Raw genomic sequence first — 115,343 nt, forward strand, 5'->3', positions numbered from 1 at the left:
GCGCAGCGATGCGTTGAGCTAACCGGTACTAATGAACCGTGAGGCTTAACCTTACAACGCCGAAGATGTTTTGGCGGATGAGAGACGATTTTCAGCACTGATTCAGAGTTGAGTACGCAATAATTTGCGCAGCAGCAAGGCGGCAAGCGAAGGAAAGGAAGGAGCATACAGAAGTATGTGACTGAGTTTACGAGCGCGGGCAACGCCGCTGATGCGATAAAGAATTGCGTACTGAGCATAAAAGAATTTGCCTGGCGGCACTAGCGCGGTGGTCCCACCTGACCCCATGCCGAACTCAGAAGTGAAACGCCGTAGCGCCGATGGTAGTGTGGGGTCTCCCCATGCGAGAGTAGGGAACTGCCAGGCATCAAATTAAGCAGTAAGCCGGTCATAAACCGGTGGTTGTAAAAGAATTCGGTGGAGCGGTAGTTCAGTTGGTTAGAATACCTGCCTGTCACGCAGGGGGTCGCGGGTTCGAGTCCCGTCCGTTCCGCCACTTATTAAGAGCCCTGAGCATTAGCTCAGGGCTTTTTCTTTGCCTGTCATTTAATTATTGCTCAATTCGCAAAAATCCTCTGCATTTTTCGCTCTTTTTCTACAAAGCGCTGAAGGTCATAATCCCCTCAGTTAACGAACATAGTGATTAAAAAGAGGAATTCTATGACTATCCCTGCATTCGGTTTAGGTACTTTTCGCCTGAAAGACGACGTGGTTATCGCTTCTGTGAAAACGGCGCTTGAACTGGGCTACCGTGCTGTCGACACTGCGCAAATCTATGATAATGAAGTTGCTGTTGGACAGGCGATTGCTGAGAGCGGCGTACCGCGTAATGAGCTGTACATCACCACTAAGATCTGGATTGAAAACCTTAGCAAAGACAAGCTGATCCCAAGCCTGAAAGAGAGCCTGAAAAAACTGCGTACCGATTATGTCGATCTGACGCTGATCCACTGGCCATCTCCGGGTGATGCCGTGTCTGTCGAAGAATTTATGCAGGCATTGCTTGAAGCTAAAAAACAAGGGCTGACTCGCGAAATTGGCATTTCAAACTTCACCATTCCGTTGATGGAAAAGGCTATTGCCGCGGTGGGCGTAGACAATATCGCCACCAACCAGATTGAGCTATCTCCGTATCTGCAGAATCGTAAGGTGGTTGACTGGGCGAAAGCGCACGGTATCCATATCACCTCATACATGACGCTGGCCTATGGTAAGGCGCTGAAAGATGAAGTGATTGCACGTATCGCTGCTAAACATAATGCGACGCCGGCGCAGGTTATTCTGGCATGGGCAATGGGTGAAGGTTACTCCGTGATCCCTTCATCCACCAGGCGTGAAAACCTGGCAAGCAATCTGCTGGCGCAGGACCTGCATCTGGATGCTGAAGATAAAAATGCGATCGCGGCACTGGATTGCAACGACCGCCTGGTTAGCCCGGAAGGTCTGGCCCCTGAGTGGGATTAATTGCCTGACCCTTTGTACCCTTTACCCCTCTTTCACAGCTCCTTCGGGAGCTGTTCTTATATATTCGCTCAAAAAGTCGATAAATGCCCGAATGCGTGTGCTGACGGCGCGATCGCTGTAGTAAACGGCGCTGAAAGGCATTTCTACCGGCAGACGTTTATCGGCCAGCAGTTCCACCAATTCTCCCCGCGCGATCTCTTTATCAATCATATAATCTGAAAGACATGCAATGCCGTTACCGTTCAGGCAAAGCTGTTTTAACGTTTCCCCGCTATTGGAAGAAATCCCACATTCAACCTCATGGAGCTGCCCATCGCTACAGGCTATTGGCCAGGTATTGAGCGAAACAGGTTCTGAGAACCCCAGACATAGATGCAGCTTCAACTGTTCAACGCTCTCAGGCTTGCCAAAACGGGCAATATAATCCGGTGAAGCGATAATCTTACGATAACTGGTAAATAACGGGCGTGCGCGCAGACTTGAATCTGTCAACGTGCCTGCGCGTATCGCAACATCCACTTTTCGTTCAATAAGATTGATGAACGTTTCTGAGGAGACAAGAGACAACGTTATTTCCGGATATCGTTCACGAAAAGGTTTAATCAGCGGCATCAGGAAATGCAGCATTACCGGCGTTGCCGCATCGATACGCAGTAAGCCGCGCGGGGTATTACGCGACTCCATGATTTCCGTTTCTGCGGCGGCCATTTCTTGCAGTATCTGCTGCACGCGCCTGAAATATCGCTCTCCTTCTTCAGTCAGGCTCAGCTGTCGTGTCGTACGATTAAGCAGACTGACGCCGAGCTTCATCTCCAGCTTTTTAACTGCCCGGCTGACAGCGGAATTGGCCTGTCCAAGCTGCTCTGCCGCTCGGCTGAAGCTGCCGCTTTCCACGACAGCGACAAAAATTGCGAGTTCTTCGGAGGTGGCTTTCATTTTTGCTCCTGCAGCAAAATTAAATTGATATTTTGGCTATTTTTGTCATTAAAACATCCAGGCATACTGCGTGTCATCTGATTACTGTTGTTATGGAGTTATGTATGCCTCTCGCTTTATTTGCACTGACAATAAGTGCCTTCGCTATCGGTACGACTGAGTTTGTGATTGTCGGCCTGGTGCCGACCATTGCACAACAACTGGCTGTCTCGTTACCTTCCGCCGGAATGCTGGTTTCAATCTATGCGCTGGGGGTGGCTATTGGCGCGCCGGTGCTGACCGCTCTGACCGGACGCCTGCCGCGTAAGCAGTTACTGGTTGCGCTGATGGTCTTGTTTACGGTGGGGAATTTGCTGGCATGGCAGGCGCCGGGCTATATGACATTAATCGTCGCCCGTCTGCTGACGGGCCTGGCGCACGGCGTGTTCTTCTCGATTGGATCTACCATCGCGACAAGTCTGGTGCCAAAAGAGAAAGCGGCTTCTGCGATCGCTATTATGTTTGGTGGTTTAACGGTCGCGTTGGTCACGGGCGTTCCGCTGGGCACATTTATCGGTCAGCATTTTGGCTGGCGTGAGACCTTCCTTGCGGTATCACTGTTAGGCGTGATTGCGCTGATGAGTAGTCAATTGCTGATCCCGGCCAATATCCCCGGTCGGGCGGCCGCCAGCATTCGTGACCAGGTGAAAGTACTGACTCATCCTCGTCTGTTACTGATTTACGCTGTTACGGCGCTGGGCTACGGCGGGGTATTCACGGCATTCACCTTCCTGGCGCCGATGATGCAGGATCTGGCGGGATTCTCCCCGGCAGCGGTAAGCTGGATCTTACTGGGGTATGGCGTATCTGTGGCTATCGGCAATATCTGGGGCGGTAAACTGGCGGATAAGCATGGTGCCGTGCCGGCGCTGAAATTCATTTTCGCCGCGCTGTTTGTTCTGCTGATGGTCTTCCAGGTGACGGCCTCCACGCAGTATGCCGCGCTGGCTACCATTCTGGTGATGGGGATCTTTGCCTTTGGTAACGTACCGGGGTTGCAGGTCTACGTGGTACAGAAAGCGGAACAATTCACGCCCAATGCCGTTGATGTGGCGTCAGGTCTGAACATTGCGGCGTTTAACATTGGTATTGCGCTGGGCTCCGTGATTGGCGGACAAACGGTGGCGCATTACGGTTTGGCGCAGACGCCGTGGATTGGCGCCCTCATTGTTCTGGTGGCTTTCCTGCTGATGGGTGTCAGCGGACGTCTTGATAAACCTGTACGCATTGCTCTGGAGTAAATTATTGACGTAAGCGCCTACTTACAAAACAAACTGCAATTGTTCGTTGAAAGTGAGTGCTAAAATCCCTATAACAGAAGAACCAGTCCGGTTGAGGACTGGTTGACGTTACAGAGGTTTGAAAGTCAAAAGTGCGAAAAAACACCTATGCGATGCGCTATGTTGCCGGACAGCCCGCCGAGCGGATTTTGCCGCCCGGGTCGTTTGCGAGCATCGGCCAGGCATTGCCCGCCGGGGAACCGCTAAGCAGTGAAGAGCGGATCCGTATCCTCGTGTGGAATATATTCAAGCAGCAGCGAGCCGAATGGTTATCGGTGCTGAAGAACTACGGTAAAGATGCGCATCTGGTCCTGTTGCAGGAGGCGCAGACAACGCCTGAACTGGTACAGTTTGCCACCGCTAACTATCTTGCCGCCGATCAGGTTCCCGCTTTTGTATTACCTCAGCATCCGTCTGGCGTCATGACGCTTTCTGCCGCCCATCCTGTTTACTGCTGCCCTTTACGGGAAAGAGAACCGATTTTACGTTTGGCGAAATCAGCCCTAGTGACGGTATATCCCTTGCCGGATACCCGTTTATTAATGGTCGTAAATATTCATGCGGTAAATTTTAGTCTGGGCGTGGACGTATACAGTAAGCAGTTACTTCCGATCGGCGACCAGATTGCGCACCATAGCGGCCCTGTCATTATGGCGGGTGATTTTAATGCCTGGAGCCGTCCACGTATGAATGCGTTGTACCGCTTTGCACGTGAGATGTCGCTGCGCCAGGTGCGTTTCACTGACGATCAGCGACGTCGTGCATTTGGACGACCGCTGGATTTTGTTTTTTATCGTGGGTTAAACGTGAATGAAGCCTCCGTACTGGTGACGCGCGCTTCCGATCACAATCCGCTACTCGTTGAATTCAGTCCCGGCAAACCTGAGCAATAAAGGTGCGTCAGGTCTGCCGTGGGGCAGGCCTCTGCGGGTGCTGCCCTCTATTTTTCTCATAACAGAAGGGCACTACCATGACAACGCACTCCCACCATGACAATGTTGAAAAGCAGTTTGGTTCACAGGCGAACGCCTATTTACATAGCGCCGTTCACGCAGCGGGTCGTGACTTAGCGCGGTTGGCGCAAAGGTTGTCTGATTTTTCCCACGCGAACGTACTGGATATGGGATGTGGGGCTGGACACGCGAGTTTTGTCGCTGCGCAACATGCCAACTCGGTCGTGGCATACGATTTATCCGCCAGCATGCTTGAGGTTGTCGCTGGAGCGGCGGAAGAAAGACATTTAAGTAATATTACTCTCCGGCAAGGCTATGCCGAAAAACTGCCCTTTGAAGATGCATCGTTTGAGGTGGTGATTAGCCGCTATTCCGCGCATCACTGGCACGACGTTGGTCAGGCATTGCGTGAGGTTAATCGTGTCTTAAAACCCGGCGGCGTGCTGATTATCATGGATGTCATGTCGCCAGGACATCCTGTACGCGATATCTGGCTGCAAACGGTGGAGGCGTTACGCGACACGTCGCATGTCCGTAACTATTCCAGTGGCGAATGGCTGGCGATGGTCAATAACGCGATGCTGGTAACGAATACCGTGATAACCGATCGTTTATCGCTGGAGTTTCGCTCATGGGTAACGCGGATGCGTACGCCAGCGCCGTTGGTTGAGGCGATTCGATTATATCAGGCGAGCGCCCCGGTAGAGGTGAAGCGTTATTTTGAGTTGCAGGATGACGGCTCGTTTAGCAGCGATACTATCATGCTGGAAGCGCATAAAGCGGTATAGCAATTTAAAAGGCGCCGGGGGAAGCGGCGCCTTTTGGCTTTTTCGTCGGACAATATCAGGAGTCTGGCGTGCTATTGTCCTTCACAAACAACGTAAGCTGATCGCCCGGTTGTAGATTATCCGTATCATGGTTCCAGCGCATCACATCTTTGATATTCACCCCGTGACGTCTGGCGATACTGGAAAGCGAATCGCCTTTACGGACACGATAGGTAATGCTATCGCTATTGTTTGCCAGTCGTTGTGCGCTGCTGCCAGCGCCTACGGTCAGGCTTTGCCCGATTTTCAGGCGCGAACCACGCAGGTTGTTCCACTGCTGCAAGTCCTTCGTGCTTACGCCAAGCCGCGAAGCAATACCGGAAAGCGTATCGCCAGAGCGCACCTTATAGCTACGGCTATTCAACGGCGTATTGTCGGCGATCAGTTGGGACTGAACGGCGTCAATCTCACCGGAAGCCAGCGACTCACGCAACTGCTCGGCATGCTTTTTGGGCACCATAACATATTGCGGACCGCTTACGCCTAAGGTAGACCCTTTTACACCGGCATTAAACGTCTTCAGCTTGCTGATAGACATGCCCGCCATATCCGCAACCTGGGCCATTTCAACTGGACTGTTTAAACGAACTCGTGCCAGCGCTCGGCTTTCATCTGTTGTTGGCAGACGTACGCCGTAGCGTTTGCTGTTTTTGAGAATTTCACTCAATGCCAGCATCTTAGGTACGTAGAGTTTTGTTTCTCTGGGCAAAGAAAGCGACCAGAAATCCGTCGGTTTTCCACGCGCTTTGTTTGCTTTAATTGCCCGCATAACACGGCCTTCGCCGCTGTTATACGCTGCAACGGTTAACAGCCAGTCGCCGTCAAACATTTTGTTCAGACGCTGCATCATGTCTAACGCGGCGGTCGTAGAGGCTACAACATCGCGACGCGCGTCATAATTACGGGTCTGCTTTAAACCATAATTGCGCCCTGTGCTCGGTATGATCTGCCAGATGCCTGCGGCATTGGCGCCAGACGTTGCGTGAGGATCAAAAGCGCTCTCCACTATGGGTAGTAGTACCAGCTCCATAGGCATGTTACGTTTCTTAACCTGCCCCGCTATCCAGTACATATACGGCTCTGCCCGTAAAGTTACATCGTGGAGATAGCTCTTATTGCGTAAATACTTCTGTTTCTGTTCGCGAATCCGGCTGTTTTCCGGAATTCCCATCTTTAGCTCGTCGCCAATGAAAGCCCACAAGTCCTGATCTGGCGCGATAGACGTTCCGTCGTCCATCCATCGTGCCTGACTCGTAAACTTTCCTGCTTCCCCTTGACCAGCTGCAGAAAGGCTCTGTGCGTGCTGTTGGACGTTGCCAGTGTTCTGAGACGTCTGGCACCCCACAAGCAGGACAGAGGCGAGTAATATCGCTTTTGCCTTCATGTGTGTGTCAATAGTTGCTTAAAAGACGACCGATCATAACGGCGAAGTTAGCGAATGACAAGTAAGAATTATCAGAACGTGTCTTTCTTTGACCTTAACCATGCAAAACGCGCTTCTGGTTGTTGCAATATTGTTTCTTTGTTTATTTCGTTAATTAAATCAATATCTTCAGTTCTTAAAAAAAGATTAATCTTACGCTCATTTTTAAGAATAACGGGTAATGTCATTTGTTTTTTTACACGTAACTCTTTAACTTTACGATAATATTCATTTATGAACGAATCGTGCGGAAGTATGCTCAATGCGAACTTAATGTTAGCTAAAGTGTATTCGTGAGCGCAGCAAATGAGCGTGTCGTCAGGCAGAGAATTAATTTTCATAAGTGACTGATACATCTGTGATGGCGTGCCTTCAAACAGTCGACCACAGCCGCCAGAGAACAGCGTGTCGCCGCAGAATAAGTAAGGATGGCTAAAGTAACAGACGTGTCCTAACGTGTGGCCCGGCGTGGCAAAAAGAGTAAATTTCTCGCCTAAAACGCGAATAGTATCGCCATCGCCAACAAGATGGGTTGCTCCCTTGTCTTGTGTTTCCGCCGGTCCATAAACCGTCATTTGCGGGAAGTGTTGCAACAGCTCCTTGACTCCGCCAACATGGTCGTGATGGTGATGCGTCAGAAAAATCGCCTCCGGCATCCACTTATGTTCAGCAATGGCCTTTAAGACGGGTGCCGCTTCGCCGGGATCAACAATCACACAGCGGCCTTCATCATTGGTCAGCACCCAGATGTAATTGTCCTGAAACGCGGGAATACTGTTAAGATTCATATATTACCTCTCAAATAATTAGCGGAAGGTTGCGATGAAACCGGCAAGGCTCTCTCAAACTGTCGTTGCGCCCGGATGTTGGGGTGAGTTGCCCTGGGGCAATTACTACCGTGAGGCGCTGGAACAGCAGCTCAATCCGTGGTTTGCAAAAATGTATGGTTTCCATTTGCTTAAAATCGGTAATTTAAGCGCAGAAATCAATTCCGAAGCGTGCGCGGTCTCTCATCAGGTGAATGTTTCGTCGCAGGGGTCGCCGATGCAGGTTCTGGCCGATCCGCTACACCTTCCTTTTGCAGATAAATCCGTCGATGTTTGTCTGCTGGCGCATACTTTGCCGTGGTGTACCGACCCGCACCGTTTATTGCGGGAAGCCGACCGTGTATTGATTGATGACGGTTGGCTGGTCATCAGTGGATTTAACCCGCTGAGTTTGATGGGTTTACGTAAACTGGTACCCGTTTTACGTAAAACACCGCCCTATAATAGTCGGATGTTTACCCTTATGCGGCAACTGGACTGGCTGTCTTTACTCAATTTTGAAGTGCTACATTATAGCCGTTTTCATGTCTTACCCTGGAAAAAGCAGGGAGGGCGGCTATTAAATACGCATATCCCGGCGCTGGGCTGTGTACAGCTTATTGTGGCCCGTAAGCGGACCATCCCGCTTACGCTTAATCCGCTGCGACATAATAAAAGTAAAACCCCTATCCGCCAGACCGTTGGCGCCACCCGGCAATATCGCAAACCGGATGGCTAAGCTTCCGCCTGGTAGCCACTATCTTCCTGCGTGGGATTCATTGCCGCGGCGCGCGCCAGTTCATCACAACGCTCGTTTTCGGGATGGCCTGCATGGCCTTTGACCCATACCCATTTGATCTGATGCTGGCCTAACGCAGCATCGAGACGTTTCCAGAGATCGACATTTTTTACGGGTTTCTTTTCCGCTGTTTTCCAGCCGCGTTTCTTCCAGTTATGAATCCATTGGGTAATTCCTTGCCGCACATATTGGCTGTCGGTGCTCAATGTCACTTCGCAATGTTCTTTTAACGCTTCAAGCGCGACGATCGCCGCCATCAGTTCCATACGGTTATTGGTGGTCAGCGTGTAACCTTCACTAAACGTTTTTTCATGACCGCGATAGCGTAAGATAGCGCCATAACCACCAGGCCCTGGATTCCCCAGGCAAGAGCCATCGGTGAAAATTTCTACCTGTTTAAGCATCTCTGGTAGACTTCCTGTAATTGAAATCGATAACAAAACGCAAGTCTGACATAAATGACCGATATGAGCACTGCAATTACACGACAGATTGTCCTCGATACCGAAACCACCGGTATGAACCAGATAGGCGCGCACTATGAAGGTCACAAGATTATTGAGATCGGTGCGGTTGAGGTGATAAACCGTCGTCTGACCGGTAATAACTTCCACGTTTACCTGAAGCCGGATCGGCTGGTGGATCCGGAAGCGTTTGGCGTACACGGCATCGCCGATGAGTTTCTGCTGGATAAGCCGGTTTTTGCTGATGTGGTCGATGAGTTTCTCGATTATATCCGCGGCGCGGAGCTGGTCATCCATAACGCATCGTTCGATATCGGCTTTATGGATTATGAGTTTGGTCTGCTTAAACGCGATATTCCTAAAACCAATACTTTCTGCAAAGTTACCGACAGCCTGGCGTTGGCGCGGAAAATGTTCCCCGGCAAGCGTAACAGCCTTGATGCGCTGTGTTCGCGTTATGAGATAGATAATAGCAAACGTACTTTGCACGGCGCATTGCTCGATGCCCAGATCCTTGCTGAAGTGTATCTGGCGATGACGGGCGGGCAAACGTCCATGACGTTTGCGATGGAAGGAGAGACGCAACGGCAGCAAGGTGAAGAGACCATTCAGCGAATCGTTCGCCAGGCCAGCCGGTTACGGGTCGTTTTCGCCTCTGATGAAGAGCTGGCTGCGCATGAATCGCGGCTTGATCTGGTGCAGAAAAAGGGCGGAAGTTGCCTTTGGCGGGCGTAATTTATTCCTTTTTAGGCTATAAAAATCATCCTTCGGGCGATTTTTGCAGCAACTGATTCAAAAGGTGAGAAAAAGCGTTGACGGGCGACACCGCAAACCGTAATATTCGCCTCGTTCCCAGCGGGAACATAACGGAGCGGTAGTTCAGTTGGTTAGAATACCTGCCTGTCACGCAGGGGGTCGCGGGTTCGAGTCCCGTCCGTTCCGCCAGATACAAATCTCAGGGTGTTTTTATACATCCTGTGAAGTAAAAAAACCGTATCACTGTAAAAGGGATACGGTTTTTTTTCGTCTTCAAGAAGTTCCTCCGTCTATCGTGGAATCTGACGCAAATGGGCCTACACCTGGATGACGAACAGGATATTACCGCCACTTCTTTCACTGTCATGGTTATTTTGTCCCACTGACATTTAAGGCGCGGCCTCATGGCGGTGTTTAACCGGGATCGGGACATGTTCAGCGCAGAAGCAGACTGCGTAATGTTGATGTCATTCAGATAATCACGGACAACCGCCAGACATGCGTATCATCATTCCAGGGCATCCCACTTCTCCAGCAACTCCACCGGGATCTCATTGATCACCTCCGAGAACCGTTTTCCCACCAGTCTTTCAGCCTGGCGTAACAGTGGGATGGTCGGGCTGCTGGGTTCACTGCTCTCAAACCAGCGACGAATGCACCGCAGGCGTTCCAGCGCATCATTACGATCGCGAATTGGCCCCGGTTCAGCATTGTGTGGGAGGGATATACCGGGTGGCGCGTTGACAGGCAGCACATCCTCTGCCCGTGCCGGAACGGCATTATCCATAACCGTGCCTGCGGGGTCTGGCGCTGGCGCTGGCGACGGAGGAATTTCCGGCGTGGTTGTCTGTACCACGTCAGGCAGCAGCGCCAACAACTGCCGCAGGCGTGAAAAATCTGGAGCCAGATCGCCTAATGTCTCACGCGCCCACACTTGCAGGCGTTCTGCGCTTTCCTGCGCTTCGCGAAACGCCGCCAGCGGTAATGCCCCACGGGCTTCGAGGTCGGCCAGTTGCTGGCGGACGGATTCGGGGGCCAGCGCATCAGCCGGGCGGGGAGCGGATAACGCGCGCTCGACATCCCGTACCTGCAGGCGCAGGGCGGCACTGTTTGACAGCGTGATACCGCGAATGTCTGCCATCACGCCTTCGTGATCCAGCAGCGCCGCCAGGGCATTACTGCGCGCCAGCGCCGCATCTTCAATAGATTCTGCGGATGCGCCTTCGCCGGTAAGCAACTGTGGATGGAGTGCATCAGACCAGATTACGCTCAGTTCTGCCAGTTGTGTGAGCATTTCCGCCAGTCCCTGTGCACCAGCCTGCTGGATGCGACTGCGCAGCAGCAGGATCAACACCCGGATATCCTTACTGCGCGTGAGCAGACGGCGCGCATCACGCTCAATTTCCGGCCAGTTCACGGCTTCCGGCGTACTGACAAAATCACCATATTGCGCCTCCGCCTGGGGGGCGGCGCGGCTGAACAGCAGCAGGTATTCCGGATCGTACTCCGGATCGGGGCCGCAGGGTTGTTCCGCGCTTACCGGTTTAGTCAGGGACATGTCCATATCATTACTCTCAGTGGGTTAAGCCGTGTTCAGGTTCAAAAATCATGCCGGTCACCGGACGGTCATGCATGGCTTTACCTGCCCAGGCCGTCCAGCCAAGCCGCTGCGCGCCGCCGATCACCGCAGGCGGTGCGGCATGAGGCTTCAACTGCAGCTCAATTTCCCAGCAATATTCAAAACCGATGAACGTACGCACCAGTTCTGTCAGCACGGGCAGATTGTTGCCGCCGGGCAGAAAACGCAGGTAATCCTCCAGCGTGAGCGGGCCGATAATTAGCCGGAATTTGTACTGCATATCCGGTACGGCCTGGCCGATAAGCGCCCCGTTGCCCAGCACCGAAGACTGCGCGGGCGTGCCCAGACGGGTGATTTCATCGTTCGCCACCGTTATCCAGTGCAGGGCGAACTCTTTCACCGCAAAAGGTACGCTGAAATAGTGCGCCAGCGTGGCGGCCAGCCCGTCAGGATTGCGCGATTCGCGTACCAGATGAGCGGAGGCTGCCAGGCGAACATGATCTGACAGCGGGCTTTCGGCGCTTTCCCGTAGATCCTGCCCGCTGAGACTGGCGATATAAAACGCAAAACGGTCGTGTTCCGGTTTGTCCAGCCCGCCACCAGCGGACTGGGCGCTGCGCCATGCCTGCCAGAACTGCGTCAGCCAGCGGTGGTGAAAAATATTGGAAAAATGAACCAGCGTCGGATCGTGACGGCTCTCTGAGCGGTTTAGCGCCAGCTCGGTATAGTGCAGCGGCAACGGGCCGTTTGGCCCCCATAGTCCGAGGCTGTACAGGCTCAGGTGCAGGCGTCCATCCTGCCAGCTGACCTGGGCGATTTCCCGTGGCGCAAAGGTCATCGTCGGCGTCTGTCCCAGACGGAATTTTTCCATCCGTGGCTGCCAGATACTGCCTGCCGGAGTATCACAGAGCTGGGCATCCACGCGCCGCATCAGGTTCAGGAATCCGTAACGCCATGGGGTTTTCTGCGCCTGGTCGAGAGCGCCGGTCATACGCTCCCCCGTTGCCCGGTTCTTACCGGCCAGGTCATGACATGCCCGCGTTGCATCGAGTGCAGCGTCATCTGTGAGAAGGTATTAATGGAAACATGGCGGGTAATATAGTGTTCCAGCACCAGACCGAACAGGTAAGGACTGATACCGGAAAATCCTTCTTCGTCCACGGTCAGTTCGCAACTAACGCCCCGGCCATAGACCAACAGACCGGAGCCGGGCAGGCGGCGGGTTACTGGGGTGGTTTTGCAGCCAATCAGGCTGCGCACCTGGCGCGACTGCGGGCTGTCGTGAGCCGGAATAAACAGATTCAGCAGATCGCGCAGCGCCTGGCCGCCGGTGCGGTGATCCAGATCGGCCAGCGGCAGATAATTAAACGACAACTGCCGGATCAGCCGCCAGGCCATTTCGCGTTCAGCCAGCGGCGGCTGCGGCGGGCGCGGCGGTCTGATAAGACCCACGCCCGCCACCGGGATCGCCGCATCTACGGTCAGATCATCCCGGCCATTACGTGGAATAAGGCAGGGCAGATCGCGGTTAGTCACCATTGCCGTGACGGTGATATGGCGCAGATTTTCCGGGTAGGGCGCTTCATGCTGATCAACCAGCGACAGGAAGATTTCCGAGCCGGTATAGGGGGTTCGGGTGCCATAGCGGCGGGCGTTTTCTGACGAGCGGCGCGGTTCACGACGCAGTGAAAAATAACGCCCGTGGTTGCCTTCGTCATTATTACGGGTGTGATACAGCGGACGAAAAATCATCTTCCGTGTGGTTTCCGCTTCCAGGCCTTCGACTTCCTGAACAGAAAACACCTCGTAATCCAGCGGACGGGTACGATCTACCACCAGATGCTGTTCCGTCACGCTGTGAGTGACTTCAATCCGGGTGGTGGTGCGGGGAAACAGGTTGATCACCGGCGTACAGAACAGGCTGAACTGTGCAGCGTCCGTCTGATGAATCAGCCAGTCCGGCGGCAGGCGATTAAGCAGTATGACAATTTCCGCCACATTGCCCTGCACCTTTTGTAACCCGGCAGACAATCCGGTCGGGGTGAAGAAGTAAAACCGTTCCGGACAGGCGAAAAATTCATGCAGCAGATTATGGCCGTGAAACACGTTCCAGGCGAGCGGCAGCAGCCCCTGCCCTGGCTCCAGCCCTTCGTGCGCCACCGGGTGTTGAAGATTCACATTCAGTTCGCCGTCAAAGTGACCGGGTTCACCGGCCAGTGTGGCGACGGCGCTGGTATGCAGCAGCTCAAACAGGTGTGACGCAATGCGTTCTTCGCCGCAGAGGTAAAAGGGCAGCCGTGCCGGACCGGCCAGCTCGCTGAAAGTCAGTTCCCCGAAGGTTCGCAGGGTGATGCGCAATGCCCCGGCGACATGAATATTAGGCGGCAGATAGCGGTGCAGGGCGGGCATATCCGGCGGCGCGGCGGTCAGGCGTACCTCCTCGATGGACAGCGGCCACAGCGTGACGTCCTGGCTGCTGCGAAACTGGCAGGCGGTATTTTCGCCTTCCGGGATGGGGGAAATGAACGCGGTATCGCGCGGTACGGTGACCCCTTTCGCCAGGTCGCCTTCCTGCGTATCGGGATACAGTTTTACCACTGCCATCGATGGCGTGGGGGTGACGTAATTGGGGCTGACGACTTCCAGTAATCGCTGTGTGAAGCGGGGAAACTCGGCGTCAATTTTTAGCTGAGTACGGGCGCTCAGAAAGCTGAACGCCTCGATCATGCGTTCCACATACGGGTCGGCAATATCGGTTCCCTGCATCCCCAGTCGGGCGGCAATTTTGGGATGGAGGGTGGCGAACTCAGCACCAGTCTCCCGCAGGTAGCTCAGTTCGCGGTTGTAATACTCCAGTAGCCGTGGATCCATGAATAATGCCCTGTATTAAAAGAACGTAATGCGGCTCAGCTCCATATCCAGCGCGCTGCGTACCAGAAACTCCGTGGGATACGGCTGCGTCAGAATTTGTCCGCGAATTTCAAACTGTAGCGTGTTATAGCTACCCTGCCGGGTTTTATCGAGCAAGGGCGTGACCCTGAGTGTGGCGGCGTTCAGCCGGGGTTCGAAACGGATAATGGCGCGCCGGATCGCCTCGCTGATATCGTCCCACTTATGCTCATACATAAAGCTGCCCGCCAGCGGCGGCAGGCCATAGTTGAGCACTGACGCCGCCGCCTGCGGATAGCGCCGGGCGTCGATGTCACCTTCGTGGCTAATGGTATTGAGCAAAAAGGAGAGGTCCCGACGAATGATCTCCTTCAGTTGTACCGGCGTGACGCTGATATCCCGGTCAATTTTCTGATACGGAGCATTGTCACACAGCCGATCAAATAGGGTGGGCAGCAGGTGGTTAGCGGGTGTAAAACGAGACGTGCTCATGCGCCATCGTTTTCCTGAGCATGAAAGGTACAATGGGCCATGTCCAGCAGGCTGATATCGCCGTGGCTGGTCAGCCACACTTTCTGCCCCAGCGCCCGCACGGTGGTTTCGCCGGGGCCGTCCTGCCAGGCGGTTTCCCGGCACAGACGCAGGGCGTCAGATGCACTTTCCGAACCGCTGTAACGGGTAAAGAGCCAGGCGCCGTGCGTATCGCCATTCATCAGGGTGATATTAATGGGTTTCCACAGCAGATCGGTCAGGCGCGTCGGTTGCGGCGATTCCAGCGAGCGTATTTGCGAAAACGGTAGCCAGATATACACGCCGCCGGTGACCAGCTCAAGTACCGGGCCAAGGCGGGAATCGCTGTCGCTCGCCCAGTCAAATGCGCCGCCGTTCCACTGCCCGCCCGTGTCTGTTATGGCTTCCAGTGCGGTATTACGGTGTTTATCAACCTCACCGGTATCGTCATGACAGGCGAGTGCCGCCAGCAGTGACTCCACCCAAACGGGCTGCGGCAGAAGAAAACCGGGTCGTTGTTCACCCTGAAAAACGGTGTGGCGGAACATTTCGCAGCGAACCAGCTCCCGGTACAGCCGGGCCTCCTGGGTATAATTGGCCTCCATCCTGGCACATAGCTGAAGCTGGTGTAGCGCCCGCGACCAGTCTCCGGCCACACACAGCAACTGAAACAGGCTGTGGCGGCAGAGCGCCTTCGCCGGATTTTCCCGAACCTGCTGCTCCGCCATCTGAATCCCCTCCGCAATAGAGTATTCCTGTAGCAGCGCGGACAGGGTAGCAGGAAGCGTGTCAGTTTTTTTCATGGGCGGTATTTCCATTTTTCTGTGTCGGAGTGATTCGGTAGTGGCTATCGATGCCAATAATACGATGCTCGCGGCGGGTCAGATCGGGCAGTATCTCGCTATGTGCGGTTTTCCCCCCCAGTTCCGGCGAGAGCAGTTGTAGGATATCGGGCATTGATTCCATCGCCAGCCAGTGCATTTCACCCTCACCGGTCGTGTCCAGCGTATCCAGAATGGCATCAATACCGGGCGCGCCTGCCACCATATCCTGTAACGTGTCGGTGTCGCCCTTTTTATCGTATAACGACGTCAAATCCTGGGTGACAGCGTCTTCATTTCGGGGAAACGGTTTAGGACGGAGGGGCTTTTCCTGCCCGGAGGGCCGCAATGCCTGCTGATATTCCTGGTAAAGCTGGTGTAGCGTGCTATCCGCTTCATGGCCGGTGTAAGAGGACGCGGTTTCCCGGACGGGAATAATATCGAACGGGTTCTGCGGATTGAGCTGTTGTTGTTTAAACCAGTCCAGATCCAGGTACTCAGCAACGGATTCAGATGACTGAACCAACTGAGGAAACGAAACATCGGGACGGGACTCATCATTGGTGCGGGCAAGGCACCAGGATGACAGACCCCATTCAATCGTATCTCCATCATTCAGCCGCATACGGTGATGAGGTTCCATCACCTGCTCATTGACGGCACAGCACAGTTCATCAGAGTGATTAACAATCCACCACGCCTCTTCGTGGCGAACAAGACTGAGCGCGATATCGTCTTTCCCATGTTGCTCAAAAAGCGGAATGTAGGGGGCGGCGGCAGTAAATACGATGTATGTCCCTGCGGGATACTGTGCGTTATCCGTTATACCCTGCGACTGTATTTTCCGTAATTCCCACATGTCTTGTTTCATTATGTCCCTTAAATGTATTTATTTTTCTGGAGGAAACGTTTAGGGAGTTTTAATTCATAAATAATTTTAACTAAATTCATAGGGAGTCATTATTGATGACACCCTTTTTATTATTTTCGTCGTGAATGCATTGTTGTATGCATAGATGTCTTTTTTGAAATATTATTTCTTTTAATTCTTCAATTTCGATTTTTATCTTGCTGTTCATTGATTATTTAATATTAACGGCTTAGTTGCTAATTAGTCCCTGATCTGTATCATTGTTTTGTTTCGATATTTTTTCGAGGCTATCAATAAAGAATTGTTTATATATTTATATACATTGATGCATTATTTTTATGAATTTTTATGTCACAAGGCATAACACATGGAAACTCCTGTTTCACGCAGTGCGTTGTATGGAAAACTGGCCGGCCCACTATTCCGGTCGCTGGAATCGGCAACGGCATTTTGCAAACTACGCTCTAATCCCTGGGTTGAGCTGACTCACTGGCTGCACCAGTTAACACAGCAGCCCGATAACGATATTCTCCACGTTCTTCGGCATTACCAGATCCCTCTTTCTGATGTGGAGAAAGCGTTGCTCCGGCAACTGGATATGCTGCCCGCCGGGGCCAGCGCCATTAGTGATTTTTCTCACCATATCGATCTCAGCGTTGAAAAGGCCTGGATGCTGGCGAGCGTCCGTTACGGCGATAACAAAATTCGCAGCGGCTGGTTGCTGCTGGCCTTGTTGACCACGCCAGAACTGCGTCGGGTACTGAGCAGTATCTGCGCGCCGCTGGCCACGCTTCCGGTTGATGAACTGACTGAAATACTGCCCTCGTTGATCGAAACATCGCCGGAAGCGCAGGAGCGCCCTTACGACGGCTCCGGCCTGGCATCAACCATTCCCGGTGAAAGCAGTCAGGCGATTCCCAACGGCGGGCAGGACGGTAAATCCGCGTTGGCGAAATACTGTCAGGACATGACGGCACAGGCGCGCGACGGCAAAATCGACCCGGTGACGGGGCGTGAGCATGAAATCCGCACCATGACGGATATTCTGCTGCGCCGTCGCCAGAATAATCCACTACTGACTGGTGAGGCGGGCGTCGGAAAGACGGCGGTCGTCGAAGGTTTTGCCCTCGCGATTGCGCAGGGGGAAGTGCCGCCCGCGCTGCGGGAAGTACGGCTGCTGGCGCTGGACGTTGGCGCTCTGTTGGCCGGAGCCAGCATGAAAGGCGAGTTTGAATCGCGTCTGAAAGGGTTACTGGAAGAGGCCGGGCGCTCGCCGCAGCCGGTTATTCTGTTTGTTGATGAAGTTCACACTCTGGTGGGCGCGGGCGGCGCATCCGGCACGGGCGATGCCGCTAACCTGCTGAAACCGGCGCTGGCGCGCGGCACCCTGCGGACTATCGGCGCCACCACCTGGAGCGAATACAAGCGCCATATTGAGAAAGATCCGGCACTGACCCGGCGTTTTCAGGTGTTGCAGATTGCCGAACCGGAAGAAATCCCCGCAATGGAAATGGTGCGTGGTCTGGTGGATACGCTGGAAAAACACCATAACGTACTGATTCTGGATGAGGCGGTACGTGCGGCGGTACAGCTTTCTCACCGCTATATTCCCGCCCGGCAGTTGCCGGATAAGGCCATCAGCCTGCTGGATACCGCCGCGGCCCGCGTGGCGCTGACGCTGCACACGCCGCCTGCCAGCGTACAGTTCCTGCGCCAGCAGCTAAAAGCGGCGGAAATGGAACGGTCGCTGTTGCAGAAGCAGGAAAAAATGGGGATTCAGTCAGATGAGCGGCGCGATGCGCTGACGGCGCGAATTTTCTCGCTCAACGATGAACTGACTGCATCCGAATCCCGCTGGCAGCGGGAGCTGGAACTGGTACATACGTTGCAGGAACTGCGTGTCGCAGAGTCTGATGCTGATGACAAAACCACGCTGCAACAGGCCGAAACGGCGCTAAGGGAGTGGCAGGGCGACGCGCCGGTGGTGTTCCCGGAAGTCAGCGCGGCGGTTGTCGCGGCGATTGTCGCCGACTGGACCGGTATTCCTGCCGGGCGCATGGTGAAAGATGAGGCCAGCCAGGTGCTGGAACTGCCTGCCCGACTGGCGCAACGCGTTACCGGGCAAGACGGCGCGCTGGCGCAGATTGGTGAACGTATTCAGACCGCCAGGGCGGGACTGGGCGATCCACGCAAACCGGTGGGCGTGTTTATGCTGGCCGGGCCGTCCGGTGTCGGTAAAACCGAAACCGCGCTGGCGCTGGCGGAGGCTATCTACGGCGGCGAGCAGAACCTGGTAACCATCAATATGAGCGAGTTCCAGGAGGCTCACACCGTTTCCACGCTGAAAGGCGCGCCGCCCGGCTATGTGGGCTATGGCGAGGGTGGTGTGCTGACGGAAGCGGTGCGTCGCCACCCCTGGAGCGTAGTGCTGCTCGACGAGATCGAAAAAGCGCACCATGACGTCCACGAACTCTTCTATCAGGTGTTTGATAAAGGGGGCATGGAGGACGGTGAGGGAACACATGTCGATTTCAAAAACACCACGCTACTACTCACCACCAACGTGGGTTCCGACCTCATCAGCCAGATGTGTGAAGATCCGGCCTTAATACCCGATGCTACGGGGCTTAAAGAGGCGCTAATGCCGGAATTGCGCAAGCATTTCCCGGCGGCATTTCTGGGCCGCGTGACGGTGATCCCTTACCTGCCACTGGACGAAACGTCGCGTGGCGTGATTGCCCGTCTGCACCTTGACCGGCTGGTGGCGCGGATGGGTGAACAGCACGGCGTGACGCTGACGTATAGCGAGGAACTGGTCGCACATATTGTGGCGTGCTGTCCAATGCATGAAACGGGCGCGCGGTTGCTGATTGGCTACATCGAGCAGCACATTCTGCCACGACTGTCGCGCTACTGGTTGCAGGCCATGACGGAAAAAGCCGCTATCAGGCAGATTGATATCGGCGTTAATGGTGATGAGCAGATTGTTTTTGAGACAACCTCGCAGGAGGGAATATGCCAAAAGAGTTAAGTGGTGCGCAGTGGGTTTATGGCGTGACTAAGTTTGTCGGCGGAAATACAGATAAACCCCACTGGTCAATTGATGGGCATTAAATATGACATTACGTTACCCGGCGTTATTGACTCCTTTGCTAATGATGTTCGCTTTCAGTGTTTATGGCGAACCGCCTTTACCACAGGATGTGCAGCATTTTCTGAGCAATGCAGAGATGTGCCAGCATCTGGCCGGCGAATGGGACAGTTCTTTACCGGAAGAGGATAAAAAAGTCATAGAAAAGGGCATTAATACCTGGTGCGCTCCGGCGAAAAAAGCACTTCCTGGGTTACGGGAAAAGTACAAAGAAAACAAAGAGATTATAAAAAAACTCTCTGAGTATGATTTTTAAACTGTGCCGTTGCACCGCTGTCCGGGCGGTCGTCGGTAGATTGATAAGGAAATGAAAGAGTATGGCTATCAACAATAGCGCGCAGAAATTCATCGCGCGCAACCGCGCGCCGCGCGTGCAGATTGAATATGACGTAGAGATTTACGGCTCTGAGAAAAAAATCGAGCTGCCGTTCGTGATGGCGGTGCTGGCCGATCTGGCCGGGAAACCGCGGGAAGAACTGCCGCCAGTGACGGATCGCAAATTCCTCGATATTGATATGGATAACTTCAATGAGCGCATGAAAGCCATTGCGCCGCGCGTGGCGTTCGCTGTGCCGAATACGCTGACGGGTGAAGGTCAGTTGATGGTCGATATCACGCTGGAAAATATGGACGACTTTTCGCCGGCACAGATTGCCCGCAAGGTGGACGCCCTGAACCAGTTACTGGAAGCCCGCACCCAACTGGCGAACCTCCAGACCTACATGGATGGCAAGGCCGGGGCGGAAAATCTGGTCAATAAACTGTTGCAGGACCCGACCCTGCTGAAAACGCTGGCGAATGCGCCGAAACCGGCCGTTACCCAGCAAGGTGTGTCAGCGGATAATGAATCAGCGGAATAACGTCGAATTTTTAAGGAATTTTCATGGCAAACAGTAATATGCAGGCAACCGACGCGGTTGCTCAGGATACCGTCTCCGCATCCGGTGAATTTGATGCGTTGCTGAATCAGGCCTTCCGACCCAAGACTACCCAGGCGGCAAAAGCCGTGGAAGCCGCGGTGCAGACGCTGGCGCAACAGGCGCTGGCGAACACGATCACCGTCAGCGATGACGCCTATAAAAGCATCAGCGCTATTATTGCGCAGATCGACTTTAAACTGACCGAACAGATCAAACTGATTCTGCAATATCCCGACTGGCAGAAGCTGGAATCCTCGTGGCGCGGTATGGAGCATCTGGTTTACAACACCGAGACCGACGAAAAGCTGAAAATCCGCTTCATGAATCTGTCAAAAGATGAATTGCGGCGCAACATGAAGCGTTACAAGGGCATCGCCTGGGATCAAAGCCCGATGTTCAAAAAACTGTATGAAGCCGAATACGGCCAGTTAGGCGGCGAACCTTATGGCTGTATCATTGCGGATTACTACTTCGACCATACACCGCCCGATGTGGATCTGCTTGGCTCTATCGCCAAAGTCGCCGCGTCGGCCCATGCGCCGTTTATTGCCGGGGCTTCCCCCTCGGTACTGCAAATGGACTCCTGGCAGGAGCTGGCGAATCCCCGCGACCTGACCAAAATCGTCACCCAGAACCTGGAATATGCGCCGTGGAACTCCCTGCGGGCCAGCGAAGACTCCCGTTATATTGGCCTGACGATGCCGCGTTTTCTTGCCCGCCTGCCGTATGGCGCAAAAACCAACCCGGTGGACGAGTTTGATTTTGAAGAAGATGCGGATGGTTCTGACCATACCAAATACGTCTGGAGCAACGCGGCCTACGCGATGGGCGTAAACATCAACCGCTCCTTCAAACACTACGGCTGGTGTACGTTGATTCGCGGTGTGGAATCAGGCGGTGCGGTGGAAAATCTTCCCTGCCATACCTTCCCGACTGACGATGGCGGCGTGGACATGAAATGCCCGACCGAAATCGCCATCTCTGACCGCCGCGAGGCTGAACTGGCGAAAAACGGTTTTATCCCGTTGATCCACCGTAAAAACTCAGACTATGCCGCCTTTATCGGTGCACAGTCGCTGCAAAAACCACAGGAATACTACGATCCGGACGCGACGGCCAACGCTAACCTGTCTGCCCGTCTGCCGTACCTGTTCGCCTGCTCGCGCTTCGCGCACTTCCTCAAATGTATCGTCCGCGACAAAATCGGTTCCTTTAAAGAGCGCGAGGATATGCAGCGCTGGCTAAATGAATGGATTATGAATTACGTCGACGCCGATCCGGTTAACTCCTCGCAAGAAACTAAAGCCCGTCGTCCGCTGGCTGCCGCTGAAGTAGTGGTGGAAGAGGTGGAAGGCAATCCAGGTTATTACGACGCGAAATTCTTCCTGCGTCCGCATTTCCAGCTTGAAGGGCTGACGGGATCGCTGCGCCTGGTGACAAAACTGCCGTCAGTGAAGCAGGGCAATGCCTGATGCATTTATTTTGTGAATGTATAAATGATATCAGAGGATATTAAGAGAATATATGCCATATGTTTATGCTAATGCAAAGGCTTTACAGGATACAGAAAAGGTAGGAAACCACCATCAGTGTGTTGAACTTATTCAACACTATATACGAGTAGGACAAGCGAGTACATGGCAGCAAGGGGCCGCAGTATTTGGAAACAAAAACATTGAAGTCGGGACAGTTATCGCTACTTTTGTGAATGGGCGATATCCGAACCACAATAGTGGCAACCATGCTGCATTTTTTTTGGGGCAAGATGCTGGCGGGATATGGGTGATGGATCAATGGAAAGATGATATCGCAAAACCCCGTGTGTCCAAACGTTATATAAGAAAGTTGCATAATGGAAGTGTTCGTAGTGACGGGACTTATATAAGGATGAGTAATAATGCAGAAGCCTATTTTATCGTTGAATAGCACCTGTATTGTCGGGGGCATTCTGTGGTTACTTCCGGTAATAGTTGTTCATGCCGATGAGATTGTCTGCCCTGCGGTTATTCATTTTTCTCAGGCTCCAATAATTTCCTCAGCGGAAGGATGGAATGTCTCATCCCGTGCAGCGCGTATGTTGAATGATGGTGGTTTTCTTTCGTCTGGCGATCCCAAAGAGCAGGCAGATCTGAAAGGTGAAGATGCAGTCGTTGATGGGAAAAAGGGGCACCTGTGGGAGATAGACCCGGAGGATAATCGCCGGGGGATCTGGTTCTCGTGTAGTTATGGACAGTGGGCTGTTCTGCTTGCCAGAAAAGTTCAGGGAACGGTCGCGACATGCTGGAGCCCGGATGTCTTACCGGCGAAATTGATTTGTAAATAAAATATATAATCTTTATATGAATACTCTGATGCCAGAATACGCATAAAAGATGCCTGTTAATGTTTAAGATTTATTCGTGAAGTAAATACTTCAATAATATTGGCAGCGGAAAAAGACAGCCTTCTGTTCTCCTGAAATTACGGGGAAGGGGATTCTGTACGGCAACGGTTTATTTCTGCGCAAATTATCAGGATAAACCAGGTTTATTTTAAGTAAAACTTAATAAGGATATAAAAATGGCTTATGACATTTTTTTGAAAATTGACGGCATTGATGGCGAGTCAATGGATGACAAACACAAAAATGAAATTGAAGTACTGAGCTGGCGCTGGAATATTCATCAGGAATCCACCATGCACGCCGGTAGCGGCCTCGGCTCCGGTAAGGTCTCCGTCACCAACCTGGATTTTGATCACTATATCGACCGCGCCAGCCCGAACCTGTTCAAATACTGCGCCTCCGGCAAGCACATTCCGCAGGCCATTCTGGTTATGCGTAAGGCTGGCGGCAATCCGCTGGAGTACCTCAAGTATACCTTCACCGACCTGATTGTCGCCGTGGTTTCCCCGAGCGGCAGCCACGATGGTGAAATCGCCTCCCGTGAAACGGTAGAGCTTTCTTTCAGCACTGTGAAACAGGAATACGTGGTGCAGAACCAGCAGGGCGGCAGCGGCGGCACTATCACCGCAGGTTACGATTTCAAGGCGAACAAAGAAATTTAACGGCTGTTTTTCCGGCCAGATTTATATCTGGCCGGATTTATTGTTTTGATTTTAAAGGAATTTACAGTGAATAAATGGCGTAACCCCACTGGGTGGTTATGTGCGGTAGCTATGCCTTTTGCACTGCTCCTGCTTTCCGGATGCGGCAGTAGCGATTCGCTATCTGACCCCTAATCGCAGCGGCCTGGCCTGAGCGTGAAAGCGTTTTACAAGGTGAATTCTGACAATCAGAAGAAAGCGGCGTCCATGAAGATACGTGTTGAGAATTAATGAGCTACACAGAATTTTTAGAGGGTAAGCAAAATGAACAGACCTTCATTCAATGAAGCGTGGCTGGCTTTTAGGAAGGTGAATCATTCCGTCGCTGATGTGGGTAGTATTATTGGTGGAAACGTTGGGAAAAATATAACTGGTGGTTATTTTCAAAATGCCTGTCCTATTCGAATGAGCTATGTTTTGAATGCGACAGGATTCCCAATAGCCCGTAACTCCCCGTATGCAAAGGTTAGTGGTGCCGATAATAAATTCTATATTTATCGCGTGAATGATATGATTGATCATCTTACTCATAATATGGGCAAGCCTGATCTTATTGTTAATAATCCGAAACAGAGTGACTTTATAGGGAAGAAAGGAATTATCGTAGTAAAAGGGCATGGCTGGAGCAATGCCAGAGGACACGTTACATTATGGAATGGCAGTATCTGTTCAGATCAGTGCCACTTATTAAATGACCCAGATAATGGACCATTTGTTCCTGAAGTTGGGACTCTGTGGATACTGCCATGAAATGGTTAATATTAGTTACTTTCAGCATAAGTGGAATGCTGGTATGGCAGCCATCTTTTGCACAAGAAGCATTGACCACACAATATTCACAGTCGGAACTCTTAAAAAATTGGGCGCTGAGTCATTGTCTGGCATTAGTATACAAAGATGATGTCGTTAAAAACGATGCCAGAGCTACGGCCAGTGCTTACCTTGAATATGGTAAACAATCTGTGGAGATTTATCATGAAATTGATGAGATTGCGAAAAAATATTCAGGGTTGAAATATAATGGCTCGATATCATCAGATTTTAATACCATGAAGTGCATAGATTTTATCCACGACAGTGAGTTAAATGAATTAATTGAAAGGCGTGTCGAGAAGTAAAATTCAAAGATATTAAAAGCATATGTTCTCTTGCTCTGATGAATTTATGGGTAATAGAGAGCTGTACAGTAATAGTTAATCTGTTCACCTAATAAAGCAGATAAATCAGGGCTTTATTTAGGTAGTTAAAAGGATAGTAGATATGTCTTATGATATTTTTCTGAAAATTGACGGCATCGACGGTGAGTCGATGGATGACAAACACAAAAATGAAATTGAAGTACTGAGCTGGCGCTGGAATATCCATCAGGAATCCACCATGCACGCCGGTAGCGGTCTCGGTTCCGGTAAAGTATCTGTTACTCATCTTTCATTTGAACATTACATCGATCGCGCCAGCCCGAACCTGTTCAAATACTGCTCTTCCGGCAAGCACATTCCGCAGGCCATTCTGGTTATGCGTAAGGCTGGCGGCAATCCGCTGGAGTACCTCAAGTACACCTTCACAGATCTGATTATTGCAATGGTATCGCCCAGCGGAAGCCAGGGAGGGGAAATTGCGTCTCGCGAATCAATTGAGCTCTCCTTCAGCACCGTGAAACAGGAATACGTGGTGCAGAACCAGCAGGGCGGCAGCGGCGGCACCATCACCGCAGGCTACGACTTCAAGGCCAACAAAGAAATTTAACGGTTATTTTTCCGGCCAGATTTATATCTGGCCGGATTTATTGTTTTGATTTTAAAGGAATTTACAGTGAATAAATGGCGTAACCCCACTCGGCGGTTATGTGCGGTAGCTATGCCTTTTGCACTGCTCCTGCTTTCCGGATGCGGCAGTAGCGATGCGTTACCTGACCTCGAATCACAGCGACTCGACCTGAGCGTGAAAGCCTCTGATAAGGTGAATCCCGACAATCAGAAGAAGGCCGCGCCCATTGAGATACGTGTTTATGAACTAAAAAATGACGCCGCTTTCACGACAGCTGATTACTGGTCGCTCCATGACAACGACAAATCCGTCCTTACCGACGATTTAGTGCGTCGCGACAGCTTTATTTTGCGTCCCGGCGAAGAGAAAAAACTGCGTCGCCCGCTGAATGCGCAGACCACGGCAATCGGCGTACTGGCCGGATACCGTAACCTGGCCAAATCGGTCTGGCGGGTAACCTACAAAATCCCGGAAGCCCCGGAAAAAGCCTGGTACAGCAACTTCGTACCGGGGAAAGGAAAAGTGCAGTTGGAGGCGGAACTGGAACAAAGCGCCATTGTAATTACGGAACGGGATAAATGAATTATGAGCTGGAATGACCGCGTAGTCTGGAGTGAAGGACAATTTTTACTGCCGCAGATGTTTCAGCAGCAAGAGCGTTATCTGGAACACGTCATGCATTACCGCAGCCTGCCGCTGACCCCCTTTTTCTGGGGATTCAGCCACTACAATATTGATGGCGAAGCGCTGAACATCGGTAAACTGATACTGAAAGAGGCATCAGGGATTTTTCCTGACGGCACGCCGTTTAACGCACCGGACCACACCCCGCTGCCGCCGCCACTGACCATTCTGCCGGAGCACCTGAACCAGCAGATTTGTCTGGCGGTACCGGTACGCGCGCCGAACAGCGAAGAAACTACGTTTGACAATAACCCGGAATCATTGGCGCGTTTCTCGGTACATGAACACGACATCCGCGACGCCAACTCGCTGGGACGTGGCGCGCAGTTATTACAGCTCAGTCACCTGCGCCTGCGGCTGCTGCCGGAAAAGGCGGTGACGGGCGCCTGGATTGGCCTGCCGCTGACCCGCATCATCGGGCTGAATCCTGACGGGCGGATAGATATCGACCACGACCTGATCCCGCCCATCATTAATTATCAGGCCAGTTCACTGATGTGTACCTGGCTGTCGTGGATCAACGATCTCATCCGGATGCGGGCCGATTCGCTGGCGGAACGGCTGACCGGCAGCGACAACCACGGCCATGAAGCAGCAGAGGTCTCCGATTACCTGCTGCTGCAAATTCTCAATCGCTTTGAGCCGCTGTTGATTCACCTGGCGAAAACCCCGCTGGCCCCGGAAGTGTTGTATCGCTACCTGTCCGAACTGGCCGGGGAACTCTCCACCTATGTGCGTCCACAAACGCGACGGCCCGCTGAATACAAAGAGTACAAACACCTGACGCCCTATGCCGGGTTGAAATCACTGGTCGATGAGGTGCAGTTCCTGCTGAATGCAGTACTGATCCGGGGCGCGCAGCGCATCGAGCTGAAAGAGGGGACTTACGGCATCCTGAATGCGGTGGTGGCTCCTTCCGATCTTGCCGATTTCAGCACGCTGGTACTGGCGATAAAGGCTTCAATGCCGACCGATGTGCTACTGCAACATTTTGCCGCCCAGACCAAAATTGGGCCATCCGATCGCCTGCCGGAACTGATCCGCTCGCATCTGCCGGGGCTGGCTTTGCAGGTTCTGCCTGTACCACCGCGCCAAATCCCGTTTCAGGCCGGATACATCTATTACGACATCCGCCGCGAGGGAGCATTGTGGGAACACATTGCCCGTTACGGCGGGATGGCCATGCATACCGCCGGGGAATTTCCGGGGCTGGAGACAGAACTGTGGGGAGTGCGCGATAAATGACAGACAGTACCCTGACGCCGCCAGCGGCGGACATGATGTCCTTTTTGTCCACCACGCCGGAACATAAGGACAGTGAATATGAAACGCCGGTACACACCAGCCAGCGCACGGAACTCAATGTCATCGTTGAAGACGGTCCGGACAGCAAACTCCGGCTGGCTGAAATCAGCGCGGCGGCTAACCCGTTGCTCGCCGCTGCCCGGCCTTTATTGTGCGCTCTCGCAGCCATGCCCGCTAAACTGGATGCGGCCCTGGTAGAGCCTTACCGTAATCTGCTGGTACGCGAGATGCATCTGTACCAGACATTATGCGATCAGGCGAACCTGCGGCGCGAGCACGTACTGGCGGTACGTTACTGCCTGTGTACGGCGCTTGATGAAGCCGCCAATAACACAACCTGGGGACGGCGCGGCGTCTGGGCCGGAAAAAGCCTGCTGGTAACATTTCATGGTGAAAGCGAAGGCGGGATAAAACTTTTCCAGATCATCGGGCGTCTGGCGGCCAGCTTCCAGGAACATGGCAACGTACTGGAGGTTATCTACCACCTGCTGGGGCTGGGATTTGAAGGCCGCTACAGCGTGCAGCCAGACGGGCGTAAGCAACTGGACAATATTCGTCAGCAACTGCTGACACAGCTTTCACAGCGTCGCGATCCGGTCATGCCCGCGCTCTCGCCTGACTTTCAGGGGGCGATAAGCGGACGACTGCGGCGGATGCGCCGGGTGCCGGTCTGGCTGAGCGCCGGGATAGCCCTGTTGGCGATGCTGACGCTGTTTGGCCTTTACAGCCACCGGATGGATGTGCAGACCGTCACCGTACAACAGCATATTGATGCGATTGGTATAAAACTGCCGCCGCCGCCCGTGCCGGTTCATAAGCTGCGGCTGAAAATCCTGCTGGCAAACGAAATCGCCCGTGGCCTGCTGACCGTGGACGAAGATGACCAGCACAGTAGGGTGGTCTTCCGTGGCGACGCCATGTTTGTACCGGGACAAAAAACGGTGAGTGACGCAATCCGGCCAGTGATTAACAAAGCGGCGCGGGAAATCGCCCGCGTGGGCGGCGCAGTCACTGTAACGGGTCACACTGACAGCCAGCCCATTCATTCGGCTGAATTCCCATCCAACCTGGTGCTGTCGGAAAAACGGGCGGCGGAAGTTGCGGCGTTGCTGACCTCCGGCGGCGTACCTGCCGGACGGGTACATATCGTTGGCAAGGGCGATACGGTGCCGGTGGCGGATAACGACAGTAAAGCCGGGCGGGCGAAAAACCGTCGGGTGGAAATTCTGGTAGTGGAGTGAATGAATGATGAAAAAATCAACCTATGATGTGTCTCATCATTCGGCAGTATGTGGCGTGATGGGGGATTATTATCGGATCTCCGCGACATATCACATAACACGATCTGTTCGTGTTTTTTTGATCATCTTATGTTGCCTGTTATCCGGTGGCGCTTTTGCCGGATCCCCGATTAACGCAGGATTCATTTCCCCCGATAATGTCAACCTCAGTATACGGGATTTTCTGGGATTTTATGCCAGTGATAACTTACAGGAAAAAGATAATACACTGATGTATGTGTTGGGGGTAGCGGATGCCACAGAAGGTAAGACGTGGTGTGGATATGGTCAGGTTGACAGTATAACAATAAACCATACTGTGCTGGCCTGGCTTGATCGGTACTCTGTGAAAAAGCCTGATGCAAGAGCTTCGGTGCTGATAGAGGAAGCATTAGTTAAAAATTTTCCCTGTCAGAGGACAGACTCCTCCATAAAAATTGCTTCCCGGTCATCTCCCATTTTATCCCTGACTCCGGATGCGCTTAATCTTTCAGGTAATGACTTTTTTAAATTTTGGGTGTCTGGTAATCAACGGGATAAACTCAGGGCGGGTATCTATCTGCTTGGCGTGGAGGATGCAACGGAGAAAAAACTATGGTGTGGATACGATTTATTTAAGACGCTAACATTAAATGAAATTGTCTATGTTTCTCTTAAAAATAAAACCAATGAGGAACTGAATTCTCGCGCGGCTGAACTTATCATAAATAAATTAATAGAGTATCCCTGTAATATATAAAATCATTCAAGTTGCATCAAGGCGGCAAGGGAATGAATCCCCAGGAGCGTACATTAGTTCGTGACTGGGGTGAGCGAGTAAAGCCAACGCACATGCAGCCTGAAGTATGACAGGTATACCCTGTAATAATGTTATCGCTGCCAGTTCAGATAAAGTATTGGTGGTAAAGTCTTGGTGGTAAAGGATTGATATGTTTAAGGTGATGGTCTGTCTGTTGGTGGGTATTCCTGCCATTTCTTATGCGCAGGGTTATGGGTGTGCTACGGTTGGAGCATCAATGGAGTCATCGTTATTTGATGCCATAAAAAATGACCTGAATATAGATGTCGCTACTATTATAAAGGATAAAACAAAGTGTATCTAAGGTCTATGCAGAATCTCTGGCCAGGATGGATTATGAAAAAGATAAGGCCAAAAATAAAGTGGCAATATTAGATAAGAAATCCTATTTCGATAGTTACTATGAGAACCAGGTTAAATCTATCGTGGCAAAATATACCTATATTAACAAAGATAAAGAAAAAGATATTTTCATTGCATCCAGCTTCATGAATGCTGATGAGTGTTCTGTAAAATTTAATGGTTATATTACTTTATCCAGGGAATTTTAAAATATTGATTATTGGGTGGCGAGTCGAAACATAATGCAAAAATTTCTTAGTCTGCTTTTTTCCCGGCGCGCGCTGGCGGTTGTGGGCGTTCTGGTTTTGGTGCTGCTGGTCTGGTTTGTCGGGCCGCTGGTATCATTTGATACCCTGCGCCCGCTGGCCTCCGTGGGGAGCCGGGTAGTGACCATTGCCCTGTTGCTGATGTTGCTGGTACTGTGGCTGGTCAACTGGTCAATGAGCATTATCGGCATCAGTGTCCTGTGCCTGGCGATTGGCTTCGTCACACCGCTGCTGGCCCTGGGCGATGTCCATCCGTTTGCGCCGCTGTGGGTCCGCCTGACATTAATTGGTTTCATCCTGCTGATGTACGCGCTGTACGGCCTGTACCGGCTGTGGCGTGCGCTGCGTATGGATGAACAACTGCTGCGTCGCTTCCTGCATCCGCGCGGGGAAGAGGTACCGGTGGCTGGCGAGATCAAAGCCGACCTGCGCACCGTCAACCATATTGTCACGCAGGCCATCCGGCAACTGCGGCAGTTGCGGGTGGACATGCCCGGCTGGCGTAAAATCTTCGAGGGAAAACGCTTTCTGTATGAGCTGCCGTGGTTCATGGTGGTCGGCAGTCCCGGCGATGGCAAAACCACGGCCCTGCTGAACACCGGATTGCAGTTCCCGCTGGCGGAGCAAATGGAGCAGACCTCGCGTATCCTGACAGTGCCGGGTGGCGGCACGCTACACTGCGACTGGTGGTTTACCAACGAAGCAGTGTTGATTGATACGGCCGGACGCTACGCCCGCCACGATGACGGCGGAGAAGCGAGCGCCGCGCAGCGTAACGCCGGAGAGTGGCAGGGCTTTCTCGGTCTGCTGCGTAAACATCGCCCCGGCGCGCCGCTTAACGGCGTGATCCTGACGCTAAACGTGGCGGATTTAACCGCACAGTCACCGGCGGAACGCCTGGCGGCCTGCGCCGCTCTGCGGGCGCGACTGGCAGAACTGCGCGAGACCCTGGGAATTCGCTTTCCGGTCTATCTGGTGGTCACCAAAATGGATTTGTTGCCGGGGTTCAGCGAATATTTTCGCACGCTGACCAGCCATCTTCGTGCACAAATCTGGGGCTTCACGTTGCCGTACAGCCGCAGGCGAAAAGCGGGCGACCCGCAGGCGCTGCACGCCGCCTGCGCGCAGGAGCTGGCGCGCCTGACGCTGCGGCTGGATCAGGGACTGGATACCCGGTTACAGGAAGAGTACGACCTTAAAAGCCGCCAGCGGCTGTATACCTTCCCGCGTGAGTTCGCCGCCCTCGGCGAGCCGTTGCTGGAGGCTATTGAACAGATCTTCCTCGATTCAAAATTCGATGCCACGCAACTGAATAACACGCTGCGCGGGGTGTTTTTCACCAGTGCCGCGCAGGCGCAGGCCGACGCCGTGGCCGACCAGTTGAGTATCTGGCAGCGCTTTGTCCGGGCGATAAAAACCGCCCGTGGCGAATCATCCGCCTCTCTCCCACACGCTCTGCCGGACGGCAACCGCAGCTACTTTCTGCATGATCTGCTAACACAGTTTATTTTCCGTGAAGCGCACCTGGTGGAGCCAAACCTCCAGTGGGCCTGGCGTTACCGCCTGCTGCGCCTCGGCGGGCACCTGCTGGTACTGGTGCTGGCATTCCTGTTGTGGCAGGGGATGCAGACCAGCCAGCAGACCAACGGCGACTATCTGAATGAAATCAGCGCCCGCGCGACCCGGCTGGACGGCGAGGTGAAAGCCTACACCGGTAAACCGGCGATGGCTCCCGTCCCGGCACTGCTGGACAGCGCAAGGGAACTGTCCGCCTGGCCGGAACTGGACCCGGACGCGCCGCCGCTGACCTGGCGCTACGGCCTGTACAGCGTACCGCCGGTAACCGACAGCGTGGCGTCGCTGTACAACCGCCTGCTGGATCAACTGCTGCTGCCGCCGCTGGTGAAACGGATGGAGTATGTGCTGGCAGACGCCATTGCCCGTCAGGACAGTAAAGCTGCGTATGATGCCCTGCGCATCTATCTGCTACTGAATCTGGATAAAAATCACGAAGATAAATACAACGCGGCGGAGATCCAGTCGTGGGTGATTAACGATCTGGGGAACAGCGACAGCGTGGCCGGGTTCGGCGGGCGCGCCGCCGTGCTGACGCATATCGAAGCGCTGTTTGACGGCAGTCGGGTGGTGCATTCACCGTATGAGAAAGATGAGGCGCTGATCCGCCAGGCGCGGGCATTCCTCGACGGTCACACCAGTACCGAGCGTATCTATGCGCGGGCGCTGGCGGCAATGGAGAGCGAAGCGCCGCAGGAGTTCACGCTGGTACGCGCCGTCGGCGCGGATGCGGGAACGGTGTTTGTGCGTAGCAACGGCGCGCCGCTGGATCGGGGCGTTCCGGGTATTTTTACCCGTGAAGGATACCGGGAGCTGTTCGACAAACGATTACCGGAATTTGTGGCGGCGGCGACGGCGAACGATGGCTGGGTGATGGGCCGGGAGAGTACGCCAAAAAAGCTGACTGACAGCCTGCGCAGCCAGATACCGGGGCAGGAGCAGTCTGTCGCCCGCGAAGTCCGCCGTTTGTACCTGACGGAATATGCCCGCCGCTGGCAGGATTTTCTGGACAGTATCCATAGTATCAACAGTGCCGGGGAAGAGGGCAGTTCCGGCCTGGCCTATGATTTACAGGTGCTGCGCACCCTGGCGTCGCCGGACTCACCGCTGATGCGGCTGGGAAAAGCGGTGGTGGAGCAGACCACGCTGGTGCCGCCGCCGGACCCGCAGGCCAGACAGAAACAGCTGGCGCAGCGCGCGTCCGGTAACGCGGGGAAAGTGGTACAGACGGCAAAACTGTTCCAGGATATTCACCCGGAAGAACGGCTGGAAAAAACGCTGGTGGATGATCGTTTCGCCGCGCTGCGCGAGGTCATTGCCGGGCGGACGGACGGCGGACAGAGCGGCGGTGGGACGATGCAGATCGCTTCGCTGCTGACCATGCTCAACGAGTATTACACCCAACTGACCATTGCTGATAGCGCGCTGGCGGCGGGGACGTTGCCAGCGCGCATTACTGCCGCAGACAAGTTGCAACTGGAGGCGGCGAAACTGCCCGCGCCGCTGAAAAACATCCTGCTGGATCTGACGAAGCAGGGAACGCGCAAAATCAACGCCGGGACCGGCGATGTGCTGAACACCCAGATGGAGGCGATGATGGGCGACGACTGCCGTGACGCCATCGACGGGCGCTATCCGTTCGCCGACAGCCCGCAGGAGGTCAGCGCCGAGGACTTTAACCGCATCTTCGCCAGCGGCGGCGTACTGGATGCCTTCTGGAGCAAACAACTGGCTCCGCTGGTGGATACCGCCAGCGACCCGTGGCGCTACAAACCGACCGAAGGCAACATGACGTTGCAGGGGCCGGATTTAACGCCGTTTCAGCAGGCGAAGCAGATCCGCAGCGTGTTTTTTAACAGCGAGGGCGGGAAAAAATTTTCCTGGTCGATGCAGATTAGTGTGGTGGATATGGACCCGGCCATCACGGAACTGGTGATTGATATCGACGGCCAGGTGCTGCGCTACGCCCATGGCCCGGACCGGCCCCTGAAAGTGACGTGGCCGGGACCGCGCAACGGCTCGATGGCGGAAATCACCGCCAGCCCGCGTATTCGCCAGGACACCTCAACGCTACTGACCGGCGGGCCGTGGGCGCTGTTTCATCTGCTGGACGCCGGAATGGTACAGGAAACGGCGGTGCGGGGGCGTCAACTGGTGGAATATGATTTTGACGGTCGCCGGGTGGTGCTGGAAATCACCGCCGGGCGGGATTTTAACCCGGTCAGCCGGGAGCTGTTGCAGAACTTCAGTTGCCCGGCGAGGGCGCTGTAATGCGCCGGCCAGCGGTGGTATCAGCCCCGGCGATGTTCGGCAGGCTGCCGGACCAGCGCGACTATGTGCGCTGGCGGGTGGGCGCTGAAGAGGGACGAATATGGCAGGACTGGCTGAACCGCCAGACATGGGTGGGCAGCGGGCGGCATATCGTGTTGCCGGAAGGCCAGACGACCGATGAAGAGCGTGACGGCTGGATGCACCTGTCGCCGCGTGGCGAACATGATATGCCCGCGCCGGAACACCATCCGCTGCCGTGGAGCTTTGTAATGTCGCCGGGATTTTTGCCGATGGGTGGGACGACTGACTGGCTGACCGGAGTGCTGATGGCGTCACGGGATAGCGTGGGACGCCCGTGGCCGCTGGTGATTTACCAGCGCTGCGGTCGGGAGTGGCTGGACGAGAGTTTGCAGGAGACGCAGGGCTGGCTGTACTGGCTGGCGAGGCTGGCGGCGCAGCATATCACGCCGGACACGATGCGGCGCGGGCGGCTGACGGAGCAGGTGGACCAGCTATGGGCGATGTGGCAGCCGGGGCCGTGGTGGGCGCAGTGGCTGCGTGGGTTACGACGTACATCGCAGCGCAGCCGGGAACTGACCGGGCTGCCGGATGAAGCACCGGTAGTAGAACTGCCGGGCGTGCGTTATCTGCCGTGGCCGGGCTGGCCGGGTAAGACGCTGGGGCAGGCAACACCGGGGCAAGGCTGGTTCTGGCAGCAGAACAGTGAAGGGCGGTATGTGGATGCGCTGCGACTGGTGGAGAAATAATGAACATGGTGGTTTTAAAAACACCTGCTAAGGAATGAAGAAATGGGTGCTTATGATAAAGCGTGTAATAACACAGAGGCGGTAAGGTTTATTCAAAAATATAAGAATGATTGTGAGATAATCGCTAATCAACTTGAAGTGCCAGTGGAATTTATACTGGCGGTTGCAGCAAAGGAAAGTCGTTATGGGCAGGGAAGGATTGCAACTGAATATAATAATTTTTTTTCAATGCATGGTCCGGCACCATTGCAGTTGAGTAAAGTTCATCCTCAGGGAAGTCACGACGTGTGGGTTGCCACCTATACGTCTTTTTTAAATTGCGCGAAATCATTCGCCATCAGGTTTGGTAGTGCAGTCAGAAAGATAAAGGACCCTAAACAATTTGCACAAGCATTGATTGAGTCACGATTTAATTCAGGTAAAAGTAGTAATGGAGGGCATACCGGATACGCCAGTGAACTGGTGGCTATGATTGGTATGGTTAAGCGGAGAATGGCATGTTCAGTAAAATAGTGTCATTGCTTTTGTTTACTATTTTATCCGTGAGCAGTTATGCCCAGGTTCTTGTATCAAATATCCCGGTGTTTGATTTGACTAAATTAAATCAGGAAGGGCTTACCGAGACACAGGCTCAGGCATTATTGGTTTTATCATTAAAAAATAAAAAATATAATATTACATTGCCTGGCGTTTTTATGGACGAGGCCTTAAAAAATGATCAGGGTAAACCATTTCATTCTGGATATTATAGCTTTGGTGTGGGCTATGACTCTCCTTCTGCCGGTGCTACGGATATCTGGGGATTATTCTCCGTCAGTCCGAAAACAGGAGATATCTGGGAAGAATATTCATGTGAGAGAATATCATTTCCGGCGCTACAAAAAATACAACAAGAAATAATGAAAAAAACTGGCGCGACATTTGCCAGTGAAGTGGTACAGCGCCGGGGGCTGGGCTGTACAGATGAATAGCGGGATAGTTGGATCTACCGGGCATACGTTACCTGCCAGGGCAAGGCTGGTTCTGGCAGCAGAACAGTGAAGGGCGGTATATGGATGCGCTGCGGCTCATCACGGAAGTTGATAATTCAGGTGATGTCCGAAGATAAAAGGTATGGCATCAATGCGATATGCTTCGGGGATCCCTAAGGAAATCGAATGAGTAAGTTACAGTTTGACCCTCATAGCCCATTGGCTGAATATTTTTCTAGAACAAAGATAGACGGGGAGTTTATCAAAAACGATTATGGTGATAGAGGTGAATTTGTCATAAATAGTGAAACGGGAGCTATTTCATTATTGTTAAAATGTAAATATACATGGGTTAAAAATAGCGATGTGAAGGACGACTGGACGTTTATAGAAAAATCATTGTTTATCATTAATGTTTATACGACAGTTTGTTCCGAATGGAATGGTAAAATATTTTTTTCTGTTTCAGGAAGTTCAGATTTCGCCAGGAAGTTTCAGGGGAAGCCTCTGCCATTTGATATACAGATGATCCCTGTCAATCATGGCGAGCACTGGGATGTGACTGCATTGAAAGTGAGACCAGGGGATGATGTAAGGACTTATGTTATCTGGGGTTCTCGTATCCTCCATATTGATTCCGAGGATGTGGTCGCAGTGCGGAAATGTCTTGATCCAGCCCAGACAGTTTGCTCTAACCAGATAAACGTACCTCATGAAATTGGACATATGATTGGTTATCATGACGATGAGTATGCTCTGGATAAATCAGGTAAAGCAACAACGGCATATAGATCGGATGCTGCCGCATTAATGAATATTGGAATGGAGCTTCGAAGTCGTTACCTGGAACATGTTAACACATTTCTGAATGTAATAATTCCTGATACTTACTTTACAGTTTTGAGTGTAGGTAAATGATACAAACATGTATTCTGCTCATTCATTTTCTGATGCATGGCGTAATGTTTAATCCCCACCCTCAACCCTCTGTCACTGCGATAAATGGTATGAAATATGATCTGGTAAATGTAACAAAAAAAGATGATCAGGTAACTCAATATTATGAAAAAAATAATATACAAAACGGAGGGGTTGATGCTTCTTTTGTTGAAAAATATGGCAGGCCTGAACATGAGTTTGTCAGACCTCGCTATATGTTTGTTGGGGAGTATTATATTGGGCTGGAAAAAACCTATAGGTCAACGGACCCCAGATTTAGCAATGTACTGATTAAAGAAATGTTCTGGCATCTCCATGATGATTTGAACTTGACATGTTGGTTTCATTATAAGGACGAGCAGTGGCGAGTGTTCTCCTATATTTTTTGGCCACCCGGTGCTGTATTCTAGTTTACTATAATAATGAAGAGATATTCTCATTCTGCTTCAGAACATCAGTAGAGCATGAGATAGGTCACACACTTTTATATCTTGAAGGTGAGTATGACCTGCCAAAACCACCTGAGAATTTTGATACCAATTATTTGTCTTTAACCAAAGGGGAAAGATTTCCATCGAATGAGTTAAGAGTGGCAAATGATATATATGGTTGGGATATTGATGGAGTGATGAATATTGGAACAGAACTTCGGGAACATTATCTGGATGATATTCCTGTACAATTAAATGTAATAATTCCTGATGCCAGTTTCTTGCTTGCGGAGTTAAAAAAATGAACAGTTTTTTTTGCTTTGATGTCGTTATTGCTAATCGCTACCACAGGGGGGAATCTTTTGCTCAGCCTCCAGTATATGAGCAAAGAAGTTATATAAAGAGCGGAGAGTCTGAGGCTTTTTTTATTAAAAATATGGACGTCCGACACGTGAGTTTATAAATCCTCGTTACAAATTTGTCGGAGAGTATTCCATTGGCATTGAAAATACTTATCGTTCAACGAATCCTGAATTCAGAAAAATTCAGATAAAGGAAATATTCTGGGATTTGAATAAGGATTTAAATTTGACATGTTTCTTTCATTATAAAAATGGGCAGTGGCAGGCTATTTCTTATTTTTTCTGGCCGCCAGAGGCTTTATTTTAATCCGATATTTAAGGAGTAAATATCATGAGTTTTGTATCTACGGGTAATAAACCAGCTGGAAATGGTGGACCCGTCATCACCACGCCGCCAATAACCGGCGAAAGTGGCGATACGAGCACAGGTTCAGCCGCAACCGGTATTGCTGATGCAGCCGAACAGATGGCAGAACAGGCAGCGGCGGAGCTGTTTGGTGCGCTGCCGGAGCCGTCAGGGCTGGTAAAAGCGGCAGTAACCGCAGCGGCGGCGGGGATATCGGATATAGTTAGTGCCGCCCAGGATGCGGCGGCGTTGCTTGCTGCCGGCGGGCCGGGAGCGCATAACGTCACGGTAAGCGGTAGCGCTGTGCCGCCGCAGATGCTGCTTTTTGCTGGTATAAATGGTTCGGAGAAACTTGGCAGCCTGTTTACCTACATTGTACAGCTAAAAACGCCCGACACCCTGAACCTGGGCTATGTCTCCCCGGCGGCCAACCTGCCGCTCAAACCGATGGTGGGCAAAGATCTGTGCGTCAACATCGAACTGGATGGTGGCGGTAAACGGCATATCAGCGGGCTGGTCACGGCGGCGCGGGTGGTGGGCCATGAAGGGCGTTCGGTTACCTATGAGCTGCGTATGGAGCCGTGGGTAAAACTGCTGACCCACACCAGCGACTACAAAGCATTCCAGAATAAAACCGTGGTGGATATTCTGGATGAGGTGCTGGCGGAATACCCCTACCCGGTGGAAAAGCGGCTGGTGGAAAGCTACCCGGTACGCACCTGGCAGGTGCAGTACGGTGAAACTGATTTTGATTTTCTTCAGCGACTGATGCAGGAGTGGGGCATCTACTGGTGGTTTGAGCACAGCGAGGACAGCCACACGCTGGTGCTGGCGGATGCCATCAGCGCCCACAAAGCATGTCCGGACTCGCCGCTGGTCGAGTGGCACCAGGAAGGGCTGAAGCTGGACAAGGAGTTTATCCACACTATCACGGCAAACGAGAGCCTGCGGACTGGACAGTGGGTGCTGGATGATTTCGATTTTACGAAGCCACGTTCATTGCTGGCAAACACCGTGGCAAACCCGCGTGAAACCGGTCATGCCACCTACGAGCATTATGAGTGGCCGGGAGACTACTTCGACAAGAGTGAAGGCGAGATGCTGACGCGCATTCGTATGGAAGCGCAGCGCAGCCCCGGCAGTCGGGTGCTGGGGGGAGGGAATATCCGCACACTCATGACCGGTTATACCTTCACGCTGGAAAACTATCCCACCGCCGAAGTCAATCAGGAATATCTGCTGATGCAGACCTTGCTGTTTGTGCAGGACAACGCGCAGCACAGCGGGCAGGACCAGCACTTTACCTTTTCCACCCGTTTTGAACTGCACCCGACCCGTGAGGTGTTCCGCCCGCAGCGGACGGTGAGCAAACCCCACACCAAAGGGCCGCAGAGCGCCATCGTCACCGGCCCGTCGGGCCAGGAAATCTGGACGGATCAGTACGGGCGGGTAAAGGTACAGTTTGGCTGGGATCGCTACGGCAAAATGGATGAAAACAGCTCCTGCTGGATACGCGTCAGCTACCCATGGGCGGGCAAAGGCTTCGGGATGATCCAGATCCCGCGTATCGGCCAGGAAGTGCTGGTGGATTTCAAAAACGGCGATCCGGATCTGCCGATCATCGTGGGGCGTACCTACAACCAGGACACCATGCCGCCGTGGGGACTGCCGGGAATGGCGTCGCAGAGCGGGATCTTCAGCCACTCGCTGTATGGCGGGCCAACGAACGGCAACATGCTGCGCTTCGATGACAAAACCGGCGCGGAGGAAGTGAAGTTCCACGCGGAAAAAGATCTCAACACCACGGTGAAGAATAATGAAACACATACGGTAATGGTGGATCGCACTAAAACCATTATTAAAAATGAAACCAACAGTATTGGTGAGGACAGAAACACCACGGTAACGAAGAATGACGGCCTTTCCGTAAAACTGGCGCAGACGATCAATATCGGCACCACTTATCGTTTAGATGTTGGCGATCAATTCACGCTTCGCTGCGGCAATGCGGCGCTTGTTTTACATAAGGACGGCTCCATTGAGTTTTGTGGCAAGCAACTGATGTTACATACCAGCGATGTCATGCAACTGATTGGTAAAGGTATTGATATGAACCCGGATGGCGGCACAGCCGTAACCGCCGATGATATTGCCCCCCTTCCCACCTCTGAATGATCTGAATTAAACCTGGAGTTCTCATGGATCGACCATACCGCATACAGGAAGGGTGTTTTGTCCTGCCTGAGACATTTACGGATCGCAGCGTCAATATTTTTATCCTGGAGGGCAATGAACGAACATCACCCAGTCTGAATATTTCCCGCGATACGCTAAAACCTGATGAAGACCTGCCCGCCTATATTGACCGCCAGATTGCGCTGATGAAAAAAAATCTCGGTCAGCACCGGGTATTGTTGCGAGCGCCTGCACAGGCAGGAACGGGCAATGATGCCCTTATGGGGGAACAAATTGCCGCCACCCATAAATCCGGGAAAACGGAAGTGTACCAGCGTCAGGCCGGGTTTATTGCAACCCCTGGCAAGGTACTGGTCTTCACCCTGACCAGTCCCCGTCCTTTTGATGATAAAGCAGACCTACTCTGGAACACCTGGCTGGCAGGCTTTCAGCCGGATAAAAACGAATAATCACACGGAGGTGTGACCATGTATGAAGCAGCCCGTGTGGATGATCCTATCTACCACACCAGCGCGCTCGCCGGGTTTCTTATCGGCGCTATCATCGGCATCGCCATTATCGCGCTTGCCGCCTTTGCCTTCTTTAGCTGCGGTTTTCTTGCCGGGCTGATTCTGGGTTTTATGGCCGATCAAATAGCCTCCGGGGTATTGCAACTGGGCGAAGCCATCGGGCGCTCCATCCACCACACGGCAGGAAAAATCCTCACCGGTTCGGAGAATGTCAGCACCAACAGTCGCCCGGCGGCGCGCGCGGTACTGAGTACGGTGAAATGCGATCACCATATCGCAGAAAAACGCATCGCCCAGGGGTCGGAAAATATCTACATTAACAGCCAGCCCGCCGCCCGTAAGGATGACCACACCGAATGCGACGCGGTGATTGAAGACGGTTCGCCGAATGTGTTTCTGGGCGGCGGTACGCAGACGGTACTGGAAATCAGTTCTGAAATTCCGGACTGGCTGCGCAAGGTGGTGGATGTATTGTTTGTCGTGGCGAGTCTGCTCGGCGGGCTGGCCGGGGCGTGGCGGCAGGCGGCAAAGCTGGGGACGAAATTTGGCACTAAATGTGCCGCTAAGTTTATCGGCGGGGAGCTTGCCGGGATGGCCGTGGGTGAGGCTATCAGCGGGCTGTTCAGCAATCCGGTGGATGTGACCACCGGGCAGAAAATCCTGCTGCCGGAAACGGACTTCACCCTGCCCGGTCGCCTGCCGGTCACCTGCTCGCGTTTTTACGCCAGCCACCTGGAAACCGTGGGACTGTTGGGACGGGGCTGGCGGCTGAACTGGGAAACCAGCCTGCGCGAGGACGATGAACACATCACGCTGACCGGCGTACAGGGGCGGGAACTGTGTTACCCGAAAACGATGCTGACGCCCGGCCACCAGATATTTGACCCGGAAGAACAGTTATACCTCAGCCGCCTGCATGACGGGCGTTACGTGCTGCATTACACCGATCGCAGCTATTACGTATTTGGTGATTTTGACAGTGACGGCATGGCATACCTGCTGTTTATGGAGACGCCGCACCGCCAGCGCATTGTCTTCGGGCACGAAGGAGGCAGACTGGTACGGATAGCCTCCAGCAGCGGGCATCACCTGTTACTGCACCGCACACAGACCCCGGCAGGGGAGCGGCTGTCGCGAATTGAACTGGTGCAGGGCGGCACCCGTGGCAACCTGGTGGAGTACCGGTATGACGATAACGGTCAACTGACCGGCGTGGTGAACCGGGCGGGAACGCTGGTGCGGCAGTTTGCTTATGAAAACGGGCTGATGACGGCGCACAGCAATGCGGCGGGGTTCACCTGCTGCTACCGCTGGCAGGAACTCGACGGCGCGCCGCGCGTGACGGAGCACGACACCAGTGACGGCGAACATTACCGCTTTGACTATGATTTTGCCGCAGGCACCACCACCGTCACCGGCAGACAGGGGGAGACATGGCAGTGGTGGTACGACAGGGAGACGTATATCACCGCGCACCGGACGCCGGGCGGTGGAATGTACCTCTTCACGTACAACGAAGACCACTTCCCTGTCAACATTGAGCTGCCCGGCGGTCGCACGGTGGCGTATGAATATGACATCCAGAACCGGGTGGTGAAGACGACAGATCCGGAAGGCCGGGTGACGCAGACGCAGTGGAACGGCGAGTTCGACGAAATCACGCGCACGGCGCTGGACGATGACGCTGTCTGGAAAACGCAGTACAACGCCCACGGCCAGCCAGTGCAGGAGACGGACCCGGAAGGGCGGGTGACGCAGTACGCTTACGATGAACAGGGGCAGATGTGCAGCCGGACGGATGCGGCGGGCGGCACGGTGGTGACGGCATTCGACAGCCGGGGGCAGATGACGCGGTACACCGACTGTTCAGGGCGCAGCACAGGATATGACCACGATGAGGACGGCAACCTGACGCGGGTGACGGACGCGGAAGGGAAGGTGGTACGCATCAGCTACAACCGACTTGGGTTGCCGGAGACTGTGAACTCACCGGGGAAACAGCAGGACAGGTATACCTGGAATGCGCTGGGGCTGATGAGCAGCCACCGGCGCATCACGGGGAGCGTGGAGAGCTGGCGGTATACGCCGCGCGGTCTGCTGGCGGCGCACACGGATGAGGAGAAGCGCGAGACGCGCTGGCAGTACACGCCGGAAGGCCGGGTGGCAACGCTGACCAACGGCAACGGGGCGCAGTACCGGTTCAGTCACGATGCGGACGGCAGGCTGATGCGTGAGGTGCGCCCGGACGGACTGAGCCGTACTTTTATCCTGGACGACAGCGGTTATCTGACGGCGATACAGACCACGGGCACGCAGGGCGGCGTGCGGCGGGAGACGCAGCAGCGGGATGCGCTGGGCCGTCTGTTACGGACGGAGAATGAACACGGCCAGCGGACGTTCAGCTACAACCGGCTGGACCAGATAACGGCAGTGACGCTCACGCCCACGGAGGCGGGGCAACAGCAGCACCGGATGCAGGCCGACACGGTGCGTTTTGAGTATGACCGCAGCGGCTGGCTGACGGCGGAGCACGCGGGGAACGGCAGCATACGTTATCAGCGCGACGCGCTGGGCAACCCGACGGACATCACGCTGCCGGACGGGCAGCACCTGACGCATCTGTATTACGGGAGCGGGCATCTGTTACAGACGGCGCTGGATGGCCTGACGGTGAGCGAGTATGAGCGCGACAGCCTGCACCGTCAGATAATGCGCACGCAGGGGCAGCTTGCGACGTACAGCGGCTATGACGACGACGGGCTGCTGAGCTGGCAGCGCAGTCTGGCGTCCGGCAGTGCCCCTGTTCTTCCCGGCCAGCGCCCGGCGCGGCAGGGCTGCGTGACGTCGAGGGACTATTACTGGAACAACCACGGCGAGGTGGGCACAATTGACGACAGCCTGCGTGGCAGCGTGGTGTACAGCTATGACAGAAGCGGTTACCTGACCGGGCGCTCAGGTCAGATGTATGACCATGACCGTTATTATTACGATAAGGCGGGCAACCTGCTGGATAACGAAGGGCAGGGTCCGGTGATGAACAACCGGCTGCCGGGCTGTGGTCGTGACCGTTACGGCTATAACGAGTGGGGCGAACTGACCACGCGGCGCGACCAGCAACTGGAGTGGAACGCGCAGGGGCAGCTGACGCGGGTCATCAGCGGCAACACGGAGACGCACTACGGCTACGATGCGCTGGGCAGGCGGGTGAGCAAGGCGACGTACGGGCGGCACACGGGCCATACGGCGCGGAGCCGGACGGACTTTGTGTGGGAGGGGGTCAGGCTGTTGCAGGAGAACGTGCAGCAGCAGGGCTGGCGGACATATCTGTACGATGCGGAACAGCCGTACACGCCGGTGGCGAGCGTGACGGGGCGGGGAGAAAGCAGGCAGGTGTGGTATTACCACACGGACGTGACGGGCACGCCGCAGGAGGTGACGGCGGCGGATGGAACGCTGGTGTGGGCGGGATATATCAGGGGGTTTGGAGAGAATGCGGCGGACATCAGCAACAGCGGGGCGTACTTTCACCAGCCGCTGCGGCTGCCGGGGCAGTATTTTGACGACGAGACGGGGTTGCATTACAATCTGTTCAGATATTATGCACCGGAGTGTGGACGGTTCGTCAGTCAGGATCCCATAGGGTTAAAAGGCGGGATAAACCTTTATCAGTATGCGCCGAATCCTCTCTCTTGGATCGATCAGCTTGGTTTAACAACTGAAGAAATAACGCTTAAACCAGGAGAAATACTTGTTAATCCTAAAGACGTTAATTTCTCTCAAACAACCATTAATAGTGCTTTTGATACACCTGATGGAAAACGAAGTGTACAATCGGTAATAAATGATGTGCGTAAGGGGAATATAAAAGCTACAGATTTTCCAGCAATAAAAGTTGTCAATGTAAAAGGTCAATTAGTTGTCAGAGATGGTAATAGTCGTTTAGCTATTGCAGTTAAAGGAAAGGCTCAACAAATAAAAGTTATTCTTGAGACGAACGTTGATCAACTAAGAGATTTTACTAAGAGATTAAGAAATAATGGTCTACCTAATACAGGAACATCTAAAACGCCAACTTGTAAGTGAGAGATGAATGTTATGAAGAAAGATTTTGCTTATGCGGTGGAACTCCCTTATTGGCAGGCACCAAACGATGATCTCCTGTTAAAATCACAAGGTGATTCATTAACCGCATTTTTTAAGATATGGATTTCTCCTTCTAAATATTCTAAGTTTACAGGTATATTCGATTTTTCTTGTGTTTGGGCAGTGCGGTATGAGAGGAATAAAGAATTAAGTTATTATAGTAAACGTGATGACGATGATTTTGTTTCATGTTATTGGATTGTTCCTGAGTCATCGTGGATAGAAAAATTGAAGAAAGAAAGATGCTCTTTTTTTCCTGAATGGAAAGAATATGATGTTGGAGAATATTCACATTATATTATTCAAAGTAATTCATTTTACATAGAAATAATTGCCAAGGATGTAAAAATATCAAGAAGGAAATTATAGATGCTCTGTTAAATAATAATATCTATTTATAAAAAAGCCGGGAAAGAAACTAAACCTTCCCGGCTTTTATTATCTAACCCCCATCAAATCCCGCTTTCGAGCCTGCTCCGCTTAATCACCGGAATATCCCCGGTATCGTTCAGCGCCCCCGGAAAGGTTTTTAGCCACGCTTTCACCTTCTTTTGATTAATAAAAGTCACGCCCATCCCTTCAATACAGACAAAGAGTCCGCGGGTATGCTGCGGCGTGATCACGATGCAATCCCTCATTACCCGCACCTTGACGGGCATCCCGTTAATAAACCCCGCCTGCGGCATCCATTCACCGTACAAACGAACTGAAAGTCTCTCAATGCGTGAGTATGTAAGTATCCCGCATAATCGAGCCATTCACATTTAGAGATCATCCGACATAATCAATCTGCCAACGCAGGAGATCGCTGTGCGTAAAGCCCGTTTTACTGCGCACCAGATCATCGCTGTGATTAGATCAGTCGAATCCGGACGGACTGTTAAAGATGTCTACCGGGAGGCCGGTATTTCTGAAGCCACCAGGGACAACTGGAAGTCTGGATACGGCGGCAGGGATACGCGTGGAATCACAAAAGGCTCCACCGTATTTACTGTCTGCTCAAGCTGAATTTTCGCCGTAAGGGTAAACAACGGCTGCCGGTACGCAATCCCTCGCCACTGGTCACGCCGGAAGCGCTGAACCAGAGCTGGTCTGTGGGCGTCGTTTTCGCACGTTCAATGTTGTTGATGACTGTAATCGTAAAGCGTTGTCGATAGAAATCGATCTGAATCTGCCAGCTCTGCGAGTGGTCCGTGTACTCGACAGGATTACAGCAACCGCGGTTATCCGGCCATGCTGCGTATGGATAAGGGATCGGAATTTATCTCGCTGGCACTGGCTGAATGGGCAAAGAAACATGCAGTAAAGCTGGCGTTTATCCAGCCGGGTAAGCCGAAGAAAAACGTTTTCATCGCGCGCTTTAACCGGACATACCGTACAGAAATACTCAATTCTTATCTGTTCAGAACGCTGAATGAGGTGTGGGAAATTACGGATAAAAGGTTATCAGAATATAACTGCGAACGTCCATATGAATCGCGGAACAATATGATACCGAAGGAATACCGCTAACAACATTATCTGGCCGGAATCTTAAAAATGCATGGAACTAAAACGGGTCTATTTACAGGGGCACCTGCGATGAATTTCGCTGCACTGAAAAGCGATACCGGATGAGAGCTGCTTCAAATTAATGTGCCATGTTCACGGGGAGATGGTGCGACGTTTGCATAATCCAGCAAGAACTGAAAGGAAGGGGAGAGCTTTTTCATGCCTGTATAATCAGTCTGGCCTGTGTTAGTCAGCTCTTAGTGTTGAGACCCTCGCTGGAGCGTTATAATTGCTTTTCCGTTTCGGAAAACAAGATTTTCCATTAAAGATCTTCCCTGCGAGGAAAAGTTAACTAATAATCTTACCGTCGAGTTAGGAGATGTATGTTTAAATATAAACAATGTTGCAACGATGCCTGATAATTATCCTCTCTTCGAAGATAAGTTTCCCACACCCAGTGTGGTGGGGGGCATTGTAATGTTATCACTTGAATGTAAATGGAAGGTATAATTGCTTTTTGACTAGTATTCTATTCCACCCTGACAACACGATGTTAACATCAACACTGTTTATATTGGCAATAACGCAATTTTTTTCAGATTAAGAGGTGCTCTGATATATAGATTTTTATGACATTACTTATTTGAATTGGTAACAAATACCAATAAGCACAAGCTGTTATTACCAGCCACGGATTTTTCCATACGGTAAGATTTGGTGTGGTGTTATGTGTTCTGGATGTGCTGGATTATTTTAATTTGGTTAAAAAAAAGTGGTTATTCAAATGAAAAGCATAAAAAAATTGATTATCGCAAGTGCGTTGAGCATGATGGCTGCTAGTTGTTATGCTGGCTCATTTTTGCCGAACTCAGAGCAACAAAAATCAGCGGATATTGTGTTTTCCTCTCCCCAAGATTTAACCGTATCGCTTATTCCTGTGTCGGGCTTAAAGGCTGGGCCAAATGCTCTTGGCACGAAAATTGCGAAGCTTGAAGTTAATTCTACTACTCTTAAAGAATTCGGGGTCAGGGGGATTGCTAACAAAATAGTAGACCTTACTGGCACTGCATGGCGTGTAGCTGGTAAAAATACTGGTAGAGAGATCATTGTGGGCTTATCAAGTGACAGTCTTAGAAGAGCTGATGGCACGGAAAAATGGAATGGGGTGAACTGGATGACCTTTAATAGCAATGACGCGCTTGATATTGTCCTGACAGGAGCGGGAGCGGCGCAGAATGTCACAGCTGACACGTACCCAATAACTGTAGACGTAGTGGGATATCAACCTTAATAGTAAACAACTATTAGTGTATTGCGCCTTGTTTAAGGCGCAATACACATCAAATCATCTATTTTTCTTTTACAATTTTTGATATGAAAGTAGTTAATTTTGCTGTAATGGCGGTAGCTTTGTTCGCCACTAATTCTATGGTTTCAGTATATGCCGCCAGGCAGCAATTAAATTCAGCCACTAAATTATTCAGCGTGAAGCTGGGGGCTACACGAGTGATTTATCACGCTGGTACGCCCGGCGCGACGCTCTCGGTGAGCAACCCGCAGAATTACCCTATTTTGGTTCAGTCTTCAGTCAAAGCAGCAGACAAAAGTTCGCCTGCTCCCTTTTTGGTGATGCCGCCTCTATTTCGTTTAGAAGCGAACCAGCAGAGTCAACTGCGTATTGTCCGTACTGGTGGTGACATGCCAACGGATCGTGAGACTTTACAGTGGGTCTGTATAAAGGCGGTACCACCCGAAAATGAACCGTCGGATACACAGGCTAAGGGCGCGACCCTTGACCTCAATTTGTCCATCAACGCCTGTGATAAGCTGATTTTCCGCCCGGATGCCGTGAAGGGGACGCCGGAAGATGTTGCAGGAAATTTAAGATGGGTGGAGACGGGCAACAAACTTAAGGTGGAGAACCCCACCCCGTTTTACATGAATTTAGCCTCTGTCACAGTAGGGGGAAAGCCCATTACAGGGCTTGAGTATGTCCCCCCCTTTGCTGACAAAACACTAAATATGCCAGGTAGTGCCCATGGTGATATTGAGTGGAGAGTTATTACAGACTTTGGTGGTGAAAGTCATCCGTTCCACTACGTTCTTAAATAAATCCAGGGGTTTAGCGGCAGAAAATGAAGTTCAAACAACCTGCCTTGCTACTGTTTATCGCGGGAGTGGTTCATTGCGCAAATGCGCACGCTTACACATTCGATGCATCAATGTTGGGCGATGCAGCGAAAGGGGTTGATATGTCGCTCTTTAACCAGGGGGTACAACAGCCAGGGACTTATCGCGTGGACGTGATGGTGAATGGTAAACGTGTCGACACCCGTGATGTGGTGTTCAAATTGGAAAAGGATGGGCAAGGAACGCCTTTTCTGGCTCCTTGTTTGACGGTCAGTCAGCTTTCACGCTACGGCGTAAAAACGGAAGATTACCCTCAGTTGTGGAAAGCAGCAAAGACCCCAGATGAGTGTGCGGATCTGAGCGCCATTCCACAGGCTAAAGCGGTACTGGATATCAATAATCAGCAACTGCAACTGAGTATTCCTCAGGTGGCGTTGCGTACGAAATTTAAGGGGATCGCTCCTGAAGATCTCTGGGATGATGGTATTCCGGCGTTTCTGATGAACTACAGTGCGAGGACAACGCAGACGGATTACAAAATGGATATGAAGAGGCGTGACAACTCTTCCTGGGTACAACTGCAACCGGGAATCAATATAGGTGCGTGGCGTGTCCGCAATGCGACCAGCTGGCAGCGGAGTAGTCAACAGTCGGGGAAGTGGCAGGCAGCATATACCTATGCTGAGCGTGGACTGTACTCACTAAAAAGTCGTCTGACTCTGGGGCAAAAGACTTCGCAGGGGGAGATATTTGATAGTGTGCCATTTACCGGTGTGATGTTGGCATCGGATGACAACATGGTGCCCTACAGTGAGCGGCAGTTTGCTCCGGTAGTGCGTGGGATTGCCCGCACGCAGGCTCGGGTGGAGGTCAAACAGAATGGTTACACCATTTACAACACCACCGTGGCGCCCGGACCGTTTGCACTGCGGGATCTGTCGGTAACAGACAGTAGTGGTGATCTGCATGTCACCGTGTGGGAGGCCGATGGCAGTACACAAATGTTTGTGGTGCCGTATCAGACCCCGGCGATAGCACTGCACCAGGGATATTTGAAGTACAGCCTGTTGGCGGGCCGATACCGATCGTCAGACTCTGCAACGGATAAGGCGCAGATCGCGCAGGCTACGTTGATGTATGGTCTGCCGTGGAATCTCACTGCATACGGCGGTATACAGAGTGCAACGCACTATCAAGCTGCATTGCTTGGTTTGGGGGGATCTCTCGGGCGGTGGGGGAGTTTATCTGTCGATGGAAGCGACACACACAGTCAGCGTCAGGGGGAAGCGGTACAGCAAGGAGCCTCCTGGCGACTGCGTTACAGCAACCAGCTGACTGCGACGGGGACAAATTTTTTTCTGACGAGATGGCAGTATGCCTCGCAGGGCTATAACACCCTATCCGATGTGCTCGACAGTTATCGACATAATGGCAACCGTCTATGGTCGTGGCGGGAAAATTTGCAGCCGAGCTCGCGTACTACCCTGATGTTGAGTCAGTCATGGGGGAGGCATTTGGGCAATCTGAGTTTAAGCGGTTCCCGTACCGACTGGCGTAATCGCCCCGGTCATGATGACAGCTACGGACTGAGTTGGGGAACCTCTATCGGAGGGGGCTCGCTGTCATTGAACTGGAATCAAAACAGAACGCTGTGGCGCAATGGCGCGCACCGTAAAGAGAACATAACCAGCCTGTGGTTCAGTATGCCATTAAGCCGCTGGACGGGGAATAATGTAAGTGCTAGTTGGCAGATGACTTCACCATCACACGGTGGTCAGACGCAACAAGTGGGGGTCAACGGAGAGGCATTCAGTCAGCAACTGGATTGGGAGGTGCGTCAGAGTTACCGTGCCGATGCCCCGCCAGGTGGTGGTAATAACAGCGCATTGCACTTGGCATGGAATGGGGATTACGGCCTGTTAGGTGGTGACTATAGCTACAGCCGGGCGATGCGCCAGATGGGAGCCAATATCGCGGGAGGTATAGTTATCCACCATCATGGTGTGACGCTGGGGCAACCTTTGCAAGGCTCAGTGGCGCTGGTTGAAGCGCCAGGGGCCTCGGGGGTGCCAGTTGGCGGCTGGCCTGGCGTTAAGACGGATTTTCGTGGCGACACCACAGTGGGCAACCTGAGCGTCTATCAGGAGAATACAGTCAGCCTCGATCCGTCGCGACTACCGGATGACGCAGAGGTCACACAAACCGATGTGCGCGTGGTGCCAACCGAAGGGGCGGTGGTGGAAGCGAAGTTTCACACTCGCATCGGGGCCAGGGCACTGATGACGCTGAAACGGGAAGATGGGAGCGCCATTCCTTTCGGGGCGCAGGTTACAGTCAATGGGCAGGATGGCAGTGCTGCTCTGGTGGATACTGATAGCCAGGTTTATCTCACTGGTCTGGCGGATAAGGGCGAACTGACGGTGAAATGGGGAGCACAGCAATGTCGGGTTAACTACCACCTACCTGCCCACAAGGGAATCGCGGGCTTGTATCAAATGAGCGGTCTCTGCAGATAGCCGATTCTGAAGGAGAGAATAATGTGGATGAAAATACAGCGAGTGAAAACGGTTATCTATAGCGTAACCATACTGGTCGCTGCCAGTAGCTTGGTGCCGATAGCGAACGCCGCAGAAAAACTTCAGACAACGCTACGTGTAGGGACTTACTTTCGGGCTGGGCATGTGCCAGATGGGATGGTGCTTGCGCAAGGCTGGGTGACTTATCACGGCAGTCACAGCGGGTTTCGGGTATGGAGCGATGAGCAAAAGGCGGGTAACACGCCTACCGTATTGCTGCTGAGCGGGCAACAGGATCCTCGCCATCACATTCAGGTTCGCCTGGAGGGCGAGGGGTGGCAACCAGATATGGTGAGTGGTCGTGGCGCCATTTTAAGAACCGCTGCAGATAACGCCAGTTTCAGTGTGGTCGTTGATGGCAATCAGGAAGTGCCTGCGGACACCTGGACGCTGGATTTTAAGGCCTGTGCATTGGCGCAGGAGGATACGTAGCCGTCTGTTCCACTCATACTTCCTGTATAAGTGAATAAGGCGAATACTGTATATCAGGCTCGAGGATGTATTGAAAATTTACTCAAGGCAAATATGGTTAGCAATCTTCATTGCAGAAAAATCAATTGCTGATTGATTTTAAAATCTGAAATTCATCATTCTTTTTGTAGGGAGAGGAATATTATGTTTCGTAAAATAATTTAACGGACACTGATGCCTTTATTATTTTCTGTTTTGTGGGTTTGTTTGATTCACTCTTTTGTGAGCGGGGCTTTATAAGCCCCTGGTATAAGGTTTGTTTATCTGTCAGGTATTCATATGTGATATTTAAGATTTTATGTTTAGGGGGCTTTTTCTTGTCCCCTCAGGCGTAAAAATAATTTATTTTTTACATAAAGGAATAAAGCATATGTCTTATGCACGACATTTACCGGTATTAATGTATCACCATGTCAGTGATAAACCCGGACAGATAACCTTATCTCCCCGTACGTTCCGGGCGCAGATGAAATGGCTGGCTGAATCTGGCTGGAAAACCGTTACCGCAGCAGAGGTGGAAGCTTTTTATCATGGTGCAAGATTGCCTCGTAAAAGCGTCATGCTGACCTTTGATGGCGGCTGGCTGGATAACTGGTTGCAGGTTTTTCCGGTGCTGCAGGAGTTTAATCTGCATGCGCATCTCTTTCTTGTGACCAGTTTGATCAGTGACGGACCGGTCCGTATTCCTGCAGGCGAACCGGTGTACTCTCATGATGAGTGTCAGATGCTGGTTAAACAAGGCCGGGCTGATGAGGTCATGCTGCGTTGGTCAGAGGTTCGGGAGATGCACCTCAGTGGCCTTGTTGAGTTTCACTCGCACACGCACACCCACCGACGCTGGGACCAGAAACCTGTGTCCCGTAATCCGTCGGATTTGCTTCGTGTCGATATTCTTCTTAGTCGTAAGCGGATGAGGGAGATGCTGGGTTACTGCAGTCAGCATCTGTGCTGGCCTGAGGGCTGGTATTGTTCTGATTATATTCATGTGGCTGAAGAGTTGGGGTTCACATACCTGTATACCACAGAAAGGCGTATGAACAATCCAGTCATCGGTTCACAGCGTATTGGTCGTATCAACACAAAGGAGCGAAAGAATGTGGGCTGGCTGAAACGTCGTCTGTTTTATCACACCACGCCCGGATTTTCTTCGCTGCTGGCCCGGCATAAGGGGGCACGTCGGATAGCTGACTGAGCCGGAGACCAGGATGAAAGTGCTGCATACCGAATCCTCCCCCATCATCGGCGGGCAGGGGTTGTAGGCTATATCCCAAATGATGGTGCTGATTTTGAGCAGAAATAAGATAACACCGGAGGCCGTGATAGACCCGGTTGCGCAGAATCTGGAGGCCGCAGGTCACTGGCGCAGGGCTTCTACCCGCTGGCTTTTGGTCATGGGAGATTTTGAATGTACAGAGGCCCAGCGGGAGTGGTTGTTGTTGCGCCGGAATTATTGCCTTGCGCAGATATCTTCCCCTGGCGCCAGTAAAGCTGGATATCAGCGACGTGACGAAATGAGAGGAGCCTGCACATAGGTTTATGTTTTGAGTAAGCGTCTTATTTAAACCGTCTGTTCTGTTTCCTCCACTTTCACAAATAATATCGAGCCGGGTGGGGGGTATGCAAGTAAGAATAATCTGGCGATGTTTTGCTTGTTTCCACGGGATACTTTGTTAGGTGAACGATGCAATTAATGTGCTCCAGACTGCGTCACAGAAAAGGAGAATGCCTTTGCAGAACGGGTGCATGACAATGAACCACTTTATTATTGAGATCTGGTTCGGCGACAACCTTGACGATCACTTCTGAGATAGGGTATTTACACTGAGTGGTAAACAGGTTCAATTAGTAACCGGAGATGGATGCAAAATCATGATCGATTCAGATGCTATTTTGCAGCCAATAGATTTTTTATTATGATGATATCAAGGACATTGAGGCACACAATGACGCATCAGTAAGTCGTTGATAGCTCCTTTAATATAAGAATTTCTTTTATCAACGGAAGATAATGATGGAACTGATCAATAATCGTGGTATGCGAGACTGGATGATATTTATTAAAGTGGCGGAAGTAGGGAATCTTTCCCGGGCTGCACGGGAATTAGATATTAGCATTTCTGCTGTCAGTAAATCGCTTAGCCGCCTTGAGAATTCTATTGAGGTTACTTTACTTCGGCGCGATGCACATCACTTAGAACTGACTGGAGCTGGTCAGACAGCCTATGCAAGCATGAAAAGGATAACATCTTCCTTTCAGTCCTTGCTGGATGAATTGCGAAATCCGGATAAAATTATCAGAGGGAGTATAAAATTTTCGGCTCCGGCTATTGTCTGTGAGTTTCTTGCCAATAAGTGGATATGGGAATTTACAGCTAGCTATCCGGATACAAAAATCTACCTGGATTCACGAGAGCGTAGCGATTTTTTTAGTAAATCCCTGGAGTTTGATGAGCTGGTTTTTAAAAGTGGCATAATCGAAAGTGAGGATCTCGTGTATCGAAAGATAAGCCCTTTAAAGTTGGTTCTTTGTGCGAGTCCGAAATATATCAGAAAATATGGCAGGATCTCACATCCTGGCGATTTGGAAAATCACATTATTGTGGGTCTTCACAATCATGGTCTTTCCGGACCTCTTACTCTTTTCCGTCAAGATGAATCATACACTATTAGTGGCGCTGTTAATGTTCATTTATCTTCCAATAATCTTTTGAGTGTTCTTAATTTGGTTTTAGAAGGAAAGGGTATCAACCTCATGACTCCGGCCTGGCTTGCCACCAAATACTTAAAAAATAATGAACTTGAAATTATACTTCCTGAATGGAGGGTTCCAGATCTCCCCATTTATCTTGTATGGCGTCATCGTCAGTATTATTCTCCTTTATTTCAACGCTTTCTGTCTTTTATTGAAGATAAATGGAATAATCGCCCACAAATTGATTTTCTGAATGATGATTAACCCGTTTGGAATGGTTTTGACACGTTCCTGGCTTAAACCCACATGATGATGACTGAATTGAGGCATCGAGATATGCGACTGGTCAGCCAGTCGTCTTTTGACGATGCCCAATACAAAACATGATGCCGACTGACGGAAATGATAATACCCGGAAACAGGACGGGGCTGTTTTTGGGCAGCCGGAAGTTAAGCCCATACCAGAAACGTTGCAGTGTACTGAAAAATGGTGCCAGGTTGCACTGTAAGTATCCCGCATAATCGAGCCATTCACATTTAGAGATCATCCGGCATAATCAATCTGCCAACGCAGGAGATCGCTGTGCGTAATGCCCGTATTACTGCGCACCAGATCATCGCTGTGATTAGATCAGTTGAATCCGGACGGACTGTTAAAGATGTCTACCGGGAGGCCGGTATTTCTGAAGCCACCAGGGACAACTGGAAGTCTGGATGCGGCGGCATGGAAGCTTCTGATATTAAATCTTGAGGATGTCAACGCCAGGATTTATGGTCGTTTTTCGCTATTTTTAATGTCCGCTGTTTGATCACTTCTGCTGTCCGCTTTCCGCCATTTCATCTTCACTGATTGGCGTTGCGCTTTTGGTCAGCGCCCCGACTTTGCGTTTTTCCTTCAGTTGGTAACTTTCTCCTTTGATATTCAGTGTGGTTGAGTGATGCAGCAGCCGATCCAGGATCGCTGTTGCCAGCACGTTATCACCGAACATCTCTCCCCAGTCTGCGAAGCCTTTGTTTGACGTCAGGATAATGCTCGCTTTTTCATACCGTCGGTTCAGCAGTCGGAAGAACAGACTGGCTTCCTCACTGGTCATTGGCAGGTAACCTATTTCGTCCAGGATCAGCCCCCGCGCATAGCTCAGTTGTTGTAGCTGGCGCTCCAGGCGGTTTTCCAGCTTCGCTTTCATCAGCGTCTACCAACCTGTCCTGCGGCATGAACAACACCCGATGGCCCACATCTGCCGCTTTCACACCGGGGGCCGCGGCCAGGTGGGTTTTCTCCACTCCGGGGGCCCCAGCAGGATCACATTCACGCAGCGCTCCACGAACGTCAGACCGGCCAACTCCCGGACGACCTTATGATCGATGCCTGGCTGGAAGCTGAAGTCGAACTGCTCCAGCGTTTTGACTCATGGCAGACGAGCCTGTTTCAGCCGGGATTCCATTCCGCGCTGATGTCTGCCGTTCTATTCCTGCTGCAGCGCCATGCACAGGAATGTCGACTTATTTTGGGCTGACAGAGGCATTGGTCGTTAAGACTTGTATATTCATGTTGCTTACTCGCACAAAAGGGGGAAAGGAACCGTAAACAACATTGGCAGGTAAGGGACTGGCATCAATTTGAATGGTGTTTTTTTATAACATTATGTTTTAAAAGGTGAATTATATTTTCATGGTGAATTATTCTGTTTTCTATTGTTGTTTATGGAGTATTTAACCAATATTTCAGCTAAAAATAGTGTATTATATTGATTACACTTTGCTGGAGAGGTGTAAACATCAAGCATAACCATATGATGTATATAGGTTTTTGTTTACTGATATCATATTTTTAACAGATATTGAGCAAGTAAATCTGATCTAACTGTAACTTTAGTTTTCTAAATTAATTACCTTGCTTACTTTTTTTTACCTGGTTTTGTAAAACCTCATAATGATCAGTCTATTTGTGGCTTTGTTTAAGGTTTATTTGGTTTTGTAGTCTGAATTGTATCTCCCTCCTGGAGGGCTTTCTTTAGATTCTCTGTCTCCTACGTTGTTATGTTACGTATTTGTTGCTTTGAAGGAGGGGGAAATACAGTTCCATTTATCTGAGTAAGTCAGGTACACAGTAACAACTTTCTTATGAAGAATTTCCAAAATTTTTACTGCGGCGTTATTAATTGTTCAGCGATTCTTACAGATCTGTCGTTCGCTTTTGGTGAATGAAATCCGTGGACTTTTATTTACTAATTTTTTCTTTTCTGAAAAAAACAGAGGTATTGAGCGAAAAATTTTATTCCGTATGATGCCCTCCACACAAAATGTATTAACACTGAATCGTAATTTGCTTCTTTATGCTGATAACTTTCTGTCTATGCTAATACTAAAATTTAGATGACTTTTATACGGTAAAATCTGGTATGAATTTTAAAGATACTCTTCCCGGGGTGTTTCTCTGTGTCGCTATGTTTGCATGTGGTCATGCCAGGGCGAATATGCTCGTTTATCCCATGGCGGCAGAAATTAATAGTAGCCGCGAAGAGGCCACCTCGCTGTTCGTCTATTCTAAATCAGATCATGTGCAATATATTCGAACAAGAATCATGCGTATTGAACATCCTGGTATGCCACAGGAGAAGGAGGTACCAGCAGGGAATGATATAGAGACAGGACTTGTTGTCTCCCCGGAGAAATTTGCCCTTTCCCCGGGAACAAAAAAAACAATACGTGTTATCAGTACTCAGGCACCGGAAAGAGAGGAAGCCTGGCGGGTATACTTCGAGGCTGTTCCTGAACTGGAAGATGATCCACAGGCAGGTGGAAAGCAAAATTCATCCGTAAGTGTGAATCTTGTCTGGGGGGTGTTGCTGCGTGTTTCTCCGTCAGACCCCAGGCCTGCGCTGGTAACGGACGGTCACCACCTGCTGAATACGGGAAATACCCGGCTTTCTCTTATTCGGGCCGGCAACTGCGACACCACATGCCACTGGCAGAATATAGACAAAAGTATTTATCCCGGCGGGAGTGCTGATATTCCGGCCGGAATAAAAAGTAATGCATTTCGTGTGGAATATCGTACGGGTGCAAATTCACCGGTAATCTCTGCTGATTTAACAGCAGCCGGAAAGTAAAAACACACGGAGCGTACGCTATACCCTACATTTATTCTCAGGGGGAGCGGATGTATACCGGGTGTACATATATCACTGTAATAAACAACAAAGCAAGGTTATTTTTTATGAACATGAAAACATCTTTTATTGCCGCGGCTGTGGCATTGGCCACCGTTTATTCTTTTTCTGTTTCTGCGGTTCAGAAGGATATTACCGTCACTGCCAATATTGACAGTACACTTGAACTGCTGCAGGCCGATGGTTCATCCCTCCCGTCGACTATGAAGCTGGATTTCATGCCGGGTAAGGGCCTGGTCCATAAATCACTCCAGACCCGCCTTTACAGCAACGATCAGACCAAGTCGGTTAATGTAAAACTGTTGAATGCTCCACAACTTATCAACGTCCTGGATCCCACCAAAACCATTGATATGGAAGTGACTCTGGGAGGACGGTCACTGACCACCACCAATTCTGTACTGGAAGCTAAAACCCTGTTCCCGGACGGAAAAACTGGCGATGCTTCAGCTCTGCTGAACCTGGATATTGGTCAGAAGGCTGGAGCAGCCTTACAAAACCTGCCTGCCGGTGAATACAGCGGATTGGTCAGTCTGGTGATTTCACAGGCTGTCACTGCCGGCTAATAACCGGTTATTAGCTCTTCATCTGATCCGGTTTTGGGTTGTCACCGTTCGTACCTGAACCGGATCCGGTATTGATCTTATTATTCATTGCAATTCAGGTCTCTTTACGTGAGTCGTTATTTCTGGATGTATTATTTACTGGGGTTGTGCAGTTTTACCAGCCAGGCAACTCTTATTCCCCCTCCTGGATTTGAATCTCTGCTGGAAGGACAGACTGAGCAAATTGAAGTGTTGCTACCAGGGCATTCACTGGGATTATTTCCGGTGGTGGTTAAACCGGACACCGTGCAGTTCATGTCCCCATTGATGGTACTTGAAAGCAGTGGGCTTGCCGCGTTGCCGGGCGCAGAACGGCAAAAAGCGCTGGCTGCACTCAGCCGTCCGTTGCTACGTAACAGCAATCTGGTCTGTGGTGTCTCAGAAGCAAAAGACAGCAGCGAGTGTGGTTACGTGGCAACAGATAAAGAGGATGTTGCGGTTATTTTTGATGAGAACAACGCTCAGTTATCTTTGTTTCTTAACCGGGACTGGTTGCCGGATGAAGAACGACGTGATAAACGCTGGCTGACTCCGACCCCGGAGGGTGTCAGCGCATTTATTCACCGCCAGACGCTGTATCTGAGTGATGATCTCCACAGTCGTAATATGACACTGAATGGTAGCGGTGCCCTGGGGCTTGGTGACGGTCGTTATCTGGGAGGCAACTGGGCGGCTATCTGGAATCAGTCAGAACATTACAATAACAGTCAGGCCTGGTTTGACAATCTGTTTGTCCGTCAGGATCTCGGCAATCAGTATTATCTCCAGGCTGGTCGGATGGATCAGCGGAATCTGTCCAGCGCCACGGGGGGGGATTTTGGGTTCAGTCTGCTTCCCCTGAGCCGGTTTGATGGATTACGAACCGGGACCACCCAAGCTTATGTTAACCATGAGGTGGACCAGAATGCCACTCCGGTTATGGTTCAGGTTACCCGAAATGCCCGTATTGATATTTATCGTGGCAGCGAGTTGCTGGGGAGTCAGTTCCTGACCCCGGGAATGCATACCCTGGATACTCACTCTCTTCCACCGGGAAGCTATCCTCTGGCGTTGCGGATATATGAGGATGGAATTCTGCGACGAACGGAGAGCCAGCCCTTCAGTAAGGGGGGTAATAGCTTCAGTGCACAGACCCAGTGGTTTATTCAGGGCGGGCAGGAAGATACCGGGGATAAAGCCAGCCATTATGACGGTGAGACTGTCATGGCTGCCGGATTCCGAACTGGGCTGCGGAAAAATATCAGTCTGACCGAAGGTATCTCTCTGGCACATGAGGCCTGGTACAGTGAAACCCGACTGAATTCACAGCATGCAGTGCTGGATGGCACGCTGGACCTTTCTGCCGGGATACTGCATGGGACAGACAGCACGAGCGGTAACACTGAGCAGGTGACATACAACGACGGATTTTCCGCGAGTCTGTGGCGTAACCATACGGAAAGTGATGCCTGTAGTGGTCGTCATCCACAGTCAGTGCATGCCAGTATGACCTGCCAGACTTCGATGAACGCCTCCCTGTCGGTTCCGGTGGGGAACTGGTATGCCCTACTGGGATACAGTACCAGCAGGACAGAAGGTCGGCCGGTTTACCGGGGATATGATGATAACAGTGACAAAGAAAATGTGTTCTGGCGACAGGCATACATCCCTGCCTCTCACCGCGAATCTGCTCAGGCTAGTGCAACGTACAGCCTTAATATGGCTGGCATGAATATTAATACCCATGGGGGAGTATGGCGAACCCGAAATAACGGAGTGAATGATGATGGCTTGTTTATGAGTGTCAGTGTGTCATATGCCTCTCAACCACCGACAATGACTGGCAGTAATGGGTATACCTCAGCCGGGACCGATATTCACAGTAGCCGGAATCAAAAAACACAGACGTCCTGGAATGTGAACCATGTGAGATCCTGGCAGCAGGATCTGTATCGTGAACTGTCGGTGGGTTTCTCCGGTTATAACGACGACAGCTGGAGCGGGAGTCTCGGCGGACGCATGAGCGGCCGTATGGGGGAACTGAGCGCCACTATCAGTAACTCCCATCAACGTAATGCGGGCAGCGCCAGTTCACTCACCGCTGGCTACAGCTCGTCTCTGGCGTTATCCCGTAATGGACTGTTCTGGGGAGGTGGTCAGGACGGTGAACCGGCCTCTGGCATGGCGGTGAACGTGGAGTCAGAGGGGGACGAGGGCAGTAGCGGGAAAGTAGTCAGCGTTCGTGGCAGCAGCCAGCCGTTCAGTCTCGGTTTTGGTCAGCAGTCGCTGTTGCTGATGGAAGGCTATAACGCCACGGAGGTGACCATTGAGGATGCAGGGGTTAGTTCACAGGGTATGGCAGGCGTAAAAGCGGGAGGGGGAAGCAGGCGTTACTTCCTGACACCCGGGCATCTGCTGGTTCACAACATCAGCGCCAGTATGAGCCGACTGTACGTTGGCCGCGTACTGGACAAGGATGGCAGACCGCTGCTGGACGCACAGCCACTGAACCATCCATTTTTGTCGTTGGGACCTTCCGGGCGATTTAGCCTGCAGAGCGAGCATAAAGAATCCAGCCTGTGGCTGCTGTCAAAAAACAGGATCCTGCGTTGTCCGATGTCAGTACATAAACGTCGGGATGTTATGCAGGTAGTGGGTGATGTGCGGTGTGAATTAAGTGACGTGGATGCCCTGCCACAGGCGTTGCAAATATCGCCGCGGGTCATCCGTTTACTGAACGTTGCTGGTCTGCTGCGCCATGCCGTTCAGGAAGCATAACGTAAAGATAAAAACGATTAGTATGGAAAATAAAATGAAATGGGCGAGTATGACGTGGTATTGGCTGCTCTTGGTAGCTATGTGTATAGCTCCATTAAACGTGTGGGCAGACCATTTTACCTACAACAAATACATACCTATTACTCAAACTCAGGACATTAGCCAGTCTGTTGAAGATTTGTACATCTTGCGTAATGAAAATATTAAGTTTGAGGACAACACTATGAACCGAGGGAGTTTACTTTGTCTCTCTGAGAATGATCCCAGTAACGGTGCATGCTCTACGAGAAGTCTGTGGGGTCATAACGTGACGGTGGCTGGTAAGTTTTCAGCAATCAGGTTGATGTTTACAGATTTAAAAACAGGCAAGAAGGCAGAGGTGGCTCTTCAGGGATACCGTTCCAGTTCGTGTGGTGATTATTTTTTAGATTCTGGTGGAGGATGCGCCTATTCGTGGGGATATTATCTATGGATACCTGCAAGCGAACGCAGAAAACTCCCTATTGGGCAATGGAGCGCACATTTACAGATGCGGGCTGAGGCATGGTGGCATATTCCAATCGGTAGTTTAGTGTCGGATATCACGCTGAATGTGACAGACCACTTTGCAGAAAATGCTGCTATTTACTTTCCGCAGTTTGGTACTGCAACCCCTCGGGTGGATCTGAATCTGCACCGGCTGAATGCCTCACAAATGTCGGGCAGGGCTAATCTGGATATGTGTCTGTATGACGGAGGTGTGAAAGCCCGTTCATTACAGATGAAGATAGAAGGAAGCAATAAGTCAGGTACGGGATTTCAGGTTATAAAGAGCGATTCTGCTGATACGATTGATTATGCGGTCAGTATGAATTATGGGGGACGAAGTATTCCTGTCACCCGTGGCGTGGAGTTCAGTCTGGAGAACGTGGATAAAGCAGCAACGCGTCCGGTGGTACTTCCCGGGCAACGGCAGGCGGTACGTTGTGTGCCAGTGCCCCTTACCCTGACAACACAACCCTTTAACATCAGGGAGAAGCGTTCTGGTGAGTATCAGGGAACGCTGACAGTGACAATGCTGATGGGAACACAAACCCCCTGACAGTAATTATTTATTTTATTGATATCTTTCTTATATGGTTTTTTAAATCAGAGTTCTCTTTATATACTTGTTTTATTTAATAAAGAAAATCTATTCACTTATGAAAATCAATGCGTGAGGTTCTGCTTTCCTATGACTGAGTATTTAGATGATAAAGATAAAGAATTATTGAAAGAAATCCAAAAAGATTGTGCGCAAACTTTATGGCAACTTGCATATAAAGTGGGACTTACGCCCACACCATGTTTCAAACGTTTAAAAAAACTTAAAGACAGGGGGATTATCATTGGTCAGTTCGCTTTATTGGATAAAGAAAAACTAGGTCTTTCACTTAATGTCTTTATTATGATTAACATATCTGAGGAGCAATACGCTAGTATTTCTGAGAAAATAAAGTCAATGCCTGAGGTTATTGCCTTTTATCGAATTTCTGGATCATTTAATTATTTAATGCATACAGTATTTACAGATATGAACGATTACTATAGTTTTTATGAGAAAATAATATTAACTAATTCTTCAATTAGTGGATCTGCATCGAGCTTTGTTCTTGAGCAAATAAAGGAAACAAACGAACTGCCAGTGTGAAAGTGTGATGTGTACTTACTGATTTAATACATTATTATCCTTCTTACGGAACAACAACGGCAGATTGCGGCTGTTGTACAAGGATTTTAATCAGCAGTGGTGAAATTAAGCGGCACAGAATAACACAGCGGAATATCACATGGTTAAATATCACCCCGTGCATGTAACAAAAAACCGCATTAAAACAGATGATGTTACTGATATTTATTTCGTTGAACCCTTCTGGAAAGAAGGCGAAAACCACATAATTGAGTCATTGATGTTTTTTGAAGAGTTACAAAAGTCATTTAATTTATTCAACCATAAACATGGGTTAAATAAATATATACTCAGGATTCCCTGGGAATTTGTGCTCATACATATGGAAAGGATCAGTAAATTAAATAGCGTCGGGTTATTTGCTGTTTCTGTTGACTTTAATAACAACCACAAATTTCTGAGCGAGTACATCAGGAGTCGCAGAGATTATGGTATGGAAGTTTGGTTTGATTTTTGTGGTAAACATTCTTATTCCAGTGAAATTAAAAACCTTGGGTTCTTTTTTCAGGCTTGCGTAGTGCCTCGTGATCCTAATTTTATTAGTAGTGTTTATCATTATCATAAGTTCCAAAAGATTCTTGTCGGGGATATAAATGATGTAGAACAGAGAGCCGTGTACCAGAACGAAGTTGATTACATGTATGGAATGCAATGGCCATCGTCATATGACGGTTTTTTCTTTCGGGATCATAAAAAAAATGAAACTTGGTGTATATAACAGAAGGAGTGAAAATTTGAATCAAAAATATCTTATTTATTTTTTGTTTAATTATTGTTTTGTTTTTTATTACGATTAAATATAAAGAACATCATTGTTCGTGTGGTGGGGAGGCTGGAAGTTTAGGGGATGACCGTTTATCAACAATTTTATTACAGCCACCATACGAATGGTTTATATATGCACTAGATGTATTATTTTAGTTTAATATATCGATGGTTGCTATTTGCATTGATGATGTTCCGTTACATTAAGGAATATACATCTGTATCTCTTTATACGCACGCTCACATTACTAATCATTATTAATATGAGTGTGGTTCTTGTTTTACGCATGCATGGTTGCATGTGACGTTAAATTTAAATGAGCTGACTGTATGAATTCTAAATACTTTAGAGAGGTGTTTTTTGTCTCGGTAGTTGTTATATTATTATTTTATTTGGTGTTATTTGCAGCCAGTGCTCATGCTGAAGGCGGCTTCAGCTCTGGAGGCATTGGGTTATTTATGACGGGAACAAGAGAGATGCTACTGTAGAGATAATAAATTCTGCTAAAGATTCCCCAATTCTTGTGCATTGACATCCTCCACGTCCTGAAGGGCGTGGGTTCCTACTCCAACGGGCTGCCTGACTGCACGCTCCTTCCACAGGCAAGCACGGCGTGTCCCGCTCTAAAATGTTACGCGCGCCGTTTACATCGGCGTTCGCAGTATATCTTCATACCAGACACTTGTAAGTATCTCGCATAATCGTGCCATTCACATTTAGAGATCATACAACAGGACGGGGCTGTTTTTGGGCAGCCGGAAGTTAAGCCCATACCAGAAACGTTGCAGTGTACTGAAAAATGGCGCCAGGTTGCACCTGTTCAACGATTTTCTGAAGGCGCAGGAGTATTCATTACTGATATCCTCCATTGCGCCTTCGGGAACCCACAGAACCAGCTATTTTACCGATAGTGTTTAAAAGGCGTAAGTAATGCCGAGCATGAAGTCATTGGAGGCAGCCTTTGTGTCTGCATCATAAGCGGTATGTTCATCACCAGCATAGTGATTTTTTGAAATGCTTACTTTGCCTGCATTAATGTATTTATAACTGGCGTCAATCATAATATTATCTGTTACAGCATATTTTGCACCGATACCTGCGCCCCAGGCAAAGTTATTTTTTGAAGCAGACAGAGTTTCATTAATACCAAAACCAACAGGAATGGTGTTATTACTTAGCTTCACATGAGCGAGGCCAACGCCTGCGCTGATATAGGGTGTAAACGCCGTACTATTGTGAAAATCATAATAGCCATTAACCATGTAAGTGGTCATTCGGACCTGATTTTTTACATTTATGTGTACTGGCTGACCAAATGCAATAATATCCTGCCCGCCTTTAGCATCCGTCTCACCTCTGAAAGTGGTATCCAGTTCTAAACGTACTGGAAGCTGGAATGGATCATAAAAGTCATAACCGATAGCAACCCCGCCGCCAAAAACGCCTTTGGTACGGTCAGGTAACGTTGCATGACCATTGACTATCTCATCCTGGCTGAAGGTTGAGTTGATTCCATAGACATTGACTACGGATGTCCCCGCTTTCCCGGTGATATAGATCCCTTCTTTTGCTGATGCAGTAGTGGACCAGGCTACCACAAGGGGAATGATGCAGACTGCGAAAAAGTTTTTCATTTCAGAACCTGCCTTAATATTGGGCTAAAAGACAAGTTTCACGGTATAGGGTGTGATATAACGATTACATAAACGAAGCCCAAAAAACGGTCTATTGTAACGCTGGGTTTTCTGTAAGCGGGTAAAAAATGAGATGAAGATTTTAAATAACAATACGATAATCGTCGGTATGGAAATCCATCTCCTCGCCAAATTGCCCCACGTACGGTTTCACTTCTACGTTATGTAACGGGTAGTGTGAGATAGAGCGATGCTGTAAGAAAAAGATGAAGATGAATTTGTACCCGACCAGGATAAAGCCCGTTATCCAGGAATAACGGGCAAAAATATTTACTCAAGTGCCTGGGCGAGATCTTGTTGTACCTGTTGACGCTGTTCTGGTGTTAAGACTTTGCTTAAATCAAAATAATATTTAACCCGATAATAGCGAGCCTGTTGTTCTATGTTACTGAAGGCTGCAAGCTGCTGTTTTACGGCGGCGTCATCCCATTTACCGGATTTAATCACCTCTATCAGCGCACCGTCTTTAATTCCCTTCATAGAAATCTGACTGACGTCGGTTTCCAGTTGTTGGTGAAGTTTTTTGATCCGGGTAATCTGATCGTTTGTCAGCTTCAGATGCTGGACAATAGGATCCTGGGCGGGCAGGGGAGGATTGGGAACAGCGGTGGCGAAAGCGCCAAAAGAAACGCCCGCCAGAGTCGCTGCCAGTAAAGTTGTGCGTACAAAGTTTTTCATGAAGATATCCTGATAAGGGAGTGATTAACCGTTTTTATTACCCACGAATGGCGAGCAATTATCTTCGAGCCTATCCCATTAGGCGTTATTGGCGCAGCCAGTTTGGACACGGACAGCGCGCAAAAACCGGAGCGTACACGTAGTACGTGAGGATTTTGAGCACTGCCCAGGTCCAAAATGGCAAGTAAAATAGCCCTAATGGGATAGGCTCTTAGTCAGAATACGTTGCCTGCCACATTACGCCACGCGAATTTGTTTTACGGAGAGTTACGGAGTGAAACAATCCCGCCGCGGTGAGCGGCAGGTTGCTTACAAGGTGAATGGATCGGCATCGCGCCAGGCTGGAAATTTTTCGCGATAGTCCTGCAAGGCGACGAGAGAAAGATCGGCATCAATACGTGTCGCCTGGTGTGGTTCGGCGGTGGCGATAATATCACCCTGGGGATTAATGATCCGGCTATCGCCGCGATAATGTAACCCGTTGCCATCGGTGCCAACCCGGTTGCAGCCTGCGACATAAGCCTGATTTTCAATAGCGCGCGCTGTCAGTAATGTTTGCCAGTGTAGCGAGCGCGGCGCAGGCCAGTTCGCTACATACAGCGCCAGATCGTAATCATTGCGGTTGCGCGACCATATCGGAAAGCGCAGATCGTAACAGATCAGCGGCAGGATGCGCCAACCGCGCCACTGCACGATGATGCGTTTATCGCCTGCGGCATAATGTTGATGTTCATCCGCCATACGAAACAGATGGCGCTTATCATAGAGATGAACCTTACCTTCCGGTTCAACCAGTAAGAAGCGATTTACGGCGCCGCGCTCAGTTTGTAGCGCCGCGCTGCCGGCAATCAGAGCGTCAGTTTGTCGGGCTTTGGCCTGCATCCACGTAATCACGCTATCTTGCGAAAGTGAGTTATTAGCGGCCTCCATCGCAAAGCCGGTGGTAAACATTTCAGGCAGAACAATCACATCCCGGCCAGATACGAGCTCTAGCTGTCTGTCAAAATGACGCAGGTTTGCCGGGCCGTCCATCCAGACTAAAGGTTGTTGCAACAGAGTAATTTTCAAACCAGACACGATCGGAGCTCCTCATTGAACAGCGTCTTTACACTGTAGCATGAGCAATAATAAAAAAGCGGCAAGAAAAAGCCCCGCGAAAGCGGGGCAGGAAAGACGCGAGACTGATTATGCGGCTTCGACTTTACGCACTTTCTCCGGCAGCTTTACCGGTTTGGTCGCCAGCGCTTCAGGTTCAAAATCATCAACGTTGATACTGCGCAGGCGGCTCTCTTCCGCTTTCGCCAGAATGGCGGCTTCATCTTTATCAATCAACCCTTTCGCCAGCGCATTGCGCGCCAGTTCATCCAGACGAGTAAACGGCAGATTTTTACCCAGTTCTTTGCAGATGCGCTGGTGGATAGGGTCGGCAGCGATGACATCACGCAGCGCTTCTTCCAGTAAACCGACCGGATTATGTTCGGCAGGCGTCAGATACTGACCGCGCCCAATGCGTGAACGTGTGGCGTTCGGCACCTGCAGGATCTTCGCCACGGCGTGATCCAGCTTATCAGACGGCGCCAGATAATGACGGCCAGTCGGGAAGATCATCGCGGTGAGCAATCCGGCCACGACGCGGTTCGGGAAGTTCTGCAGCAGATCGTCCATCGCTTGTTCAGCACGATACAGCGCATCCTGTACGCCCCAGTGCACCAGCGGCAGGTCGGCTTCGTGGCGACCTTCGTCGTCGTAACGCTTCAGTACGGCTGAGGCCAGATAAAGCTGACTCAACACATCGCCCAGACGCGCGGAGATACGCTCGCGGCGTTTCAGGCTGCCGCCCAGTACCGCCATTGACACGTCAGACAGCAGCGCCAGGTTTGCGCTCAGTCGGTTCAGATGCTGGTAATAACGCTTCGTGGCGTCGCCGGTTGGCGTATGGCTCGTTAATCCGCGGGTCAGGCCAAGCCAGAAACTGCGAACGGTATTGCTGCCGACATGGCCAATATGTTTAAACAACAGTTTATCAAAGGCATTGACATCATTATTCTGCGCTGCGGCCATCTCTTCCAGTACATAAGGATGGCAGCGAATGGCGCCCTGACCAAAGATCATCATGCTACGGGTCAGGATATTCGCGCCTTCCACGGTGATCGCGATAGGCGCGCCCTGGTAAGCACGCGCCAGGAAGTTGCTCTCGCCCAGCATAATGCCTTTACCCCCTGTGATATCCATCGCGTCGATAATTGACTGCTGGCCGCGGTGGGTGCAGTGGTACTTCACGATAGCCGACAGTACCGCCGGTTTTTCGCCCAGCATAATGCCGTAGGTGATTAACGATGCGGCGGCATCCATCACATAAGCGTTACCTGCAATACGCGCCAGCGGTTCCTCAATACCTTCCATCTTGCCGATAGAAATTTTGAACTGACGACGAATGTGAGCATAGGCGCCGGTTGCCAGCGCGACGGATTTCACCCCGCCAGTGGAGTTGGACGGCAGGGTAATACCGCGTCCTACCGACAAACATTCCACCAGCATACGCCAGCCCTGTCCGGCCATTTTGGGGCCGCCGATAATATAATCAATAGGCACGAAAATATCGTTACCGCGGGTTGGACCATTCTGGAACGGAACGTTAAGCGGGAAGTGGCGACGACCAATTTCCACACCCGGCGTTGAGGTGGGGATCAGGGCGCAGGTAATACCCAGCTCTTCTTCTCCGCCTAACAATCTATCCGGATCGGAAAGCTTAAACGCCAGGCCCAACACGGTAGCTATCGGCGCCAGCGTAATGTAACGCTTGTTCCAGGTCAGGCGCATACCCAGCACCTGCTGGCCCTGCCATTCGCCCATGCAAACCACGCCGGTATCCGGAATGGCGCCTGCATCAGAACCTGCTTCCGGGCTGGTCAGCGCAAAGCAGGGGATCTCCTGGCCGCGCGCCAGTCGCGGCAGATAGTGATTCTTCTGCTCTTCCGTACCATAGTGCTGCAATAACTCGCCAGGGCCGAGTGAGTTTGGAACGCCGACGGTGATAGCCAGAATCCCGGAGACGCCGGACAGTTTTTGCAGTACACGGGACTGCGCATAAGCGGAGAACTCCAGCCCGCCGTACTCTTTTTTAATGATCATCGCAAAAAAACGATGCTCTTTCAGATAAGCCCACAGTTCCGGCGGCAGATCCGCCAGTTCATGGGTAATCTGGAAATCGTTCGCCATCCGGCACGCTTCTTCTACCGGACCGTCGAGAAACGCTTGCTCTTCGGCAGTGAGTTGCGGTTGCGGATAGTTGTGCAGTTTTTTCCAGTCAGGCTTGCCCTGGAACAGATCGCCTTCCCACCAGGTTGTACCGGCATCAATCGCTTCTTTCTCAGTGCGCGACATCGGCGGCATGACCTTACGGAAGCCGCGGAACACCGGTGCGGAAATCATTGATTTTCGCATCGGTGTGAGGTTAAACGGCACGAGGATAATGGCCAGAGGAACCAACAGCCAGATGGACCACAGGCCAGCGACGCCAAGTGCGGCGGTCCAGGCGAGCAGAATCAGGCTGCTGAGAAATAAACTCACGCGGTGATAGAACAATGCGCCGAGCAGAACAACCGTAGCGATAATACTCAAAATCATCATAACGAAAAGCTCCCTTGCTTGTAGGAGGTCTGACCACTTGTGATGATTAGGTTGTAGTAGATGTAAAATTTTTTATCAATGTGTTTACAAAATAATTACAACAAAGCTCACATTGTTGCCGTTTTTGGGGGCACGAAAAATCAAAAGCGTGAGGCGTTAATTCGGCTTATGCTTCTCGCCTGTACTGCTATCCGGTACACTGCATACTGTCATTTACATTCATGCTGAAGGATATCCTCATGTACCAGGATCTTATTCGTAACGAACTGAACGAAGCGGCGGAAACGCTGGCTAATTTTTTAAAAGATGACGCCAATATTCACGCCATTCAGCGCGCGGCGGTCCTGTTGGCTGACAGTTTTAAAGCGGGTGGTAAGGTACTTTCCTGCGGTAACGGCGGCTCCCATTGCGATGCGATGCACTTTGCTGAAGAGCTGACAGGTCGTTATCGTGAAAATCGTCCGGGCTACCCGGCAATTGCGATTTCTGATGTTAGCCATATATCCTGCGTCAGTAATGATTTTGGCTATGACTATATTTTCTCTCGTTACGTTGAAGCGGTAGGGCGCGAAGGCGATGTCCTGTTAGGGATCTCGACGTCGGGTAACTCTGGTAACGTGATTAAAGCGATTGCCGCGGCCCGTGAAAAAGGCATGAAAGTGATTACGTTGACCGGCAAAGACGGAGGCAAAATGGCGGGAACGGCGGATATTGAAATTCGCGTACCGCACTTCGGTTATGCCGATCGTATTCAGGAAATTCATATCAAAGTGATTCATATCCTGATTCAGTTGATCGAAAAAGAGATGGTTAAATAACTATACCCGTCATACTTCAAGCTGCAGGTGCGTTGGTTGCGCTCAGAAACCCCAGTCACATAGTTATCTATGCTCCTGGGGATTTCCTCCCTTACCGCCTTCCTGCAACTCGAATTATTTAGGGTATAGCATATTGTTTTCTTTGATATTTTTAGTTTTGATTGGCTGTAAAAATTACGCCTTCCCGCTTAAGGCGTTTGTGGAGGTGATGTATGTGCGAACTGCTTGGGATGAGCGCCAATGTGCCGACGGATATCTGCTTTAGCTTCACCGGACTGGTGCAGCGTGGCGGCGGAACCGGGCCGCATAAAGACGGCTGGGGAATTACCTTTTACGAAGGAAAGGGCTGTCGCACGTTTAAAGATCCGCAACCGAGCTACCATTCGCCGATTGCGAAACTGGTACAGAATTACCCGATCAAGTCCTGCTCGGTTATCGCCCATATCCGTCAGGCTAATCGCGGTGAAGTGGCGCTGGAAAATACACACCCTTTTACCCGGGAATTATGGGGACGCAACTGGACTTATGCTCATAACGGTCAGCTCAACGGTTATAAGTCGCTGGAAACCGGTAATTTTCGTCCGGTGGGGGAAACCGACAGCGAAAAAGCGTTTTGCTGGCTATTGCATAAATTAACGCAGCGTTATCCCCGCACGCCGGGCAACATGACAGCGGTATTTAAATATATTGCGACACTGGCGACGGTATTACGTGAAAAAGGCGTTTTTAACATGCTGCTGTCAGATGGGCGATATGTGATGGCGTTTTGCTCAACCCATTTGCACTGGATCACTCGCCGGGCGCCGTTCGGCGTAGCCACGTTGGTGGATCAGGACATGGAAATTGATTTCAGTTCACAGACCACGCCAAATGACGTGGTTACCGTGATTGCTACCCAGCCGCTAACGGGGAATGAAACCTGGCAAAAGATTATGCCAGGCGAATGGGCGTTATTTTGCCTCGGAGAGCGTATAATTTGAGGCCAGCTGTGGCTGAACAACTTCGTGACTCAACGGTTTGCTCACGACGTAACGTCCATCAACGATAGAAACAGTTGGCGGCTTATGCGTCTGTTCAAAATAATCGTAGCCGGGTTTTAGCTGCGCCCAGAAATCTTTGTAATAAGAATATTTATGACGCTGCATATTGGCGTCGGTCATCCGGAACGGATAAATACTCACCTGCACGCTCGGCTGACCAAAGACCAGCGCGGCGGTGACAAACTGGAAAATCTCATCAATGCCGCTGTCGGTCATGGCATAGCAGCCGACGGAAACACAGGCGCCGTGAATCATCAGATACTTACCATCATAGCCATGCGCGCGATCGTAGGCATTGGGAAAACCAATGTTGATGGCCTTATAAAAACGGCTGTCTGGCTTGAGTTGATTACGCTGAACGCTGTAAAACCCTTCCGGACTTTTAAAATCGCCCTGACGGCGTTTCGGGCCTAACCCGCCGGAATAGTTGCAAATTTTGTAGCTATCAAGCAACTGGTATTGCTCACCCATTTTGACGTAGAGATCAAGAGTGCGCTCTTCTTTAAAAATCTGAATATAGACCGGTGAGCCCATTAACTGCTGCTTATACTCTTTACTGACCGGCGTGACGGGGCTGCTGCTGCTCAGCAAACCGGCAAATGAGACGCACGGCATCAGAAGCATCGCAAGAAAAAATGCGATTTTACGCATACTGCTTGTTCCTTGATAAAACGGTTACACACGCCAGAACGGCAAAAGAGTCCCCAAATCGGAGTAATCTGGATTTGGAGCGCTCACATTAGCACCACGGCAGTTTTTCGCAAGTCCCCGTGTGTACGTTTACAATTTTCCCGCCGCTTTCGTCGTCATACCTTCGAATATGTCGCATTTTTAACGCGAATGTATCTTTGCGCGCAATAAAACATACTGTACACTTAAACAGTATTGTGGGGGCGAGCGATGCGCAAAATCATACATGTTGATATGGACTGTTTTTTTGCCGCGGTAGAGATGCGTGATAATCCGGCGTTACGCGATATCCCTATTGCCATTGGCGGGAGTCGTGAGCGAAGAGGCGTTATCAGTACCGCCAACTATCCTGCGCGCCAGTTTGGCGTACGCAGCGCGATGCCGACTGCCATGGCGCTAAAGCTGTGCCCCCATCTCACCTTACTGCCTGGCCGCTTTGACGCCTATAAAGAGGCTTCGCGGCATGTACGTGACATCTTTTCCCGCTACACTTCACTGATTGAACCGCTCTCGCTGGATGAAGCCTGGCTGGATGTGACTGACAGCCCGCACTGTTATGGATCGGCGACTCTGATCGCCAGGGAGATTCGTCAGACTATTTTCAATGAACTGCAACTCACCGCCTCTGCCGGCGTTGCGCCAGTGAAATTTCTGGCGAAGATCGCCTCCGATCTCAATAAACCGAACGGGCAATATGTTATTACGCCAGCCGATGTACCCGACTTTCTTAAAACGTTGCCGTTAGCCAAAATTCTAGGCGTGGGGAAAGTTTCCGCCGCCAAACTGGAAAATATGGGGTTAAGAACCTGCGGGGATATTCAACAGTGCGATCTGGCGATGCTTCTCAAACGCTTTGGTAAATTTGGCCGGGTATTATGGGAGCGTAGTCAGGGTATTGACGAGCGTGATGTTAACAGCGAAAGGCTGCGTAAATCGGTAGGCGTTGAGCGTACTCTGGCGGAGGATATTCATGAGTGGTCGGACTGCGAGGCCATTATTGAACATTTATATCCGGAACTGGAGCGTCGTCTGGCTATAGTAAAGCCCGATTTACTGATTGCCCGACAGGGCGTTAAATTAAAATTTAATGATTTTCAGCAAACCACTCAGGAACATGTCTGGCCGCAATTAAATAAAGAAGACTTAATTACCACCGCCCGTAAAACCTGGGACGAGCGTCGCGGCGAGCGCGGCGTACGGCTGGTGGGGCTACACGTAACGCTGCTCGACCCTCAGTTGGAACGACAGTTGGTGTTAGGGTTATAAGTCAGGCTATTAAGATTTTATCACTATTACGATTGCGCCATCTAAATTTCAGTATTACTATACCCGCGTTTTCTCATTCTCAATAACTGCAAAGGAGGTTCATCATGACACTTTATTCTCTGAACGCACTTTGCAGACCTTTCCAGGATTAATTTTCTTTTATTGCCCTGGATTAGTCTGCCATTTCCTGATTTTTTAATTCATATATGGAATGGTATATGGGCAATTATATTAGTCCTTTATCAGATGTGGTATTTTCTATCGCATCAGATAACCTGTGGATCGAAGATTCCGCGATCCAACAATTATATACGACGGCTAAGTTAACCGGTATGAAACGCGTTATCGGGATGCCAGATCTGCATCCGGGGCGTGGCTATCCTATTGGCGCAGCCTTTTTCTCGCGTGGACGCTTTTATCCGGCGCTGGTCGGCAACGATATCGGCTGCGGCATGGCGTTATGGCAAACGGATATTTTAGGGCGTAAATATAACGCCGATAAACTGGAGAAGCGGCTGGCGTCGCTGACTGACGTGGCGGACGCGCAGTGGCTGGAGGAGAATGTCCCCGCCGCAATGCAGCATCATTCGTGGCGCTCTGCGCTGGGTTCCATTGGCGGCGGCAATCATTTTGCCGAGCTGCAGCAGGTCGATCGCATCGTCGATGCTGATTCGTTCGCTTTGTCGGGGTTGCAAAAAGCGCAGTTATTACTGCTGGTACACAGTGGTTCACGCGGTCTGGGGCAAGCTATCCTGCGTCGTCATGTGGAGGCGTTTTCGCATAACGGTTTGCCGGAAGATAGCGACGATGCGCGCCGCTACCTTGCAGAACATGACGATGCGCTGGCATTTGCCCGCAGTAATCGCGCGCTGATTGCCCGCCGGATACTGCAACAGCTCAGGGCTGAGGGCGAACCGCGGCTGGATGTGGCGCATAACTTCGTTGAACCCTGTACTGTCGCGGGTGAGGCGGGGTGGCTGCATCGTAAAGGCGCTACGCCAGATGGGCAGGGACTGGTGATAATCCCCGGCTCGCGCGGCGATTATAGCTGGCTGGTGAAACCTGTCGTCAGCGAGGAGAGCCTCTTCTCCCTGGCGCACGGCGCGGGGCGCAAATGGATGCGTACCGAGTGTAAAGACCGGTTATCGGCAAAATTTACCCCGCGACAGCTCTGCCGTACCGGGATGGGCAGCCGGGTGATTTGCCGCGATCGCCAGCTCATTTATGAGGAAGCGCCGCAGGCGTATAAATCCATCGATAGCGTTGTGGATTGTCTGGCAGACGCCGGACTGATTACGCCGGTTGCCTGCCTGCGTCCGGTGCTGACGCTGAAAACCTCAGGGGAGAAAAGCGCATGATCTTACTGCAACTTTCTTCCGCACAGGGACCGGACGAGTGTTGTCTGGCGGTAAAAAAAGCGCTGGATTGTCTGGCGAAAGAAGCTGCCAGAGAAAAGGTATCGCTGACACGACTTGAAACGGAGCCGGGACGATTACCAGACACGCTGCGTTCCGCACTGGTCTCGCTGGACGGTGAAAAAGCTATGGCTTTCAGTGAACGTTGGTGTGGAACGTTACTGTGGATTTGTACCAGCCCGTATCGCCCGCACCATGGGCGAAAAAACTGGTACGTCGGCATTGGGCGCTTTTCCGCCGACGAACAGATGCAGTCTGATGAGATTCGTTTCGAGACTCTGCGCTCTTCCGGTCCGGGTGGGCAGCACGTTAATAAAACCGACTCGGCAGTGCGGGCCACGCACCTGGCGAGCGGGATTAGCGTGAAGGTTCAGTCGGAGCGCAGTCAACATGCGAATAAGCGTCTGGCCCGGCTGCTGATTGCCTGGCGGCTGGAACAGCAACGGCAAAATGAGTGTGCGGCGTTGAAGTCTGAAAGGCGTCTGTTCCATCATCAGATTGAGCGCGGCAATCCGCTACGGATATTTAAAGGAATGGCGTTTACGCCACAATAATTCGGTGTTACCGGCGCTGTTATCGGGCTGTCTGGCTATTCGCGTGTAGCCGCAGCGCTATTTCAGCGCATCCAGGAGAGCTTATCTGGCAATGGATACCCGATATTCCATATTAATAGCCCGTCCAGAAATGGGACGGGCATTTTAGCGCTTTCTTACTTCGCAGGAATCGCTTTCAGCAATTCGGTCAGCAGAGTCCAGTAGTGGCCGACGCTTTCGATATGTACCTGCTCATCCGGAGAGTGAGGTCCGGTAATGGTAGGCCCAATAGAAACCATGTCCATATCCGGATAGGGTTTCTTAAACAGACCGCATTCCAGGCCGGCGTGGATAATCTGGATGTTCGGTGTCTTGTTGAACAGACGCTGATAGGTTTCCCGCACCAGGTGCATGACCGGCGAGTTCGCATCGGGCTGCCAGCCAGGATAGCTGCCTTTTGCTTCGGTTTTCGCGCCAGCCAGCTTGCCCAGCGAATCCAGCATACTCACCACATAATCTTTACCGCTGTCGATAAGAGAGCGAATCAGGCAGTGAATTTCGACATTCGCATCAGACATTGTGACCACGCCAACGTTTAGCGATGTTTCCACTACGCCTTTCGCTACGTCTGAATTGCGGATCACGCCGTTCGGCGTTGCGTTCAGCAGGCGCACAAAGGTATCGCGTGACGGCGCGGTCAATGCGGCTTTATCACTAGCAACCTCATTGAGTTGCAGCGTCAGGTTTTTCTCTTTTTCCGCCAGTTCGTTTTTCAGAATATCCTGGTAAGCGTTCACTAATGTTTTCAGAGCGCCTACGTTGTTTGCGGAAACGGCGAGGGTAGCGAACGCTTCGCGCGGAATCGCGTTACGCAGCGTGCCGCCGTTGAAATCGATCAGACGCAGATCCAGTTCTTCTGCGTGCCCGGCCAGAAAACGCGCCAGCAATTTGTTGGCATTGCCAAGGCCGAGGTGAATTTCACCACCGGAGTGGCCGCCTTTCAGACCTTTCAGGGTTAGCTTAAAGCACGCAAATCCTGCGGGTACAGCTTCACGGGTCAACGGCAGATTAGAGGTAAAATCGATGCCGCCTGCGCAGCCCATATAGATCTCACCTTCTTCTTCAGAGTCGGTGTTGATCAGGATGTCGGCCTGCAACCAGCCGGACTGGAGGCCGAACGCGCCATCCATGCCGGCTTCTTCGGTCATGGTCAGCAGCACTTCCAGCGGGCCATGGACGACATTATCATCAGCCAGTACCGCTAACGCAGAAGCCATTCCAATACCATTGTCGGCGCCGAGCGTAGTACCGCGCGCTTTAACCCATTCGCCATCAATATAAGGCTGGATAGGATCTGTAGTGAAGTCGTGAACGGTGTCGCTATTTTTTTGCGGCACCATATCCAGATGCGCCTGTAAAACGACCGGCTTGCGATTTTCCATACCTGCAGTGGCGGGCTTACGGATCAGAATATTACCGACCTGGTCGCGATCCACGTAAAGGCCTTTCTCTTTGGCCCAACTCACAATATGTTCCGCGAGTTGCTCTTCGTGATAGGACGGGTGAGGAATAGAACAGATTTTGGCAAAAATATCCCACAAAGGTTGTGGTGATAACTGAGACAGTTCAGACACGATAAGTCTCCTTGGCGGTGGTCTGAAAAACGTTCTTACAGGCCACAGGGTTAGCGGAATTGATAACTCTTACGAGATGCGACTGAGAATACCACTTTCTCCGCCTGCGGGTAGTATAAAGCATACAAAAAGAGGCGTGGATTCCGCTAAACACTGGTTTTTAGCGCGTCAGGTCTCTATAATCTCGCGCAACTATTTCCCCCTCGAACACTTTTTAAGCCGTAGATAAACAGGCTGGGACACTTCACATGAGCGAAAAATACGTCGTCACCTGGGACATGTTGCAGATTCACGCACGCAAACTGGCGAGCCGCCTCATGCCTTCAGAACAATGGAAAGGCATTATTGCCGTAAGTCGTGGCGGCCTTGTACCGGGCGCACTACTGGCGCGTGAATTGGGCATTCGTCATGTCGATACCGTATGCATCTCCAGCTACGATCACGATAACCAGCGCGAACTGAAAGTGCTGAAACGTGCAGAAGGCGACGGCGAAGGCTTTATCGTCATCGACGATCTGGTCGATACCGGCGGTACCGCCGTCGCGATTCGCGAAATGTACCCTAAAGCGCATTTCGTCACGATTTTCGCTAAACCGGCGGGCCGTCCGCTGGTTGATGATTATGTTATTGATATTCCTCAGAACACCTGGATTGAGCAGCCCTGGGATATGGGTGTGGTATTTGTACCGCCGATTTCAGGTCGTTAATCAGCAGCTTTTCAGAGCGCCCGGCAATGCCGGGCGCTGTTTTATTGGTTACAATAAGCCTCTATGAGTATCCAAGGAGGCTGCACGAATGACACAGGCTAACCTCAGCGAAACCCTGTTCAAACCCCGCTTTAAACATACTGAAACGTCTACCCTTGTCCGTCGGTTCAATCGTGGGTCGCAGCCGCCCATGCAATCCGCGCTGGACGGTAAGAACGTTCCGCACTGGTATCGCATGATAAACCGCCTGATGTGGATTTGGCGCGGCGTTGACCCACGAGAAATCCTTGATGTGCAGGCGCGCATTGTGATGAGCGACGCAGAGCGAACGGATGATGATTTATACGATACGGTCATCGGTTACCGCGGCGGCAACTGGATTTATGAGTGGGCAAAGCAGGCGATGGACTGGCAGCAGAAAGCCTGTCAGGAACAGGACGCTATGCGCAGCGGACGCTACTGGCTTCATGCCTCAACGCTCTATAACATTGCCGCCTACCCGCATTTGAAGGGCGATGAGCTGGCGGAGCAGGCGCAGGCGCTGGCGAATCGCGCCTATGAAGAGGCCGCGCAGCGGTTGCCCGGCTCGTTACGTGAAATGGAATTTGCCGTTCCTGGTGGTTCGCCTGTCACCGCGTTTTTACATATGCCGAAAGGGGATGGTCCGTTTCCGACGGTGCTCATGTGCGGCGGCCTGGACGCCATGCAAACCGACTATTACACCCTGTATGAACGCTATTTCGCGCCGCGCGGTATCGCGATGTTAACGCTTGATATGCCTTCGGTTGGATTTTCATCAAAGTGGAAATTAACCCAGGATTCCAGCTTGCTCCACCAGCATGTGTTAAAAGCGCTTCCTAATGTCCCCTGGGTAGATCATACCCGTGTTGCGGCGTTTGGTTTCCGTTTTGGCGCCAATGTTGCGGTGCGTCTGGCCTATCTGGAAGCGCCGCGTTTGAAAGCGGTGGCTTGCCTGGGGCCGGTGGTCCATGCGCTACTTAGCGATCCGCAACGACAGAGCACGGTGCCGGAGATGTATCTGGATGTGCTGGCCAGCCGTCTGGGTATGCATGATGCTTCGGATGAGGCGCTACGTGTGGAGCTCAATCGCTATTCGTTGAAAGTACAGGGGCTACTGGGCAGACGTTGTCCTACGCCAATGCTTTCCGGCTTCTGGAAAAACGATCCTTTCAGCCCGGAAGAAGAGTCTCGCTTAATTACAACATCATCTTCAGACGGTAAGCTGATAGAGATCCCTTTTAACCCGGTGTACCGCAATTTTGACCACGCGCTGCAAGAAATTACCGACTGTATTAATCATAGATTGTGTTAATAGATTGATAAATTCTATTGATTTGGTAAAACAGTTGCTTCATTAAAGGAGATCGCAATGACGTTACCGAGTGGACACCCGAAAAGTAGATTGATCAAGAAATTTACCGCGCTTGGCCCCTATATCCGGGAAGGGCAGTGCGAAGACAATCGTTTTTTTTTCGATTGCCTGGCAGTTTGCGTCAACGTGAAGCCCGCGCCAGAGAAGCGTGAATTTTGGGGCTGGTGGATGGAGCTGGAAGCACAAGAGAAACGCTTCACTTATCGTTATCAGTTTGGTTTGTTTGATAAAGAGGGCAACTGGACCGCAGTGCCGATTAACGAAACCGAAGTGGTGGAGCGACTGGAATACACGCTACGCGAGTTTCATGAAAAGCTACGCGACCTGCTGATTTCTATGGAGCTGGCGCTGGAGCCGTCTGACGATTTCAACGACGAGCCGGTAAAACTGTCGGCATAACCCTGCTGCCATGCCTGATGGCGTAGCGCCATCAGGCACAATGCGACTTATCAGAACTGGTAGGTCAACCCTATTGCCACAATATCATCGTCATTAATGCCTAACGTGTTATCGCTATCAAGCTGATTGATTTTGTAATCTACAAACGCGGACATATTTTTGTTGAAGTAATAGGTTGCGCCAACGTCAATGTAATTCACCAAATCCTCACTGCCGACGCCCTCAATATCTTTGCCTTTTGACAGCACATAGCCTAATGACGGACGCAGACCAAAATCAAACTGATACTGGATAACCGCTTCGAAATTTTGGGTTTTATTGGCAAATCCGCCGGAAACTGGCGTCATGTTGCGGGTTTCTGAATAGAAAGTCGCAATATAAATATCATTAGCGTCATACTTTACACCCGTAGCCCAGGCTTCGGCTTTATCGCCCGTACCGCGGCGCTGCAGATTTTGCTCCCTGGTGCGATCGGAGAGAGTATAAGCGCCGCTGACGGCAAAATCGCTGCCGCCGAAATCATAGCTCACGGATGTGCCGAAGCCGTCGCCGTTTTGCTTTTTCACATCGCGATTTTCGTTTTTCCCCTGATACTGTAAGGTAAGATCCAGTCCATCAACGATGCCGAAGAAATCGGTATTGCGGTAAGTCGCCAGCCCGCTGGCGCGTTTAGTCATAAAATTATCGGTCTGGGCGGAAGAGTCGCCGCCGAATTCGGGAAACATATCCGTCCAGGCCTCAACATCGTACAGCGCGCCCAGGTTACGTCCATAGTCAAAAGAACCGATATCTTTTAATTTCAGGCCAGCAAAGGCCAGGCGGGTTTTTTGCTGGGACGAATCACTTTCGGCTTTATTACCGGCAAATTCAGCTTCCCAGCGCCCGTAGCCGGTCAATTGATCGTTAATTTGCGTTTCGCCTTTAAAACCAAAACGAACGTAGCTTTGATCGCCATCTTTGCTGTCATAATCGCTCATATAGTGCATGGCTTTAACTTTTCCATACACATCAAGCTTATTACCGTTTTTATTGTAAACCTCGGCGGCGTGAACAGATGCTGATGCGATGATACTCACCACTATTGCCAGAGTGCTCTTATTCATTTCCATTCCTGTTTTAATTACGCGCTATGATTTGTCGGGAGACCCGGTAAAAAACAGGAAGGTTTTTAACGTTCGGTAATGAAAGATTTATGACAAAGTGAGAATTTTTTTAAAAAAATATGTTTAATTGTTGCGGTAATAAAATGGTCAAATTCTGCCGCTACGCTTGCTGATCCTGCGCAACAAAATTTCACGCTACGCGTACAGGTTGTTGGCAACCGGAGCCAGTCCTGCTAAAACGTTCATTTGGTCTTTATTTCTTATTTTGAACGGCAGAGAATCATGAGTGACAGCCAGACGCTGGTCGTAAAACTCGGCACCAGCGTGCTAACAGGCGGATCGCGCCGCCTGAACCGTGCCCATATCGTAGAACTTGTCCGCCAGTGTGCGCAGCTACACGCCGCGGGACATCGTATTGTTATTGTTACCTCTGGCGCGATTGCCGCCGGACGTGAACATCTCGGCTACCCGGAACTGCCGGCAACGATCGCCTCTAAACAGCTTCTGGCGGCGGTAGGGCAAAGCCGCCTGATTCAACTGTGGGAGCAGTTGTTTTCAATTTACGGTATCCATATCGGGCAGATGCTGTTGACGCGTGCGGATATGGAAGACAGAGAGCGCTTTCTGAACGCCCGCGATACGCTGCGTGCATTACTGGATAACCATATTGTGCCGGTTATCAATGAAAATGATGCCGTTGCGACAGCGGAAATTAAAGTGGGCGATAACGATAACCTCTCCGCGCTGGCTGCGATCCTGGCAGGCGCGGATAAACTGCTGCTGCTGACCGATCAGCAAGGATTATTTACCGCCGATCCGCGTAGCAATCCGCAGGCGGAGCTTATCAAAGATGTGTATGGCGTTGACGATGCGCTGCGCTCTATCGCGGGAGACAGCGTTTCCGGACTGGGGACCGGTGGTATGAGCACTAAGCTTCAGGCGGCAGACGTGGCCTGTCGCGCGGGTATTGATACGATTATTGCCTCAGGCAGTAAACCGGGCGTGATCGGCGATGTGATGGAGGGGATTTCCGTCGGCACCCGTTTTCATGCGCAAGCCTCGCCGCTGGAGAACCGCAAACGTTGGATCTTCGGGGCGCCGCCGGCAGGCGAAATTACGGTTGATGAAGGTGCGACCGCGGCAATGCTGGAACGTGGCAGTTCACTTCTGCCAAAAGGCATCAAAAGCGTGACGGGCAATTTCTCGCGGGGGGAGGTCATCAGAATTTGTAACCTGCAAGGGCGTGATATCGCTCATGGCGTCAGCCGTTATAACAGTGATGCTCTGCGGCGGATAGCCGGCCACCACTCTCAACAAATCGATGCGATTCTGGGCTATGAATATGGCCCGGTCGCTGTTCATCGTGATGACATGATTACTCGATAAGGAACAGGCATATGCTGGAACAAATGGGCATTGCTGCTAAAGCGGCGTCGTATAAGCTGGCGCTGCTCTCCAGCTGCGAAAAAAATCGCGTGCTGGAAAAAATAGCCGATGAACTGGAAGCGCAAATGGAAAGTATCCTCAGCGCGAACGTACAAGATGTTGAGCAGGCGCGAGCCAACGGCCTGAGCGAAGCGATGCTGGACCGCCTGGCGCTGACCCCTGCGCGTCTGAAAGCGATTGCTGACGATGTGCGCCAGGTCTGTAATCTCGCCGACCCGGTCGGGCAGGTGATCGACGGCGGTCTGCTGGACAGCGGGCTACGTCTGGAGCGCCGCCGCGTGCCGTTGGGCGTGGTTGGCGTTATCTATGAGGCGCGTCCGAATGTTACCGTTGATGTGGCTTCTTTGTGTCTGAAAACCGGTAATGCGGTGATTCTACGCGGTGGGAAAGAGACGCATCGCACGAATGCCGCAACCGTTCGTGTCATTCAGAAGGCACTGAAAGCTTGCGGTTTACCGGAGGCAGCGGTTCAGGCAATTGATAATCCGGATCGTTCGCTGGTCAATGAAATGCTGCGTATGGATAAGTACATCGATATGCTGATCCCGCGCGGCGGCGCAGGCTTGCATAAACTGTGCCGCGAGCAATCCACAATCCCAGTGATTACCGGCGGGATTGGCGTGTGCCATATTTTTGTCGATAGCAGCGCAGACATCGCCCCGGCGCTGAAGATTATCGTCAACGCCAAAACCCAGCGCCCGAGCACTTGTAACACGGTGGAAACCTTGCTGGTGCATCAGGACATCGCAGAACGTTTTTTGCCTGCGCTGAGCAAGCAGATGGCGGAGAGTGGCGTGACGCTGCATGGGGATGAAACCGTCATACAGGCACTGCATGGTCCTGCCAAACTGGTGCCGCTGAAACCGGAAGAGCTGGATAACGAGTTTCTGTCTCTGGATCTGAACGTTGTGGTGGTCGAAAATATGGATGGCGCTATCGCCCACATTCGCGAACATGGTACTCAGCACTCCGATGCGATTTTGACGTGTGATATGCATAATGCTGCGCGTTTCGTGAACGAAGTGGATTCCGCTGCGGTTTATGTCAACGCCTCTACCCGTTTTACCGATGGCGGGCAGTTTGGGCTTGGCGCAGAAGTGGCGGTCAGCACGCAGAAATTACATGCCCGCGGTCCGATGGGGCTTGAAGCGCTTACCACCTATAAGTGGATCGGCTTTGGCGATGGTACGATTCGTGCGTAATTAATGTCGAGCGGTGCAAAAATAGCCGGTTGAGTAGCAAGGCTATTGACGCACCGCCCGGTTAGTTTTAACCTTCTATCCCGTGATTCACCCGCGTGAACACACCCTTCTCAGGGCCGATATAGCTCAGTTGGTAGAGCAGCGCATTCGTAATGCGAAGGTCGTAGGTTCGACTCCTATTATCGGCACCATCTCAATCAAGTAGTTACAAACTTTTCTTTCATAACAATCTTCTCATTTTCTTTCTCGCGTACTTGTTTTGCATGGTATAGATGTCTATGAGGACGTCAGTCCGGAAAGCATTCGTTCTGCATGGTATGCCTTTCGTTATTCTCAGGGGCTGCTAAGCCTGTGACAACGGGCATCGAAAATAATTTTCGCGGTTATATGATGCGTAATAATAATACGTTCTACACATTAATTGAGTCAGATAATGAAAACGTATGGGATATGTCTGTTGAGGAGAAGGGAACTCAACAGAACAAAGATGCCGTGCAAAAAGAAAAATATCAGCTTAATGCTATTTTTGACAATGGTACATGCTGAATTCTGGCTTGTCTCAGGGATACGACCGTATCCCTGAATATTTCCCATCAAAACTCAGGAATAAAATCACTCTTACTAATATATTTTTCCAGTATGGCGGTATATTGTCGCCAGTTCCCGGAGTCATTGATTACTGCATAATTTATCGATGCTCCCGGCGTTGGCGAGCGTGTTAGCGGCACATCAAGTGCTGTTTTCGGCGCAACCATGATATCGCCGATACTTTTCTTGTCATCCGTCGTTAGCGTTAAACTCATATACCACGAGGTGGGGTTAACTATCCGTATAGTATTCTCTTTAGCAATAAAACGTAATTTTTTCTCCTCCGCTTCCGTTGGCGCTTTTAGCCCGGTCGGGCGAATTAAAATTTTTAGCCGCAAACGAAGCGGTAATACCAGTTTTCGCGGGTTGTTTTTAATGTCATGGGGGAGTGGCGGTATCTGATAAATGTTTAGCCAGAAGAGACTCTCCCGGTCCGTTGCAAGCTGCTGGCGGGAACTCAGGAGCAGGCGAAGCGTTCTCAGTTCTCCTGGCTGCATTTTAAATACCGGCGGCAGCGCCACCAGCGGCGTTTTGCTGTTATCCGGAGAGGCGTCAATGTTTCCTGCGTCGGTCCATACCTGTAACAGCATCGGCGTTGTATTATCGTTGGATAATGTCAACGATTGAGCGATATCATCTGAAGCAAAAATAATTCGGGTTCTGTCAATATTAACGGCGGCTTGTGCCGGGCCATACCATCCCGTCAACCCAAGTAGCGTTAATATGACTTTACTGAAAACTAACCACTGCCTGTAATTGCGCATTCACGCTTCCTGCCGTTACTGTTTGTCCGCCGATCGCCTCAAGCGAGGCAGTAAAATCACCGCTATAGGTTTCTACTGAACCGGATGATACCCGTGTGGTTAAATCTTTATAGCCATACCAGCCTCGGGCGTTGCCAGTGCCTGTCTTGATCCGATCGGGTAACAGGTTAATCGGCGTACCGGCATCGTTATAGATGCGGATACCCACTCCGGAGGCTACGCCAGGTTCGCCATAATGGGTGTCCAGTAGCCACGACAGACCACCTGCGGATGTGGTTAGCCCCAGGCGACGCGCCGCCGCCACGGCGGTGGGTTGATTAACGACAAACCCCATTGCGACATTAGCGGCGCTGGTGGACGGGAGGGCACTGGACACAGCGCCGGACTCACATTCCAGGCTGACGTGGAAAGGCGCCTGGCTATTGCCTCCGGCGGCTAATATGCCGACGGCGACAGGGGGAATTTTCACGATCGCAGGATAATCTGTGATTTTACATAACGCGCCGCGAACATAGGTGACGCTATTATATGTACTCCATGCCCCGGGCCAATAGCCGGGCCAGCCATAATAATCGCTGGCATGATCCAGTCCCGCTTTGATCCGCTCGGTAATCAAGCCTGGGCCTTTAAAGGCGATATAACCCCGAGGCTGCGTCCAGGTATCTCGGTCCATTGGATTCTGGTAGGCAAAATATTTTCTTGAGTCAATTTTAAACATCTCATATAGCACGTTGCTAAACGCGCTGGCAGGAATATAAATATATTTGTCATCCTGAAACCAACTGTCTGCGGTAAGTTGGCGTTCTTTCCAGAAGCGGCTGTAATATTCGCCGGTACTGAGGTTTGTCATACGGACAGCAACATTACGCTCCACATCATAATAAGCGCCTTCTACTTCGGGAGTAAAAAATGCCCCCGCAAAAGCGCTATCGCCATTTGTCGAATACATCTCATAGAGCTTCCCGGCATCGGCGGAATCGCAGCGGTAAAGTACCTGCTTACTGGAATAGGGCGTTCCGGTGGCGGCCGTCAGGAAGTTACCGATCCCACTGGCCAATAGTGTGCCGGAGGGTTGAAATGTTTCACTATTACTGATGCTAATCACCGTTGGCAAACCGATATTACCGGTATTCGTGTCAGTTGCGCCGATCCAGTTTTGCGCCGTGTAGCCCGCTTTTATCGCCGCGTCAGAGAGCGCGCTCTTATTGGTGACTTTGATACATGACGACCATGTTCCGGCGCTGACGAACAGGCTGGTGATAAACAATAGCGTTCGGAAACTAAAAAGCATTGTGCTATTCCTTCTCGCAGATTTTGTTCAGATAGAGAAACGGTTCTTTGGTGTGAAGATCGAGTTGGTAGGCAACCCGGCAACGCTGGTTTGCCCCTGTTCCCCAGCGCACCAGTAGAGAACCCGACGGATGGGCGATACGGGCATAAATCTGCCCACTCTGGCCGACCATGCCGATGTTTGTGCCTTCACCGTTGAAAACATCAGCGCCCATTGGCGGTATGCCGCCATCCGGCATCTTCACGGAGATCAGCACCGCTTTGCCGCTGATAGTGGCGAAATTGACACGCGCGATGGCGCCAGCATAGGGCACAATCTGCTGACTTCCTCCCGTCAGTTCGGCATCGCTGCGCATCTTACGGGTATCGAGCGTAACGTTATTGACGCGGTAAGGAGATAACGAAGGCAGAATGGCGTAACCAAAGCGATCAACCACAGCGCCCTGGCCATTTTGTACGATCGCGCCCTGCGCGCCATCGGCATGAATAAGCGCAAAGGTATCGCTGGTATAGGGGCCAGCCGTCAGACCTCCAGAGTGAAGTACCAGGGTGCCGGACGCGCCCAGCCCTTCCTGACGATAGTTATCACCCTGGTCATAGTTGGCGCGAAGTGCGCCAAACCGGGTGTTCTGTTGTAGATTACCGCCAAACGTCGTTGGCGCGCTGCTATCGCTATTACTATTGCGATAACGCTCGTAGCCGCCATAAACCGACCATGACAGGTCGCTGTTTTCACCGCTACTGCCGGTCATGGATATGGTTGAGGAACGGCTTTGACTGGACTGGTTATAATTCATGGCGACAGACGTTCTGTTTTCGCCCCAATCCAGCGGTATAGAGACATTAAACGACATTGTGGTTTCGGTATATTTTTGTCGGCTACTCACGTCCAGTGGTTCGTTAACGCCGTGATAAAAGCGATCGTAATCCCAGGTGGTGCGCTGTCGTGCGATATTCACCCCGTAGCTTATATTCCGCCACTGGTTGCTATACCCCATTTGTAGCTGTGTTATACGCGATTGGTTATTGTAGTAGTCTGCGGTGCTGGCGCTGAGGTTAAGCGTGCCAAGCCGTCCTAACGGCTGGCTTACCGTCGCGGACAGGCGATTGCGCTGATGCAGCGTGTCGGAGTAGTAATCAATCCCCGTTTTTGCTTCCCGGCGTACGCCGAGCACGTCCTGAAGATCGCGAAAGCCGTTGGTTGAATAACGATAAGCCGCCAGTACCAGGTTAGTGCCGGTGGTAAACGTTTTGCTGTAACTGAGTTCCGCGCGCCAGCCTTGCTGGCGATCATTATGCTCTGCGCGCGCATTCGACCAGGTGGCGTTAAGGCCGAACGCGCCCATATCGGTGGCCCAGACACCGCCCGCCAGCCATGCCTGGTAACGCTGCGCAATTCGTGAACCGAGGTTGAGGGTAATGGTGTTATTAACGCCGTGCTGGAACGTTCCCTCAAAGAAACGATTTTCAATATCGTAGTACTGACGAACCCTGCCGAAGGCCAGCGAATAGTGCCAGTTACCGGGGCGAACCGAATCCGGCACGGAAGAATAAGGCACGGTGAAACGTGAGGTTTTACCGCTGGCCTCGATAACCTCTACCTCCAGATCGCCTTGATAACGGGTGTTGTACAGATCGTCAATATAAAATGGGCCCGGCGGAACGTTGGTTTCATAAATCACTTTCCCCAGTTGTTTTACTACCACGTGCGCGCTACTGGCCGCTACGCCCCGAACTTCCGGCGCATAACCGCGTTTGCCCTGCGGGCGCATCCGCTCGTCGGTGACAAGTTTAGCTCCGTTAAAAGACAGACTGCCGAATAAGCTGGAGTCCGTATAGCTATCGCCCAGCGACAGAATACTGTTAATAGACGCGACAGGTCTTTGCACCCAGGTTCGAACGCTATTATAGCGCCAGGCGCTTCCGCTCTGGTTGCTATTGGCATAGCGCAGATTACTTTGATGACGGACCTGCCAAAGTCCGAGGTTAACGCCCATGTTTAAACCGCTCCATAAGTATTGGTAGCGATAATGGCTGTCGGTATTTTCGGTGTGGGTCCAGTTTGTGTTATGGCGTAAAAACAGCGCCAGCGCGCCGCTATCCCACTCTGAAGGGGAGATATAACCGCGCGGTTTGTGCGTAAGTTCGGTCATTGGAATCGTCAGCAACAGGCGAAGCGTGGCGCTATCAAATTGCCAACCGGCATGAGGTACCCACTCCCTGAGCGGGCGACACTCGGTCGCAGCGTCGGTCGCGGGAAGTGATTTTATCTGTGCCGCTTTCATCACCGATAAGGGCAGGCAGGGTTCCGTCTGTTGACCCTCTTTTACAGCATCAAATCGAATATTAGTGCTCGCTGTTACCAGCGTGCCATTAACGTAAACGTCGGCAAGATAGTCTCCGGAAGGCGTTTGCTGTTCATTAAAACGGGCAATATTTTGTCCGTAAGTGGCCCCCTGAAGTAGCGCAGGATCAAAATAATACTCTTCACCCTGCGCGGAGCCTGAGCAAACTATGGCGATCAATAGCGCAAGGCTTTTGCGGTTCAAATTAATGGTGGGGGACATCGTAGCTCTCGCTTATCCTTGCGCCCAGGTCGTTAACCAAAGTAACGGTGACTGTACCGGAGAAGGATTTGAGTGACCGTTTGCCCGGCAGCCACCAGGTTTGACTGGAAAAAGGGGCAATCATGTCAGCATCCAGGTTATACGAAGCGCCGTTCACTTTTACATTCAGGTTACTTAAAGAGGCAAACCAGGGCTGCGGATTAACAATAACAATACCGCTTTTTCCGGAACCCTTATTTACCGTTTTAATCTGTAGTTTTTTCGCCAGATTATCAGGTTTACCTAGCCCGTCAGGACGATAGAAAAGTTTTATTCTTGAGCGCAGCATCACCAACATTTTATTTTGCCCGCCGTCGCTGCCAATATTCGTTGGTGGTACCTGTAATACGTTAAACCAGAATACTGACTCACGATCCTGCGGCAATTTTTTCGTGTTGTTATAAATTACGCGTACAACCTGGCCTGCTTTGGGTTGAATACGAAATACCGGCGGCGTGGCAATGAACGGCATCGCGCTACTATTTTCCGGGCTGGTATTCATATCGCCATCGTCAAACCAGGTTTGTACGATATAAGGTATTGCATCATTATTTTTTAACTGCACATCTACGGAGGAGGCTGTTGATGGGTAAATTATTCGGCTACCCAAAATAGTAACGCTCGCCCACGATGCTGTGGCGGGTAGGGCCAGCAATAGAAAAACTATTAAGTAATATAATGCGGAATGTCGGGTATCCATTTTCATCTCAACAACTCCCTGGCGATTGAAAATGGTCTGGCGTTTCAACGCCAGACCGTAGCGACAATTATTTATACGAAACGGCGTATTGAAGGGTGGCAGCGACTGTCCCAGCCTCTGCTTTCCCGGTAGAGTAATACCGCGCGGTATAAGTCGCGCTCGCTTCAGAAGCATTTGGTTCCAGCTGTAGGTCGCCGTCGCCAGTAAAGCCGCCGGTCAGATTGATTGGCTCCCCTGAAGTGTCGAGTAATTGGACTTCAACATTTTTCGCGCTGCCAGTATTACCCAGGTTACCGTTACTGGTGACCTGATTACCGACAAAGACAGTGGAAATTTTTGTTGTTTTGTCCTTAGAGCCGGTACACCCGGACAGCCCAATATCAAACGTTATTGGCCCCGCAGTTTTCCCTTGTTCTGATAAATCTTTAGTACTTACTGTTGGTAATAACACGACGGGTTTAGCCTGATTACCATTAATCACGACAGAGCATGTTTCATCAGAGACTTCCCCTTGAAAGGTGATGGTGTTATCAGAAACAGCCATCGCGCTGCTGGAGACAAGAAGTGAGCCTGTGATCATTGCTAAATACTTTTTCATAGACATATGATAATGTTCCTGTATTAATCTTTACTTTTTCAGGACGAGTGCAATTCGCCCGAATGTTTCGTGCTTATGGAGGAGTGGTAAAAATAACGATCATTAACTCTATTTTTGGATGTGAGCTATACCCTCCTGACTATTGATAATGCGATATAAAACAAACAGACTTATTTCTCTTATCATGAAATAGAGCGATAAGCGCTTTCGTCCATACATCTCATTAGTACAACTGATAGTGTTATCATTTGATTGAGTGTAATCCGATAACAATTCTCTCCGCGTCTGAATAGATAGACTATGTTGCAATACAAACCTGCACATTTTTGCTATGTAAAATCCGCATCAGTTAAACCTCCCGATGGATAATACGATGGTGAGATTAAGGTAAATTTTCTGAAATGTGCTTCTGAAACAGTATAATTAGTCTTACTTTTTTCTTACTTTTGGCCTTTCAGAAGTTTCCTGAGTTTGCGTTAAGGTAAAGAAAAGTGTTCAGATTTACCTATAACTGTTTGATTTGTAATGTGCGGGTAATACTTGTGTCAATTATTGTTTACTATAAGTGAGACTTATAAGTTAAACTCAGGTTAATTAGGGGGCTGAATTCTTTTTTGAGCATGATAATATGTCGTCTGAATGATGGATGCAGTTACCTTTAGGATTGTCATGAATGAAAGCATATTTTTACTTGATAAGCGTGTTGTATTTGATAGTACGAAGATGACCTTATCGCATGGTAATGAGATAATCAGAATATCAGAAGCTGAGACCCATTTGCTTCTTGCTTTTTGGCATGGTCTTTACAAAAAAGAAGATATTATTCATTTTGTTTGGGAAAATCGTGGAGGCTGCGTCTCAGAATCAAGTTACTATAAACTCATTAATCAAATGAGAAATGATTTTAGTAGCATCGGTCTACAGCCATCTGATATCGTAACTCGCCCTCGGGTGGGGGTGTCGCTGTCTGTTGCCATTGAACCTATAAAAAAAATCACCTCCCTAAAGGTGAGTGATGAAAACGTTAAGGGCACCCCGACTCGGGAGAAAATATTTTACAAAATTAAACGTCACAGCGTATTTGTGGTATTAACAGGAGCCATTCTTCTGGCATTGCTCTATGGTGTATTTACTATATATAAAGCGCCTGTTCGTAACAGCTCTGATAGTTTTTTTACATATCTTGGCGAATATAACGATTATGCAATCTATAAAACAAAAGAGGATAAGGTCACATTAAGTGAAGTAGTTTTTGCTTTTAACTCTCTAAAAATTAAAATTTACCGGCAAAATGGACGCCATCTTTATTATATCAGGGAGCCTAACATGAATATTTTTCTGCAATGTTTAAATCCTGTTGAAATGGCGGTGCCAAAATGTATTACAGTAAAAGAACGTTACTGATTATATTTGTAATATTTATCGCCATTGTCGCAATCGGATCGGTAATAGCGCTTGAGTGGGTAAATCGTGACTCTTATAGAACCAATAATCTTATATGCACGACAAAATCAGAAGCGTATATTGCGCCACGAAAATTGTACATGGATGGTGGACTTGTGCTGGATCTTAAATCCGGCAGGATTACCCTACACTACGATGTTACTACCGATACGAAAGAAAAACGGCTTTTTTTTCGTGACATCTGCATCAGCAAACTGCGCAGAACGGGTATGAAAACATTTACTTTTAAAGTTAATTCAGTTAAGACTTTTGAGTCTGATACTGCTGGCGATTTGTTTTCCTGGTTGAGACTGTTACAGCCTGGTACGATTAATGAGTTAAAGATGGTAAAAATTGGGAAAAATACCTACATGTTTTCGCTTAATCGGCATTTGTATAATGTGTGTACCACCAGTAGTAACGTTGAGTTGTAGCCAATAATCCCTGTATTGATGGGAATTCGTTCCATGATGGTTACGCCTCATCAGGCAGCGAACCTGGTATCAGGCTAACATATTGAATGCGTCTGTATTTTAGATATCTGCTATCGCTTATTTTAACGATAGTATCCTGCACCTGTTGGGTATTGATATTTTCTTGTCTATTTTCGGCACAGGGAGTGCTATCTTGCTATCATTAAGAACGTATAACCTATCTCTCAATATTGCTTTTCTATATTAATGTTACTTTAGTTATCCTATAAAAGCGTACAGTGGCAAAAGGAAGGCCGGTAAGAGGGCAATGATTTGAAAGTAAGAAAGCTATTTCTGATGTTGTTTATTGCCGTTCCACTGATCGTAATGATATTGGTGGGGTTACTCGCGGGTATCTTCCAGCTAAAACGAGATATCGCCGTCAGCGCCAATACGCTGCTGCGGTTTAGCGCGGATATATCTGCCGCCTCCTGGCAAGTCGCCGGAAAAGCCGCCAGACTGGCTGAGAGTTCCTGCACTGACACGCTGAAAGAACTGTCCAGAACGCGGGCCTTCACTCCTTATGTCCGTGACATTGGGTTTCTGGAAAATGGTGATATCACTTGCTCCTTTGTCACAGGAACCGAACGCTATCATTTTTCCCGGCTGGCAGGGCTTTCTTTACCTGCTTCTTATCCGAAACGGTGGTTGCGATCTATCGGTAGTATGGCCGAAGGACCCAATCGCCTTGTTGTGGTTTATGTGAAAAAAGTAGCAGCGAATAAAGCGGCCTTCGTCATTGTGGACTCGCAGTATGTCCAGGAGCTCATGGAGATATTGGCTGCAGAGAGAGCATCAGCCTTTAGCCTGACATTCGGCGCAGGGGAGGCGATTACCAGCGCTGCGACGTTGCGCGGTAAGGCGTTTTTAACGCAGCGGTTCACCTCAACCGATCACACTATCCAGCTGATGGTGCGAACCCCTTTCTCAACGTTATCGGCATACTGGTTACAAAACCTTTTTATTTTTGTTCCGCTGTCATTGTGTCTTTCTGTAGGGATGATGTTGTTCTACAGGCGCTGGTATTTAAAACGTTTATCTCTGGCCCGGGAGATTGCCAGGGGAATAACGCACAATGAGTTTACGGTACATTATCAGCCTGTTTTTAATGTTAAACACGGTAGTTGCGGCGGCGTGGAGGCGCTAATGCGCTGGCCGCAACCGGATGGCCGTTTTATAACCCCGGATATTTTTATTACCGCCGCAGAAAATGAAGGCATGATTATTCCACTCTCTCGTCATCTGTTCGAACTGATTGCTCATGACGTAATAAACTGGACTGTACCGGATGATTTCTATATCAGCGTAAATATATCGCCTGCGCATCTTATGGATGACGGTTTTATACAAGATATAGAGGCGCTCAGGACTCGTTTGGGAACGATAACGCTTATGTTGGAGCTCACCGAGCGTAGCCTGATTGTAGAACCTTCACAGGTCGCAGAAAAACTTTCAACGCTCCGTGAAAAAGGCGTGTTAATAGCGATTGATGATTTTGGGACCGGCTATTGCTCACTCTCCTATCTCCAGCAATTACCTGTAGACTCTCTTAAAATAGACAGAACGTTTATCGATACCATTGATACCAGCAGCGATGATGTTCCTGTCCTGGATACTATCATTACGCTGAGTCAGCGACTGGGGCTTAATGTGGTTGCCGAAGGGGTCAGTACCCAGCACCAATTGCGTTACATCTTAAGCCACGGGGTAGGATTCGTTCAGGGATTTCTTTATGCCAGGCCGATGGGGGCTAATGACTTTATGAGCTGGCTTGGCAAGTCGGCCCAGAGGCAAAATGGTTTACTCAAGGGGGAAAACGGATCCGCGAGCGGCCTGGTGGCTGAATAATACAGGAGCTCGCTACGGAAAAAAATTCAATAGCGCGATATATCCTGGTAATATGTTTATGCCGTGAAGAAACGTGATAGCACTGGGGCGGATATTTTTATGAGTCAGAACAATTATCTGATTGACAAAAGAGTTATTCTTGATTGTGAACGAATGACGCTTTCCTGCGCCGGAGAGTCGATAACGATATCTGAATCGGAACGCAGTTTGCTTATCGCTTTTCATGAAGGCCTTTTTAAAAAAGATGATTTAATTAACTATGTCTGGGGGCGCAAAGGTGTCGTGGTCTCTGATGCCAGTTATTACAAACTGATTAACCAGCTACGAGGATCATTTGATAAAATTGGTCTTAAGGGGGCGTCTGTTGTGACTCGTCCCCGCGTGGGTGTTTTACTCTCAGTTTCCATTGAACCGTTGAGTGATGAGGCGCAAAATACGCCGTTGCCTGCTGTTGCTGAAACAGAATTATCGACGGTTGAAGTGCGACACGATGACACTATTATTACCCCAATACCGGGCGCTGTGAATAAAAAAGATTGGCTCTACTTTTGCCTGGCCGCGCTTCTGATGTTTTTTATGATGTATAAAGTTAAGGGTGAAAATATTGATTACTTTACCCTCCAGGGTTCGTATGATGGATACACTTTTTATAGTGTCGGGCATGATAAAACCCATCTGACGGATATCGTTGAAGCGTACTCTGAGATGAGTAATGAAATACATAAACAAAACGGCAAAATCATTTATTACATTCGCGTTCCTAATACAAATATTTTTGTCCAGTGTCTTAACCAACTTGATATAGCGGAGCCGAAATGCATTTCCATAAAAGAACGTTATTAAGCGTGGCGACGCTTGGTATGTTGGCTGTTTCAGTCGTACTGATGGTAGTTTGGGTACGAAACAGTAACCATAGTTCTATTAATACTAATGAATTTTTATGTACGACAAGAACGGTAACGACGATACAGCCTAAAGATATCCATGCCGATGGCAGTCTTGTTCTTGATTTTAAGATGAAGAGAATTACGCTTCAATATGAAATAAAAACAAAAGATAACGGTATAAAAATATTATACCGGGACGTGTATATGAAAAATTTACATCGAACAGCGCCTGGTGTTTATACGTTCGAAGTATCCCAGGTAAAAGTCTTTGCCACGGACACGGCTGGCGATCTGTTATCATATTTACGGGTTCTGCATCCGGACGCGGCTAATGAGATTCGAATATCTAAAGTGGGTGAGAAAACCTTTTTTTATTCTCTTAATCGGCAGCTTTATAACGTTTGTACCGCGCAGTAGATCTGAATGTTGTCTGAATGCGTCAGAAAGCGAGTTGCGAAATTGCCCTCCGCAAGGGTAAAGGTTAACTTGAATGTTAATTAAAATGTATATAAAACAGTTAGTTATGAATTTTTGACTCTTCGGGAAGGTGACTGATACTCGCTGATAACCTCTCGCAGTCCGCCTGACGGATGTGATGCCAGGATCGGGTCTGAAGCAACTATGAATCCGCCATTAATAAAAAAGTAAGAACTCTGTAAGACTGATTTCATATCCATTATCGAATATATCAGGTTATATTACCTCCGCAGTTGGCATGACTGGTAATAAGCGCATTAGGTGCTCTTAATCTAAATGCTATTTGTGTGCCATAAGTTCCGGTACCGCCTTAATTATATATCAAAAATGGAGTGGTTTTAATGAAAAGACGGTCTTCGTTCCTTGTTTTTTTAGGTTTATTATTAGCGTCACCTTTAGCTTTGGCTAACGATCAGCACACCGTATCGTTTGGTTATGCACAAACTCATCTCAGTTCATTGAAAAATAGCGATAGCAAAGATCTGCGAGGCTTTAATTTTAAATATCGTTACGAGTTTAATGAGACCTGGGGGATGTTAGGCTCATTCACCGCGACGCGCAATGAAATGGAGAACTACACCTGGAAAGAGGGGAAGTTGCATAAAAATGGTTCCGATTCTGTGGACTATGGTTCTTTGATGTTTGGACCAACATATCGTTTTAATGACTATGTGAGCCTGTACGGCAATGCGGGTATAGCGACGATGAAATTTAATAAACACTCAAAAGAAGACTCCTTTGCCTACGGCGCTGGCGTAATATTTAATCCAGTTAAGAGTATATCTATCGATGCATCATGGGAAGCCAGTCGTTTCTTCGCTGTGGATACCAATACATTTGGTGTCAGCGTAGGTTATCGCTTCTGATATTAAAAGTATAAGCGTTACGTTTATGGCAAGGAATTAAAAATAATATGGCGCTGCTACAGAATAGGGATGGTTATGATCGCTCAGGTAATCTTAAGAGGAAGATAAAACACTCACCGTAGCGTTATTCTATTGATGAAATTATGATAAATTCACTATCGGAACAACTTCCGTTAAAAACGATAGGTATAGTTTTAACGGATGATTATTATACTTATTTAGGCATCGCTTCACTCTTTGAGGATGGGAAGTGCTTTATGTTCCCACTCAATGGAGAATATAATTCGTGTCAGATATCAGCTAGCGAAGATATCATAATTATTATTGATGGACGAGTTTTGATTCAGGGGGTCTGGAAAGGTTTTAAGGCGCTCATGCAGCATTATCCACATGCTCGTCGAATCTGGCTCACGCGCAGAGATATTGGAAAACTTTATCCACATGGCTGCGATAGAGATCCTGATATCGATCCCGATTTGGCAAAGCCTGTTTTTATTGAGCATTTCATTAAATACGCTTGTGCAAACGATGTAGCGGTCGGTGAACTTGCGCCGTTGACAAAAAAGGAGGAGGAGTTGTTATGGCACTTTTTATATAAAAAGTCGATGAGTCAGATCGCCAGTAGCTATGGCATGAGTCGTAAGACTTTGTACATTCATAGATTGCGTATCTGTCGTAAATATGGCTTCAAACGCTTTTTCCATTTGCTATTTATTTACCAAAGAAGTCGCCATATCTTCGCATCTAAAATTTGCCGTGTAGACAAAAACGCCGATCAGGCTTGAAGCAAACAAGATGAAAAAGTTAACGATGAGAGAGTGTGAAAGCATCAATCCTACTTTGCTGCTTGCCATTAAGATACTTATCTCGGCGCTTGACGAAAAAACAAAAATAAGGCTCAGAGAGCATATTGAAAAAACTGAACAAGAAATAGCCTCAAGCATACATGATAGCATCATGACAGAGACTTTTCTTCAGCAAATGAAAGACATTCGTTACATCTTAAATATAGTTCCTTGACGGCGTTCAGAAGCAAGAACGCGTTATTATTTAATGATTAATAGACCAGGTATTAGTATGAAAAAGATCTTAGTATGTTTCGTCGGCTTGGCTTTAACCGCATGTAGTGCTAATTCGTTGAATTATGGCGCTGAACAGGTACGGGTGATGACCAGCGAGCCAGGTAAGGAATGCAGCTACTTAGGAGATATCACGGGCAGCCAGGGGAATTTCTTTACCGGTGGCTGGACTTCCAACAGTAACCTGGAAACGGGTGCCCGTAACGATCTGAAAAACAAAGCTTATAAAATGGGCGGCAATACGGTAGTCCTGTTAACCCAGCGTGCAGGCCAGACAGGAAGTTCATGGCACGGTTCGGGCTCAAGCAAACAAACGAATGTCACGTTAAGCGGGAACGTTTATCGTTGCCCTCGTTAACCTTATTTTGCAGGTAATATATGCCTGTTTAGCGCGCGCGCCGCACTGGCGACGCGCGCTATTTGGGCTAACCTTGCTTTTTCTCACTATATTCCCGCCAACCGCCGCCTAATGCTTTATACAGGTTAATGATATTTAACTGTTGCATGAGACGTGTGCGTACCAGGCGCTGTTGCGCGCCATAAAGCATACGATGGGTATCAAGCAGCGTAAGGTAGTCATCGACGCCTTCCTGAAAACGGAGTCCGGCCAGCTCATAGGCGATTTGACTGGCTTCAACCGCGCGTTGTTCTGATTGCACCTGGTCATTCAGCGTACGCTGTCCCGCCAGACCATCCGCCACGTCGCGAAAGGCTTGCTGAATAACGTTTTCATACCTGGCGATTTCAATCTGTTTTTGGACATGCGCCCTGTCCAGGTCAGCGCGTAATGCGCCGCCGTGAAAGAGAGGCAAGGTGATTTGCGGTAGAAAACGCCAGCTTCCCGATCCCGGTTCAAAGAGCCCGCTAAGAGACGCGCTGGCCGTTCCCGCCGTGCCTGTCAGGCTGATTGTCGGGAAGAAGGCGGCGCGCGCTGCGCCTATTCGGGCGTTTGCGCCGCGCAGCCTGTACTCGGCGGCGCGAATATCCGGGCGGCGTACCAGCAGATCTGACGGTAATCCGCCTGGCAGAGTGGTCGGGATCGCGCCTTCCGTAAGCGTGACCGCCTCGTTTAGTCGACGCGACAGTTCAGGCGTGAGCGGCTGGCCCAACAGCAATTCCAGCGCGTTACGATCCCGCGCCAACTGTCGCGTATACGCCGCGCGATTGATTTCCGCAGAACGCAGCGCGATCTCCGCCATACGCAGATCGAGCTGTGTGGCGTTGCCTGTCCGGGCAAGCTGGGTTGTCAATGTGTATGAACTTTTTTGCGCGGCCAGCGTATCTTCGGTTAAGCGCAGCAGCTCCCGGTCAGCCCGTAGCGTCAGCCAGGCGCTGGCGACTTCGGAAACCAGGCTCATTCGCGCCGCAATGTACGTCTCATCAAGCGCCATATAGGCGGCTAATGCCTGGTCGCTAAGGCTTCGCACTCGCCCCCAGAGATCCAGTTCCCAGGCCGTCGTCGCCCCAGCCATCTCGTAGCGTCGGTTAATCTCAGGCTCGTCCGTGACGCTGAGATCGGCGGGAGTGCGACCGGCGTCCATGGCGGTGGCGATGCCGAGCGTCGGCAGCATCTCCGCGCGCTGAATACGGTATAACGCCCGGGCGGCTTCAACATTGAGCCCTGCCTTGCGTAAATCCCGATTATTGCGTAACGCGATCGCGATCAGTTCCTGTAGAAGCGGATCGTGGAAGAAATCACGCCAGCCAATGTCAGCGGCATCCGGCGCGCCAGAAACGGTTGACGTTGCGTAGGGATAGACCATCGCAGTCGGCGATGCGGGGCGTTCGTGTTTCGGCGCCATCGTACAGCCAGCAAGCGTGGTGACGAAAGCAAGCGTCGCCAGCGTGGCGGTCTGCCGATAGCCTGTAAAAGTGATCTTCATTATGCCATTCCCATCATTATGCTTGCTGATCATGCGAATCAACGCGGTTCTCACGCTTTAATGCCATCCTGCGAACCACCACGTAAAATACAGGCGTCAATAACAGGCCGAAGAGCGTGACGCCCAACATTCCGGCAAACACGGCGATGCCCATCGCATGTCGCATTTCCGCGCCGGCACCCGTCGCGAGTACCAGCGGTACTACGCCTGCGATAAAGGCGAATGAGGTCATCAGGATAGGACGCAGACGCAGGCGTGACGCTTCCAGCACGGCGGTCAGCGGGTCTGCGCCGTCGTGTTCTTTGGCGCGGGCAAACTCGACAATCAAAATGGCGTTCTTGGCCGCCAGGCCGACCAGCACCACGAAACCAATCTGCGTAAAGATATTGTTATCTCCGCCAGATACCCACACGCCGACAATGGCTGAGAGTAATGACATAGGCGCAATAAGCAGGACGGCGAAGGGCAGCGACCAACTGTTGTACTGCGCCGCCAGGATCAGGAAGGCCAACAGCACCGCCAGCGCAAAGATAGCAAGCGCGGAGTTGCCGGCCTGTTTTTCCTGATAAACCAGATCGGTCCATTCGAAGACCATCCCTTCCGGCAACGTTTCACGCACGATCTTTTCAATCGCGTCCGTCGCCTGTCCGGAGGAAAAGCCCGGAGCCGGTCCACCGCTAATATCTACCGAGGGGAAGCCGTTGTAATGGATGATTCTGTCCGGCCCCGACTGGCGCATAATCGTGACGAAAGCGCTAAGCGGGATCATCTCGCCCTTCGCATTGCGGACTTTAAGCAGGCCGATATCCTCTTGTTGCATACGGAATGGCGCATCGGCCTGCGCCATCACCCGCCAGGTGCGGCCAAATCGGTTGAAATCGTTGACGTAAAGCGATCCGAGGTTAATTTGCAACGTTTCAAAGATGTCGGTGAGCGATACCCCCATTGATTTCGCCTTCACCCGGTCGATATCCACCTGTAATTGCGGGGCGTTCGTCTGGAAACTGGCCAGCATATTGGCCAGTTCGGGCGTCTGCATCGCCTTAGACATAATCTCGCTTTGCACCTTTGTCATCGCTTCAAATCCCAGTTCCGCACGATCTTCAATCTGCAATTTAAAGCCGCCCGTCGCGCCAAGCCCTGGAACCGGCGGCGGCGGGAAGATGCCAATAAATCCGTCGGGAATGTGGCTAAATTTGTGCATTAGCTTTCCGGCGATAGCGTTAGCGGAAAGCGAAGGATCTTCACGCTCGTCAAAGGGTTTCAGCATGGCGAACATCAGCGCCGAATTTGGCACATTTACCGGGCCGTTAACCGACAGGCCGGGGAAGACGACGACGCTTTCAACGCCGGGTTCCGCCAGCGCGATAGCGGACATCTGTTTCACGACCGCCTCTGTGCGATCCAACGATGCGCCGCTTGGGAGCTGGGCGATGCCGACGAGATAGTATTTATCCTGCGCAGGCACAAACCCGTTCGGCACCTGATGGAAGCCAAGCCAGGTCAGCCCCACAAAGCCAGCATAGAGCACAATCACAATGACGCTGCTGCGCACGGCCCGACGGACGGCGCTAACATAGCGGTTCGACGCGCTGTCGAAGAAACGGTTAAAGCGATGGAAAAAACCGCCAGTGACCGTGCCCATCAACCGCGTTAGCCAGTCAGCCTTCGCAGTATCGTGGTGCGGTCTTAACAAAATGGCGGCCAGCGCAGGGGAGAGCGTCAGTGAGTTAATGGCCGAAAGGATGGTCGAAATAGCGATGGTCAACGCGAACTGACGATAAAACTCACCCTGCAGGCCCGCCAGGAATGCGGAAGGGATAAAGACCGCCGTTAGCACCGAGGTAATAGAAAGAATGGGACCAGTGACTTCATCCATGGCCTTCTTTGCCGCCTCTCCGGGACTTTTGCCCTGCGAGATATGCCGTTCCACGTTTTCGACCACAACGATGGCGTCATCGACAACGATACCTATCGACAGGACCAAACCAAACAGCGAAAGCGTATTCAGCGAAAAGCCAAACAGGTGCATCAAGGCAAAGGTGCCGACCAGCGAAACGGGAACCGCCACCAGAGGAATAATGGACGCCCGCCAGGTTTGCAGGAACAGCACCACGACAAGGACGACCAGCACGAGGGCTTCCAGCAACGTAATCGCCACCGATTGTAGCGATGCGCGCACGAAGACCGTAGGATCATAGGCAATCCGGTATTCGATATCCTGCGGGAAGTTTTGCTGCAACTCATCCATTTTGCCGCGAATCGCGTTAGACACGTCAATCGCATTGGCGCCCGGACTTTGAATAATCTGTAACGCTGGCGCCGCTTCGCCATTCAGTAAACTGCGCAGCGTATAGGCATCTGCGCCCAGCGTGACGCGGGCGACATCACGCAGTCGCGTCACCTCGCCGTCAGCGCCGATTTTTACCACAATCTCGCCGAACTGTTCTTCGCTGGTCAGGCGGCCCAGCGTGTTTACTGTCATCTGAAAAGCGGCGGAGGCCTCCGGCTGTTGCCCGACGGAACCGGCGGCGACCTGTACGTTTTGTTCCCGCAACGCCGTAACGATATCACTGGCGGTAAGACCGCGGTTGGCGATTTTCGCCGGGTCCAGCCAGACGCGCATGGCGTACTCGCCCGCGCCCCAGACGAGAACATCGCCGACGCCGGGTAAACGGGCCAGCTCGTCGCGAACCTGCCGGATGGCGAAGTTAGACAGGTAAAGCGAGTCATAGCGTTTTTGCGGCGAGACAAGATGGACCACCATCAACATATCGGGGGACGTTTTCTCCGTTACAACGCCAATTCGCTGGACTTCTTCGGGCAGGCGAGGCAGCGCGCGGGATACCCGGTTTTGCACCTGAATTTGCGCCATATCAGGATCGGTTCCCTGTTCGAAGGCGATAGAGATAACCATGCGACCATCAATGGCCATCTGGGTATTCATATACAACATGCCGTCAACGCCGTTGATCACCTGTTCCAGCGGCGCGGCTACCGTATCGGCAATCACTTGCGGGTTAGCGCCGGGGTAGCTGGCGCTAACCTGTACCGTGGGCGGCGTAACGGCCGGATATTCACTCAGCGGCAGTTTTAAAAAGGCGATAGCGCCAGCCAGCAGCATTAACAGCGACAGGACGATGGCGAAGATGGGGCGTGCAATGAAAAAGTGGGTGAATTTCATTGGCGCACCGCCTTCGACGCGCTGTCGCCGTCCGCTTTAGTCAATGTCGCGGTCTGTTTATCGGTCACATTCTGCCGCATCGGCACCAGACGCGGCGCAACGGTCATGCCAGGACGCACCAGCCCCTTGAGGATGATTTTTTCTCCCGGCTGTACTCCCTGTGTAACGACGCGGAGTCCATCGACCATTTGTCCCAACTCAACCGGACGATACTCCACCTGATTCTCCTTGCCGACGATCAGCACATAGTTTTTGCCCTGATCGGCGCTCACCGCCAGATCGTCAATTAGCACGGTTTCCCGCGGCTCGCCGATGGGCAAACTGATTCGGGCAAACAGGCCGGGAGAAAGCATTCCGTCGGGGTCAGGAATCACGGCGCGCGCCCGGATAGTGCCGGTGCTGCGGTTCATCTGATTGCCCATAAAGTCGAGTACGCCCTGATAAGGCAGCCCGTTATCGGTGGTTAACCCCATGTTGACTACCGGTGGATTTTTGTCGGAGCGGGTATGCCGTAACGCCTTCAGCCAGGTGGCTTCGTCAATATCGAAATACACATACATGGGATTGTGAGACACGATAGTCGTCAGAAGCGTGGCGTTACCCGCTACGCCGCCGCTGACCAGATTGCCCCGGGTCACCAGTATGCGGTCAACGCGTCCGGCAATGGGCGCGGTAATACGGGTCCAGGAGAGTTCAAGGCGCGCTGCGGCGACGGCGGCTTTGGCCGATTGCATCTGCGCCTGTCGCGCATTACGCGTGGCGGTGACATCGTCAGCGTTTTTACGTGATACGGCGCCGCTGGCGACCAGTCGTTGAATGCGATCGAAATCCGCCTGCGCCTGGCGGGCCAGTACTTCAGCCTGACGTAATTGCGCGACGGCGGTGTCGAGGGCGACCTCGAACGGGCGCGGATCGATCTGGAACAGCAGTTGTCCGCGGCTTACCAGACGTCCTTCCGGAACGCTGACGGCGTCAAGGGTTCCTCCCACGCGCGAACGCAGCTCCACGGTCTCCGGCGCGGCCAGAAAACCGGTGAATTCCGCCGTAGGCGCGAGTGTGCGGCTAAGGGCTTTAGCAACCGGTACCGACGGTGGAGGCGGCGCGCTGGCCGGTGGGCCGACGGCGTTGCCTTTATCCCATAGTGCTTCGCCGGCCATGTAAATCACGCCCCCGATGGCGGCGATGACGCCGGCTATCAACATAATTTTGAATGTTCTACGCATGTCGTTTCCCTCTTTACCGCAGCGTGTCGGCCATTCCGCAACGCTGCCGCAGAATTTTTGGCAAAGGCTAGGCGTTACAACGAAGGAAAGGTCAAGCGTTCCTGACGGGTTTTTACGGGGCGTGGGGCGGCATCGTGGCGTAAATGTCTCGCATCATCCTCTTTTATGAGCCATCTCACATTCTCGCCGAACCGTGCAGCCTGAATACGCTTGACCTTCCCACAATGGCAAGCTTTAGGCTTTCTGATACCGAATAGTCAGGATGGGGAAGTCGTCATGAGTCAGTCAGAAAATCGTCACGACACGATAAGCTTACTTATTGAAGGTATGACCTGCGCGTCGTGTGTCGCTCGCGTTGAAAAAGGTATTAAGGCTGTGCCTGGCGTAACGGACGCTACGGTGAATCTGGCGACGGAGCGCGCCACCGTCCGCGGGACGGCGTCGGCGGAGGCGGTGATCGCGGCGATTGAAAAAACGGGGTATGAGGCGCGACCGGTAGAGACGGCGGGGCAGGGCGAAGACGACTCTGAAGAGAAAAAAGAGGCCGAGCGCGTCAGGCTGAAGCGCGATCTGATTCTCGCCAGCGTGCTGGCGCTCCCCGTTTTTGTGCTTGAAATGGGTTCGCACCTTATTCCTGGTATGCACGAGTGGGTGATAAAAACGATTGGCCTGCAACAAAGCTGGTACTGGCAATTTGCACTGACCCTGTTGGTGCTGACGATCCCCGGTCGCCGTTTTTACCTTAAAGGGTTCCCGGCGCTGGCGCGTCTGGCGCCGGACATGAACTCGCTGGTCGCCGTGGGAACCTCAGCGGCATTCGGCTACTCGCTGGTGGCGACCTTTACGCCCGACCTGTTGCCTGAAGGGACGGTAAACGTCTATTACGAGGCCGCCGCAGTGATTGTCGCGCTTATTCTGCTGGGGCGCTTTCTGGAGGCAAGGGCGAAGGGGCGGACTTCCGAAGCGATTAAACGTCTGGTGGGGCTACAGGCGCGGGTCGCGCATGTGTTACGCGAGGGCCGCATCGTGGATATCCCTGTCGACGAGGTTGTGCTGGGCGACTGTGTGGAGGTTCGGCCAGGCGAGCGGATACCGGTTGACGGCGAAGTGACCGAAGGCCGCAGCTTCGTTGACGAGTCGATGATTACCGGCGAACCGATACCGGTAGAGAAATCCGCAGGAAGCGCGGTGGTGGGCGGTACCGTAAACCAAAAAGGCGCGCTCACGCTGCGGGCGACCGCCGTCGGCGGACAGACCATGCTGGCGCAAATCATTCGTCTGGTGGAACAGGCGCAGGGTTCAAAACTGCCGATTCAGGCCGTCGTGGATAAAGTGACGCTGTGGTTTGTCCCAATGGTAATGCTTATTGCTGCGCTGACCTTTGTGGTATGGCTGGCGTTTGGGCCGTCGCCAGCGCTGACTTTCGCTCTAATCAATGGCGTTGCGGTGCTGATTATCGCCTGTCCTTGCGCGATGGGCCTGGCGACGCCGACCTCCATTATGGTGGGAACCGGTCGTGGGGCGGAAATGGGCGTGCTGTTCCGTAAGGGGGAGGCGTTACAGCTACTCAAAGACGCTAAGGTGGTGGCCGTAGACAAAACCGGGACGCTTACCGAAGGCCGCCCGGTACTGACCGATCTCGACGTGGCCAGCGGCTTTGAACGCCGTGAGGTGCTGGCGAAAGTCGCGGCGGTAGAATCGCGTTCAGAGCATCCGATTGCCCGTGCGATTGTCGTGTCGGCAGAAGAGGAAGGGATCGCGCTACCAGGCATGAGCGGCTTCGAATCGGTGACCGGGATGGGCGTATACGCTACCGTTGACGGTACGCGTGTTGACGTGGGGGCCGATCGCTATATGCGCGAAATTGGCGTGGATATTAGCGGCTTCGCCACCACCGCCGAACGGTTAGGACAGGAAGGGAAATCGCCGCTCTATGCGGCTATTGACGGTCAACTGGCGGCGATTATCGCCGTGGCCGATCCGATCAAACCCAGTACGCCCGCCGCAATTAACGCTTTACATCAGCTCGGCATTAAGGTCGCCATGATCACTGGCGATAATGCCCGCACGGCACAGGCTATCGCCAGACAGTTAGGAATTGATGACGTGGTCGCCGAGGTATTGCCGGAAGGGAAAGTCGAGGCGATACGGCGCCTGAAAGCGGCGTATGGGCAGGTGGCGTTTGTCGGCGATGGCATCAACGATGCGCCAGCGCTGGCGGAGTCCGACGTGGGGCTGGCGATTGGCACCGGCACCGATGTGGCGGTGGAATCCGCCGACGTCGTACTAATGTCCGGCAACCTGCAAGGCGTGCCGAATGCTATCGCGCTGTCTAAAGCGACCATCCGCAATATCCACCAGAATCTGTTCTGGGCCTTTGCTTACAATACGGCGCTGATTCCTGTCGCGGCAGGCGCGCTATTTCCGGTCTGGGGCATATTATTGTCCCCGGTATTCGCCGCAGGGGCGATGGCGATGTCGAGCGTGTTCGTGCTGGGCAACGCTTTGCGGCTGCGCCGTTTCCGGGCGCCGATGGCAACCCCATCCGATACATCCACGACATGAGGAGGAGCGTCATGAACATCGGTAAAGCAGCTAAAGCATCGAAAGTCTCGGCCAAAATGATTCGCTACTATGAACAGATTGGTCTGATTCCCGCGGCAAGTCGGACGGATTCCGGCTATCGGGCCTATACCCAGGCTGATGTTAATCAATTGCATTTTATACGCCGCGCGCGCGATCTCGGCTTTTCAGTTGCTGAAATCAGCGACTTACTGAATCTTTGGAATAACCAGTCGCGGCAAAGCGCTGACGTCAAACGCCTGGCGCAGACGCACATTGATGAACTGGACAGACGTATCCAGAACATGCAGCACATGGCGCAAACCCTCAAAGCGCTGATTCACTGCTGCGCCGGCGACGCGCTGCCAGATTGCCCCATTCTGCATACGCTTGGACAACCTGACGATAGCGAGCCGGAGGCGCGTACCGGAGCGGTATTGCGCCGTCCTCGTCGCCACGGACTGGCAAAGCGTCTGTAAGTCCTGAGATTACGCTTGACCTTCCAACACTGGCAAGGCCCAGACTGGCAACAGTTCCCACACAAAAGGAGTTCACTATGCAGTTCCATATTGATGACATGACCTGCGGCGGCTGCGCCAGTACGGTAAAAAAGACGATTCTGACTCTTGATGCTAATGCGACGGTGAGAACCGACCCGGCGACGCGTCTGGTTGACGTTGAAACGTCGCTATCCGCGGAGCAGATTGCCGCCGCCCTGCAAAAGGCCGGTTTCCCGCCGCGCGAGAGGTAATCGGCAATGGCGATCGGTCTGGCGACAGGCCGGTCGCGATACGCTAGCCACGCTTCGCTTTCCTTTGCATGAGATAATCCCCATAAAAAATGTGACAAATCATGTGTCAGTAAGCTTTGTTAATAATATGTAATGATTTGTCTATTTTTGCTAACATTTTACCTGCTATATACAAAAAGATAACAAATAAGTAGCGCAACGCTACCTTGTTACGTCGCTTTGACGACGGGAGCGCTCCAGCGTTTCGCCGCTTCAAAGCTTGATGTTATTTTTTGATGCAGGACACTACCTATGTACACCCCCCTGAACTGGACGACGACACAACGACATGTGGCGTTTGCCAGCTTTACCAGTTGGATGCTGGATGCGTTTGATTTCTTTATCCTTGTCTTTGTACTTAGCGATCTCGCCGAATGGTTTCACGCTTCCGTATCGGACGTTTCCATTGCGATTATGCTGACCCTGGCGGTACGTCCCATTGGCGCGCTGCTATTTGGCCGAATGGCGGAAAAGTACGGACGTCGACCGATACTGATGCTCAATATTCTGTTCTTCACGGTGTTTGAACTGCTTTCCGCCTGGTCGCCCACCTTCATGGCATTTCTGATTTTTCGGGTCATGTACGGCGTGGCGATGGGCGGGATATGGGGCGTCGCGTCATCACTGGCGATGGAAACCATTCCCGATCGTTCGCGTGGCCTGATGTCGGGCATTTTTCAGGCGGGCTATCCCTGCGGCTATCTGTTCGCCTCGGTTATTTTTGGCCTCTTCTACAGTATGGTAGGCTGGCGCGGCATGTTCCTGATTGGCGCCCTGCCTGTTGTCTTGCTGCCTTATATCTGGTTTAAAGTGCCGGAATCCCCCGTCTGGCTGGCGGCCAGAGCGCGTAAAGAGAATACCGCGCTGCTTCCTGTTCTGCGCAAACAGTGGAAGTTGTGTCTGTATCTGGTGCTGGTCATGGCGTTCTTTAACTTTTTCAGTCACGGCACGCAGGATCTCTATCCTACCTTCCTGAAGATGCAGCATGGTTTTGATCCGCATCTGATCAGTATCATTGCGATTTTTTATAACATTGCCGCGATGCTCGGCGGTATTTTCTACGGTACGCTATCGGAACGTATTGGGCGTAAAAAAGCGATCATGATCGCCGCCTTTCTTGCGCTTCCGGTACTCCCGCTATGGGCATTTTCCAGCGGATCATTCACGATTGGCCTGGGCGCGTTCCTGATGCAGTTTATGGTGCAGGGCGCCTGGGGTGTCGTGCCGACCTGGCTGAACGAGCTGGTTCCGGCGAATGCGCGCGCTGTACTGCCAGGGTTTGTTTACCAACTGGGTAATTTACTGGCGTCGGTTAATGCGACGTTACAGGCTCGCATCGCGGAAACGCATGGTGGCAATTACGGGTTGGCAATGGCGATCGTGGCTGGCGCGGTGGCTATTTTAATCTGTGTATTTGTGGCATTTGGTCGCGAGACCCGGGGAGTCGTCATCTCCGGTACAGATAGCGACGCACTCCCGGAGTCGGCCGTCGGTCATCGCACGTAAACACTACGCTCCTGGCGCATACTGTCGCCGGGAGCACGCCTTCCCCCCGTCGTTTTCACGCCCTTTCAACGAACAACAAAGGTTAATGATGGCATCTGCCTTTCGTGACCATTACAATCATCGCTTACTTTTTTCTTTATAAGAAATTGATTGTTGGACCTTAAAATTATCAACGGAGCGAAGATATCATGTTGAAAGATAACCAAAAACACAACGAGTCTGTTGCCCCGAATAGCGCCTTTCTGTCTGAGTTACAACGTGCATTACCGGAATTTTTTACCGCCGATCGCTATAACGAGCAGGGCGAACTGATCGCGAAAGGCGGATTTGATCTCGCCAAATTTGAGCGCGCGTTGAAAGCGCGTAATATTGATGAGCTGACTAGCGGTTATCAGATTGATTTTATTGGCAAAGATTACGCAAAAAAACAGGCGGGTGAAAAATCCGTTACCGTTATCGTTCCTGACGTGGAACACAATACTCTGGCAGAAAATAAAAACAGCCATAATCTTTTTCTGACCGGAGATAATCTGGATGTGTTACGCCATCTGCAAAATAATTACGCCGATACCGTCGATATGATCTATATCGATCCCCCTTATAACACCGGATCGGACGGGTTTGTCTATCCCGATCATTTTGAATATAGCGATCGGGCGTTGCAGGATATGTTTGGTCTTAATGATACTGAACTGGCACGTTTAAAATCCATTCAGGGTAAATCGACGCACTCCGCGTGGTTATCTTTCATGTATCCGCGTCTTTTCCTGGCCAGGAAGCTCCTGAAAGATACCGGATTTATTTTTATCTCTATCGACGATAATGAGTACGCCAATCTTAAATTAATGATGGATGAGATTTTTGGCGAAGGCGGATTTGTCACCAATGTGATGTGGAAGCGCAAAAAAGAGATTTCTAACGACTCTGATAACGTTTCCATCCAGGGAGAATACATTCTTGTTTACGCCAAAACCGGCCAGGGCGCTTTACGTTTAGAACCGCTTTCTAAAGAGTATATTCAGAAATCCTATAAAGAACCGACCGAACAGTTTCCAGAAGGGAAATGGCGACCGGTGCCGTTAACGGTGTCAAAAGGGCTGAGCGGCGGCGGCTATACCTATAAAATTACCACGCCGAACGGTACGGTACACGAAAGACTATGGGCTTATCCTGAAGCCAGTTACCAAAAACTGGTGGCCGATAATCTGGTCTATTTTGGCAAAGATAACGGCGGTATTCCCCAGCGAGTCATGTACGCGCACCACAGTAAAGGGCAGCCAACGACCAATTACTGGGATAACGTCGCGTCGAATAAAGAGGGGAAAAAGGAGATTCTGGATCTCTTCGGCGACAACGTTTTTGATACGCCGAAACCGACCGCATTATTGAAGAAAATTATCAAGCTCGCCATCGATAAAGACGGCGTCGTTCTGGACTTTTTTGCCGGTTCCGGCACTACGGCCCATGCGGTAATGGCGCTGAATGAAGAAGATGGGGGGCAGCGCACGTTTATTCTGTGTACTATCGATCAGGCATTAAGCAATAACACTATCGCGAAAAAAGCAGGTTATAACACTATTGATGAAATCAGCCGTGAGCGAATTACACGCGTTGCGGCGAAGATCCGCGCCAACAATCCCACGACCAATAGCGATCTCGGTTTTAAACATTATCGTTTTGCCACTCCGACACAGCAGACGCTGGACGATCTGGATAGCTTCGATATTGCTACCGGCCATTTTATCAATACCAGCGGTCAACTGGCCGCTTTCACCGAGTCAGGATTTACCGACATGATCAATCCTTTTTCCGCCAGAGGATTGGGCGTGCCGGGCGGCGCAAGCGGCGAAGAGACCTTATTAACGACATGGCTGGTCGCCGATGGTTACAAAATGGATATTGACGTACAGACCATTGATTTTTCCGGCTATTGCGCCAGGTATGTTGATAATACGCGCCTGTATCTGATTGATGAACGATGGGGAACCGAGCAGACCCGCGATCTTCTCAACCACATTGGTACGCACCAGCTTCCGGTTCAGACCATTGTCATTTACGGCTACTCTTTCGACCTTGAATCCATTCGTGAACTGGAAATCGGCTTAAAACAGCTTGATCAAAAAGTGAACCTGGTGAAGCGTTATTAAGAGGGGATGATGATGAATATTTTACTGGAAGAACTTCCCCATCAGGAACAGGCGTTAGCGGCGATTCTGGCGAGTTTCACCGGTATCGATCACGCGCAGGCCGATCATAATCACTATGCTAATCCGCTGATTAAGGAACGTTACGACGATAAGGCCAATATTGACGTTAAAATGGAGACCGGGACGGGCAAAACCTATGTCTATACCCGGTTGATGTATGAACTGCATCAGAACTACGGCCTCTTCAAATTTGTGCTGGTGGTGCCGACGCCAGCCATTAAAGAAGGCGCGCGGAACTTTATCACCAGCGATTACGCCAGACAGCATTTTTCACAGTTCTACGAAAATACGCGGATGGAACTTTGCACCATTAACGCCGGTGATTTTAAAGTAAAGTCGGGGCGTAAAAATTTTCCGGCCCAGCTATTAAGTTTTACCGATGCCAGCCGTCGTGATAGCCATACGATTCAGGTTTTGCTGATCAATGCGCAAATGCTCAATTCCGCCAGTATGACGCGAGACGATTACGATCAAACGCTCCTGGGTGGGCTGACGTCGCCTGTTAAAGGGCTGCAAATGACGCGACCGGTGGTCATTATTGATGAACCGCATCGTTTTGCGCGAGATAACAAATTTTATCGAGCGATTCAGGCTATTCAGCCGCAAATGATCGTCCGCTTTGGCGCTACCTTCCCGGATATTGTCGAAGGTAAGGGTAAAAATAAATGTGTACGTAAAGATTACTATCGCCGGCAACCGCAGTTTGATCTCAACGCGGTGGACAGTTTTAACGATGGTTTGGTGAAAGGTATTGATATTTATTACCCAAATCTCCCCGAAGAACAGGCCAACAATCGTTATATCGTTGACAGCGTCACGGCAAAGAAATTAATCCTCCGACGGGGGGGCAAAATTGCCGAGGTTGGCGTGGGCGAAAATCTCGCCGATGTCGATGCAGGATTTGAAGGCAGTATCGAATATGCCGGCAGTAAAATGTTGTCGAACGATCTGGAGCTGGAGGCAGGGATGGCGCTGGTGCCAGGAACCTTTGGCGCGAGCTACCAGGAACTGATTATTCAGGACGCCATTGATAAGCATTTTGATACCGAGCAGGCAAATTTCTTACGCAGCAATGAGCCAGAAAATAATGCCCCGCGTATTAAGACCTTAAGCCTTTTCTTTATTGACAGTATTAAAAGCTATCGTGATGACGAAGGCTGGTTGAAACTGAAGTTTGAGTGTTTACTGAAAAAGAAACTGATGCAACTGATTGACGATTATCAGCGCAAGACCCTGCCGCGAGAAGTGGAGTATCTGTCGTTTCTGCAGGCCACGCTCGCCAGCCTGCACTCGGATAACCAAAACGTCCACGCTGGTTACTTTGGCGAAGACCGCGGAAGCGGCGATGAGGCGATCCAGGCTGAGGTAGATGATATTCTGAAAAATAAAGAGAAGTTGCTCAGTTTTTCAGACCATCACGGCAACTGGGAAACGCGCCGCTTTCTGTTTTCAAAATGGACGCTTCGCGAAGGCTGGGATAACCCGAATGTTTTTGTCATTGCTAAATTACGTTCTTCCGGTAGCGAGTCGAGCAAAATTCAGGAAGTGGGGCGCGGCCTGCGGCTACCGGTAGATGAAAACGGCCATCGCGTTCATCAGGAAGAGTGGCCGTCCCGGCTGTCGTTTCTGATTGGTTATGATGAAAAAGCGTTTGCCAGTATGCTGGTTGATGAGATTAATCGCGACAGCAAAGTTCAGCTTAACGAGCAGAAACTGGATGAGGCGATGATCACACTCATCGTCACCGAGCGACAAAAAGTCGATCCTGCGTTTACGGAGCTTCGTTTGCTGGAAGATCTGGATGATAAAAAACTGATCAACCGGAGTAATGAGTTTAAACCCAGCGTAACGCTTAACGGGGAAACTAAAAGTGGTTTTGCGTGGCTACTGGAGTTCTATCCTGAGCTGACGCAGGCGCGGGTGCGAGCGGATCGCATTCGTGACAATAAGCCCGCCTCCCGACTGCGAGTCAGGTTACGCAAAGAGAATTGGGAACAACTTAGCAGTATCTGGGAGCAGTTTTCCCGCCGTTATATGCTGCAATTCGAGCGTAGCGGCGCTTCTTTGGAACAGATTGCCGCCGAGGTGCTGCGCGATCCGGCGCTGTATATACGCCAGAAGCCAAGCCAGGTGCAACAACGGCTGGTATCGAATGAAGATAATGGCCGTTTTGAAGTGGCGCAGCGGGAAGGCGAATTAGCCGCCAGCGAATTTATGGCGGGCATGAAATATGGCCATTTTCTTAAGCAACTGGCGTTACGTACCAGTCTGCCGGTTAACGTCCTGCACCCGGTGTTAATGGCGATGCTGCGTGATGTTTTGCACGGAGATTCACGTTATTTAAGCGAGATCTCGTTGGACAATATGACCCGCGCATTACAGGCGCGGATTAATGCGCATTTTGCGCAGCGCCACGATTATCTGCCTCTCGATTTTCAGGCTTCAACGTCGGTATTTGATTCCACGGCACGGCAGTTCAGAGAGGAGATTAGCGCTGAAATTGTGGGGAAAAATGTGGATGAGAATGCGATAGACGATCCCCGTTCTCTCTATCAAATACCGCCGTTGCGTTATGACAGCGTCGATCCAGAATTGCCGCTATTAAAATACGATTATCCGCAACAGGTTTCTGTGTTTGGCAAACTGCCTAAGCGGGCCATTCAGATCCCCAAATATACGGGGGGCTCTACTACGCCGGATTTTGTGTACCGTATTGAGCGTCAGGACGCCGACAGTGTTTATTTACTGGTTGAAACTAAAGCAGAAAATATGCGCGTAGGCGATCAGGTTATTCTTGATGCGCAACGTAAATTCTTCGATATGCTGCGTCGGCAAAATATCAATGTCGAGTTTGCGGAAGCGACCAGCGCGCCGGCGGTATTTTCTACGATCAATGGCTTGATTGAGGGGAAGGTAAACTAACGGGTTTGAATGAACCTTAACGGTTATCTTTTTGATAGACCATATAAAATGGCCGCCGCGCAGCGAGCGTTGCGGTCATTCTCCCTGAGCTAATCCCCCGTCCCGTAAACCGCGTTGACTTGAAGGTTATCGTTTTACGTCTATTCTTAACTTTCAGCTAAGCGTATTTTGCTGAAATTGCAAATAGTCTTGAGGACGCTGTTTTTTTGTTTTGCCGTTATTTTTATAACGGCCAGGTAGATATTGCCAATTGAATGTAACTAAGGGAGACATGTTATGCTAAATAGATACTACCGTTTCGCTGTCGAAAAAGACGACCCCTCCGAAGCGCCAGAGTCGGGCGATAAACCTGACAGCCAGCCGCAAAAAAAATCGTAATTTATCTGGATATTCCCCGACGTTTTTACGTTTGGGGAAAATAACCGTTTCGTTTCAACCTGGTTGCGAACAGTGAATATTTTACACGAAGTGACTATATATAAACGGGAGGGAACATGGAGTTTGATGCATTCTTTTTAGCGAGACTCCAGTTTGCCTTTACCGTCTCTTTTCATATTATTTTCCCCGCGATTACGATTGGCTTAGCCAGTTACCTGGTGGTACTGGAAGGTTTATGGCTAAAAACGCGTAATCCTGTCTGGCGCTCGCTCTATCAGTTCTGGCTCAAAATTTTTGCCGTCAACTTCGGGATGGGCGTGGTCTCCGGTCTGGTCATGGCTTACCAGTTCGGAACGAACTGGAGCGGTTTCTCCCAGTTCGCCGGCAGTATCACCGGGCCTTTATTAACCTATGAAGTGCTCACCGCATTCTTCCTGGAAGCGGGATTCTTAGGCGTGATGCTTTTTGGCTGGAACAAAGTCGGGCCGGGCCTGCATTTCTTGTCTACCTGTATGGTGGCGTTGGGCACGTTAATGTCGACGTTCTGGATTCTGGCGTCTAACAGCTGGATGCATACCCCGCAGGGATTTGAAATTCACAACGGTCAGGTAGTCCCGGTGGACTGGTTCGCGGTGATTTTCAACCCGTCGTTCCCGTATCGCCTGTTGCATATGTCCGTTGCGGCGTTTTTAAGTAGCGCGATGTTTGTCGGCGCGTCCGCTGCCTGGCATTTACTGAAAGGTAACGATACGCCGGCTATCCGCCGTATGTTCTCGATGGCGTTATGGATGGCGGTCGTGGTGGCGCCCGTTCAGGCATTGATTGGCGATATGCACGGCCTTAACACCCTGAAGCATCAGCCGGTCAAAATTGCCGCGATTGAGGGGCACTGGGAAAATACGCCCGGCGAGCCAACGCCGCTTACGCTGGTAGGCTGGCCGGATATGGAGGCGGAACGGACCCGCTATGCGCTTGAGATCCCGGCGTTGGGCAGTCTGATCCTGACGCATAGCCTGGACAAACAGGTGCCTGCGCTGAAAGATTATCCCAAAGAGGATCGCCCCAACTCTACCGTGGTGTTCTGGTCTTTCCGTCTGATGGTGGGCATGGGCGTACTGATGATCTTCCTGGGGCTGGCCAGCCTGTGGCTACGCTACCGACGCCGACTGTATCATTCGCGGCCCTTTATGCACTTTGCGCTGTGGATGGGGCCGTCCGGGCTTATCGCCATCCTTGCCGGATGGGTGACGACTGAAGTAGGACGTCAGCCGTGGGTGGTCTATGGCCTGCTGCGAACGCGTGATGCGGTTTCCGCGCACAGCACCTTGCAGATGAGCATCAGTTTGCTGGCCTTCTTTGTGGTCTATTCCCTGGTCTTTGGGGTTGGCTATATTTATATGATTCGCCTTATCCAGAAAGGGCCGCAGCCGGCGGAGACACCGACCGCTGAAACCGATGGCAGACCCGCGCGTCCTATCTCTGCCGTGGGAGAATCGCTTGAGCAGGAGAAACGCGAATGACCATCGATCTTCCGGTTATCTGGTTTGCTATTATCGTGTTCGCCACGCTGATGTATATCGTGATGGATGGTTTCGATCTGGGCGTCGGTATCCTGTTTCCGTTTATTCGCGATAAACACGATCGCGATGTTATGGTGAACTCAGTCGCGCCGGTATGGGACGGGAACGAAACCTGGCTGGTGCTGGGCGGGGCCGGGCTTTTTGGCGCGTTCCCGTTGGCTTATGCCGTCATCAGCGACGCGCTGACTATCCCGCTGGTGGTTATGCTGCTTGGTCTTATCTTTCGCGGCGTCGCTTTTGAATTCCGTTTTAAAGCCACCGAGTCGCATCGCGCGTTCTGGGATAAATCCTTTATCGTCGGGTCAATCCTGGCGACCTTTGCCCAGGGGGTTGTGGTGGGCGCGGTGGTGAGCGGTTTTCAGGTGGAAGGGCGAACCTTTAGCGGTTCGCAGCTTGACTGGCTGACGCCGTTTAATCTGTTCTGCGGCGTCGGTCTGGTCGTCACCTACGCGCTGCTGGGCGCTACCTGGCTGATTATGAAAAGCGAAGATCCGTTGCATAGCCGGATGTGCGCGCTGTCGCGCCCGTTGTTGATCGTCTTGTTGCTGGTGATGGGAGGCGTCAGCGTGTGGACGCCGCTCACCCACGACGACATCGCCGAGCGCTGGTTCACGTTGCCCAATTTATACTACTTCCTGCCGGTGCCTGTGCTGGTGTTGGCTTTTAGCGTCTGGCTATGGCGCAGCGTGAAAAAACCAGAATCCCATGCGCGTCCATTTATTCTCACGCTAGGGTTGATTTTTCTGGGGTTCAGCGGGTTAGGCATCAGTATTTGGCCGAATATTATTCCACCGGATATTTCGCTGTATGCCGCCGCCGCGCCGCCGCAAAGTCAAAGCTTTATGCTGGTTGGGGCGCTGATAATCATCCCGATTATTCTGGCTTATACCTTCTGGAGCTACTACGTCTTCCGTGGAAAAGTGCGACATGGAGAGGGATATCACTGA

General features: G+C 51.1%; 100 protein-coding genes, 3 tRNA genes, 1 rRNA gene and 12 pseudogenes (1 of these 116 running past the window's edge). 88 read left to right on the forward strand and 28 right to left on the reverse strand.

Annotated features, from left to right (window positions below):
- Positions 1–250: 250 nt before the first annotated feature.
- The 3 genes from rrf (at position 251) to dkgB (ending at position 1,464) form a co-directional block, all read left to right on the forward strand.
- Positions 251–366: ribosomal RNA gene (gene rrf, locus NA624_RS11780) — 5S ribosomal RNA — on the forward strand.
- 53 nt (positions 367–419) lie between these two features.
- Positions 420–496 (forward strand) — tRNA-Asp (locus tag NA624_RS11785).
- Positions 497–660: 164 nt separating this feature from the next.
- Positions 661–1,464 (forward strand): 2,5-didehydrogluconate reductase DkgB, encoded by an 804-nt coding sequence (gene dkgB, locus NA624_RS11790; protein WP_000154888.1) that lies wholly within the window; start codon positions 661–663, stop codon positions 1,462–1,464.
- Positions 1,465–1,485: 21 nt separating this feature from the next.
- On the opposite strand, the gene yafC is transcribed toward dkgB, so the two are convergent.
- Positions 1,486–2,400, reverse strand: a complete 915-nt coding sequence (gene yafC, locus NA624_RS11795; RefSeq protein WP_000648530.1) for a DNA-binding transcriptional regulator YafC — start codon at positions 2,398–2,400, stop codon at positions 1,486–1,488.
- A 104-nt stretch (positions 2,401–2,504) separates the two neighbouring features.
- On the opposite strand from yafC, the gene NA624_RS11800 reads away from it, so the two are divergent.
- From NA624_RS11800 to NA624_RS11810, 3 genes are all read left to right on the forward strand, one after another.
- Positions 2,505–3,680 (forward strand): MFS transporter, encoded by a 1,176-nt coding sequence (locus tag NA624_RS11800; RefSeq protein WP_001127556.1) that lies wholly within the window; start codon positions 2,505–2,507, stop codon positions 3,678–3,680.
- A gap of 131 nt (positions 3,681–3,811) precedes the next feature.
- The gene (locus NA624_RS11805) at positions 3,812–4,612 is read left to right on the forward strand and encodes an endonuclease/exonuclease/phosphatase family protein (protein ID WP_001230969.1); all 801 of its coding nucleotides are present in this window, start codon (positions 3,812–3,814) and stop codon (positions 4,610–4,612) included.
- A gap of 77 nt (positions 4,613–4,689) precedes the next feature.
- Positions 4,690–5,460: a class I SAM-dependent methyltransferase gene (locus tag NA624_RS11810; protein WP_000207219.1), complete on the forward strand. Its 771-nt coding sequence runs from the start codon at positions 4,690–4,692 to the stop codon at positions 5,458–5,460.
- A gap of 55 nt (positions 5,461–5,515) precedes the next feature.
- On the opposite strand, the gene mltD is transcribed toward NA624_RS11810, so the two are convergent.
- Both mltD and gloB read right to left on the reverse strand, forming a co-directional pair.
- Positions 5,516–6,883, reverse strand: a complete 1,368-nt coding sequence (gene mltD / locus NA624_RS11815) for a murein transglycosylase D (RefSeq protein WP_000644706.1) — start codon at positions 6,881–6,883, stop codon at positions 5,516–5,518.
- A gap of 71 nt (positions 6,884–6,954) precedes the next feature.
- Positions 6,955–7,710 (reverse strand): hydroxyacylglutathione hydrolase, encoded by a 756-nt coding sequence (gloB, locus tag NA624_RS11820; RefSeq protein WP_001052773.1) that lies wholly within the window; start codon positions 7,708–7,710, stop codon positions 6,955–6,957.
- A gap of 34 nt (positions 7,711–7,744) precedes the next feature.
- Here gloB and NA624_RS11825 point away from each other — a divergent pair, with 34 nt between their 5' ends.
- Entirely contained in the window at positions 7,745–8,467 is a 723-nt protein-coding gene (locus tag NA624_RS11825) for a class I SAM-dependent methyltransferase (RefSeq protein WP_000801240.1), read from the forward strand.
- On the opposite strand, the gene rnhA is transcribed toward NA624_RS11825, so the two are convergent.
- Complete coding sequence (rnhA, locus tag NA624_RS11830) at positions 8,464–8,931, reverse strand: ribonuclease HI (RefSeq protein WP_000917872.1); 468 nt, start codon at positions 8,929–8,931, stop codon at positions 8,464–8,466. The genes NA624_RS11825 and rnhA overlap by 4 nt on opposite strands.
- Positions 8,932–8,994: 63 nt before the next feature.
- On the opposite strand from rnhA, the gene dnaQ reads away from it, so the two are divergent.
- Both dnaQ and NA624_RS11840 read left to right on the forward strand, forming a co-directional pair.
- Positions 8,995–9,726, forward strand: a complete 732-nt coding sequence (gene dnaQ / locus NA624_RS11835) for a DNA polymerase III subunit epsilon (protein ID WP_001562201.1) — start codon at positions 8,995–8,997, stop codon at positions 9,724–9,726.
- 133 nt (positions 9,727–9,859) lie between these two features.
- Positions 9,860–9,936, forward strand: a tRNA-Asp gene (locus tag NA624_RS11840).
- Positions 9,937–10,255: 319 nt separating this feature from the next.
- Here the strand turns inward: NA624_RS11840 and NA624_RS11845 are convergent.
- The 6 genes from NA624_RS11845 to tagK are packed head-to-tail and all read right to left on the reverse strand — an operon-like array spanning position 10,256 to position 16,417.
- Positions 10,256–11,311 carry an ImpA family type VI secretion system protein gene (locus tag NA624_RS11845; protein ID WP_000367616.1) on the reverse strand — a complete coding sequence of 352 codons (1,056 nt, stop codon included), beginning with the start codon at positions 11,309–11,311 and terminating at the stop codon, positions 10,256–10,258.
- A gap of 10 nt (positions 11,312–11,321) precedes the next feature.
- Positions 11,322–12,317, reverse strand: a complete 996-nt coding sequence (gene tssG / locus NA624_RS11850) for a type VI secretion system baseplate subunit TssG (protein WP_000145239.1) — start codon at positions 12,315–12,317, stop codon at positions 11,322–11,324.
- Entirely contained in the window at positions 12,314–14,197 is a 1,884-nt protein-coding gene (tssF, locus tag NA624_RS11855; RefSeq protein WP_000371497.1) for a type VI secretion system baseplate subunit TssF, read from the reverse strand. The genes tssG and tssF overlap by 4 nt, the downstream gene beginning before the upstream one ends.
- 15 nt (positions 14,198–14,212) lie before the next feature.
- Positions 14,213–14,707 (reverse strand): type VI secretion system baseplate subunit TssE, encoded by a 495-nt coding sequence (gene tssE, locus NA624_RS11860; protein WP_000108007.1) that lies wholly within the window; start codon positions 14,705–14,707, stop codon positions 14,213–14,215.
- Positions 14,704–15,528 carry a type VI secretion system accessory protein TagJ gene (locus NA624_RS11865; RefSeq protein WP_000750546.1) on the reverse strand — a complete coding sequence of 275 codons (825 nt, stop codon included), beginning with the start codon at positions 15,526–15,528 and terminating at the stop codon, positions 14,704–14,706. The genes tssE and NA624_RS11865 overlap by 4 nt, the downstream gene beginning before the upstream one ends.
- The gene (tagK, locus tag NA624_RS11870; protein ID WP_000806688.1) at positions 15,515–16,417 is read right to left on the reverse strand and encodes a type VI secretion system-associated protein TagK; all 903 of its coding nucleotides are present in this window, start codon (positions 16,415–16,417) and stop codon (positions 15,515–15,517) included. The genes NA624_RS11865 and tagK overlap by 14 nt, the downstream gene beginning before the upstream one ends.
- Positions 16,418–16,784: 367 nt before the next feature.
- Here tagK and tssH point away from each other — a divergent pair, with 367 nt between their 5' ends.
- The 29 genes and pseudogenes from tssH (at position 16,785) to NA624_RS12015 (ending at position 44,894) form a co-directional block, all read left to right on the forward strand.
- Entirely contained in the window at positions 16,785–19,448 is a 2,664-nt protein-coding gene (gene tssH, locus NA624_RS11875; protein ID WP_000449793.1) for a type VI secretion system ATPase TssH, read from the forward strand.
- Between the two features lie 85 nt (positions 19,449–19,533).
- Positions 19,534–19,824, forward strand: a complete 291-nt coding sequence (locus NA624_RS11880; RefSeq protein ID WP_000175473.1) for a hypothetical protein — start codon at positions 19,534–19,536, stop codon at positions 19,822–19,824.
- A 61-nt stretch (positions 19,825–19,885) separates the two neighbouring features.
- The gene (gene tssB / locus NA624_RS11885) at positions 19,886–20,428 is read left to right on the forward strand and encodes a type VI secretion system contractile sheath small subunit (RefSeq protein ID WP_000996821.1); all 543 of its coding nucleotides are present in this window, start codon (positions 19,886–19,888) and stop codon (positions 20,426–20,428) included.
- 23 nt (positions 20,429–20,451) lie between these two features.
- Positions 20,452–21,960: a type VI secretion system contractile sheath large subunit gene (gene tssC / locus NA624_RS11890; RefSeq protein WP_000013888.1), complete on the forward strand. Its 1,509-nt coding sequence runs from the start codon at positions 20,452–20,454 to the stop codon at positions 21,958–21,960.
- 52 nt (positions 21,961–22,012) lie between these two features.
- On the forward strand, positions 22,013–22,414 hold the full coding sequence (locus NA624_RS11895; RefSeq protein ID WP_001147173.1) for a BPSL0067 family protein: 402 nt from the start codon (positions 22,013–22,015) through the stop codon (positions 22,412–22,414).
- A complete protein-coding gene (locus tag NA624_RS11900; protein ID WP_001171575.1) occupies positions 22,386–22,811 on the forward strand; it encodes an STY0301 family protein in 426 nt (141 codons plus the stop codon). The genes NA624_RS11895 and NA624_RS11900 overlap by 29 nt, the downstream gene beginning before the upstream one ends.
- A 236-nt stretch (positions 22,812–23,047) precedes the next feature.
- Entirely contained in the window at positions 23,048–23,533 is a 486-nt protein-coding gene (locus NA624_RS11905; RefSeq protein WP_000312802.1) for an Hcp family type VI secretion system effector, read from the forward strand.
- A gap of 66 nt (positions 23,534–23,599) precedes the next feature.
- A pseudogene (locus NA624_RS11910) lies at positions 23,600–23,794 on the forward strand (type VI secretion system lipoprotein TssJ); the annotation flags it as partial.
- 42 nt (positions 23,795–23,836) lie between these two features.
- Complete coding sequence (locus NA624_RS11915; protein ID WP_001081548.1) at positions 23,837–24,322, forward strand: type VI secretion system amidase effector protein Tae4; 486 nt, start codon at positions 23,837–23,839, stop codon at positions 24,320–24,322.
- A complete protein-coding gene (locus NA624_RS11920) occupies positions 24,307–24,690 on the forward strand; it encodes a type VI secretion system amidase immunity protein Tai4 (RefSeq protein ID WP_000379083.1) in 384 nt (127 codons plus the stop codon). Before NA624_RS11915 ends, NA624_RS11920 begins: the two co-directional genes overlap by 16 nt.
- 142 nt (positions 24,691–24,832) lie before the next feature.
- The gene (locus NA624_RS11925; RefSeq protein WP_000119439.1) at positions 24,833–25,318 is read left to right on the forward strand and encodes an Hcp family type VI secretion system effector; all 486 of its coding nucleotides are present in this window, start codon (positions 24,833–24,835) and stop codon (positions 25,316–25,318) included.
- 66 nt (positions 25,319–25,384) lie between these two features.
- On the forward strand, positions 25,385–25,921 hold the full coding sequence (gene tssJ, locus NA624_RS11930; protein WP_001045935.1) for a type VI secretion system lipoprotein TssJ: 537 nt from the start codon (positions 25,385–25,387) through the stop codon (positions 25,919–25,921).
- Between the two features lie 3 nt (positions 25,922–25,924).
- Positions 25,925–27,268: a type VI secretion system baseplate subunit TssK gene (gene tssK / locus NA624_RS11935; protein ID WP_000118727.1), complete on the forward strand. Its 1,344-nt coding sequence runs from the start codon at positions 25,925–25,927 to the stop codon at positions 27,266–27,268.
- Positions 27,265–28,569, forward strand: coding sequence for a type VI secretion system protein TssL, long form (gene tssL / locus NA624_RS11940; RefSeq protein WP_000132482.1), 1,305 nt, complete (start codon positions 27,265–27,267; stop codon positions 28,567–28,569). Before tssK ends, tssL begins: the two co-directional genes overlap by 4 nt.
- A gap of 4 nt (positions 28,570–28,573) precedes the next feature.
- Complete coding sequence (locus NA624_RS11945) at positions 28,574–29,347, forward strand: Rap1a/Tai family immunity protein (RefSeq protein WP_000976542.1); 774 nt, start codon at positions 28,574–28,576, stop codon at positions 29,345–29,347.
- A 202-nt stretch (positions 29,348–29,549) separates the two neighbouring features.
- A pseudogene (locus NA624_RS11950) lies at positions 29,550–29,958 on the forward strand (Shiga toxin A subunit).
- A 33-nt stretch (positions 29,959–29,991) separates the two neighbouring features.
- Complete coding sequence (icmF, locus tag NA624_RS11955; protein WP_001168973.1) at positions 29,992–33,861, forward strand: Type VI secretion protein IcmF; 3,870 nt, start codon at positions 29,992–29,994, stop codon at positions 33,859–33,861.
- A complete protein-coding gene (locus NA624_RS11960) occupies positions 33,861–34,628 on the forward strand; it encodes a TagF domain-containing protein (RefSeq protein WP_001254130.1) in 768 nt (255 codons plus the stop codon). Before icmF ends, NA624_RS11960 begins: the two co-directional genes overlap by 1 nt.
- Before the next feature lie 42 nt (positions 34,629–34,670).
- The gene (locus NA624_RS11965) at positions 34,671–35,141 is read left to right on the forward strand and encodes a glucosaminidase domain-containing protein (RefSeq protein WP_000501512.1); all 471 of its coding nucleotides are present in this window, start codon (positions 34,671–34,673) and stop codon (positions 35,139–35,141) included.
- Positions 35,126–35,599, forward strand: coding sequence for a hypothetical protein (locus NA624_RS11970; RefSeq protein WP_000491748.1), 474 nt, complete (start codon positions 35,126–35,128; stop codon positions 35,597–35,599). The genes NA624_RS11965 and NA624_RS11970 overlap by 16 nt, the downstream gene beginning before the upstream one ends.
- An 8-nt stretch (positions 35,600–35,607) precedes the next feature.
- Positions 35,608–35,736, forward strand: a pseudogene (locus NA624_RS11975) (TagF domain-containing protein); the annotation flags it as partial.
- A gap of 49 nt (positions 35,737–35,785) precedes the next feature.
- The gene (locus tag NA624_RS11980) at positions 35,786–36,517 is read left to right on the forward strand and encodes a hypothetical protein (RefSeq protein ID WP_000040883.1); all 732 of its coding nucleotides are present in this window, start codon (positions 35,786–35,788) and stop codon (positions 36,515–36,517) included.
- Positions 36,514–36,948, forward strand: a complete 435-nt coding sequence (locus NA624_RS11985; protein ID WP_000616540.1) for a hypothetical protein — start codon at positions 36,514–36,516, stop codon at positions 36,946–36,948. Before NA624_RS11980 ends, NA624_RS11985 begins: the two co-directional genes overlap by 4 nt.
- Positions 36,949–37,127: 179 nt before the next feature.
- Positions 37,128–37,274, forward strand: coding sequence for a hypothetical protein (locus NA624_RS11990; RefSeq protein ID WP_001555573.1), 147 nt, complete (start codon positions 37,128–37,130; stop codon positions 37,272–37,274).
- Positions 37,271–37,638: pseudogene (locus NA624_RS11995) on the forward strand (hypothetical protein). The gene NA624_RS11990 and the pseudogene NA624_RS11995 overlap by 4 nt, the downstream one beginning before the upstream one ends.
- A gap of 24 nt (positions 37,639–37,662) precedes the next feature.
- Positions 37,663–39,852 (forward strand): type VI secretion system Vgr family protein, encoded by a 2,190-nt coding sequence (locus tag NA624_RS12000; RefSeq protein WP_000011493.1) that lies wholly within the window; start codon positions 37,663–37,665, stop codon positions 39,850–39,852.
- A gap of 23 nt (positions 39,853–39,875) precedes the next feature.
- Complete coding sequence (locus NA624_RS12005; protein WP_000375831.1) at positions 39,876–40,322, forward strand: DcrB-related protein; 447 nt, start codon at positions 39,876–39,878, stop codon at positions 40,320–40,322.
- An 18-nt stretch (positions 40,323–40,340) separates the two neighbouring features.
- Positions 40,341–44,465, forward strand: a complete 4,125-nt coding sequence (locus tag NA624_RS12010) for an RHS repeat-associated core domain-containing protein (RefSeq protein ID WP_000272645.1) — start codon at positions 40,341–40,343, stop codon at positions 44,463–44,465.
- Positions 44,466–44,477: 12 nt separating this feature from the next.
- A complete protein-coding gene (locus NA624_RS12015) occupies positions 44,478–44,894 on the forward strand; it encodes a hypothetical protein (protein ID WP_001550233.1) in 417 nt (138 codons plus the stop codon).
- Between the two features lie 83 nt (positions 44,895–44,977).
- On the opposite strand, the gene NA624_RS12020 is transcribed toward NA624_RS12015, so the two are convergent.
- A complete protein-coding gene (locus NA624_RS12020; protein WP_001550231.1) occupies positions 44,978–45,283 on the reverse strand; it encodes a SymE family type I addiction module toxin in 306 nt (101 codons plus the stop codon).
- Positions 45,284–45,374: 91 nt separating this feature from the next.
- Here NA624_RS12020 and NA624_RS12025 point away from each other — a divergent pair, with 91 nt between their 5' ends.
- The 11 genes and pseudogenes from NA624_RS12025 to NA624_RS12075 all read left to right on the forward strand — a co-directional run.
- Positions 45,375–45,533, forward strand: a complete 159-nt coding sequence (locus NA624_RS12025; protein WP_217805114.1) for a transposase — start codon at positions 45,375–45,377, stop codon at positions 45,531–45,533.
- A pseudogene (locus NA624_RS12030) lies at positions 45,467–46,037 on the forward strand (integrase core domain-containing protein); the annotation flags it as partial. The gene NA624_RS12025 and the pseudogene NA624_RS12030, both read left to right, overlap by 67 nt.
- A 751-nt stretch (positions 46,038–46,788) precedes the next feature.
- Entirely contained in the window at positions 46,789–47,307 is a 519-nt protein-coding gene (locus NA624_RS12035; RefSeq protein WP_077906567.1) for a pilus assembly protein, read from the forward strand.
- 83 nt (positions 47,308–47,390) lie between these two features.
- On the forward strand, positions 47,391–48,128 hold the full coding sequence (safB, locus tag NA624_RS12040) for a pili assembly chaperone SafB (protein ID WP_023197143.1): 738 nt from the start codon (positions 47,391–47,393) through the stop codon (positions 48,126–48,128).
- A gap of 23 nt (positions 48,129–48,151) precedes the next feature.
- On the forward strand, positions 48,152–50,662 hold the full coding sequence (locus NA624_RS12045; RefSeq protein ID WP_024798311.1) for a fimbrial biogenesis outer membrane usher protein: 2,511 nt from the start codon (positions 48,152–48,154) through the stop codon (positions 50,660–50,662).
- A 21-nt stretch (positions 50,663–50,683) separates the two neighbouring features.
- Entirely contained in the window at positions 50,684–51,154 is a 471-nt protein-coding gene (gene afaD, locus NA624_RS12050) for an AfaD family invasin (RefSeq protein WP_000266944.1), read from the forward strand.
- 409 nt (positions 51,155–51,563) lie between these two features.
- On the forward strand, positions 51,564–52,385 hold the full coding sequence (locus NA624_RS12055) for a polysaccharide deacetylase family protein (protein WP_000119391.1): 822 nt from the start codon (positions 51,564–51,566) through the stop codon (positions 52,383–52,385).
- Between the two features lie 82 nt (positions 52,386–52,467).
- Positions 52,468–52,705 (forward strand): annotated as a pseudogene (locus NA624_RS12060) (PerC family transcriptional regulator); the annotation flags it as partial.
- Between the two features lie 496 nt (positions 52,706–53,201).
- Positions 53,202–54,149 (forward strand): LysR family transcriptional regulator, encoded by a 948-nt coding sequence (locus tag NA624_RS12065; RefSeq protein WP_000970298.1) that lies wholly within the window; start codon positions 53,202–53,204, stop codon positions 54,147–54,149.
- Between the two features lie 119 nt (positions 54,150–54,268).
- Positions 54,269–54,388: pseudogene (locus tag NA624_RS12070) on the forward strand (hypothetical protein); the annotation flags it as partial.
- An 80-nt stretch (positions 54,389–54,468) separates the two neighbouring features.
- Positions 54,469–54,630, forward strand: a pseudogene (locus NA624_RS12075) (transposase); the annotation flags it as partial.
- A 64-nt stretch (positions 54,631–54,694) separates the two neighbouring features.
- Here NA624_RS12075 and NA624_RS12080 read toward each other — a convergent pair.
- Positions 54,695–55,285: pseudogene (locus NA624_RS12080) on the reverse strand (ATP-binding protein).
- Here NA624_RS12080 and NA624_RS12085 point away from each other — a divergent pair.
- From NA624_RS12085 to tioA, 7 genes are all read left to right on the forward strand, one after another.
- A complete protein-coding gene (locus tag NA624_RS12085) occupies positions 55,244–55,402 on the forward strand; it encodes a hypothetical protein (protein WP_000564358.1) in 159 nt (52 codons plus the stop codon). The pseudogene NA624_RS12080 and the gene NA624_RS12085 overlap by 42 nt on opposite strands.
- An 885-nt stretch (positions 55,403–56,287) precedes the next feature.
- Positions 56,288–56,998: a fimbrial chaperone TcfA gene (gene tcfA / locus NA624_RS12090; protein WP_001009501.1), complete on the forward strand. Its 711-nt coding sequence runs from the start codon at positions 56,288–56,290 to the stop codon at positions 56,996–56,998.
- A 50-nt stretch (positions 56,999–57,048) separates the two neighbouring features.
- Positions 57,049–57,624, forward strand: a complete 576-nt coding sequence (gene tcfB / locus NA624_RS12095) for a fimbrial protein TcfB (protein WP_000287954.1) — start codon at positions 57,049–57,051, stop codon at positions 57,622–57,624.
- A 108-nt stretch (positions 57,625–57,732) separates the two neighbouring features.
- A complete protein-coding gene (tcfC, locus tag NA624_RS12100; RefSeq protein WP_000092516.1) occupies positions 57,733–60,420 on the forward strand; it encodes a fimbrial outer membrane usher protein TcfC in 2,688 nt (895 codons plus the stop codon).
- Between the two features lie 34 nt (positions 60,421–60,454).
- Positions 60,455–61,501 carry a CfaE/CblD family pilus tip adhesin gene (locus NA624_RS12105; RefSeq protein ID WP_001543176.1) on the forward strand — a complete coding sequence of 349 codons (1,047 nt, stop codon included), beginning with the start codon at positions 60,455–60,457 and terminating at the stop codon, positions 61,499–61,501.
- Positions 61,502–61,633: 132 nt separating this feature from the next.
- On the forward strand, positions 61,634–62,089 hold the full coding sequence (tinR, locus tag NA624_RS12110; protein ID WP_000141546.1) for an Lrp/AsnC family transcriptional regulator TinR: 456 nt from the start codon (positions 61,634–61,636) through the stop codon (positions 62,087–62,089).
- 139 nt (positions 62,090–62,228) lie between these two features.
- Positions 62,229–62,846, forward strand: a complete 618-nt coding sequence (gene tioA / locus NA624_RS12115) for a protein TioA (RefSeq protein WP_000241744.1) — start codon at positions 62,229–62,231, stop codon at positions 62,844–62,846.
- A 610-nt stretch (positions 62,847–63,456) separates the two neighbouring features.
- On the opposite strand, the pseudogene NA624_RS12120 reads toward tioA, so the two are convergent.
- Positions 63,457–63,560: pseudogene (locus tag NA624_RS12120) on the reverse strand (hypothetical protein); the annotation flags it as partial.
- Between the two features lie 56 nt (positions 63,561–63,616).
- On the opposite strand from NA624_RS12120, the gene NA624_RS12125 reads away from it, so the two are divergent.
- On the forward strand, positions 63,617–63,805 hold the full coding sequence (locus NA624_RS12125; protein WP_031603244.1) for a hypothetical protein: 189 nt from the start codon (positions 63,617–63,619) through the stop codon (positions 63,803–63,805).
- A 3-nt stretch (positions 63,806–63,808) separates the two neighbouring features.
- On the opposite strand, the gene pagN is transcribed toward NA624_RS12125, so the two are convergent.
- The 4 genes from pagN to fadE all read right to left on the reverse strand — a co-directional run bounded on the left by pagN (position 63,809) and on the right by fadE (position 68,896).
- On the reverse strand, positions 63,809–64,528 hold the full coding sequence (gene pagN, locus NA624_RS12130) for an adhesin/invasin protein PagN (protein WP_000787611.1): 720 nt from the start codon (positions 64,526–64,528) through the stop codon (positions 63,809–63,811).
- A gap of 330 nt (positions 64,529–64,858) precedes the next feature.
- A complete protein-coding gene (locus NA624_RS12135; protein ID WP_000788200.1) occupies positions 64,859–65,266 on the reverse strand; it encodes a Spy/CpxP family protein refolding chaperone in 408 nt (135 codons plus the stop codon).
- A 309-nt stretch (positions 65,267–65,575) separates the two neighbouring features.
- Positions 65,576–66,343 carry an amidohydrolase gene (locus NA624_RS12140; protein ID WP_000015789.1) on the reverse strand — a complete coding sequence of 256 codons (768 nt, stop codon included), beginning with the start codon at positions 66,341–66,343 and terminating at the stop codon, positions 65,576–65,578.
- A gap of 108 nt (positions 66,344–66,451) precedes the next feature.
- Positions 66,452–68,896 (reverse strand): acyl-CoA dehydrogenase FadE, encoded by a 2,445-nt coding sequence (gene fadE / locus NA624_RS12145; protein ID WP_000973041.1) that lies wholly within the window; start codon positions 68,894–68,896, stop codon positions 66,452–66,454.
- Positions 68,897–69,135: 239 nt separating this feature from the next.
- Here fadE and lpcA point away from each other — a divergent pair, with 239 nt between their 5' ends.
- Positions 69,136–69,714, forward strand: coding sequence for a D-sedoheptulose 7-phosphate isomerase (gene lpcA, locus NA624_RS12150; RefSeq protein ID WP_000284051.1), 579 nt, complete (start codon positions 69,136–69,138; stop codon positions 69,712–69,714).
- A gap of 212 nt (positions 69,715–69,926) precedes the next feature.
- Positions 69,927–70,694, forward strand: a complete 768-nt coding sequence (locus NA624_RS12155) for a class II glutamine amidotransferase (RefSeq protein WP_000333387.1) — start codon at positions 69,927–69,929, stop codon at positions 70,692–70,694.
- On the opposite strand, the gene dpaA is transcribed toward NA624_RS12155, so the two are convergent.
- The gene (dpaA, locus tag NA624_RS12160) at positions 70,665–71,405 is read right to left on the reverse strand and encodes a peptidoglycan meso-diaminopimelic acid protein amidase (protein WP_001225658.1); all 741 of its coding nucleotides are present in this window, start codon (positions 71,403–71,405) and stop codon (positions 70,665–70,667) included. The genes NA624_RS12155 and dpaA overlap by 30 nt on opposite strands.
- Before the next feature lie 249 nt (positions 71,406–71,654).
- On the opposite strand from dpaA, the gene dinB reads away from it, so the two are divergent.
- The 3 genes from dinB to prfH all read left to right on the forward strand — a co-directional run bounded on the left by dinB (position 71,655) and on the right by prfH (position 74,679).
- On the forward strand, positions 71,655–72,710 hold the full coding sequence (gene dinB / locus NA624_RS12165; protein ID WP_001226195.1) for a DNA polymerase IV: 1,056 nt from the start codon (positions 71,655–71,657) through the stop codon (positions 72,708–72,710).
- Between the two features lie 218 nt (positions 72,711–72,928).
- Entirely contained in the window at positions 72,929–74,068 is a 1,140-nt protein-coding gene (locus NA624_RS12170) for an RNA ligase RtcB family protein (RefSeq protein ID WP_000528909.1), read from the forward strand.
- Entirely contained in the window at positions 74,065–74,679 is a 615-nt protein-coding gene (prfH, locus tag NA624_RS12175; RefSeq protein WP_000602080.1) for a peptide chain release factor H, read from the forward strand. The genes NA624_RS12170 and prfH overlap by 4 nt, the downstream gene beginning before the upstream one ends.
- Before the next feature lie 155 nt (positions 74,680–74,834).
- On the opposite strand, the gene pepD is transcribed toward prfH, so the two are convergent.
- Positions 74,835–76,292, reverse strand: a complete 1,458-nt coding sequence (gene pepD, locus NA624_RS12180; protein WP_001292981.1) for a cytosol nonspecific dipeptidase — start codon at positions 76,290–76,292, stop codon at positions 74,835–74,837.
- Between the two features lie 248 nt (positions 76,293–76,540).
- On the opposite strand from pepD, the gene gpt reads away from it, so the two are divergent.
- From gpt to crl, 3 genes are all read left to right on the forward strand, one after another.
- The gene (gpt, locus tag NA624_RS12185; RefSeq protein WP_001292018.1) at positions 76,541–76,999 is read left to right on the forward strand and encodes a xanthine phosphoribosyltransferase; all 459 of its coding nucleotides are present in this window, start codon (positions 76,541–76,543) and stop codon (positions 76,997–76,999) included.
- Positions 77,000–77,087: 88 nt separating this feature from the next.
- Positions 77,088–78,332: an esterase FrsA gene (gene frsA / locus NA624_RS12190; protein ID WP_439040267.1), complete on the forward strand. Its 1,245-nt coding sequence runs from the start codon at positions 77,088–77,090 to the stop codon at positions 78,330–78,332.
- A 57-nt stretch (positions 78,333–78,389) separates the two neighbouring features.
- Positions 78,390–78,791 carry a sigma factor-binding protein Crl gene (gene crl / locus NA624_RS12195; RefSeq protein WP_000174693.1) on the forward strand — a complete coding sequence of 134 codons (402 nt, stop codon included), beginning with the start codon at positions 78,390–78,392 and terminating at the stop codon, positions 78,789–78,791.
- 50 nt (positions 78,792–78,841) lie between these two features.
- Here the strand turns inward: crl and phoE are convergent, their stop codons facing one another.
- Positions 78,842–79,894, reverse strand: coding sequence for a phosphoporin PhoE (gene phoE, locus NA624_RS12200; RefSeq protein WP_001043672.1), 1,053 nt, complete (start codon positions 79,892–79,894; stop codon positions 78,842–78,844).
- 282 nt (positions 79,895–80,176) lie between these two features.
- Between phoE and proB the strand changes: the two genes are divergently transcribed.
- From proB to NA624_RS12220, 4 genes and pseudogenes are all read left to right on the forward strand, one after another.
- The gene (proB, locus tag NA624_RS12205) at positions 80,177–81,280 is read left to right on the forward strand and encodes a glutamate 5-kinase (protein ID WP_001285275.1); all 1,104 of its coding nucleotides are present in this window, start codon (positions 80,177–80,179) and stop codon (positions 81,278–81,280) included.
- Positions 81,281–81,291: 11 nt separating this feature from the next.
- Positions 81,292–82,542 (forward strand): glutamate-5-semialdehyde dehydrogenase, encoded by a 1,251-nt coding sequence (gene proA / locus NA624_RS12210; protein ID WP_000893216.1) that lies wholly within the window; start codon positions 81,292–81,294, stop codon positions 82,540–82,542.
- A gap of 115 nt (positions 82,543–82,657) precedes the next feature.
- Positions 82,658–82,733: transfer RNA gene (locus NA624_RS12215), tRNA-Thr, on the forward strand.
- A 133-nt stretch (positions 82,734–82,866) separates the two neighbouring features.
- Positions 82,867–83,088, forward strand: a pseudogene (locus NA624_RS12220) (hypothetical protein); the annotation flags it as partial.
- Positions 83,089–83,135: 47 nt separating this feature from the next.
- Here NA624_RS12220 and stbE read toward each other — a convergent pair.
- From stbE to NA624_RS12245, 5 genes are all read right to left on the reverse strand, one after another.
- A complete protein-coding gene (gene stbE / locus NA624_RS12225) occupies positions 83,136–83,894 on the reverse strand; it encodes a fimbrial biogenesis chaperone StbE (protein WP_001247022.1) in 759 nt (252 codons plus the stop codon).
- The gene (stbD, locus tag NA624_RS12230; protein ID WP_000899105.1) at positions 83,860–85,185 is read right to left on the reverse strand and encodes a fimbrial usher protein StbD; all 1,326 of its coding nucleotides are present in this window, start codon (positions 85,183–85,185) and stop codon (positions 83,860–83,862) included. The genes stbE and stbD overlap by 35 nt, the downstream gene beginning before the upstream one ends.
- Before the next feature lie 4 nt (positions 85,186–85,189).
- Positions 85,190–87,751 carry a fimbrial outer membrane usher protein gene (locus tag NA624_RS12235; protein WP_000075321.1) on the reverse strand — a complete coding sequence of 854 codons (2,562 nt, stop codon included), beginning with the start codon at positions 87,749–87,751 and terminating at the stop codon, positions 85,190–85,192.
- Positions 87,735–88,496, reverse strand: coding sequence for a fimbrial biogenesis chaperone StbB (gene stbB / locus NA624_RS12240; protein ID WP_000781489.1), 762 nt, complete (start codon positions 88,494–88,496; stop codon positions 87,735–87,737). The genes NA624_RS12235 and stbB overlap by 17 nt, the downstream gene beginning before the upstream one ends.
- Before the next feature lie 61 nt (positions 88,497–88,557).
- Positions 88,558–89,094 carry a fimbrial protein gene (locus tag NA624_RS12245; protein WP_000062033.1) on the reverse strand — a complete coding sequence of 179 codons (537 nt, stop codon included), beginning with the start codon at positions 89,092–89,094 and terminating at the stop codon, positions 88,558–88,560.
- A 663-nt stretch (positions 89,095–89,757) separates the two neighbouring features.
- Here NA624_RS12245 and NA624_RS12250 point away from each other — a divergent pair.
- From NA624_RS12250 to NA624_RS12290, 9 genes and pseudogenes are all read left to right on the forward strand, one after another.
- On the forward strand, positions 89,758–90,492 hold the full coding sequence (locus tag NA624_RS12250) for a winged helix-turn-helix domain-containing protein (protein WP_001005860.1): 735 nt from the start codon (positions 89,758–89,760) through the stop codon (positions 90,490–90,492).
- Positions 90,465–90,765, forward strand: a pseudogene (locus tag NA624_RS12255) (hypothetical protein). The gene NA624_RS12250 and the pseudogene NA624_RS12255 overlap by 28 nt, the downstream one beginning before the upstream one ends.
- A gap of 512 nt (positions 90,766–91,277) precedes the next feature.
- Positions 91,278–92,852: an EAL domain-containing protein gene (locus NA624_RS12260; RefSeq protein ID WP_000868296.1), complete on the forward strand. Its 1,575-nt coding sequence runs from the start codon at positions 91,278–91,280 to the stop codon at positions 92,850–92,852.
- Positions 92,853–92,951: 99 nt separating this feature from the next.
- The gene (locus NA624_RS12265; protein WP_000081363.1) at positions 92,952–93,695 is read left to right on the forward strand and encodes a transcriptional regulator; all 744 of its coding nucleotides are present in this window, start codon (positions 92,952–92,954) and stop codon (positions 93,693–93,695) included.
- On the forward strand, positions 93,668–94,156 hold the full coding sequence (locus NA624_RS12270) for a hypothetical protein (protein WP_000545417.1): 489 nt from the start codon (positions 93,668–93,670) through the stop codon (positions 94,154–94,156). The genes NA624_RS12265 and NA624_RS12270 overlap by 28 nt, the downstream gene beginning before the upstream one ends.
- Positions 94,157–94,557: 401 nt before the next feature.
- Positions 94,558–95,082, forward strand: coding sequence for an Ail/Lom family outer membrane beta-barrel protein (locus NA624_RS12275; RefSeq protein WP_000830237.1), 525 nt, complete (start codon positions 94,558–94,560; stop codon positions 95,080–95,082).
- 143 nt (positions 95,083–95,225) lie between these two features.
- A complete protein-coding gene (locus NA624_RS12280; protein WP_000610824.1) occupies positions 95,226–95,867 on the forward strand; it encodes a helix-turn-helix transcriptional regulator in 642 nt (213 codons plus the stop codon).
- A gap of 10 nt (positions 95,868–95,877) precedes the next feature.
- Positions 95,878–96,102, forward strand: coding sequence for a membrane protein (locus NA624_RS12285; RefSeq protein ID WP_000737124.1), 225 nt, complete (start codon positions 95,878–95,880; stop codon positions 96,100–96,102).
- Positions 96,103–96,159: 57 nt separating this feature from the next.
- Complete coding sequence (locus NA624_RS12290; protein ID WP_000722978.1) at positions 96,160–96,519, forward strand: DUF4156 domain-containing protein; 360 nt, start codon at positions 96,160–96,162, stop codon at positions 96,517–96,519.
- Positions 96,520–96,586: 67 nt separating this feature from the next.
- Here NA624_RS12290 and mdsC read toward each other — a convergent pair whose 3' ends face one another.
- The 3 genes from mdsC to mdsA are packed head-to-tail and all read right to left on the reverse strand — an operon-like array spanning position 96,587 to position 102,451.
- Positions 96,587–98,044 (reverse strand): multidrug efflux transporter outer membrane subunit MdsC, encoded by a 1,458-nt coding sequence (gene mdsC, locus NA624_RS12295; RefSeq protein ID WP_001543180.1) that lies wholly within the window; start codon positions 98,042–98,044, stop codon positions 96,587–96,589.
- 16 nt (positions 98,045–98,060) lie between these two features.
- Entirely contained in the window at positions 98,061–101,228 is a 3,168-nt protein-coding gene (gene mdsB, locus NA624_RS12300; protein ID WP_000673155.1) for a multidrug efflux RND transporter permease subunit MdsB, read from the reverse strand.
- Complete coding sequence (gene mdsA, locus NA624_RS12305; protein ID WP_001254860.1) at positions 101,225–102,451, reverse strand: multidrug efflux RND transporter periplasmic adaptor subunit MdsA; 1,227 nt, start codon at positions 102,449–102,451, stop codon at positions 101,225–101,227. The genes mdsB and mdsA overlap by 4 nt, the downstream gene beginning before the upstream one ends.
- Positions 102,452–102,727: 276 nt before the next feature.
- Between mdsA and golT the strand changes: the two genes are divergently transcribed.
- Positions 102,728–105,016, forward strand: coding sequence for a gold/copper-translocating P-type ATPase GolT (gene golT, locus NA624_RS12310; protein ID WP_000083315.1), 2,289 nt, complete (start codon positions 102,728–102,730; stop codon positions 105,014–105,016).
- A gap of 11 nt (positions 105,017–105,027) precedes the next feature.
- Complete coding sequence (gene golS, locus NA624_RS12315; RefSeq protein WP_001020583.1) at positions 105,028–105,492, forward strand: Au(I) sensor transcriptional regulator GolS; 465 nt, start codon at positions 105,028–105,030, stop codon at positions 105,490–105,492.
- Positions 105,493–105,569: 77 nt separating this feature from the next.
- Entirely contained in the window at positions 105,570–105,764 is a 195-nt protein-coding gene (golB, locus tag NA624_RS12320) for a gold resistance metallochaperone GolB (RefSeq protein WP_001159470.1), read from the forward strand.
- Between the two features lie 291 nt (positions 105,765–106,055).
- Positions 106,056–107,309, forward strand: coding sequence for an MFS transporter (locus NA624_RS12325; RefSeq protein WP_000288504.1), 1,254 nt, complete (start codon positions 106,056–106,058; stop codon positions 107,307–107,309).
- Between the two features lie 188 nt (positions 107,310–107,497).
- Positions 107,498–109,456, forward strand: a complete 1,959-nt coding sequence (locus NA624_RS12330) for a site-specific DNA-methyltransferase (protein ID WP_000910364.1) — start codon at positions 107,498–107,500, stop codon at positions 109,454–109,456.
- Positions 109,457–109,465: 9 nt separating this feature from the next.
- Entirely contained in the window at positions 109,466–112,438 is a 2,973-nt protein-coding gene (locus tag NA624_RS12335; protein WP_077905330.1) for a type III restriction-modification system endonuclease, read from the forward strand.
- A 276-nt stretch (positions 112,439–112,714) separates the two neighbouring features.
- Positions 112,715–112,816 carry a small effector SsaA gene (ssaA, locus tag NA624_RS12340; RefSeq protein WP_000934834.1) on the forward strand — a complete coding sequence of 34 codons (102 nt, stop codon included), beginning with the start codon at positions 112,715–112,717 and terminating at the stop codon, positions 112,814–112,816.
- Positions 112,817–112,932: 116 nt separating this feature from the next.
- Positions 112,933–114,336, forward strand: coding sequence for a cytochrome ubiquinol oxidase subunit I (locus NA624_RS12345; RefSeq protein ID WP_000393711.1), 1,404 nt, complete (start codon positions 112,933–112,935; stop codon positions 114,334–114,336).
- Positions 114,333–115,343 (forward strand): cytochrome d ubiquinol oxidase subunit II, encoded by a 1,011-nt coding sequence (gene cydB, locus NA624_RS12350; RefSeq protein WP_000151038.1) that lies wholly within the window; start codon positions 114,333–114,335, stop codon positions 115,341–115,343. The genes NA624_RS12345 and cydB overlap by 4 nt, the downstream gene beginning before the upstream one ends.
- Positions 115,289–115,343, forward strand: partial view of a DUF2474 domain-containing protein gene (locus NA624_RS12355; protein ID WP_305954967.1) — the 5' portion only. 131 nt of this gene lie beyond the right edge of the window; only the first 55 of its 186 coding nucleotides appear in the window; the start codon lies at positions 115,289–115,291; its stop codon lies off the right edge, out of view. The genes cydB and NA624_RS12355 overlap by 55 nt, the downstream gene beginning before the upstream one ends.

Source organism: Salmonella sp. NW38 (assembly GCF_051807745.1).
GTDB lineage: Bacteria > Pseudomonadota > Gammaproteobacteria > Enterobacterales > Enterobacteriaceae > Salmonella > Salmonella enterica.

Coding starts and splice junctions, on each gene's coding strand:
- dkgB (WP_000154888.1), top strand. CDS start 661: ATGACTATCCCTGCATTCGGTTTAGGTACTTTTCGCCTGAAAGACGAC.
- yafC (WP_000648530.1), bottom strand. CDS start 2,400: ATGAAAGCCACCTCCGAAGAACTCGCAATTTTTGTCGCTGTCGTGGAA.
- NA624_RS11800 (WP_001127556.1), top strand. CDS start 2,505: ATGCCTCTCGCTTTATTTGCACTGACAATAAGTGCCTTCGCTATCGGT.
- NA624_RS11810 (WP_000207219.1), top strand. CDS start 4,690: ATGACAACGCACTCCCACCATGACAATGTTGAAAAGCAGTTTGGTTCA.
- mltD (WP_000644706.1), bottom strand. CDS start 6,883: ATGAAGGCAAAAGCGATATTACTCGCCTCTGTCCTGCTTGTGGGGTGC.
- gloB (WP_001052773.1), bottom strand. CDS start 7,710: ATGAATCTTAACAGTATTCCCGCGTTTCAGGACAATTACATCTGGGTG.
- NA624_RS11825 (WP_000801240.1), top strand. CDS start 7,745: ATGAAACCGGCAAGGCTCTCTCAAACTGTCGTTGCGCCCGGATGTTGG.
- rnhA (WP_000917872.1), bottom strand. CDS start 8,931: ATGCTTAAACAGGTAGAAATTTTCACCGATGGCTCTTGCCTGGGGAAT.
- dnaQ (WP_001562201.1), top strand. CDS start 8,995: ATGAGCACTGCAATTACACGACAGATTGTCCTCGATACCGAAACCACC.
- NA624_RS11845 (WP_000367616.1), bottom strand. CDS start 11,311: ATGGACATGTCCCTGACTAAACCGGTAAGCGCGGAACAACCCTGCGGC.
- tssG (WP_000145239.1), bottom strand. CDS start 12,317: ATGACCGGCGCTCTCGACCAGGCGCAGAAAACCCCATGGCGTTACGGA.
- tssF (WP_000371497.1), bottom strand. CDS start 14,197: ATGGATCCACGGCTACTGGAGTATTACAACCGCGAACTGAGCTACCTG.
- tssE (WP_000108007.1), bottom strand. CDS start 14,707: ATGAGCACGTCTCGTTTTACACCCGCTAACCACCTGCTGCCCACCCTA.
- NA624_RS11865 (WP_000750546.1), bottom strand. CDS start 15,528: ATGAAAAAAACTGACACGCTTCCTGCTACCCTGTCCGCGCTGCTACAG.
- tagK (WP_000806688.1), bottom strand. CDS start 16,417: ATGAAACAAGACATGTGGGAATTACGGAAAATACAGTCGCAGGGTATA.
- tssH (WP_000449793.1), top strand. CDS start 16,785: ATGGAAACTCCTGTTTCACGCAGTGCGTTGTATGGAAAACTGGCCGGC.
- NA624_RS11880 (WP_000175473.1), top strand. CDS start 19,534: ATGACATTACGTTACCCGGCGTTATTGACTCCTTTGCTAATGATGTTC.
- tssB (WP_000996821.1), top strand. CDS start 19,886: ATGGCTATCAACAATAGCGCGCAGAAATTCATCGCGCGCAACCGCGCG.
- tssC (WP_000013888.1), top strand. CDS start 20,452: ATGGCAAACAGTAATATGCAGGCAACCGACGCGGTTGCTCAGGATACC.
- NA624_RS11895 (WP_001147173.1), top strand. CDS start 22,013: ATGCCATATGTTTATGCTAATGCAAAGGCTTTACAGGATACAGAAAAG.
- NA624_RS11900 (WP_001171575.1), top strand. CDS start 22,386: ATGCAGAAGCCTATTTTATCGTTGAATAGCACCTGTATTGTCGGGGGC.
- NA624_RS11905 (WP_000312802.1), top strand. CDS start 23,048: ATGGCTTATGACATTTTTTTGAAAATTGACGGCATTGATGGCGAGTCA.
- NA624_RS11915 (WP_001081548.1), top strand. CDS start 23,837: ATGAACAGACCTTCATTCAATGAAGCGTGGCTGGCTTTTAGGAAGGTG.
- NA624_RS11925 (WP_000119439.1), top strand. CDS start 24,833: ATGTCTTATGATATTTTTCTGAAAATTGACGGCATCGACGGTGAGTCG.
- tssK (WP_000118727.1), top strand. CDS start 25,925: ATGAGCTGGAATGACCGCGTAGTCTGGAGTGAAGGACAATTTTTACTG.
- tssL (WP_000132482.1), top strand. CDS start 27,265: ATGACAGACAGTACCCTGACGCCGCCAGCGGCGGACATGATGTCCTTT.
- NA624_RS11945 (WP_000976542.1), top strand. CDS start 28,574: ATGATGAAAAAATCAACCTATGATGTGTCTCATCATTCGGCAGTATGT.
- icmF (WP_001168973.1), top strand. CDS start 29,992: ATGCAAAAATTTCTTAGTCTGCTTTTTTCCCGGCGCGCGCTGGCGGTT.
- NA624_RS11960 (WP_001254130.1), top strand. CDS start 33,861: ATGCGCCGGCCAGCGGTGGTATCAGCCCCGGCGATGTTCGGCAGGCTG.
- NA624_RS11965 (WP_000501512.1), top strand. CDS start 34,671: ATGGGTGCTTATGATAAAGCGTGTAATAACACAGAGGCGGTAAGGTTT.
- NA624_RS11970 (WP_000491748.1), top strand. CDS start 35,126: ATGTTCAGTAAAATAGTGTCATTGCTTTTGTTTACTATTTTATCCGTG.
- NA624_RS11980 (WP_000040883.1), top strand. CDS start 35,786: ATGAGTAAGTTACAGTTTGACCCTCATAGCCCATTGGCTGAATATTTT.
- NA624_RS11985 (WP_000616540.1), top strand. CDS start 36,514: ATGATACAAACATGTATTCTGCTCATTCATTTTCTGATGCATGGCGTA.
- NA624_RS12000 (WP_000011493.1), top strand. CDS start 37,663: ATGAGTTTTGTATCTACGGGTAATAAACCAGCTGGAAATGGTGGACCC.
- NA624_RS12005 (WP_000375831.1), top strand. CDS start 39,876: ATGGATCGACCATACCGCATACAGGAAGGGTGTTTTGTCCTGCCTGAG.
- NA624_RS12010 (WP_000272645.1), top strand. CDS start 40,341: ATGTATGAAGCAGCCCGTGTGGATGATCCTATCTACCACACCAGCGCG.
- NA624_RS12015 (WP_001550233.1), top strand. CDS start 44,478: ATGAAGAAAGATTTTGCTTATGCGGTGGAACTCCCTTATTGGCAGGCA.
- NA624_RS12020 (WP_001550231.1), bottom strand. CDS start 45,283: ATGGCTCGATTATGCGGGATACTTACATACTCACGCATTGAGAGACTT.
- safB (WP_023197143.1), top strand. CDS start 47,391: ATGAAAGTAGTTAATTTTGCTGTAATGGCGGTAGCTTTGTTCGCCACT.
- NA624_RS12045 (WP_024798311.1), top strand. CDS start 48,152: ATGAAGTTCAAACAACCTGCCTTGCTACTGTTTATCGCGGGAGTGGTT.
- afaD (WP_000266944.1), top strand. CDS start 50,684: ATGTGGATGAAAATACAGCGAGTGAAAACGGTTATCTATAGCGTAACC.
- NA624_RS12055 (WP_000119391.1), top strand. CDS start 51,564: ATGTCTTATGCACGACATTTACCGGTATTAATGTATCACCATGTCAGT.
- NA624_RS12065 (WP_000970298.1), top strand. CDS start 53,202: ATGATGGAACTGATCAATAATCGTGGTATGCGAGACTGGATGATATTT.
- NA624_RS12085 (WP_000564358.1), top strand. CDS start 55,244: ATGATCGATGCCTGGCTGGAAGCTGAAGTCGAACTGCTCCAGCGTTTT.
- tcfA (WP_001009501.1), top strand. CDS start 56,288: ATGAATTTTAAAGATACTCTTCCCGGGGTGTTTCTCTGTGTCGCTATG.
- tcfB (WP_000287954.1), top strand. CDS start 57,049: ATGTATACCGGGTGTACATATATCACTGTAATAAACAACAAAGCAAGG.
- NA624_RS12105 (WP_001543176.1), top strand. CDS start 60,455: ATGAAATGGGCGAGTATGACGTGGTATTGGCTGCTCTTGGTAGCTATG.
- tinR (WP_000141546.1), top strand. CDS start 61,634: ATGACTGAGTATTTAGATGATAAAGATAAAGAATTATTGAAAGAAATC.
- tioA (WP_000241744.1), top strand. CDS start 62,229: ATGGTTAAATATCACCCCGTGCATGTAACAAAAAACCGCATTAAAACA.
- pagN (WP_000787611.1), bottom strand. CDS start 64,528: ATGAAAAACTTTTTCGCAGTCTGCATCATTCCCCTTGTGGTAGCCTGG.
- NA624_RS12135 (WP_000788200.1), bottom strand. CDS start 65,266: ATGAAAAACTTTGTACGCACAACTTTACTGGCAGCGACTCTGGCGGGC.
- fadE (WP_000973041.1), bottom strand. CDS start 68,896: ATGATGATTTTGAGTATTATCGCTACGGTTGTTCTGCTCGGCGCATTG.
- lpcA (WP_000284051.1), top strand. CDS start 69,136: ATGTACCAGGATCTTATTCGTAACGAACTGAACGAAGCGGCGGAAACG.
- NA624_RS12155 (WP_000333387.1), top strand. CDS start 69,927: ATGTGCGAACTGCTTGGGATGAGCGCCAATGTGCCGACGGATATCTGC.
- dpaA (WP_001225658.1), bottom strand. CDS start 71,405: ATGCGTAAAATCGCATTTTTTCTTGCGATGCTTCTGATGCCGTGCGTC.
- dinB (WP_001226195.1), top strand. CDS start 71,655: ATGCGCAAAATCATACATGTTGATATGGACTGTTTTTTTGCCGCGGTA.
- NA624_RS12170 (WP_000528909.1), top strand. CDS start 72,929: ATGGGCAATTATATTAGTCCTTTATCAGATGTGGTATTTTCTATCGCA.
- prfH (WP_000602080.1), top strand. CDS start 74,065: ATGATCTTACTGCAACTTTCTTCCGCACAGGGACCGGACGAGTGTTGT.
- gpt (WP_001292018.1), top strand. CDS start 76,541: ATGAGCGAAAAATACGTCGTCACCTGGGACATGTTGCAGATTCACGCA.
- frsA (WP_439040267.1), top strand. CDS start 77,088: ATGACACAGGCTAACCTCAGCGAAACCCTGTTCAAACCCCGCTTTAAA.
- crl (WP_000174693.1), top strand. CDS start 78,390: ATGACGTTACCGAGTGGACACCCGAAAAGTAGATTGATCAAGAAATTT.
- phoE (WP_001043672.1), bottom strand. CDS start 79,894: ATGAATAAGAGCACTCTGGCAATAGTGGTGAGTATCATCGCATCAGCA.
- proB (WP_001285275.1), top strand. CDS start 80,177: ATGAGTGACAGCCAGACGCTGGTCGTAAAACTCGGCACCAGCGTGCTA.
- proA (WP_000893216.1), top strand. CDS start 81,292: ATGCTGGAACAAATGGGCATTGCTGCTAAAGCGGCGTCGTATAAGCTG.
- stbE (WP_001247022.1), bottom strand. CDS start 83,894: ATGCGCAATTACAGGCAGTGGTTAGTTTTCAGTAAAGTCATATTAACG.
- stbD (WP_000899105.1), bottom strand. CDS start 85,185: ATGCTTTTTAGTTTCCGAACGCTATTGTTTATCACCAGCCTGTTCGTC.
- NA624_RS12235 (WP_000075321.1), bottom strand. CDS start 87,751: ATGTCCCCCACCATTAATTTGAACCGCAAAAGCCTTGCGCTATTGATC.
- stbB (WP_000781489.1), bottom strand. CDS start 88,496: ATGAAAATGGATACCCGACATTCCGCATTATATTACTTAATAGTTTTT.
- NA624_RS12245 (WP_000062033.1), bottom strand. CDS start 89,094: ATGTCTATGAAAAAGTATTTAGCAATGATCACAGGCTCACTTCTTGTC.
- NA624_RS12250 (WP_001005860.1), top strand. CDS start 89,758: ATGAATGAAAGCATATTTTTACTTGATAAGCGTGTTGTATTTGATAGT.
- NA624_RS12265 (WP_000081363.1), top strand. CDS start 92,952: ATGAGTCAGAACAATTATCTGATTGACAAAAGAGTTATTCTTGATTGT.
- NA624_RS12270 (WP_000545417.1), top strand. CDS start 93,668: ATGCATTTCCATAAAAGAACGTTATTAAGCGTGGCGACGCTTGGTATG.
- NA624_RS12275 (WP_000830237.1), top strand. CDS start 94,558: ATGAAAAGACGGTCTTCGTTCCTTGTTTTTTTAGGTTTATTATTAGCG.
- NA624_RS12280 (WP_000610824.1), top strand. CDS start 95,226: ATGATAAATTCACTATCGGAACAACTTCCGTTAAAAACGATAGGTATA.
- NA624_RS12285 (WP_000737124.1), top strand. CDS start 95,878: ATGAAAAAGTTAACGATGAGAGAGTGTGAAAGCATCAATCCTACTTTG.
- NA624_RS12290 (WP_000722978.1), top strand. CDS start 96,160: ATGAAAAAGATCTTAGTATGTTTCGTCGGCTTGGCTTTAACCGCATGT.
- mdsC (WP_001543180.1), bottom strand. CDS start 98,044: ATGAAGATCACTTTTACAGGCTATCGGCAGACCGCCACGCTGGCGACG.
- mdsB (WP_000673155.1), bottom strand. CDS start 101,228: ATGAAATTCACCCACTTTTTCATTGCACGCCCCATCTTCGCCATCGTC.
- mdsA (WP_001254860.1), bottom strand. CDS start 102,451: ATGCGTAGAACATTCAAAATTATGTTGATAGCCGGCGTCATCGCCGCC.
- golT (WP_000083315.1), top strand. CDS start 102,728: ATGAGTCAGTCAGAAAATCGTCACGACACGATAAGCTTACTTATTGAA.
- golS (WP_001020583.1), top strand. CDS start 105,028: ATGAACATCGGTAAAGCAGCTAAAGCATCGAAAGTCTCGGCCAAAATG.
- golB (WP_001159470.1), top strand. CDS start 105,570: ATGCAGTTCCATATTGATGACATGACCTGCGGCGGCTGCGCCAGTACG.
- NA624_RS12325 (WP_000288504.1), top strand. CDS start 106,056: ATGTACACCCCCCTGAACTGGACGACGACACAACGACATGTGGCGTTT.
- NA624_RS12330 (WP_000910364.1), top strand. CDS start 107,498: ATGTTGAAAGATAACCAAAAACACAACGAGTCTGTTGCCCCGAATAGC.
- NA624_RS12335 (WP_077905330.1), top strand. CDS start 109,466: ATGATGAATATTTTACTGGAAGAACTTCCCCATCAGGAACAGGCGTTA.
- ssaA (WP_000934834.1), top strand. CDS start 112,715: ATGCTAAATAGATACTACCGTTTCGCTGTCGAAAAAGACGACCCCTCC.
- NA624_RS12345 (WP_000393711.1), top strand. CDS start 112,933: ATGGAGTTTGATGCATTCTTTTTAGCGAGACTCCAGTTTGCCTTTACC.
- cydB (WP_000151038.1), top strand. CDS start 114,333: ATGACCATCGATCTTCCGGTTATCTGGTTTGCTATTATCGTGTTCGCC.